This window comes from Acidovorax sp. BL-A-41-H1, from assembly GCF_051942715.1.
This window is the reverse complement of the sequence record NZ_JBPVJQ010000003.1, coordinates 1,140,725-1,253,595: the sequence shown is the minus strand read 5'-3', so window position 1 is coordinate 1,253,595 and position 112,871 is coordinate 1,140,725. Positions and strand designations below refer to the sequence as shown.

At 64.2% G+C, this 112,871-nt stretch carries 107 protein-coding genes and 2 tRNA genes (2 of these 109 running past the window's edge); 35 read left to right on the top strand and 74 right to left on the bottom strand.

What is annotated here, in order from left to right; translation table 11 throughout:
• The 7 genes from ACTPOI_RS06620 to ACTPOI_RS06590 form a co-directional block, all read right to left on the bottom strand.
• Positions 1-429: the beginning of a YdgA family protein gene (locus ACTPOI_RS06620; RefSeq protein ID WP_440107597.1), read on the bottom strand. The gene continues 1,044 nt to the left of window position 1, outside the view; 429 of the gene's 1,473 nt are visible here — the first part of the coding sequence; its start codon is at positions 427-429; the stop codon falls past the left edge of the window.
• A gap of 251 nt (positions 430-680) precedes the next feature.
• On the bottom strand, positions 681-1,532 hold the full coding sequence (locus ACTPOI_RS06615) for a DUF429 domain-containing protein (protein ID WP_440107595.1): 852 nt from the start codon (positions 1,530-1,532) through the stop codon (positions 681-683).
• 25 nt (positions 1,533-1,557) lie between these two features.
• Positions 1,558-2,439 carry an EamA family transporter gene (locus tag ACTPOI_RS06610; protein ID WP_440107593.1) on the bottom strand — a complete coding sequence of 294 codons (882 nt, stop codon included), beginning with the start codon at positions 2,437-2,439 and terminating at the stop codon, positions 1,558-1,560.
• Between the two features lie 206 nt (positions 2,440-2,645).
• A complete protein-coding gene (locus ACTPOI_RS06605) occupies positions 2,646-3,068 on the bottom strand; it encodes a BLUF domain-containing protein (protein WP_440107591.1) in 423 nt (140 codons plus the stop codon).
• Between the two features lies 1 nt (position 3,069).
• Complete coding sequence (gene folE / locus ACTPOI_RS06600) at positions 3,070-3,798, bottom strand: GTP cyclohydrolase I (RefSeq protein WP_440107589.1); 729 nt, start codon at positions 3,796-3,798, stop codon at positions 3,070-3,072.
• 184 nt (positions 3,799-3,982) lie between these two features.
• Complete coding sequence (gene clsB / locus ACTPOI_RS06595) at positions 3,983-5,227, bottom strand: cardiolipin synthase ClsB (RefSeq protein ID WP_440107587.1); 1,245 nt, start codon at positions 5,225-5,227, stop codon at positions 3,983-3,985.
• Between the two features lie 79 nt (positions 5,228-5,306).
• Positions 5,307-6,044: an endonuclease/exonuclease/phosphatase family protein gene (locus ACTPOI_RS06590; protein WP_440107585.1), complete on the bottom strand. Its 738-nt coding sequence runs from the start codon at positions 6,042-6,044 to the stop codon at positions 5,307-5,309.
• Between the two features lie 124 nt (positions 6,045-6,168).
• Between ACTPOI_RS06590 and ACTPOI_RS06585 the strand changes: the two genes are divergently transcribed.
• Positions 6,169-7,953: a tetratricopeptide repeat protein gene (locus ACTPOI_RS06585; protein WP_440107583.1), complete on the top strand. Its 1,785-nt coding sequence runs from the start codon at positions 6,169-6,171 to the stop codon at positions 7,951-7,953.
• A 156-nt stretch (positions 7,954-8,109) separates the two neighbouring features.
• Here ACTPOI_RS06585 and nudB read toward each other — a convergent pair whose 3' ends face one another.
• The 14 genes from nudB to serA all read right to left on the bottom strand — a co-directional run bounded on the left by nudB (position 8,110) and on the right by serA (position 25,145).
• Positions 8,110-8,631, bottom strand: a complete 522-nt coding sequence (gene nudB, locus ACTPOI_RS06580; protein ID WP_440107581.1) for a dihydroneopterin triphosphate diphosphatase — start codon at positions 8,629-8,631, stop codon at positions 8,110-8,112.
• Positions 8,632-8,694: 63 nt separating this feature from the next.
• Entirely contained in the window at positions 8,695-9,558 is an 864-nt protein-coding gene (locus ACTPOI_RS06575) for a CsgG/HfaB family protein (protein ID WP_440107579.1), read from the bottom strand.
• Between the two features lie 159 nt (positions 9,559-9,717).
• Positions 9,718-11,535 (bottom strand): aspartate--tRNA ligase, encoded by a 1,818-nt coding sequence (gene aspS, locus ACTPOI_RS06570; protein WP_440107577.1) that lies wholly within the window; start codon positions 11,533-11,535, stop codon positions 9,718-9,720.
• 48 nt (positions 11,536-11,583) lie between these two features.
• Entirely contained in the window at positions 11,584-12,204 is a 621-nt protein-coding gene (locus ACTPOI_RS06565; protein WP_440107575.1) for a DUF502 domain-containing protein, read from the bottom strand.
• 10 nt (positions 12,205-12,214) lie between these two features.
• On the bottom strand, positions 12,215-12,553 hold the full coding sequence (locus tag ACTPOI_RS06560) for an FmdB family zinc ribbon protein (RefSeq protein WP_440107573.1): 339 nt from the start codon (positions 12,551-12,553) through the stop codon (positions 12,215-12,217).
• Between the two features lie 84 nt (positions 12,554-12,637).
• A complete protein-coding gene (locus ACTPOI_RS06555; RefSeq protein WP_440107570.1) occupies positions 12,638-14,092 on the bottom strand; it encodes a sodium:solute symporter family protein in 1,455 nt (484 codons plus the stop codon).
• A 386-nt stretch (positions 14,093-14,478) separates the two neighbouring features.
• Positions 14,479-16,050 (bottom strand): ubiquinone biosynthesis regulatory protein kinase UbiB, encoded by a 1,572-nt coding sequence (gene ubiB, locus ACTPOI_RS06550; protein WP_440107568.1) that lies wholly within the window; start codon positions 16,048-16,050, stop codon positions 14,479-14,481.
• Complete coding sequence (locus tag ACTPOI_RS06545; RefSeq protein WP_440107566.1) at positions 16,047-16,712, bottom strand: hypothetical protein; 666 nt, start codon at positions 16,710-16,712, stop codon at positions 16,047-16,049. The genes ubiB and ACTPOI_RS06545 overlap by 4 nt, the downstream gene beginning before the upstream one ends.
• A gap of 53 nt (positions 16,713-16,765) precedes the next feature.
• Positions 16,766-17,779 carry a Tim44 domain-containing protein gene (locus ACTPOI_RS06540; RefSeq protein ID WP_440107564.1) on the bottom strand — a complete coding sequence of 338 codons (1,014 nt, stop codon included), beginning with the start codon at positions 17,777-17,779 and terminating at the stop codon, positions 16,766-16,768.
• 59 nt (positions 17,780-17,838) lie between these two features.
• Positions 17,839-18,570 (bottom strand): bifunctional demethylmenaquinone methyltransferase/2-methoxy-6-polyprenyl-1,4-benzoquinol methylase UbiE, encoded by a 732-nt coding sequence (ubiE, locus tag ACTPOI_RS06535; protein ID WP_440107562.1) that lies wholly within the window; start codon positions 18,568-18,570, stop codon positions 17,839-17,841.
• A gap of 192 nt (positions 18,571-18,762) precedes the next feature.
• A complete protein-coding gene (locus ACTPOI_RS06530; protein WP_440107560.1) occupies positions 18,763-19,182 on the bottom strand; it encodes a gamma-butyrobetaine hydroxylase-like domain-containing protein in 420 nt (139 codons plus the stop codon).
• Positions 19,183-19,361: 179 nt separating this feature from the next.
• Positions 19,362-19,805, bottom strand: a complete 444-nt coding sequence (locus ACTPOI_RS06525; RefSeq protein ID WP_440107557.1) for an HIT family protein — start codon at positions 19,803-19,805, stop codon at positions 19,362-19,364.
• Positions 19,806-19,807: 2 nt separating this feature from the next.
• Entirely contained in the window at positions 19,808-23,725 is a 3,918-nt protein-coding gene (locus ACTPOI_RS06520; RefSeq protein WP_440107555.1) for a DUF3683 domain-containing protein, read from the bottom strand.
• A gap of 190 nt (positions 23,726-23,915) precedes the next feature.
• The gene (gene serA, locus ACTPOI_RS06515) at positions 23,916-25,145 is read right to left on the bottom strand and encodes a phosphoglycerate dehydrogenase (RefSeq protein ID WP_440107553.1); all 1,230 of its coding nucleotides are present in this window, start codon (positions 25,143-25,145) and stop codon (positions 23,916-23,918) included.
• Between the two features lie 289 nt (positions 25,146-25,434).
• Between serA and ugpB the strand changes: the two genes are divergently transcribed.
• The 6 genes from ugpB to ACTPOI_RS06485 all read left to right on the top strand — a co-directional run bounded on the left by ugpB (position 25,435) and on the right by ACTPOI_RS06485 (position 33,635).
• Positions 25,435-26,745 carry a sn-glycerol-3-phosphate ABC transporter substrate-binding protein UgpB gene (gene ugpB, locus ACTPOI_RS06510; protein WP_440107551.1) on the top strand — a complete coding sequence of 437 codons (1,311 nt, stop codon included), beginning with the start codon at positions 25,435-25,437 and terminating at the stop codon, positions 26,743-26,745.
• A 206-nt stretch (positions 26,746-26,951) separates the two neighbouring features.
• Positions 26,952-27,833, top strand: a complete 882-nt coding sequence (gene ugpA / locus ACTPOI_RS06505; RefSeq protein ID WP_069103599.1) for a sn-glycerol-3-phosphate ABC transporter permease UgpA — start codon at positions 26,952-26,954, stop codon at positions 27,831-27,833.
• 141 nt (positions 27,834-27,974) lie between these two features.
• Positions 27,975-28,826 (top strand): sn-glycerol-3-phosphate ABC transporter permease UgpE, encoded by an 852-nt coding sequence (gene ugpE / locus ACTPOI_RS06500; RefSeq protein ID WP_069103600.1) that lies wholly within the window; start codon positions 27,975-27,977, stop codon positions 28,824-28,826.
• 154 nt (positions 28,827-28,980) lie between these two features.
• Positions 28,981-29,985: a sn-glycerol-3-phosphate import ATP-binding protein UgpC gene (locus ACTPOI_RS06495; protein ID WP_440107548.1), complete on the top strand. Its 1,005-nt coding sequence runs from the start codon at positions 28,981-28,983 to the stop codon at positions 29,983-29,985.
• 159 nt (positions 29,986-30,144) lie between these two features.
• Positions 30,145-30,915, top strand: a complete 771-nt coding sequence (gene ugpQ, locus ACTPOI_RS06490) for a glycerophosphodiester phosphodiesterase (RefSeq protein WP_440107546.1) — start codon at positions 30,145-30,147, stop codon at positions 30,913-30,915.
• Between the two features lie 245 nt (positions 30,916-31,160).
• Positions 31,161-33,635 (top strand): DUF3772 domain-containing protein, encoded by a 2,475-nt coding sequence (locus ACTPOI_RS06485; protein ID WP_440108280.1) that lies wholly within the window; start codon positions 31,161-31,163, stop codon positions 33,633-33,635.
• Between the two features lie 155 nt (positions 33,636-33,790).
• On the opposite strand, the gene ACTPOI_RS06480 is transcribed toward ACTPOI_RS06485, so the two are convergent.
• Both ACTPOI_RS06480 and ACTPOI_RS06475 read right to left on the bottom strand, forming a co-directional pair.
• Positions 33,791-34,759, bottom strand: coding sequence for a Bug family tripartite tricarboxylate transporter substrate binding protein (locus ACTPOI_RS06480; protein WP_440107544.1), 969 nt, complete (start codon positions 34,757-34,759; stop codon positions 33,791-33,793).
• A 178-nt stretch (positions 34,760-34,937) separates the two neighbouring features.
• The gene (locus ACTPOI_RS06475; RefSeq protein WP_440107542.1) at positions 34,938-35,216 is read right to left on the bottom strand and encodes a hypothetical protein; all 279 of its coding nucleotides are present in this window, start codon (positions 35,214-35,216) and stop codon (positions 34,938-34,940) included.
• Between the two features lie 73 nt (positions 35,217-35,289).
• On the opposite strand from ACTPOI_RS06475, the gene hemA reads away from it, so the two are divergent.
• The 6 genes from hemA (at position 35,290) to ACTPOI_RS06445 (ending at position 42,078) form a co-directional block, all read left to right on the top strand.
• Positions 35,290-36,621 (top strand): glutamyl-tRNA reductase, encoded by a 1,332-nt coding sequence (hemA, locus tag ACTPOI_RS06470; RefSeq protein WP_440107540.1) that lies wholly within the window; start codon positions 35,290-35,292, stop codon positions 36,619-36,621.
• A gap of 111 nt (positions 36,622-36,732) precedes the next feature.
• Entirely contained in the window at positions 36,733-37,857 is a 1,125-nt protein-coding gene (gene prfA, locus ACTPOI_RS06465) for a peptide chain release factor 1 (protein ID WP_440107538.1), read from the top strand.
• Positions 37,858-37,943: 86 nt separating this feature from the next.
• Positions 37,944-38,768, top strand: coding sequence for a peptide chain release factor N(5)-glutamine methyltransferase (prmC, locus tag ACTPOI_RS06460; RefSeq protein WP_440107536.1), 825 nt, complete (start codon positions 37,944-37,946; stop codon positions 38,766-38,768).
• Between the two features lie 318 nt (positions 38,769-39,086).
• On the top strand, positions 39,087-39,410 hold the full coding sequence (gene grxD, locus ACTPOI_RS06455) for a Grx4 family monothiol glutaredoxin (protein ID WP_069103606.1): 324 nt from the start codon (positions 39,087-39,089) through the stop codon (positions 39,408-39,410).
• Between the two features lie 194 nt (positions 39,411-39,604).
• Positions 39,605-40,612 carry an AAA family ATPase gene (locus ACTPOI_RS06450; protein WP_440107534.1) on the top strand — a complete coding sequence of 336 codons (1,008 nt, stop codon included), beginning with the start codon at positions 39,605-39,607 and terminating at the stop codon, positions 40,610-40,612.
• A 125-nt stretch (positions 40,613-40,737) separates the two neighbouring features.
• Positions 40,738-42,078, top strand: a complete 1,341-nt coding sequence (locus ACTPOI_RS06445) for a hemolysin family protein (protein ID WP_440107532.1) — start codon at positions 40,738-40,740, stop codon at positions 42,076-42,078.
• Between the two features lie 101 nt (positions 42,079-42,179).
• Here the strand turns inward: ACTPOI_RS06445 and ACTPOI_RS06440 are convergent, their stop codons facing one another.
• Together ACTPOI_RS06440 and ACTPOI_RS06435 are read right to left on the bottom strand one after the other, a co-directional pair.
• Positions 42,180-42,809 (bottom strand): lytic transglycosylase domain-containing protein, encoded by a 630-nt coding sequence (locus tag ACTPOI_RS06440; protein WP_440107530.1) that lies wholly within the window; start codon positions 42,807-42,809, stop codon positions 42,180-42,182.
• A 68-nt stretch (positions 42,810-42,877) separates the two neighbouring features.
• Entirely contained in the window at positions 42,878-44,620 is a 1,743-nt protein-coding gene (locus ACTPOI_RS06435; RefSeq protein WP_440107528.1) for a proline--tRNA ligase, read from the bottom strand.
• 92 nt (positions 44,621-44,712) lie between these two features.
• Here ACTPOI_RS06435 and ACTPOI_RS06430 point away from each other — a divergent pair, with 92 nt between their 5' ends.
• Complete coding sequence (locus ACTPOI_RS06430; RefSeq protein WP_069103610.1) at positions 44,713-45,381, top strand: RNA pyrophosphohydrolase; 669 nt, start codon at positions 44,713-44,715, stop codon at positions 45,379-45,381.
• A gap of 189 nt (positions 45,382-45,570) precedes the next feature.
• On the opposite strand, the gene proB is transcribed toward ACTPOI_RS06430, so the two are convergent.
• The 4 genes from proB to rplU all read right to left on the bottom strand — a co-directional run bounded on the left by proB (position 45,571) and on the right by rplU (position 48,654).
• A complete protein-coding gene (gene proB, locus ACTPOI_RS06425; protein WP_440107518.1) occupies positions 45,571-46,713 on the bottom strand; it encodes a glutamate 5-kinase in 1,143 nt (380 codons plus the stop codon).
• Positions 46,714-46,803: 90 nt separating this feature from the next.
• Positions 46,804-47,874, bottom strand: a complete 1,071-nt coding sequence (cgtA, locus tag ACTPOI_RS06420) for an Obg family GTPase CgtA (RefSeq protein ID WP_440107516.1) — start codon at positions 47,872-47,874, stop codon at positions 46,804-46,806.
• Positions 47,875-48,068: 194 nt separating this feature from the next.
• Entirely contained in the window at positions 48,069-48,326 is a 258-nt protein-coding gene (gene rpmA, locus ACTPOI_RS06415) for a 50S ribosomal protein L27 (RefSeq protein WP_008905145.1), read from the bottom strand.
• Positions 48,327-48,342: 16 nt separating this feature from the next.
• Positions 48,343-48,654, bottom strand: a complete 312-nt coding sequence (rplU, locus tag ACTPOI_RS06410) for a 50S ribosomal protein L21 (RefSeq protein ID WP_005794184.1) — start codon at positions 48,652-48,654, stop codon at positions 48,343-48,345.
• Positions 48,655-48,880: 226 nt separating this feature from the next.
• On the opposite strand from rplU, the gene ACTPOI_RS06405 reads away from it, so the two are divergent.
• The 8 genes from ACTPOI_RS06405 to ACTPOI_RS06370 all read left to right on the top strand — a co-directional run bounded on the left by ACTPOI_RS06405 (position 48,881) and on the right by ACTPOI_RS06370 (position 55,683).
• The gene (locus ACTPOI_RS06405) at positions 48,881-49,810 is read left to right on the top strand and encodes a polyprenyl synthetase family protein (RefSeq protein WP_440108279.1); all 930 of its coding nucleotides are present in this window, start codon (positions 48,881-48,883) and stop codon (positions 49,808-49,810) included.
• Between the two features lie 41 nt (positions 49,811-49,851).
• Positions 49,852-49,928: transfer RNA gene (locus ACTPOI_RS06400), tRNA-Pro, on the top strand.
• A gap of 128 nt (positions 49,929-50,056) precedes the next feature.
• Positions 50,057-51,796 carry a type IV-A pilus assembly ATPase PilB gene (pilB, locus tag ACTPOI_RS06395; RefSeq protein ID WP_440107512.1) on the top strand — a complete coding sequence of 580 codons (1,740 nt, stop codon included), beginning with the start codon at positions 50,057-50,059 and terminating at the stop codon, positions 51,794-51,796.
• A gap of 21 nt (positions 51,797-51,817) precedes the next feature.
• Positions 51,818-53,032 (top strand): type II secretion system F family protein, encoded by a 1,215-nt coding sequence (locus tag ACTPOI_RS06390; RefSeq protein WP_440107510.1) that lies wholly within the window; start codon positions 51,818-51,820, stop codon positions 53,030-53,032.
• Entirely contained in the window at positions 53,032-53,904 is an 873-nt protein-coding gene (locus ACTPOI_RS06385) for a prepilin peptidase (RefSeq protein WP_440107508.1), read from the top strand. Before ACTPOI_RS06390 ends, ACTPOI_RS06385 begins: the two co-directional genes overlap by 1 nt.
• 31 nt (positions 53,905-53,935) lie before the next feature.
• Positions 53,936-54,544, top strand: coding sequence for a dephospho-CoA kinase (coaE, locus tag ACTPOI_RS06380; RefSeq protein ID WP_440108278.1), 609 nt, complete (start codon positions 53,936-53,938; stop codon positions 54,542-54,544).
• 90 nt (positions 54,545-54,634) lie between these two features.
• Positions 54,635-55,390 carry a cell division protein ZapD gene (gene zapD, locus ACTPOI_RS06375; RefSeq protein ID WP_440107506.1) on the top strand — a complete coding sequence of 252 codons (756 nt, stop codon included), beginning with the start codon at positions 54,635-54,637 and terminating at the stop codon, positions 55,388-55,390.
• A gap of 71 nt (positions 55,391-55,461) precedes the next feature.
• Positions 55,462-55,683, top strand: coding sequence for a DNA gyrase inhibitor YacG (locus ACTPOI_RS06370; protein ID WP_440107504.1), 222 nt, complete (start codon positions 55,462-55,464; stop codon positions 55,681-55,683).
• A gap of 282 nt (positions 55,684-55,965) precedes the next feature.
• Here the strand turns inward: ACTPOI_RS06370 and ACTPOI_RS06365 are convergent, their stop codons facing one another.
• From ACTPOI_RS06365 to ACTPOI_RS06345, 5 genes are all read right to left on the bottom strand, one after another.
• On the bottom strand, positions 55,966-56,430 hold the full coding sequence (locus ACTPOI_RS06365; protein ID WP_440107502.1) for an NUDIX domain-containing protein: 465 nt from the start codon (positions 56,428-56,430) through the stop codon (positions 55,966-55,968).
• A 10-nt stretch (positions 56,431-56,440) separates the two neighbouring features.
• Positions 56,441-57,313 (bottom strand): ATP-binding protein, encoded by an 873-nt coding sequence (locus tag ACTPOI_RS06360; RefSeq protein ID WP_440107500.1) that lies wholly within the window; start codon positions 57,311-57,313, stop codon positions 56,441-56,443.
• 62 nt (positions 57,314-57,375) lie between these two features.
• Positions 57,376-58,605 carry a bifunctional glutamate N-acetyltransferase/amino-acid acetyltransferase ArgJ gene (gene argJ, locus ACTPOI_RS06355; protein ID WP_440107498.1) on the bottom strand — a complete coding sequence of 410 codons (1,230 nt, stop codon included), beginning with the start codon at positions 58,603-58,605 and terminating at the stop codon, positions 57,376-57,378.
• 154 nt (positions 58,606-58,759) lie between these two features.
• Positions 58,760-61,525, bottom strand: coding sequence for a preprotein translocase subunit SecA (gene secA / locus ACTPOI_RS06350; protein WP_440107495.1), 2,766 nt, complete (start codon positions 61,523-61,525; stop codon positions 58,760-58,762).
• 166 nt (positions 61,526-61,691) lie between these two features.
• Positions 61,692-62,639 carry a M23 family metallopeptidase gene (locus tag ACTPOI_RS06345; RefSeq protein WP_440107493.1) on the bottom strand — a complete coding sequence of 316 codons (948 nt, stop codon included), beginning with the start codon at positions 62,637-62,639 and terminating at the stop codon, positions 61,692-61,694.
• A 32-nt stretch (positions 62,640-62,671) separates the two neighbouring features.
• Between ACTPOI_RS06345 and ACTPOI_RS06340 the strand changes: the two genes are divergently transcribed.
• Positions 62,672-62,971 carry a hypothetical protein gene (locus ACTPOI_RS06340; RefSeq protein WP_440107491.1) on the top strand — a complete coding sequence of 100 codons (300 nt, stop codon included), beginning with the start codon at positions 62,672-62,674 and terminating at the stop codon, positions 62,969-62,971.
• 55 nt (positions 62,972-63,026) lie between these two features.
• On the opposite strand, the gene ACTPOI_RS06335 is transcribed toward ACTPOI_RS06340, so the two are convergent.
• The 6 genes from ACTPOI_RS06335 to petA all read right to left on the bottom strand — a co-directional run bounded on the left by ACTPOI_RS06335 (position 63,027) and on the right by petA (position 67,275).
• Positions 63,027-63,102 (bottom strand) — tRNA-Thr (locus ACTPOI_RS06335).
• A gap of 51 nt (positions 63,103-63,153) precedes the next feature.
• Positions 63,154-63,711, bottom strand: coding sequence for a ClpXP protease specificity-enhancing factor (locus ACTPOI_RS06330; RefSeq protein ID WP_440107489.1), 558 nt, complete (start codon positions 63,709-63,711; stop codon positions 63,154-63,156).
• Positions 63,712-63,765: 54 nt separating this feature from the next.
• Positions 63,766-64,377, bottom strand: a complete 612-nt coding sequence (locus ACTPOI_RS06325; RefSeq protein ID WP_069103624.1) for a glutathione S-transferase N-terminal domain-containing protein — start codon at positions 64,375-64,377, stop codon at positions 63,766-63,768.
• Between the two features lie 100 nt (positions 64,378-64,477).
• Entirely contained in the window at positions 64,478-65,236 is a 759-nt protein-coding gene (locus ACTPOI_RS06320) for a cytochrome c1 (RefSeq protein WP_440107487.1), read from the bottom strand.
• Between the two features lie 18 nt (positions 65,237-65,254).
• Entirely contained in the window at positions 65,255-66,667 is a 1,413-nt protein-coding gene (locus tag ACTPOI_RS06315; RefSeq protein ID WP_440107484.1) for a cytochrome b, read from the bottom strand.
• A gap of 11 nt (positions 66,668-66,678) precedes the next feature.
• On the bottom strand, positions 66,679-67,275 hold the full coding sequence (petA, locus tag ACTPOI_RS06310) for a ubiquinol-cytochrome c reductase iron-sulfur subunit (protein WP_440107482.1): 597 nt from the start codon (positions 67,273-67,275) through the stop codon (positions 66,679-66,681).
• A 147-nt stretch (positions 67,276-67,422) separates the two neighbouring features.
• On the opposite strand from petA, the gene mscL reads away from it, so the two are divergent.
• Positions 67,423-67,854, top strand: coding sequence for a large conductance mechanosensitive channel protein MscL (gene mscL / locus ACTPOI_RS06305; protein WP_440107480.1), 432 nt, complete (start codon positions 67,423-67,425; stop codon positions 67,852-67,854).
• 150 nt (positions 67,855-68,004) lie between these two features.
• Here mscL and pdxA read toward each other — a convergent pair whose 3' ends face one another.
• The 5 genes from pdxA to ACTPOI_RS06280 all read right to left on the bottom strand — a co-directional run bounded on the left by pdxA (position 68,005) and on the right by ACTPOI_RS06280 (position 73,856).
• Positions 68,005-69,033, bottom strand: a complete 1,029-nt coding sequence (gene pdxA / locus ACTPOI_RS06300) for a 4-hydroxythreonine-4-phosphate dehydrogenase PdxA (protein ID WP_440107478.1) — start codon at positions 69,031-69,033, stop codon at positions 68,005-68,007.
• Positions 69,034-69,118: 85 nt separating this feature from the next.
• The gene (locus ACTPOI_RS06295) at positions 69,119-69,904 is read right to left on the bottom strand and encodes a Nif3-like dinuclear metal center hexameric protein (RefSeq protein WP_440107476.1); all 786 of its coding nucleotides are present in this window, start codon (positions 69,902-69,904) and stop codon (positions 69,119-69,121) included.
• A 146-nt stretch (positions 69,905-70,050) separates the two neighbouring features.
• The gene (locus tag ACTPOI_RS06290; protein ID WP_440107474.1) at positions 70,051-72,042 is read right to left on the bottom strand and encodes a TRAP transporter large permease; all 1,992 of its coding nucleotides are present in this window, start codon (positions 72,040-72,042) and stop codon (positions 70,051-70,053) included.
• Positions 72,039-72,659, bottom strand: a complete 621-nt coding sequence (locus tag ACTPOI_RS06285) for a TRAP transporter small permease subunit (protein ID WP_440107472.1) — start codon at positions 72,657-72,659, stop codon at positions 72,039-72,041. The genes ACTPOI_RS06290 and ACTPOI_RS06285 overlap by 4 nt, the downstream gene beginning before the upstream one ends.
• Before the next feature lie 78 nt (positions 72,660-72,737).
• Positions 72,738-73,856, bottom strand: coding sequence for a TRAP transporter substrate-binding protein (locus ACTPOI_RS06280; RefSeq protein WP_440107470.1), 1,119 nt, complete (start codon positions 73,854-73,856; stop codon positions 72,738-72,740).
• A gap of 268 nt (positions 73,857-74,124) precedes the next feature.
• On the opposite strand from ACTPOI_RS06280, the gene ACTPOI_RS06275 reads away from it, so the two are divergent.
• Positions 74,125-75,270: a trypsin-like peptidase domain-containing protein gene (locus ACTPOI_RS06275; protein ID WP_440107468.1), complete on the top strand. Its 1,146-nt coding sequence runs from the start codon at positions 74,125-74,127 to the stop codon at positions 75,268-75,270.
• A 414-nt stretch (positions 75,271-75,684) separates the two neighbouring features.
• Here ACTPOI_RS06275 and tatC read toward each other — a convergent pair whose 3' ends face one another.
• The 10 genes from tatC to galE form a co-directional block, all read right to left on the bottom strand.
• Positions 75,685-76,479, bottom strand: a complete 795-nt coding sequence (gene tatC / locus ACTPOI_RS06270; RefSeq protein WP_440107466.1) for a twin-arginine translocase subunit TatC — start codon at positions 76,477-76,479, stop codon at positions 75,685-75,687.
• A gap of 89 nt (positions 76,480-76,568) precedes the next feature.
• Positions 76,569-77,030, bottom strand: coding sequence for a Sec-independent protein translocase protein TatB (gene tatB, locus ACTPOI_RS06265; RefSeq protein WP_440107464.1), 462 nt, complete (start codon positions 77,028-77,030; stop codon positions 76,569-76,571).
• A 68-nt stretch (positions 77,031-77,098) separates the two neighbouring features.
• Positions 77,099-77,341: a Sec-independent protein translocase subunit TatA gene (gene tatA, locus ACTPOI_RS06260; protein WP_440107462.1), complete on the bottom strand. Its 243-nt coding sequence runs from the start codon at positions 77,339-77,341 to the stop codon at positions 77,099-77,101.
• A gap of 105 nt (positions 77,342-77,446) precedes the next feature.
• Positions 77,447-77,803, bottom strand: a complete 357-nt coding sequence (locus ACTPOI_RS06255) for a histidine triad nucleotide-binding protein (protein WP_440107460.1) — start codon at positions 77,801-77,803, stop codon at positions 77,447-77,449.
• A gap of 80 nt (positions 77,804-77,883) precedes the next feature.
• Positions 77,884-78,951 carry a patatin-like phospholipase family protein gene (locus ACTPOI_RS06250; RefSeq protein WP_440107458.1) on the bottom strand — a complete coding sequence of 356 codons (1,068 nt, stop codon included), beginning with the start codon at positions 78,949-78,951 and terminating at the stop codon, positions 77,884-77,886.
• Positions 78,944-79,330 carry a DUF4870 family protein gene (locus tag ACTPOI_RS06245; RefSeq protein ID WP_440107456.1) on the bottom strand — a complete coding sequence of 129 codons (387 nt, stop codon included), beginning with the start codon at positions 79,328-79,330 and terminating at the stop codon, positions 78,944-78,946. Before ACTPOI_RS06245 ends, ACTPOI_RS06250 begins: the two co-directional genes overlap by 8 nt.
• Positions 79,327-79,704, bottom strand: coding sequence for a phosphoribosyl-ATP diphosphatase (locus tag ACTPOI_RS06240; RefSeq protein ID WP_440107454.1), 378 nt, complete (start codon positions 79,702-79,704; stop codon positions 79,327-79,329). Before ACTPOI_RS06240 ends, ACTPOI_RS06245 begins: the two co-directional genes overlap by 4 nt.
• A 56-nt stretch (positions 79,705-79,760) precedes the next feature.
• Positions 79,761-80,159, bottom strand: a complete 399-nt coding sequence (gene hisI, locus ACTPOI_RS06235; protein ID WP_291517642.1) for a phosphoribosyl-AMP cyclohydrolase — start codon at positions 80,157-80,159, stop codon at positions 79,761-79,763.
• A gap of 161 nt (positions 80,160-80,320) precedes the next feature.
• Positions 80,321-81,121 (bottom strand): imidazole glycerol phosphate synthase subunit HisF, encoded by an 801-nt coding sequence (gene hisF, locus ACTPOI_RS06230; protein ID WP_440107452.1) that lies wholly within the window; start codon positions 81,119-81,121, stop codon positions 80,321-80,323.
• A 132-nt stretch (positions 81,122-81,253) separates the two neighbouring features.
• On the bottom strand, positions 81,254-82,267 hold the full coding sequence (gene galE / locus ACTPOI_RS06225) for a UDP-glucose 4-epimerase GalE (RefSeq protein ID WP_440107450.1): 1,014 nt from the start codon (positions 82,265-82,267) through the stop codon (positions 81,254-81,256).
• A gap of 621 nt (positions 82,268-82,888) precedes the next feature.
• Between galE and ACTPOI_RS06220 the strand changes: the two genes are divergently transcribed.
• The 8 genes from ACTPOI_RS06220 (at position 82,889) to ACTPOI_RS06185 (ending at position 96,870) form a co-directional block, all read left to right on the top strand.
• Positions 82,889-85,726 carry a bifunctional glycoside hydrolase 114/ polysaccharide deacetylase family protein gene (locus tag ACTPOI_RS06220; RefSeq protein WP_440107448.1) on the top strand — a complete coding sequence of 946 codons (2,838 nt, stop codon included), beginning with the start codon at positions 82,889-82,891 and terminating at the stop codon, positions 85,724-85,726.
• A complete protein-coding gene (locus ACTPOI_RS06215) occupies positions 85,686-89,636 on the top strand; it encodes a tetratricopeptide repeat protein (RefSeq protein ID WP_440107446.1) in 3,951 nt (1,316 codons plus the stop codon). Before ACTPOI_RS06220 ends, ACTPOI_RS06215 begins: the two co-directional genes overlap by 41 nt.
• Positions 89,637-89,668: 32 nt before the next feature.
• On the top strand, positions 89,669-90,211 hold the full coding sequence (locus ACTPOI_RS06210) for a penicillin-binding protein activator LpoB (protein ID WP_440108277.1): 543 nt from the start codon (positions 89,669-89,671) through the stop codon (positions 90,209-90,211).
• A 26-nt stretch (positions 90,212-90,237) separates the two neighbouring features.
• On the top strand, positions 90,238-91,608 hold the full coding sequence (locus ACTPOI_RS06205) for a PelD GGDEF domain-containing protein (RefSeq protein WP_440107444.1): 1,371 nt from the start codon (positions 90,238-90,240) through the stop codon (positions 91,606-91,608).
• On the top strand, positions 91,601-92,617 hold the full coding sequence (locus ACTPOI_RS06200; RefSeq protein WP_440107442.1) for a hypothetical protein: 1,017 nt from the start codon (positions 91,601-91,603) through the stop codon (positions 92,615-92,617). Before ACTPOI_RS06205 ends, ACTPOI_RS06200 begins: the two co-directional genes overlap by 8 nt.
• Positions 92,614-94,173 carry a GT4 family glycosyltransferase PelF gene (gene pelF / locus ACTPOI_RS06195; protein ID WP_440107439.1) on the top strand — a complete coding sequence of 520 codons (1,560 nt, stop codon included), beginning with the start codon at positions 92,614-92,616 and terminating at the stop codon, positions 94,171-94,173. Before ACTPOI_RS06200 ends, pelF begins: the two co-directional genes overlap by 4 nt.
• Before the next feature lies 1 nt (position 94,174).
• Positions 94,175-95,548 carry an exopolysaccharide Pel transporter PelG gene (gene pelG, locus ACTPOI_RS06190; RefSeq protein WP_440107437.1) on the top strand — a complete coding sequence of 458 codons (1,374 nt, stop codon included), beginning with the start codon at positions 94,175-94,177 and terminating at the stop codon, positions 95,546-95,548.
• A gap of 149 nt (positions 95,549-95,697) precedes the next feature.
• Positions 95,698-96,870: a spherulation-specific family 4 protein gene (locus tag ACTPOI_RS06185; protein ID WP_440107435.1), complete on the top strand. Its 1,173-nt coding sequence runs from the start codon at positions 95,698-95,700 to the stop codon at positions 96,868-96,870.
• Between the two features lie 129 nt (positions 96,871-96,999).
• Here the strand turns inward: ACTPOI_RS06185 and hisA are convergent, their stop codons facing one another.
• The 7 genes from hisA to ACTPOI_RS06150 form a co-directional block, all read right to left on the bottom strand.
• A complete protein-coding gene (hisA, locus tag ACTPOI_RS06180) occupies positions 97,000-97,746 on the bottom strand; it encodes a 1-(5-phosphoribosyl)-5-[(5-phosphoribosylamino)methylideneamino]imidazole-4-carboxamide isomerase (RefSeq protein WP_440107433.1) in 747 nt (248 codons plus the stop codon).
• 65 nt (positions 97,747-97,811) lie between these two features.
• The gene (gene hisH / locus ACTPOI_RS06175) at positions 97,812-98,489 is read right to left on the bottom strand and encodes an imidazole glycerol phosphate synthase subunit HisH (protein ID WP_440107431.1); all 678 of its coding nucleotides are present in this window, start codon (positions 98,487-98,489) and stop codon (positions 97,812-97,814) included.
• A 53-nt stretch (positions 98,490-98,542) separates the two neighbouring features.
• Positions 98,543-99,181, bottom strand: a complete 639-nt coding sequence (gene hisB, locus ACTPOI_RS06170; RefSeq protein WP_300461090.1) for an imidazoleglycerol-phosphate dehydratase HisB — start codon at positions 99,179-99,181, stop codon at positions 98,543-98,545.
• Entirely contained in the window at positions 99,178-100,305 is a 1,128-nt protein-coding gene (locus ACTPOI_RS06165; RefSeq protein WP_440107429.1) for a pyridoxal phosphate-dependent aminotransferase, read from the bottom strand. Before ACTPOI_RS06165 ends, hisB begins: the two co-directional genes overlap by 4 nt.
• Positions 100,305-100,757, bottom strand: a complete 453-nt coding sequence (locus tag ACTPOI_RS06160) for a PIN domain-containing protein (protein WP_440107427.1) — start codon at positions 100,755-100,757, stop codon at positions 100,305-100,307. Before ACTPOI_RS06160 ends, ACTPOI_RS06165 begins: the two co-directional genes overlap by 1 nt.
• A gap of 14 nt (positions 100,758-100,771) precedes the next feature.
• Entirely contained in the window at positions 100,772-100,996 is a 225-nt protein-coding gene (locus tag ACTPOI_RS06155; protein WP_440107425.1) for a CopG family transcriptional regulator, read from the bottom strand.
• A 62-nt stretch (positions 100,997-101,058) separates the two neighbouring features.
• Positions 101,059-102,507, bottom strand: coding sequence for a PLP-dependent aminotransferase family protein (locus tag ACTPOI_RS06150; RefSeq protein ID WP_440107423.1), 1,449 nt, complete (start codon positions 102,505-102,507; stop codon positions 101,059-101,061).
• A gap of 152 nt (positions 102,508-102,659) precedes the next feature.
• Between ACTPOI_RS06150 and ACTPOI_RS06145 the strand changes: the two genes are divergently transcribed.
• Positions 102,660-103,034, top strand: coding sequence for a DUF2917 domain-containing protein (locus ACTPOI_RS06145; protein WP_440107421.1), 375 nt, complete (start codon positions 102,660-102,662; stop codon positions 103,032-103,034).
• A 130-nt stretch (positions 103,035-103,164) separates the two neighbouring features.
• Positions 103,165-104,031 (top strand): DUF2243 domain-containing protein, encoded by an 867-nt coding sequence (locus ACTPOI_RS06140; protein WP_440107419.1) that lies wholly within the window; start codon positions 103,165-103,167, stop codon positions 104,029-104,031.
• Positions 104,032-104,091: 60 nt separating this feature from the next.
• On the opposite strand, the gene hisD is transcribed toward ACTPOI_RS06140, so the two are convergent.
• From hisD to ACTPOI_RS06080, 12 genes are all read right to left on the bottom strand, one after another.
• Positions 104,092-105,465, bottom strand: coding sequence for a histidinol dehydrogenase (gene hisD / locus ACTPOI_RS06135; protein WP_440107417.1), 1,374 nt, complete (start codon positions 105,463-105,465; stop codon positions 104,092-104,094).
• A 21-nt stretch (positions 105,466-105,486) separates the two neighbouring features.
• Entirely contained in the window at positions 105,487-106,134 is a 648-nt protein-coding gene (hisG, locus tag ACTPOI_RS06130; protein WP_291517660.1) for an ATP phosphoribosyltransferase, read from the bottom strand.
• A 2-nt stretch (positions 106,135-106,136) separates the two neighbouring features.
• Positions 106,137-107,411, bottom strand: a complete 1,275-nt coding sequence (gene murA, locus ACTPOI_RS06125) for a UDP-N-acetylglucosamine 1-carboxyvinyltransferase (RefSeq protein ID WP_440107415.1) — start codon at positions 107,409-107,411, stop codon at positions 106,137-106,139.
• A gap of 92 nt (positions 107,412-107,503) precedes the next feature.
• Positions 107,504-107,746: a BolA family protein gene (locus ACTPOI_RS06120; protein WP_440107413.1), complete on the bottom strand. Its 243-nt coding sequence runs from the start codon at positions 107,744-107,746 to the stop codon at positions 107,504-107,506.
• 1 nt (position 107,747) lies between these two features.
• A complete protein-coding gene (locus ACTPOI_RS06115; RefSeq protein ID WP_440107411.1) occupies positions 107,748-108,503 on the bottom strand; it encodes an ABC transporter permease in 756 nt (251 codons plus the stop codon).
• The gene (locus ACTPOI_RS06110) at positions 108,500-109,438 is read right to left on the bottom strand and encodes an ABC transporter ATP-binding protein (RefSeq protein WP_440107409.1); all 939 of its coding nucleotides are present in this window, start codon (positions 109,436-109,438) and stop codon (positions 108,500-108,502) included. The genes ACTPOI_RS06115 and ACTPOI_RS06110 overlap by 4 nt, the downstream gene beginning before the upstream one ends.
• 74 nt (positions 109,439-109,512) lie before the next feature.
• On the bottom strand, positions 109,513-109,785 hold the full coding sequence (locus ACTPOI_RS06105; RefSeq protein WP_440107407.1) for an STAS domain-containing protein: 273 nt from the start codon (positions 109,783-109,785) through the stop codon (positions 109,513-109,515).
• A 13-nt stretch (positions 109,786-109,798) separates the two neighbouring features.
• Positions 109,799-110,446, bottom strand: coding sequence for an MlaC/ttg2D family ABC transporter substrate-binding protein (locus ACTPOI_RS06100; RefSeq protein ID WP_440107405.1), 648 nt, complete (start codon positions 110,444-110,446; stop codon positions 109,799-109,801).
• A gap of 177 nt (positions 110,447-110,623) precedes the next feature.
• Complete coding sequence (locus ACTPOI_RS06095; protein ID WP_440107403.1) at positions 110,624-111,448, bottom strand: MlaA family lipoprotein; 825 nt, start codon at positions 111,446-111,448, stop codon at positions 110,624-110,626.
• A complete protein-coding gene (gene mlaD, locus ACTPOI_RS06090) occupies positions 111,445-111,936 on the bottom strand; it encodes an outer membrane lipid asymmetry maintenance protein MlaD (protein ID WP_440107401.1) in 492 nt (163 codons plus the stop codon). The genes ACTPOI_RS06095 and mlaD overlap by 4 nt, the downstream gene beginning before the upstream one ends.
• A 34-nt stretch (positions 111,937-111,970) precedes the next feature.
• Positions 111,971-112,753, bottom strand: coding sequence for a lipid asymmetry maintenance ABC transporter permease subunit MlaE (mlaE, locus tag ACTPOI_RS06085; RefSeq protein WP_440107399.1), 783 nt, complete (start codon positions 112,751-112,753; stop codon positions 111,971-111,973).
• Positions 112,750-112,871, bottom strand: the end of a protein-coding gene (locus ACTPOI_RS06080) for an ABC transporter ATP-binding protein (protein ID WP_440107397.1). Its footprint extends 697 nt past the window's final position; the window shows 122 of its 819 coding nt (coding positions 698-819); the start codon falls outside the window, past its right edge; it ends in the stop codon at positions 112,750-112,752. The genes mlaE and ACTPOI_RS06080 overlap by 4 nt, the downstream gene beginning before the upstream one ends.

Sequence of the window (112,871 nt, the reverse complement as noted above, 5' to 3'; positions counted from 1 at the left end):
GGTCAGGGTGGGCGCAGTGACCTTGGCAAACGTTTTGCGCACAGGGTCGTCGGCGCCCTCTACGCCGACGAGGCGCGTTTCGACGACGGCGGCCGCAACGCGCCAGCCCGCCAGCGGGCCATGGCGTACGGTGTTCTCGACCGTGAAGCGGATGGCCGGCGGCGCAGCCGCGGTAGCCGCGCCACCGCCCGCATCCGGTTCATCTTCAGAGGCTGGCGGCGTCCACTGCAGCACCAGCTGGCCCTTCGATGACCAGAAGCCTTTGGTGTAACGCTGCGACACCAGAACCTCCGGGCCGAGCAGCTTGGCCATGTCGTTCATGGCCTCCTGGTAACTGCTGTGCGCGCGCTCGCCCATGTACCAGGTCGCCGCACCATACCCGCCGACCAGCACCACCGCTGCGGTGCCCCACACTGTCTTTTTATTCATTGCTGCCTGTCGTTATTGCGCTTCACCCTCCCTCCCACGGAAGAGCGCTGCGAGGATAGCCGCGGGCCCGTGTTTTGGCGTCCCGACGGGCACCCATGTTTCTCTCTGTTGCACTTTGATCAGATCAGACGGCCGGCACGCATGCCGCGGGATGTATCGGTAACGCCGTTGGTGCTTCAGCGCAAAAGGGATGCGCCCATGCGAGCACACGCAGCATTGCAGGGCAGACGCGGCCCTCCCCAGCGATAGCTTCAAGCGCTGACGATCCAGCCTTCCAGCGGGTCCAGCGTCGCAGGCAGGCCGTAAAGAACATGCGCGCGGTCCGCATGCTGCTGCTGGCCCCACGCGGCCTGCAGCAGGCACAACACGGCATCCAGCGTATCGCCGCTCGCGTCATCGACCAGCGCATCGCGCTGCGCGTGGCTGAGCTTGAGGCGCAAGCCCAGCCGCGTGCTGCCCAGCTCCAGCGCATTCACCAGGTCCTTGCGGGCGATGAGCCGGTCGGGCGTCTGCTTGGCGGCGGCGTCGCTCTTGTAGCTGCGCCGCGCCAGCACTTCGCGCGCCAGCAGACCAGGGTAGGCCTCCAGCGCTACGCGGCGCACGTCGCCCGCATGCAGGCCGGGGATGTGCACCCCGGCATCCAGCAGCAGGGGCAGGCCCGCGTGCAGCATGTAGGCCACGGGCGGGTTCACCCATTTCATCGAGGGGCTGGAGCCCGCAGGGCCATCGGTGGCCCGGTGGGCAAACTTACCTCCTGCAGGGCGCGCATCGCAAAAAGCTGCGAACTGGTCGCGGATCTGCGCGCGGCTCAGGCTGCGGTAGTGCTGCATGCAGGCCAGCCACTCGGTGGGCCAGCCCAGTGTCTGGACCAGCTCGCGCGGCAGGCCAAAGGGCAGGTCGAACCCGCCCACCCAGTCGCCCGGCTGCGCCAGCCATTGGCCGAAGGCTGCCAGCGTCTCCAGCCGCACCAGCGCCGTCAGCTGTACGCGCGCTCCGCGCCGCTCGCCCAGCGCCAGCACGATGGGCTTGCGGCGGGTGGGGCTGCTGGAAAAATCGCAGCCGATGAGGGCTGCGAGCGGCGATGAAGACGATGTGCTGACCATGGCCGCGATGTTGCCCGTGATTCGTTCAGCCCAGTGCCAGCGCGGTCACCCCGGCGGCAATGCACACAGCCCCCAGGATGCGCGCCACCCGGTCGCCCTCGCCCAGCAGGTGCCCGCCGATGAGCGCGGCAAACAGCATCGACACCTCGCGCGCCGGTGCCACATGCGACAGCGGCGCCTGCTGCATGGCGTACAGCACCAGCACATACGCTACGGGGCTGACCACCGCCACCAGCAGCGCAAAACGCCACTGGGCCAGCCACAGCGTGCGGGCGGTGGGCAGGTCGCGCAGCACTACGGGCGCGAGCAGCGCCACGCGCACGAAGTTGCCCATGTAGTCGACGAGGATGGGCGACATCAAGAGGAACTTGACCGCGTAGCCATCCACCACCGTGTAGCTGGCAATGAAGGCGCCGGTCAGCAGGCCATACGCAATCCCTTTGTGCACCCGCTGGCGCGCGGCCGGATCGTGCGCCACCCGCAGCAGGCCGGGACCACCCGCGATGAGGAACACGCCGCCCACCACGCCCACAATGCCCAAAGCCCCCAGCGCCGAGATCTGCTCGCCCAGCAGCGTGATGGCCACCAGCGACGACAGCAGCGGCCCCGAGCCCCGCGCCAGCGGGTACACCACCGTGAGGTCGGCCACACGGTAGCCCCTCAGCAGGATCACGAAGTACGCCACATGCAGCAGCCCGCTGGCCACCACAAAGCCCCACTCCACCGCACCCCACAGCGGCACGGCGTCGCGCCCCAGCCACCAGCCCAGCGGCGCCCAGAACAGCATCATCAGCACCGAGGTGAAGAACGCAAACCGCGCATCGCCACCCGCCTTCTTGGCGGCAATGTTCCAGCAGGCATGGATGAGCCCGGCCAGGATGATGAGGGCGAAGGCGGTGGAGGTCACTGGCTAAAAAGACGAGTGGCTGGAATGCAAAAAGCCGCAGCGCCTGAGCGCTGCGGCTGGGATGACGTCGCAAGGATAACGACGAAAAGTGGGTCGATTTGCGTAGCGAGCGGCCTCAGCCTGGGTTGAGGAACGCAGCCGCACTCCCGTGCGGCGAGTCCCGCAGGCCCGGGATCAGGCCGCGCAGTAGCAAAGCGCCCCGCTTTTCAGGCTCGGCCGATGATGGAGGCAGTGGCCATCAACTCTTCAAGCAGCGCAAACGACACCTTGCCAGACACCGAATACGGGTCCAGCTCGGGCCGCTCGGAATACTTGAGCAAGATCGAATGGTTGATCTTGGACAGGTTGACCTGGCCCATCGTCCAGCCGGCAAAGCGGCGCTCGGAAATTTCTTCGTAATTCAGCAGTTCCACGTCCTTGTGGCGCTTGTCCTGCTGGATGTGGCCATAGAGCTCGCTCACGGCCGAGCGACCGCCTTCAATGGCTTGCAGGAACACGCCGCCGCCGTAGCACAGCACGCCGGTGATGCCGCTGCTGGGGTTGTGCTGGCGCGACTGGGACAGGATGGCTTCGATCGCATCGGGCGATGTGTCCACCGCGCGGCTGGCGTAAAGCAGGCGTACGAGCATGTCAGTTCTTTCGGGGAATGAGGGACAAAAATTCACGGCGCAGGGCGCTGTCCTTGAGGAACACGCCGCGCATCACGGAGTTGATCATCTTGCTGTCCATGTCGCGCACACCGCGCCAGGACATGCAGAAGTGGCTGGCCTCCATCACGATGGCGAGGCCGTCGGGCTGGGTCTTTTCCATGATGAGGTCGGCCAGCTGCACCACGGCTTCTTCCTGGATCTGGGGGCGGCCCATGATCCAGTCGACCAGGCGCGCATATTTCGACAGGCCGATCACGTTGGTGTGCTCGTTGGGCATCACGCCGATCCAGATCTTGCCGATGACGGGGCAGAAATGGTGGCTGCACGCGCTGCGCACAGTGAGCGGGCCCACGATCATGAGCTCGTTGAGGTGCTCGGCGTTCGGGAATTCGGTAATCGGCGGCTGCTCGACGTACCGGCCCTTGAAGACCTCATTGAGGTACATCTTGGCCACACGGCGCGCGGTGTTGTTGGTGTTGTGGTCGCCCTGGGTGTTGATGACCAGGCTGTCGAGCACGCCCTGCATCTTCGATTCGACTTCATCGAGCAGTTTCTCGAGCTCGCCGGGCTGGATGAACTCGGAGATGTTGTCGTTGGCGTGGAATCGTTTGCGCGCCGCGGCAAGGCGCTCGCGGATCTTGACGGAGACGGGTGTGCCTTCGTCATCCATGGGGGTGGGCATCATGTTGGCGGCGTTAGAACTGGTCATGAGAACAATCGTAACAGTGAATCGTCAACCCTGAATTACAAAGGATTTTGGCCTCCAGCGCTTGATTCATATGCCCCTGCAGCTATGTTTTTTATAGCAATAGAAACTGTGTCACTCGCAAAAGCGCGAGGGCATGGGCCGATACAGCCAGATACGCCCCGCACCGGCGCAGCGTGGCTTCGGCTTAGTAGCGCCGCCCGGCGGCCCAGAGGGCCAGCCGCATCAGCCCGAAGGCCACCCAGTCGAGCGCGCGCTGGCGCAGCGGGCGGCCTGCGTAGCGGGCCGGGTCCATGCGGTGGCCCGCATGCTGCATGGCGTGCACCAGGCGCTGGCGCAGGTCTGCTGCAAACGCGGAGTCTTCCACCACGACGTTGGCCTCGCGGGCGAGCAGCATGCTCAGCGGATCGAGGTTGGACGAACCCACCGTGGCCCAGGGGCGGTCGCCCAGCGCGTCGATCACCGCCACCTTGGCATGCAGGAAGCTCGGGGCGTACTCATGGATCTCGACCCCGGCATCGAGCAGCGCGCCGTACACGGGCCGGGCCGCGTGGTACTGCATGAAATATTCATACCGGCCCTGCAGCAGCAGGCGCACCCGCACCCCGCGCCGCGCCGCCAGCACCAGCGCACGGCGTAGGCGACCGCCGGGTAAAAAGTACGCATTGGCGATGATGACCTCGTGCTGCGCCGTGCCGATGGCGCGCAGGTAGGCCTTTTCGATGCGGCTGCGGTTGTGCACGTTGTCGCGCAGCACCAGCGCCGCGCGCACGGGCGACGACGAGGCCTCGTCGGCCTGCCGGGCCGCATGCTTGGCAGCAGCGGCCGCGCGCAACGAGCCCAGCGCGGCGGGCAGGCGGCGCTGGCGAGCCTCGCGCACGGCCTGCATGCGCCACCACAGCTGCTCCATGGTGTCGCTGGCAGTCTGCACCAGGCTGCCCGTGGCCTGCACTGCAAAGTCAAACCGCGGGGCCTCCAGCGCGCCGTGGTTCGGGTCATGAAAGTCGTCCAGCACATTGATGCCGCCGCAAAACAGCAGGCAGTTGTCGACCACGCACAGCTTGCGGTGCAGGCGGCGCCAGCGGTAGGGCAGCAGCAGGCCCAGCCGGCCCGGTGGCGAGTACACCCGGTAGTGCACGCCCGCGGCCGCAAACGCATCGGCCCACAGCGGGGGCAGCGCCCCGGTGCCCACGCCATCGACGATGAGATGCACGCGCACGCCCCGCTGCGCTGCACGCATGAGGGCCCGAGCCACGGCGGCGCCGCTGCCGGTGAAATCAAAGATATAGGTCTCGAACTGGATGTCTGACAGGGCCGCATCCATGGCGGTGATCAGGGCCGGGAACAGCTCCTCGGTACCCTGCAACAGGCGCACCTGGTGGTCCGCCACCAGCCCCGCGCCGGGCTGCCCGTCACGCGACCGGCGTCTCACGCTGCTGCTCCGCTGCTGCCCAGGCGGCACAGGCCGTGGTCCACGGAAGCACCCATCACCCCAGGCGGTACCGACAGCATCACAGCCTGAACTCGGCAATCAGCGGCAGGTGGTCGGACATGCGCCACCAGATACGGCCGCGCGGCACATCCAGCGACAGCGGGGTGAGGCCCCGAACATAGACATGGTCCAGCTGCGCCAGCGGCAGTCGCGCCGGAAACGTGAACGCGCGCGGCGCATCAAACTCGTACAGCCCTAGGCCGCCCAGCATCTTGCGCAGCTGCTGCCCCCAGTCATTGAAGTCGCCCGCCACGATCAGCGGCGCTGCGGGCGGCACCTCGCGGTCGATGAAGCGCTGCAGACGCTCCACCTGCCGGACGCGGCTGCCGGGGATCAGCCCCAGATGCACCACGATGACGTGGATGCTCCGCCCGTGGACGTCCACCTCCACATGCAGCAAGCCCCGCTGTTCAAAACGATGGTCGGAAATATCCTCGTGCTGGTGCCCGATCACAGGCCAGCGCGACAGCAGGGCATTGCCGTGTTCGCCGTGCTTGGTGATGGCGTTGGTCCGGTATACCGCCTCGTAGCCCTCGGGGGCCAGGTACTCGGCCTGGGGCAGCTCGGGCCATCGCTGGAAGTACAGCTGCTCGCGCCGGTGCAGCTTTCGCACCTCCTGCAGGCACACGATGTCGGCATCGAGCTGCTCCACGGCCAGGCCCAGGTTATGGATCTCCAGCCGCCGCACGGGCCCCAGCCCCTGCACGCCTTTGTGGATGTTGTAGGTAGCCACCCGCAAGATGTCGTCGTTCTGCATGGGCGAATTGTGTCGCATGCGCCCCACGCAGCAGGGGCAAACCCCTCGCCGAAAGCCGTACCGCCGCCGCTACACTGACGGGCTTGAATCCTGGCACGCTCACCCAGCGCGCATGCCCACCCCCATGGCCACAGAGAAAGCCACCGCCGCTGCACAACCGATGCAGGCCCTGATCGTCGACAGCAATGCGACGTCACGCAGCATTCTGGTCGGCCAGTTGCGCGAGTACGGTGTCAGCCGCATCGTCCAGTGCAGCCGGGTGCAGGATGCGCGCAGCCGGCTGGAACACACGGTGTTCGACTATGTACTGTGCGAGCAGTACTTTGGCGAAGGCGGGTACTCCGGCCAGACGCTGCTGGATGACCTGCGACGCGCGCAGCTGCTGCCGTTTTCCACCGTGTTCTTCATGGTCACCGCCGAGGCCTCGTATGCCGCGGTGGCGGAAGCCGCCGAATCCGCGCTCGATGGCTATCTGCTCAAGCCGTTCACGCCCAGCGCACTGTTCGAGCGACTGAGCCTGGCGCGTTTGCGCAAGATTCACCTCAAGCCCATCTTCGACGCCATTGAAGCGGAAGAATTTGAACGGGCCTCGGCCCTGTGCGTGGAGCGCTTTGAAACCCGCCAGCCCTACTGGCTGTATGCCGCCCGCATCGGCTCGGAACTGCTGTTGCGGCTGGGCCGGCACGATGAGGCCCGCAAGCTGTTTGAAGCCGTGATTGCAGCGCGCGCCCTGCCCTGGGCCAAGCTAGGCGTGGCGCGCGCCCAGATCGAATCCGGTCAGGCCGCCCGAGCGGTGACCACTTTGCAGGGCCTGATTGGCGAGGATGCGTCGTTTGCCGACGCCTACGACGTGCTCGGGAGGGCGCAGGTGGAACTGGGTAACTTCGCGCAAGCCATCGAGACGTATCGCACCGCGAGCAGCCTCACGCCGGACTCGGTGGTCCGGCTGCAAAAGCTGGGGATGATGTCGTACTACATGGGCGACCGCGCGAACGCCACCAAGGTGCTGTCGCGCGCCGTGATCCTGGGCATTGACTCCAAGCTGTTCGACTTCCAGTCGCTGGTGCTGCTCACGTTTGCGTACTTTGCCGAGAACGATCGCAAGGGCATCGAGCGGTGCATGGCCGACTTTGCCCGCATCATGGAACGCCACCACTCCAGCGCGCGGGTGCAGCGCTTTGCCACGGTGGCCAACACACTGCAGCTGATACAGCAACGGCAGTTTTCACAGGCCGTGGAGGCCGTGCGCAACATGGCGCGCGAGATCGGCGCAGCGAGCTTTGACTTCGAGGCCGCGTGTAATCTCGCCAGCCTGCTGGCCGTGCTGGCGGTCACGTCGATCGACCTGTCGGAAGGCGATACCTGGATGCGAGCGCTCGGCATGCGCTATGCCAACACCCGCGGGCTGACCGAACTGCTTGCCAATGCCTGCAACGGGCACCCGCCCTACAGCGACATCGTGCGCGAGTCGCTGCTGCACATCAACAAGTCGGCCGAGCTGGCCATGGCCAAGAGCCTTGCGGGCGACCCTGCCGGCGCCGTGGAGCAGCTGCTGCGCGAGGCCGACACAACGCTGAACTCCAAGCTGGTGGACATGTCCCAGCAGGTGCTGCTGCGGCAGCGCGCCCGGATTCTCACAGCCGACACCCTGCAGGAAACGATTGACGCCCTGCGTCAACGCATGGGCACCGCGCCCACCCGCGCCATCCTCGGACAGGACAGCGATCGCACACCGGGCGGCGTGGCGCTGCGCGTGCGCACCGCCACCGACGACGCCCCCAGGCTCGCGTCGTCTGCCGCCGTCAACGCGGAAGACGGTAGCGACCTGGACGGCGTGATAGACGATGTGATCGACGCTACCGAAGAAAAAGATCCGGCAGCCTTCCTGAGATTGCGCCCACTTCCCTGACCGAAGGCCACCTGCCCTGCAGGCGCGCCGATACGACAACGCGCTGCGCGTTGCATGCATGCCAAAAGAAAGGAACGGCAGGGTGATTCTTGCGCTGCATGCGTGATGGACGCCGGGGCGCGTGGCGCTTTCCCGAAGACAGGCGCAGCAGGGGCGCTACCGAGCGTATCCCTGTGCTGCACTACGGTAGCGCGGCAACAGGAGGCAGGCCTCAGCGTTGGAAGCTGAAAAGCACCGGTCTGCGGCCTGCTGCCACGGCAGCCAGCAAAAGTCATCATGTTCGCGTGGGTTGAGTACCACGCGTATTCCGGGCGGCACACACAGGCCGAACACCCGTTCACGGTTGCGCACCACGCCGGGCGCATAGCGGTGCAGCCACTGGGGCCAGATGTCGTAGTGGTTCTCCAGGAACCAGTCGGTCAGCACGCAGCCCGACCCGTGTGCGTCGATGCCCGTTTCTTCGGCCACCTCGCGTGCAGCCGTCACCTCGAAGGGCTCGTCCGCGTGATCCTTGCTGCCGGTCACCGATTGCCAGTGCCCGTCACCGCCCGTTCGGCGGATCAGCAACACATCCAGGGCCGCAGTGTGGATGACGACCAGCGCAGATTCGGGCAGCTTGAACGGGCGGCCGTCCGGGCCACCGTCTGCCGCATGAGGTACCGGGGCGGGTGGTGTCATACGGCTATTCTGCGTGCAGAGCGAAGGGAGCGAACGGCGCAAACAGCAGCGTGAGCGCCTCGCTCAGGTGCCGCTGCCCACCCCGGGCTTGGGCGATGCCGACGCTGGCGTTGTACCGGTGGATGGCACGGGCGGCGGCAGCTCCTTGGCCTGCAGCGCACGGGCCTGCACCACCAGCTGGTTGTGCGCATCCAGGAATGCCGCGGCGATCACCTTGCCCTCGTTCGTATTGCTCCAGCCCGCGCCCGCAGCGCCACCCAGCTTTCCGAACACCAGCCCGCCCACACCCAGGTCGGTGGTGCGCGCCGAGCCCGTAGCCGCGGCCACCTGCTCGGTCGTCTCGTTGTCGGAAAGCAGCAGCGCGGTCTGCGCCTCCTTGAACTTCACCTGCTCCACCAGGCCTGCCAGCCCGGCGATATCGCGCAGCACGGGAATCATCGCGATCACGCCCGCCAGCCCGCGCCCGGCATCCTGCTCGCTGAAAGTCAGGCTTGGCGTCAGCGTGTACTGGGCCTCGTAGCCGCGGCCCTTTTGCACGGTGGACTTTTCCTTGCGCAGTACGCCCGCCTCCTTGAGCTCCTGCTCGCGCACCGTACCTTGCAGGCCTGCTGCGCGGTCCACCACCCGAAAGCAGCCACTTTGCTGCGCCAGCAGCTTGACCAGCGGGACCGGCGACGCAGGCAGGTTGTACCCGCTGCCCATCGCATAGCCGTGGGGGTTCTCGGCCAGCGCCAGCGTGGCTACCGGGGCCTCGCAGCGCACCAGCTCACGTGCGCCGTTTTGCGCGCCCTGCGGGCCAGCAGAGCCCGTGACAACCGAACCGCCCTGCCCCAGCTCGGTCTTCTTTTCGCCGCAGCCAGAGACCGCCAGCAGCGTCACCACCAGGACTGCAGCCCCGGCCACGCGAAAACTCGACAGGTTCTGCATCAACAGCACTCCCTTGCGTACCGCTCACGGCGCCATGCGCGGGAACGGCCATTGAAAAAGGCGGCGCGGACACCCAGAGCCTGTTCTGGAGACCGGGCCGCCTGGGGCGAACAGGGGCGTGGCGGGGGCAGGCAGGCGCCCGCCGCGGCCACAAGTGGATCAGCCCGCGGCCTTCACGCCATCGGGGTTGCGCAGGCGGATGTGCAGCTCGCGCAGCTGCTTTTCGTCCACGGGGCTCGGCGCCTGGGTCAACAAATCCTGCGCGCGCTGTGTCTTGGGGAAGGCAATCACGTCGCGGATCGACTCGGCACCGGTCATGAGCGTGATCAGGCGATCGAGACCAAACGCCAGACCACCGTGCGGGGGCGCGCCGTACTGCAGGGCATCCAGCAGGTAACCGAACTTGGCCTTGGCGTCCTCGGGGTTGATCTTGAGCGCGGTGAAAACCTTGCTTTGCACGTCTGCACGGTGGATACGCACGGAGCCACCGCCCAGCTCCCAGCCGTTGAGCACCATGTCGTAGGCCTTGGCAAGGCACTTGCCCGGATCGGTGTCCATCAGGTCCTCATGACCATCCTTGGGGCTGGTGAAGGGGTGGTGCACGGCGGTCCAGCGGTCTTCTTCCTCGTCGTGCTCGAACATGGGGAAGTCCACCACCCACAGCGGCGCCCAGCGGTTTTCAAACAGGCCGTTCTTCTTGCCGAATTCGCTATGGCCGATCTTGAGGCGCAGCGCGCCAATGGCGTCGTTGACGATCTTTTCCTTGTCGGCACCAAAGAACAGCAGGTCACCATCCTGCGCACCCGAGCGCTTGAGCACTTCGGCCAACGCAGCGTCGTGAATGTTCTTGACGATGGGCGACTGCAAGCCATCACGGCCCTTGGCCAGTTCGTTGACGCGGATGTAGGCCAGGCCCTTGGCACCGTATATCTTGACGAACTCGGTATAGGCATCGATCTCGCCGCGGCTGATGCCGCCGCCCTCGACCGAGCCACCTGGCACGCGCAGGGCCACCACGCGGCCGCCCTTCATGTTGGCAGCGCCCGAGAACACCTTGAAATCCACGTCCTTCATCACGTCGGTCAGCTCGGTGAATTCAAGCTTCACACGCAGATCGGGCTTGTCGGAGCCGAAGCGGTGCGCGGCTTCCTGGTACGTCATGATCGGGAATTCGCCCAGATCCACGCCCAGCTGGGTCTGGAACACCTCAGCGATCATGCGCTGGAAAATGGCCCGGATTTCCTCTTCGCCCAGGAACGAGGTTTCGCAATCGATCTGGGTGAACTCGGGCTGGCGGTCGGCACGCAGGTCTTCGTCGCGGAAGCACTTGGTGATCTGGTAGTAGCGGTCGTAGCCCGCCACCATCAGCATCTGCTTGTACAGCTGGGGCGACTGGGGCAGCGCGAAGAAATGGCCGTCGTGCACGCGGCTGGGCACGAGGTAATCACGTGCGCCTTCGGGCGTGCTCTTTCCCAGCATGGGGGTTTCGATATCGATGAAGCCTTCCTTGTCCAGGAAGTTGCGCACCTGGATCGACGTCTTGTAGCGCAGCATCATGTTGCGCTGCATGTGCGGGCGGCGCAGGTCCATCACGCGGTGCGTGAGGCGCGTGGTTTCCGACAGGTTCTCGTCGTCCATCTGGAACGGAGGCGTGACCGACGGGTTGAGCACGTTCAGCTCGTGGCACAGGACTTCGATCTTGCCGCTCTTGAGGTTGTCGTTGGTCGTGCCGTCGGGGCGTGCGCGCACCAGGCCCTTGACTTGCACGCAGAACTCGTTGCGCACGTCTTCGGCCACCTTGAACATCTCGGCACGGTCAGGGTCGCACACCACTTGCACGTAGCCTTCGCGGTCGCGCAGGTCGATGAAGATCACGCCGCCGTGGTCGCGGCGACGGTTCACCCAGCCCGACAGGGTTACGGTTTGGCCCAGAAGGGCTTCGGTCACAAGACCGCAGTAGTGGGAACGCATGGCCATGGAAAGTTTCCGGCGCCGCTGTGGCGCGTTAGGGGAAGCAGAAAAGTTTTACTTGGGAGACACGAGGGCGGGGTCGGCAGGAGCCACCACACCCATGGAGACGATGTACTTGAGCGCAGAGTCCACGGTCATGTCGAGCTCGACACAGTCGCTTTTGCGCACCATCACGAAATAGCCACCGGTGGGGTTGGGCGTGGTGGGCACGTACACGCTGACGAACTCGTCACGCAGGTAGGCAGCCACTTCGCCGCTTGGGGCGCCGGTCACAAAAGCAACCGTCCAGACCCCCTCGCGTGGCCACTGCACCAGCACGGCCTTGCGAAACGCGTTGCCGCTTTCCGAAAAGAGGGTGTCCGACACCTGCTTGACGCTGGAATAGATCGAGCGCACCACCGGGATGCGGTGCACGACCGCATCGCCCCACTGCACGAGTTTGCGGCCCGCAAAGTTGCTGGCGACCGCGCCCACCACCAGGAGGATCACGAGGGTGAGCACGACCCCGAAGCCCGGCACGTGAAAACCGATGAGGCGGTCAGGGTGCCAGGCCAGCGGAAGGATCTGCAGGGTCTGGTCGAGGGTGGTGACGATCCAGTTGAGCACCCAGGCCGTAATGACGCCGGGCACGATCACCAGAAGGCCGGTCAACAGCCATTTGCGCAAGGCGGACATGGAAACGGCTTCAGGTTGTCGTGGTGGTGGAAGAAGTGCCGCCAGCGCTTGCTGCGCTTGCGCTGGGCGCTTCTTTTTTAGGTGCATCTGCAGTGCTTGCAGCTGCACCGGAGTCGGGCTTGGCATCCGCTTTCGCGTCGGTAGCCGGGGCCGCTGTGCCACCGCTTCCGCCGCGGAAATCCGTCACATACCAGCCTGAGCCCTTGAGCTGGAAGCCGGCCGCAGTGACCTGCTTGGAGAAAGCCTCGGCACCGCAGGCAGGGCATACGGTGAGCTGGGGATCGGAGATTTTTTGCAGCACATCCTTGGCATGGCCGCAGGAGCCGCATTTGTAGGCGTAAATAGGCATGTCAGCGTATGGAGGGAAAGTGCAAAACCCTCAATTATAGGCGGCATGCCCATGCGCAAGCCCTGCCGGTGCAGGGCCCCGGTGTCAGGTGGGTGCACTGCCTTCGTAGTGCGTGACATGGCCCTTGTGGTCGTCGATGAACTGGGGGGCCAGCGAGCCGGCCAGCATGCCCACGAGCGCGGCCAGCAGCCCCGCCAGCTGCTGCGGGAAGGCTTCCGACAGCATGGGGCTGGCCACAAACAGCAGCCAGACGCCCAGGCCCATCACCACGGCCAGCAGAGCCCCTTGCGTAGTAGCGCGCTTCCAGTACAGCCCGAACACCAGCGGCACGAAGGCACCCACCAGCGGCACCTGGTACGCACCCGACACCAGGTCATAGATCGACGTGCCCTGCATGGTGATCGCGTACATCAACACGCAGGCGGTGAACACCAGCACCGAGATCCGCATCGCCTTAAGCGTCTGCGCGTCGGTCATGCCCGGGCGCAGGTTGTGCAGGATGTTTTCGACAAACGTGGTGGACGGTGCCAGCAAGGTGGCTGAAGCCGTGGACATGATGGCCGACAGCAGCGCGCCAAAGAAGGCCACCTGCAGCACCAGCGGCATGCGCTCCATCACCAGGGTCGGCAGCACTTTTTGCGGATCGTCCTTGAGCAGCGCCTGGGTTGCTTCGGGCATCACCAGCAGGGCGGCCGTCACGATGAACATGGGCACGAAGGCAAACAGCAGGTACAGCGAGCCGCCAATGATGGGGCCGGTACGCGCCGTTTCTGCACTGTTCGACGACATCACGCGCTGGAAGACGTCCTGCTGCGGGATGGAGCCCAGCATCATGGTGATGGCAGCGGCAAAGAAAAACGTCCATTCCTTCAGACCGCCCGTGGGGAAGAACTGGAACTTGCCCTCACGCGCTGCATAGTCGATGACCTTGCCCGCACCGCCGGCCAGGTCGGCTGCAAACCAGGCCACCGCGACCAACCCGATGGTGATGACGATCATCTGCACAAAATCCGTCATGGCCACCGACCACATACCGCCATAAAGCGTGTAGATCAGCACCACCGCCGTGCCGATCACCATGCCCAGCGTGATGGATACGGCGCCTTGCGTCAGCAGGTTGAATACCAGGCCCAGCGCGGTGATTTGCGCTGCCACCCATCCCAGGTAGCTGCACAGGATGACTGCGGAGCAAATCACCTCGATCACGCGGCCGTAGCGCTGGCGGTAGTAGTCACCCAGCGTGATGAGGTTCTTGCGGTACAGCTTGTACGCAAAAAAGACGCCCACCAGGATCAGGCACATGGAGGCGCCAAAGGGGTCCTCCACCACGGCGCCGAGACCGCCTTCCACGAATTTGGCCGACACACCCAGCACGGTTTCCGACCCGAACCACGTGGCAAAAGTGGTGGCAATCACCACGGCCAGCGGCAGGCTTCGGCCCGCCACTGCATAGTCAGCCGTGTTGTGAACGCGCCGCGCGGCATACAGCCCCACGGCGATCGAGATCAGCAGGTACACAACGATGAATGTCAACAGCATGGCGCCGCTCCGAAGATCCAAGGGTGTTGCAAGAAAGCGCGCGTACCGGACACAGCCTCAAGGTCCCGCCGCCAGCGCATGGCGGGGCTCGGCAAAGGCCAGTCTTTCAGATCCAGACATGACAACGATGAGGCTCGTGGCACAGCCCGCGCAGCACTCACGCAGCGCCCAGCGGCCCACCACCATCCCCCGGTATCTCCGAATCCGCAAGCTCAGGCCCCACACACTGCCCCTGCCGCAAAAACGTAACAATTAGCGCAGCGGATTATGAATGCAACTTCCGGACCACGGGCGCAAGCCCGTTCCCCGCCAAGCATAAATCCTGTGGTACGGCACCCACAAGTGCGGCGCGCAGCATACGCGCCGGCATTGATCCGCCTGCGATCTCAGAAGATGCGCAGCCGGACGAACAACTGCATCACCAACAGGCCCAGCACGAAGCCAACGCCACCGTAGATGATGGCTTGCAGAAGACGGTTCGTGCGGTGCTGGGCCTCCAGCAGCTCACGCACCACCTGGTGCTGGCCATCGAGCGGCTTGCGCTGGCGCAGCGCGTCGTACAGCAGGCGCGGCAACTCCGGAATCAGCTTGGCGTAGTGCGGCGCCTCGGCCCGCAGTTCGCGCCACATGCGCTGTGGGCCCATCTGTTCGAGCATCCACTTTTCCAGAAACGGCTTGGCCGTGCTCCACAGGTCCAGCTCGGGGTCAAGCTCGCGGCCCAGGCCTTCGATGTTGAGCAGGGTTTTCTGCAAAAGCACGAGCTGAGGCTGGATCTCGACATGAAAGCGGCGCGAGGTCTGGAACAGGCGCATGAGCACCAGCCCCAGCGAGATTTCCTTGAGCGGCCGGTCGAAATACGGCTCGCACACGGCTCGGATGGCCGACTCCAGGTCGTTGACGCGCGTGTTCGGCGGCACCCAGCCGCTTTCGATGTGCAGCTCGGCCACCCGCTTGTAGTCGCGCCGGAAGAACGCCACGAAGTTCTGGGCGAGATATTCCTTGTCCGACTCCGTGAGCGTGCCCACGATGCCGAAATCCAGCGAGATGTAGCGCCCGAAGGTCGCGGGCTCCAGGCTCACCTGGATGTTGCCCGGATGCATGTCGGCATGAAAGAAACCGTCGCGAAAAACCTGGGTGAAGAAGATCGTCACCCCGTCGCGCGCCAGCTTGGGGATGTCCACCCCTGCTGCGCGCAAGCGGTCGATCTGGCTGATGGGCACACCCGTCATGCGCTGCATCACCATGACTTCGGGATGACAGAAGTCCCAGAAGATTTCCGGGATGAGCACCAGGTCGAGGCCCTGCATGTTGCGGCGCAGTTGCGCGGCATTGGCCGCCTCGCGTATCAGATCCAGCTCGTCGTGCAGGTAGTTGTCAAACTCAGCCACCACCTCGCGCGGCTTCAGGCGCTTGCCGTCGGCCGACAGGCTTTCAACCCAGCCTGCCATCAGGCGCATCAGGCCCAGGTCTTTTTCGATCACCGGCAGCATCCCGGGGCGCAGCACCTTGACGGCCACCTCGCGCTCCACGCCATCACGGTCGCGCAGCGTGGCAAAGTGCACCTGGGCAATCGATGCGCTGGCCACCGGCTTGCGGTCAAAGGTCAAGAACACTTCATCGACCGGACGCCGGAAGGCGCGCTCGATGGTGGCAATGGCGACCTCTGCCGGAAACGGTGGCACCCGGTCCTGCAGCAGCGCCAGCTCGTCAGCCACGTCAGCCGGCAGCAGGTCGCGGCGGGTGGACAGCACCTGGCCGAACTTCACGAAGATGGGGCCCAGGCTCTCCAGCGCCTGGCGCAGCCGCTGGCCGCGCGGCGCGTCCAGGTTGCGCCCGACCGACAGCGCGCGCGAAATCAGCCGCAGCCAGGGTTTCTGGAAACTGTCCAGCAACAGGCCATCGAGGCCATACCGGAACACCACCCACAGGATGGTGAAACCCCGCAGCAGGCGCTTCATGCGCCGGCCCGGTCAGAACTGCCAGATGGGGCAGCGGGGGCACCCGGTGCCGCAGGGAAGCCGCTGCTGGCCACTGGCGATGCAGGCGCCACCGGTGCTGGCTGCGCCGATGGAGCTGGCGTGGCCGCAGCAGCAGATGCCATGCGCGAGCCGACGAACTGCCGCAGCGCCTGCGCGATCCGCCCGGCCACCTGCCCCACGGTATGCGCGGGCGCATCACCGATCACGCGGGCCAGGTCTTCCTCGACGTCCCATCGCACATGGTCTACCAGCCAGTTGATCTCGGCTGCAAGCTGCACGTCGCCCTCGATGCGGATGGCAGGCTTGTCGCCCCGCAGGGCGGTCTGCGCCAGCGACAGGGGTGAGGTTTCAGTGACTTCGAGGCGCAAGTCAGGCAAAGCGCCCTCGGGGGCCAGGTTCAAGAGACCGGCGGGCGTGATGACGAGCGCCATCGAGTAAGCGCGCCACTGGACGCGGGCAATGCGCCCCTTCTGGCGCACCAGCCGCTCCATGGCCTCGGATTCCTGCATCAGCACATGATTGAGGAACAGCACGATCCGTTGCTGCGCCTCGTGCACCAGCCACTGGGGTGGCTGCGGCCCTGCGGCCACGCGCTCGAAAAGGCCATCCAGAAAAGAAAAAGGGGACTGTGGTGTTGCCATAGTCCCCGATTATTCCCTGAACCCGGCTCTCGCCGGGCAGGATCATCCCCTGCTTACTGCAGGGCTTGCACGCCAGCCACCAGCCAGCCAGCGCCGCCCGACTTGGGCTTGGTCATGTTCCACACTTCGCGGAACGGGCTCGGGCCAGCCGAAGGCTCTTCGCGGATCATGCCGGAGAACTCCACGCTGGCCATGTAGCCGTCGGCCAGTTCCTCGATGCCCAGCAGCTGGGCTTCGATCATCACCACGTCGGTCAGGTTGGGCTGGGCACCGCGGTGGTCTTCACGCTCGCTCAGCTGGGTGCGGATCTCGTTGAGCATGCCGTCGGTCATCATCGAACGCAGCGTGGCGATGTCCGAGCGGTCCCAGGCACCTTGCAGGGTGACGAAGTTGCGCTTGGCCGCTGCCAGGAAGTTCTCGGTGTCAAAGCCGTCCGGAATACCCCAGTTCTGCGAGCCCGACAGGCCGGAGCCGATGGTCACACCCGTACCGGCACCCTGACCGCCCGACGCATTGCGTGTGGCGTCAAACGCCATGCTGCTGCGCTCCCAGGGGCGGGCCGAGGCGTCGTTGCCCACGTTGTTGGGGCTGTACTGCGGTGGTACCTGCGCCGCCGACGGCGTGGCGGCGCCAGCGCCCTGGAACGCCAGTGGCGAGTTCGACGAGGCGGCTGCACCACCCTGGCGGGCGCGCATCACCATCTTGAAGATGGCAAAGGCCGCCAACGCAAACAGGGCAAACATCAGGATCTGGCCAAAGCCTTCACCCATGCCCAGCGAGTGGGCCAGCCAGGCCAGGCCCAGTCCAGCAGCCAGGCCGCCCAGCATGGCGCCCCAAGGCTTCTTGGGGGCAGCAGCGGCTGCGCCAGGCGCTGCCGCAGGCTTGGCCGCAGCAGCGTTGGTTGCGCCTTGCGCCGGCGCACCCGGCGTTGACGGCGTGGCCGACTCGCGCTGGGTCACATTGTTCGACTGCTGTCCAGAGGACTTGCCGCCGCCAAGACGCTTGGCATCAGCGTCCACGTGGACCACCGCCATCAGCGCCACCAAAACCACAGACCACAGTTTCATCGTGTCATCTCCGTTATGTCATTCATCCACATCGACCGCAAATCAACCGCGAATAGCGATCAGCACTTGATTCCAACATGCAAGGCAACAACCCCACCCGTCATGTTGTGATAGTCCACATGGCCAAAGCCGTTTTGCCGCATCAGGACCTTGAGTTCTTCCTGCCCCGGATGCATGCGGATCGACTCGGCCAGGTAGCGGTAGCTGGCGTCATCGCCCGCCACCATCTTGCCCAGCCGCGGCAGCACCTTGAAGGAATACCAGTCGTAGGCCTTCTCCAGCGGCTTGGCCACCTTGGAGAATTCGAGCACCAGCAGCTTGCCGCCGGGCTTGAGGACGCGGCACATCTCGGCAATCGCCTGGTCCTTGTGCGTCATGTTGCGCAGGCCAAAGGCCACGCTCACCACGTCGAAGTGGGCATCCGGGAACGGCAGCTTCTCGGCATCGCACACCAGCGTGGGCAGCACCACGCCTGCATCGATCAGGCGGTCACGGCCCACACGCAGCATCGCTTCGTTGATATCGGTGTGCACCACGCGTCCGGACGTACCGACTTTCTTGGAAAAAGCCAGCGCCAGGTCGCCGGTGCCGCCTGCAATGTCCAGCACCTGGCTGCCTTCGCGCAGGTTGGCCACCATCACGGTGTAGGCCTTCCAGGCACGGTGCAGGCCGGCCGACATCAGGTCATTCATGATGTCGTAGCGCGACGCGACGGAGTCGAACACGCCCCGCACCTTGCGGGCTTTTTCCTGCTCGTCGACCGACTGGAATCCGAAATGAGTGGTGCTCATGATTTGATGCTAGGCGCGCAAGCGCCCGGGGTACAGCGACAACCCCGCACCCAAACGGGGCATATGTCGCATATTGGACAACGCTATTTCAAGCAATACAGGGCTCTGGCGCTTGTTCTGATTGGCCTGATAGCTACTAACTTTATAGCAAACTGATCCACGGCGCGCGGAACACGCGTACGCGAAGCCGCTTCAATGGCTGCCGCAGGCATGCCCGCCGCCACCCTTGCCCGCCATGGGCGCGTCGCGGTCTGCGCCTGCCGCGGCCAGGCGCTCGGTGTACTGCGTCCAGAGCGCATCCTGCTGCTGGCCCAGCTCGTACAGGTAATCCCAGCTGAAGATACCGCTGTCGTGGCCGTCGGAGAACGTGGGCTTGACCGCGTAGTTGCCCACGGGCTCCAGGTTCACCAGCGTCACCTCGCGCTTGCCGGTCTGCAGCACTTCCTGACCGGGGCCGTGGCCCTGCACCTCGGCCGATGGCGAATACACGCGCATCAGCTCGAACGGAATGCGAAACGCTGCGCCGTCAGAGAACGCGACCTCCAGCACGCGCGACTGGCCGTGTACCGTGATCGACTCGGGAGTGGGCGCACCGGTTTTCAAACCTGCCATGGGGATCACCTATCAAACAATTGCGAAATCAGTCCGCCATTGTCCCACCGCAGGGTTAGGGCAGCGGCCTGCGGGGGTTCCGCAATCGCTACCGGCCCCGTGCGACGCGGGCAGGCTCGGAGCCTGCACCTGCGGCACGCAGCCGCGAGGTCAGCCCAGGAGTGACGCCCGAAGCGCGCTCACCCCGGTTGCTGCGCCAGCGCCTCGCACAGTGCTGCTTCCAGCGCCGGCAGGCGGGCAGTCTGCCGCGCTTCGTGTGCCAGGTCGCGATCGCGCCGGGCAGTGGCCCAGACCGGCGCAGGAAAGTGGCTGTCGCCCTCGAACCGGGCAATCACATGCCAGTGCAGGTGCGGGACCATGTTGCCCAACGCCGCAAGGTTGATCTTCGCAGGAGCCAGGTGCGCACGCAGCACTTGCTCGACGCAAGCCACAGCCTCCATGCAATGCGCCCGCTCCGCTGGCGAGAGCTCGGAAAACTCCGCCACGTGAGCGTTCCAGATCACCCGGTAGAAGGCCGGAAACCCCGCCTCATCGGCGCGGATGACACGCAGATGCGTGCCGCGCCAGATCAGCGTGCCGCCTTCACCCTCGCACAGCGCGCAACCGGGTACCGCATGTCCCATGGCTATACGAGCACCCGCTCAATGCCGCCGTTATTGGCGCGCTGCACGTAATCGGGCATCCAGTTTTCACCCAGAATTTCGCGCGCCATCTCGACCACGATGTAGTCCGCTTCCAGCAGGCCGTTGTTCAGGTCATCCTGGTAACGGTTCAGGCCTTGCAGGCAGCTGGGGCAGCTGGTGAGGATCTTGACGTTCTCCTGCGTGCCCACGGCACCGCTGGCACGCAGCTGGGCTTCGCCCTTGCGGATTTCTTCTTCCTTGCGGAAACGCACCTGGGTGGAGATGTCCGGCCGGGTCACGCCCAGCGTGCCCGACTCGCCGCAGCAGCGCTCGCTCTTCAAGACCTGCTCGCCCACCAGCGCCTTCACGGTCTTCATCGAGTCCTGCAGCTTCATCGGGTTGTGGCAGGGCTCGTGGTACAGGTACGCGCCCTTACCTTGCAGGGCAATGCCCTTTTCCAGCAGGTATTCGTGGATGTCGATGATGCGGCTACCCGGGAAGATCTTGTCGAACTCGTAGCCCTGCAGCTGGTCGTAGCAGGTGCCGCAGCTCACCACCACGGTCTTGATGTCGAGGTAGTTGAGCGTATTGGCCACGCGGTGGAAGAGCACCCGGTTGTCCGTGATCATCTTCTCGGCCTTGTCGAACTGACCGCTGCCGCGCTGGGGGTAGCCGCAGCACAGGTAACCCGGCGGCAGCACGGTTTGCACACCGGCGTGCCACAGCATGGCCTGGGTGGCCAGGCCCACCTGCGAGAACAAACGCTCCGACCCGCAGCCGGGGAAGTAGAACACCGCCTCCGTCTCGGCCGTGGTGGCCTGCGGGTTGCGGATGATCGGGACGTAGTCCTTGTCCTCGATGTCCAGCAGCGCGCGCGCCGTTTTCTTTGGCAGGCCGCCGGGCAGCTTCTTGTTGATGAAGTGGACCACCTGCTCCTTGATGGGCGCGGTGCCCACCGTGGCCGGCGGCTTGGCCGTCTGCTTGCGGCCCACCTTGCGCAGGATGTCCACGGCCATACGCTGGGCCTTGAAACCCACGCCCACCATGGCCGAACGCAGCAGCTTGATGGTGTCGGGGTTGGTGGCGTTGAGCATGGTCATGGCCAGTGCGTTGCCCGGGCGGAAGCTTTTCTTGCCCATCTTGCGCAGCAGGTTGCGCATGTTCATGGTCACTTCGCCAAAGTCGATCTTGACCGGGCACGGCGTGTAGCACTTGTGGCACACCGTGCAGTGGTCCGCCACGTCTTCAAACTCTTGCCAGTGCTTGATGGACACACCGCGGCGCGTCTGCTCTTCGTACAAAAACGCCTCGACCAGCAGCGAGGTGGCCAAAATTTTGTTGCGCGGGCTGTACAGCAGGCTGGCGCGCGGCACATGGGTGGCGCACACCGGTTTGCACTTGCCGCAGCGCAGGCAGTCCTTGACCGAATCGGCAATCGCGCCGATGTCGCTTTGCTGCATGATCAGCGACTCGTGCCCCATCAGGCCGAAGCTCGGGGTGTAGGCGTTGGTCAGGTCGGCATGCATCACAGGCGAATTTGAGGCGTTTTTGACCTGCAGCGCTTGTATTGATTGCCCCGATTGCTCCTGATTTCGTAGCAACTTGCCTTTGTTGAAGCGGCCTTCCGGGTCCACCTTCTGCTTGTATTCGGCAAACGGGCGCAGTTCTTCGTCGGTCAAAAATTCGAGCTTGGTGATGCCGATGCCATGTTCGCCCGAGATCACGCCGTCCAGGCTGCGCGCCAGCACCATGATGCGGTCCACCGCCTCGTGCGCGGTCTGCAGCATTTCGTAGTCGTCGCTGTTGACGGGCAGGTTGGTGTGCACGTTGCCGTCACCGGCATGCATGTGCAGCGCCACCCACACGCGGCCCTTGAGCACGCGCTTGTGGATGGCCGTGGCCTCATCCAGGATCGGCTTGAACGGCGCGCCGGCAAAGATCGTTTGCAGCGGCGCGCGCAGCTGGGTCTTCCAGCTGGCACGCAGGGTGTGGTCCTGCAGTTGCGGGAACAGCGCGGCCACGTTGGCCAACCAGTCGGACCACAGAGCACGCACCTCGGCCACCAAGGCAATGGCCTGCCCCACGCGGTCTTCCAGCAGCTCGGCCGAAGGGATCTCGCTGGCGTCGTCCTGCTTGCCCAGCGGCAGGTTGCCGCGCTCGAAGAAGTCGGTGAGCGCATCGCACAGCTTGATCTTGTTGCGCAGGCTCAATTCAATGTTGATGCGCTCGATGCCGTCGGTGTACTCGGCCATGCGCGGCAGCGGGATCACCACGTCTTCGTTGATCTTGAAGGCGTTGGTGTGGCGGCTGATGGCCGCTGTGCGCTTGCGGTCCAGCCAGAACTTCTTGCGCGCCTCGGCGCTGATGGCGATGAAGCCTTCGCCGCTGCGCGAATTCGCGATGCGGACCACCTCACTGGTCACACGGGCCACATCGTCGGCGTTGTCGCCGGCAATGTCGCCAAACAGCACCATCTTGGGCAGGCCGCCGCCGTGCTTCTTGCTCTTGGTGGCGTAGCCCACCGCCTTGAGGTAGCGGTCGTCCAGATGCTCCAGGCCCGCCAGCAGCACGCCGCTGCGCTTTTGCTCGGCGAACATGAAGTCCTTGATCTCCACGATCGACGGTACAGCGTCACGCGCGTTGCCAAAGAACTCCAGGCACACAGTGCGCGTGTGCTCGGGCATGCGGTGCACCACCCAGCGCGCGCTGGTGATCAGGCCGTCGCAGCCTTCCTTCTGGATGCCTGGCAGGCCCGCCAGGAACTTGTCGGTCACATCCTTGCCCAGGCCTTCCTTGCGGAAGGTCTTGCCCGGAATGCTCAGGCGCTCGCTGCGCACAGGCGTCTTGCCGTCGGCCTCGAAATACTGCAGCTCGAAGGTGGCCATTTCCACGTCATGGATCTTGCCCATGTTGTGATCCAGGCGCGTCACTTCGAGCCACTGGGCGTCAGGCGTCACCATGCGCCAGCTGGCCAGGTTATCGAGCGCCGTGCCCCACAGCACGGCCTTCTTGCCACCCGCGTTCATGGCGATGTTGCCGCCAATGCACGACGCCTCGGCGCTGGTCGGGTCCACCGCAAACACGAAGCCCGCACGCTCGGCGGCATCGGCCACGCGCTGGGTGACCACGCCGGCTTCGGTCCACACCGTACCCACCTCGCGGTCCATGCCCGGCAGGCGGCGCATTTCCACCTCCGTCATGGCTTCGAGCTTTTCGGTGTTGATGACCACGCTCTTCCACGTCAGCGGAATCGCGCCCCCGGTGTAGCCTGTGCCGCCCCCACGCGGGATGATCGTGAGGCCCAATTCAATACAGCCCTTGACCAGGCGCGCCATTTCGGCCTCGGTGTCGGGGGTGAGCACCACAAACGGGTACTCCACGCGCCAGTCTGTGGCATCCGTCACGTGGCTCACACGCGAGAGGCCGTCGAACTTGATGTTGTCCTTGGCAGTGAGTCGGCCCAGTGTTTTTTGCACCTGGCGGCGCAGCTGCGAGGCCTGTTCGAAGGTGGCGTTGAACTCGGCCACCGCGCGCCCTGCTGCGGCCACCAGTTCGCCCACCAGGCGGTCACGCCCGGCATCGTCTGCGGGGGTGCGGCGTTTTTCGATCTCGCCCAGGCGGTGCTGCAGCGCATCCACCAGCATCTTGCGGCGGTCGGGGTTGTCCAGCAGATCGTCCTGCAGGTAAGGGTTGCGCTGCACCACCCAGATGTCGCCCAGCACTTCGTACAGCATGCGGGCCGAGCGGCCGGTGCGGCGCTCCTTGCGCAGCTGGTCCAGCAGGTCCCAGGCGGGCATTCCCAGCAGCCGGATCACGATCTCCCGGTCGGAGAATGACGTGTAGTTGTAGGGAATCTCGCGCAGACGCACGGGCTCGGCAGCCCGCGTCTGCAGGGCAGCCAACGCTATCGGAACATTCATGGGATCAACCTGGGTCGGCGCGAAGCGCCCTCGTGCCTTGGGGCCGAAATTTTATGCCACGGCCTGCGGGACTGCTGCCCGGGTCGGGGTGACAGCCCTGCCCGCAGGGCCTTGAACGCAGGGTTTCAACGCAAAGCGCGCTCAGGCGCTTGTCACATAAGCCTTTGCAGCTACTATTTTAGGAGCAAAATCAAAACAGCACCCGACTGCGCAGCGTGCCGGGAACTTGCGCCAGCTTGTCCAGCGCCAGGTCGGACGACGCGGCGTCAATGTCGATCACCACGTAGCCGATCTTCTCGTTGGTCTGCAGGTACTGGGCAGAAATGTTGATGGCGTTGTCCGAGAAGATGCGGTTGATTTCGGACAACACGCCCGGGACATTGCGGTGGATGTGCAGCAGGCGGTGCTTGCCGGGGTGCGCAGGCAAAGCCACCTCCGGGAAGTTCACCGACGACGTGCTGGTACCGTTGTCGCTGTACTTCACCAGCTTTTCCGCCACTTCAAGGCCAATGTTGGCCTGCGCCTCCATGGTGGAGCCGCCGACATGGGGGGTGAGGATGACGTTGTCCAGCCCGCGCAGCGGCGAGATGAACTCGTCCTTGTTGGTGCGCGGCTCCACCGGAAAGACATCGATGGCAGCACCCAGCAGCCTGCCCGCGCGCAGGGCTTCAGCCAGCGGGTCGATCTCGACCACCGTACCGCGCGCTGCGTTGATGAGGATGCCGCCCGGCTTCATGGCGGCAATTTCGGCCGCGCCGATCATCCACTGGGTGGACGGCAGCTCGGGCACATGCAGGCTGACCACATCGCTCTGGCCCAGCAGGTCGTGCAGGCTGTGAACCTGCCGTGCATTGCCCAGCGGCAGCTTGTTGACCACATCAAAAAACGCCACATGCATGCCCATGGCTTCAGCCAGCACCGACAACTGGGTGCCGATGGAGCCGTAGCCGACGATGCCCAGCGTCTTGCCGCGGATTTCGTACGCGTTGTCGGCCGACTTGAGCCAGCCGCCACGGTGCGCCACGGCGTTCTTTTCGGGTATGCCGCGCATCAGCAGGATGGCTTCGGCCAGCACGAGTTCGGCCACAGAGCGGGTGTTGGAGTACGGCGCGTTGAAGACGGCGATGCCGCGCTCGCGCGCCGCGTTCAGGTCCACCTGGTTGGTGCCGATGCAAAAGCAGCCCACGGCCACCAGCTTGCCGGCATGCGCAAACACGTCTTCGGTGAGCTGGGTGCGCGAGCGGATGCCCACGAAGTGCACGTCGGCAATCTTGCGCTTGAGTTCGTCGTCTGGCAGGGCACCAGCCACCGTCTCGATCTGCGTGTAACCCGCAGCGCGGATCACATCAACGGCAGACGGATGGATGCCCTCCAGCAGCAGAAACTTGATCTTGTTCTTGTCCAGCGAATTGGTGGCCATGCTTGCTCGCGTTGGTAAGGAATGAACACGGCCGTCGCACACGCGACAGCCGTCGGGGGTCATCCTTCACTATGCACCAAGATTGGTGCAATGCACCAAAACCTTGCACGTTGGGGTGAATGGTTTAAATCAGTCACAAAAGCGTCACAATCGCACCCCTTGCAGGTAACCCAAGGGGTTTTCCCCGGTTGTGAGCCGGCGGGTGCCATGCGACAACGACACACCACTGTCACACGGTCTGCCCAACATGCGGCCCTTGTGCTTTTCGTCATCCTCGAAGGAAACATTCATGCAACTCAAGCATCTGGCAGTCTCGGCTGCCGTCGCCCTCTCCCTGAGCGCTCCCGTTCAAGCCCAGCAGGTAGAAATCCAGTGGTGGCACTCGATGAGCGCCGCCCTGGGCGACTGGATCAATGACCTGGCCAAGCAGTACAACGCCAGCCAGACCCAGTACAAGGTCGTTCCGACCTACAAGGGCACGTATGACGAGTCCATGACGGGTGCCATTGCTGCGTTCCGTGCCGGCAATGCGCCGCACATCCTGCAGGTCTACGAAGTCGGTACCGCAACGATGATGGCCAGCAAGGGCGCCATCGTGCCCGTGGCCAAGATCCTGAACGACGGCGGCTACAAGTTTGACCCCACCGAGTACGTCTCGGCGGTGGCCGGCTACTACACAGCCCCCAACGGCCAGATGCTGAGCTATCCGCTCAACAGCTCCACCACGATCTTCTACTACAACAAGGACGCCTTCAAGAAGGCTGGTCTGGACGCCGAGAAGCCCCCGACCACCTGGCCCGAAGTGTTCGCGGCCGCCTCCAAGCTCAAGGCCAGCGGCCACAGCTGCCCGTTCACGACCAGCTGGATCAGCTGGACGCAGCTGGAAAGCTTCTCGCTGTGGCACAACACGCTGTTCGCGTCCAAGAACAACGGCTTTGACGGTGCCGATGCACAGCTGCAGATCAATACCCCCCTGCACGTGCGCCACTTCGAGAACCTGGCCAGGGCTTCCAAGGAAGGCAGCTTTGTGTACAAGGGCCGCGGCAACGCAGCCGACGCATCGTTCCCCTCAGGCGAATGCGCCATGATCACTGGCTCGTCGGGCCTGTATGCCCGCGTGGCCAAGGAAGCCAAGTTTGCGTACGGCATCTCGGCGCTGCCCTACTACTCGGACGTGAAGGGCGCGCCCCAGAACACCGCCATCGGTGGTGCCAGCCTGTGGGTGATGGCCGGCAAGAAGCCTGAGGAATACAAAGGCGTTGCCAGCTTCCTGAACTTCCTGAACGACACCAAGGTGCAGGCCGCCAGCCACCAGCGCACCGGTTACCTGCCCGTGACCACCGGCGCCTTCAAGCTGACCGATGCGTCGGGCTTCTACCAGAAGAACCCCGGCACCGACGTGGCCGTGACGCAGATGATCCGCAAGGCCACCGACAAGTCGCGCGGCATCCGCCTGGGCAACTTCGTGCAGATCCGCTCGATCATCGACGAGGAAACCGAACAGATTTGGGCTGGCAAGAAGTCGCCCAAGGAAGCGCTGGACACGGCCGTGACCCGCGGTAACGAGCAACTGGCCCGTTTCGCCCGCGCCAACAAGTAAGCAGACCACCGCAGTGCCTGCCGGTGCTGACAGGCCTTGAAGCCGGTCAGCACCAAAAGCCCGCCGCCCCGTCAGCCACCATGGTTCACGGGCGGCGGGTTGTCTTTTTTGCCACAGGGCCGCCGGGGTAACCCACCCCGTCCCGCCGTTGGCAACGGCCCCGGTGAGGACCGGCATGCGCAGGGGCTTTTTTTGAGAGTGTGGACATGGAAAAACGCGTTCTATTTCGCTCGGCATGGCTGCCGTGGGTGCTTCTGGCACCCCAGCTGGTCATCATCAGCGTCTTCTTTTTCTGGCCGGCCGGCCAGGCCCTGGTGCAGTCGTTCCAGATGCAGGACTCCTTTGGGTTCTCGCGGGAATGGGTGGGGTTTGCCAACTTCCGCGACCTGTTCCAGGACCCGGGCTACCTTGCATCCTTCAAGACCACGGCGTTCTTCTCGATCCTGGTGGCGGTGAGCGGAATTTCGCTGTCGCTGTTTCTGGCCATCTTTGCCGACCGCATCATCAAGGGCGCGCTGGTCTACAAGACCGCACTGCTGCTGCCCTATGCGGTGGCCCCTGCCGTGGCCGGCGTGCTGTGGATGTTCATGTTTTCGCCATCACTCGGTGTGGTGGCCTACATGCTGCGCCAGACGGGATTTGACTGGAACCACATGCTCAACTCCGACCACGCCATGGCGCTGATCGTGATTGCCGCCGTGTGGAAGCAGATCTCGTACAACTTCCTGTTCTTCCTGGCGGGCCTGCAGTCCATCCCCAAGTCGCTCATCGAAGCGGCCGCGATTGATGGAGCGGGCCCGTGGCGCCGGTTCTGGAGCATCCAGTTCCCGCTGCTGTCGCCCACCACGTTCTTCCTGCTGGTGATCAATGTGGTGTATGCGTTCTTTGACACGTTTGCCATCGTGGACGCCACCACGCAGGGCGGCCCGGGGCGCGACACCGCCATCCTGGTCTACAAGGTCTATCACGACGGTTTCAAGGCCATGGACATGGGTGGTTCGGCCGCGCAGTCGGTGGTGCTGATGGCCATCGTGGTCGTGCTCACGGTGATCCAGTTCCGCTACGTTGAGAAGAAAGTCCAATACTGATGCACCCCCTGAGTCGCTTCGCGCCTTCCCCCTCGAGGGGGACGCCGCCCTCACTGCGGGGCGGCCCTTGCTTGGCGGCCTCCGCACATGGCGCGCCCGTTCCAGCCGCCCGGGGCCATGCAACGTATCTGAAAGATTCAAATGGTTGAACGTAGTCCCTATCTCACGGCGTTCTCGCACCTCATCATGGTGCTGGGCGTGATCATCGTAGGCTTTCCGCTGTACCTGGCGTTTGTGGCGTCCACCCACACCGCGCAGGACATCGTGCAGGCCCCCATGCCGCTGCTGCCGGGCAGCAACTTCTGGCAGACCTACCGCGACACGCTGTTTGGCGGCGGCGCGGGTGCAGGCTCCACCGCGCCGGTGGCGCACATGATGTGGGTGAGCTTTGTCACCGCCATGGTCATCACCATCGGCAAGATCGCGATCTCGCTGCTGTCGGCGTTTGCCATCGTGTACTTCCGGTTCCCGTTCAAGGGCATCTGCTTCTGGCTCATCTTCATCACGCTGATGCTGCCGGTCGAAGTGCGCATCGGGCCCACCTACCAGGTGGTGTCCGACCTGGGCATGCTCAACAGCTATGCGGGCCTTACGGTCCCGCTGATCGCCTCGGCCACTGCAACCTTCCTGTTCCGCCAGTTCTTCCTGACGGTGCCGGACGAGCTGGTGGAAGCCGCCCGCGTGGACGGCGCAGGCCCCATGCGCTTCTTCAAGGACATCCTGGTGCCGCTGTCGCGCACGTCGATCGCCGCGCTGTTCGTGATCCAGTTCATCTACGGCTGGAACCAGTACCTGTGGCCCCTGCTGGTGACCACGTCCGAAGACATGTACCCCGTGGTGATCGGCATCAAGCGGATGATCGCTGGCGGTGATTCAGGCAACGAATGGAACATCGTCATGGCCACCGCCCTGCTGGCCATGCTGCCGCCCGCCCTGGTGGTGGTGCTGATGCAGCGCTGGTTCGTCAAGGGCCTGGTCGATACCGAAAAATAAGTACCAAAACAGCCCAAGGTGCTTGATTTACAAGTACCTAATGCTATCAAAATCATATCAACCGTGCGCACCAGCCCCCTGAACAACGCCCTGCCCTGCGCCTCCCGGCGCGGAACCGCAGGGCTGGCTGACACGGTCCACACCCTCTGAAATCATGGCATCCATCTCCCTACGCAACATCGTCAAGCGCTATGGCACGGGCCCCAAGGCCAACCAGGTGATCCACGGCGTCAACGCCGAAGTGCAGGACGGCGAATTCATCGTCATCGTCGGCCCGTCGGGCTGCGGCAAATCCACCCTGCTGCGCATGGTCGCGGGCCTGGAAGAAATCTCCGGCGGCGAACTGCGCATTGGCGACCGCGTGGTCAACGACCTGGAACCCGCCCAGCGCGACATCGCGATGGTGTTCCAGAACTACGCGCTGTACCCGCACATGACGAACTTCGAGAACATGGCCTACGGCCTGAAGATCGCCAAGGTACCCAAGGACGAGATCAAGGCCCGCGTCGACAAGGCCGCCAAGATCCTCGAACTGGGCCACCTGCTGGAACGCAAGCCGCGCGAACTCTCGGGCGGCCAGCGCCAGCGCGTGGCCATGGGCCGCGCCATCGTGCGCCAGCCGCAAGTCTTCTTGTTTGACGAGCCGCTGTCCAACCTGGACGCCAAGCTGCGCGCGCAGACCCGCCTGGAAATCCAGAAACTGCACCGCGAACTGGGCATCACCAGCCTGTTCGTCACGCACGACCAGGTCGAAGCCATGACGCTGGCCCAGCGCATGATCGTGATGAACGCCGGCAACATGGAACAGTTCGGCACGCCCGAAGAGGTCTACCACACGCCTGCAACCACTTTTGTGGCCAGCTTCATCGGCTCGCCACCCATGAACCTGCTCAAGAACGGGCCCGGCGCCAAGCCCGGCACCATCCTGGGCATCCGGCCGGAGCATCTGGATGTGCGCAGTGAAGGCTGGGAGATCAAGGTCGAGACGGTGGAACTGCTGGGCGCCGAACGCCTGATCTATGGCCGCATCAACGGCGAGCAGATCATCGTGCGCGTGGAAGAAGGCACCCTGGCCCCCGCACCCGACTCCATCATCCACGTGGTGCCGCGGCCCGACCGCCTGCACGCGTTTGATGCAACCACTGGCAAGCGCAAGTGACAACCCCCTGAGCGGCTGCGCCGCTTCCCCCTTCTCTCGGCTGCGCCGGGAAGGGGGACGACGCCCTCGATGCGGGGCGGCCCTTTCTCGGCGTCCCGCGCCTGGGTCCGCGCCAGTGTCCACAGCAGCGCGCCGCGCACACTACAAGGCAATTTGACGATGACTGCCCCCTGGCCCTACCCCCGCTGGATCGCCCACCGTGGCGCTGGCAAGCTGGCCCCTGAAAACACCCTGGCCGCCTTTCGCCTCGGCGCGCAGCACGGCTACCGCATGTTCGAGTGCGATGCCAAGCTCAGCAGCGATGGGGTGGTCTTTCTGATGCACGACGCCACGCTGGACCGCACCACCAACGGCCGTACCGCGCTAGGCCAGGTGGCCAGCCCGACGGGCGGCGACCACCCCTGGTCTGCCCTGGCGCAGCTCGATGCAGGTACCTGGCACTCACGCAGCTACGCCGGCGAGCCCCTGCCCACGCTGGAAAATCTGGCGCGCTATTGCATGGCCAACGGTTATTTCCTCAACATCGAGATCAAGCCCACCCCGGGCCTGGACGAGGCCACGGGCCGGGCCGTGGGGGATCTGTCGGCGCGGCTGTGGCAAGGCCAGGCCGTGCCGCCGCTGTTTTCGTCGTTCAAACCCGACGCACTGGCGGGTGCACGCGCCGCTGCGCCGCACATCCCGCGCGCCCTGCTGCTGGACACGCTGTGGGACGGCTGGGCCGGCGTGGCGCAGCAGCTGGGCTGTGTGGCCATTGTCTGCAACCACGCACTGTGGGACGCAACGCTGGTCGCCCAGGTCAAGGCCCTGGGCATGCGCACCCTGAGCTACACCGTCAACGATGACTGGGCTGCCCAGCGCCTGATGGAGCTGGGCACCGACGGCATCATCACCGACCGCGTGGACCTGTTCAGCCCGGCTGCGGGCGGCTGAGGCCTGGGCGCATCGCCAGGCCCCATCCGGTCCTGCGCTGCGCGCTCTCTGCACGCAGCTCTACAGTTTGTTAACCCGACAGGCCCAGCCGGCTCGACAATCGCCGGATGCGTTTGAACTGCTTCCCCGCCGTGGCCACCTGCGCGTCACGGCCCGCACCCGCTTTCACATTGGCACTGCCCCACCCACTGCACAACGCACCGCGCTGGTGGCGGACACTCCCCTTCGGCTGGCTGCTGGCCCTGATGCTGCTGGCCAGCGCCGCACCCACGGCGTTTGCCCAAGGCAATGGCATCGCAGCACCCGCACCGGCTGCCGCCGCCAGCAAGCCATCGGCCGCAGATGAACCCAAGCTGCCCGGCGTGGAAGAACTGCGGCGCCAGCTGGATGCCGTTCCCAAAAAATTGGGTGATGAGGACGACGGCCGCAAGCTGCTGGGGGATGTCAACGCCATCGGCGCCTCGGCCGAACAGCTGGCCGCGCGGCGTACCGAAGAGCTGGCCGACATAGATTCGCGCCTGGCCCGCCTGGGGCCCGCCCCGCAAAAGGGTGCAGCACCCGACGCGCCCGATGTGGCCGGCCAGCGCACCGCGCTGGCCAAGCAACGCGCTGCCGTGGACGCTGAAGTCAAGCTCGCCCGTCTGATCAGCGTGGATGCCGAGCAGTTGGGCACCGAACTGATCCGCCAGCGGCGCGAGCTGTTCCAGGCTGCACTGACGGCACGGGTGGGCTCGCCCCTGGGCCGCACCTTCTGGAACAACCTGCGCAGCGCACTGCCCAGCGACACGGCGCGGCTGCAGTCGCTGGCGGGCAGCCTGCGGCAGGCGGTCGCCGTGGCCCTGCAACCAGAGCACCGCACCACCTTTGTGGGCAGCCTGGTGGCCGCCTTGCTGCTGGCGGTGGGCGGCACCTGGCTGGCCGAGCGGCTGCTGGTGCGGCTCGTGCCTTCCCAGCTACCCGCGGGTCGGCTGCGCCGCTCCCTGCTGGCGACTGCGGCGGTGCTGGTGCACATGCTGCTGATCGGCCTGGCCGTGCAGCTGGCCTGGAGCGGGCTGGAGGCCGCCGGCAATCTCGACGGCCCGCTCAAGACCCTGGCGCGCGCCACGGTGCGGCTGGCGGTGTTTGCGGCCTTTGTGGTCGGCCTGGGCCATGCGCTGCTGTCACGCAAGCGCAGCTCGTGGCGCCTGCCGGGGCTGTCGGACGAGCTCGCACGGCGGCTGAGCCCCTACCCGTGGTGGCTGGCCATCTTTGCGTCCCTGAGCGCGCTGGTCACCGAGGTCAACAGCCTGATTGGTGCGAGTCTGGCGGCCGAGGTGGCGGTCCATGTGGTTACGGCGCTGGGAATCTCTGTCGTCGCAGCCCTCGCGCTGCGCCATCTGCGCGCCGTGCCAGCGCCTGCCGCCGAGCCCGCCGTGGTGGCGCAGCCTGCAGACGCTACCGATACCGGTCAGGCTGCAACCGCGCCACAGCGGCCTTTGTGGGTGGGCCTGCTGGTGGCCGGTGCAGGCATAGGCATTGCGGCCACGGTGCTGCTCGTGGCCCTGGGCTATGTGGCACTGGCCGCCACGCTGGCGCGGCAGATGCTGTGGACCGGGCTGGTCTTTGCCACCACGTACCTCTTGTTCCAGCTGGTGGACGATGTATGCGAGGCCGTGCTGTCGTCGCCCGGCGCTTTCGGCCAGCGGCTGCACAAGGGCCTGGGCATTGATGCAAAGCTGCTCGACCAGGCATCGGTGCTGGTGTCGGGCGTGCTGCGGGTGGTGCTGTTCTTCTACATGATCGTCGCGCTCATGGCGCCGTTTGGCACCGGGCCGGACGAGGTGTTCCGGCGCGGCAGCGCGGTGGACCAGACGCTCAAGGTGGGCGACTTCACGCTGGCGCCGCAGGCCCTGCTGACCGCGCTGGCCGTGGTGGTGGCCGGGCTGCTGCTGATCCGGCTGCTCAAGCGCTGGCTGAGCGACCGGTACTTTCCCAACACGTCGCTGGAGCCGGGCATGCGCAGCTCCATCGTCACGCTGCTGGGCTATGTGGGCGGCGTGGTGGTGATTGCGGTGGCGCTGGCCAGCATGGGCATCAGCGTGGAGCGCATTGCCTGGGTGGCCAGTGCGCTGTCGGTGGGCATCGGCTTTGGCCTGCAGGCCATCGTGCAGAACTTCATCTCGGGCCTGATCCTGCTGGCCGAGCGGCCCGTGAAGGTGGGCGACTGGGTGGTGCTGGGCGATACCGAAGGCGACGTGCGCCGCGTGAACGTGCGCGCCACCGAGATCCAGCTGGGCGACCGCTCCACCATGATCGTGCCCAACTCGGAGTTCATCACCAAGACCGTGCGCAACATGACGCTGGCGGGTGCCCCCGGGCGCGTGCTGCTGCGCCTGCCCGCGCCGCTGGACACCGACGCCCAGCGCATGCGCGAGGTCATCCTGGCGGCCTTCCATGCGCACGAGGGCGTGCTGGACGACCCGGAGCCCATCGTGCAGCTGGAAGGCATCCTGAACGGCACCCTCACATTTCTGGCCATCGGCTACGTGAGCAACCCGCGCAACACCGGCGGGGTGCGCAGCGACCTGCTGTTCACCATCCTGGCGGCGCTGCGCGAAGCGGGCCTCTCGCTGTCGCCACCGGCTACCACGGCAGTGGCACCGTATACGCCCGGCGGGCCGGGAGGCGCAGCGGCGGCCCCTGCCACCGCGGGTTTGGCATCCGGCAACCCCGCGGTGTAGCGCTACTTTTTTTGTAGCTATCAGGGCAAGTAAAACAAGGGCCTGACGGGTTTTTGGCCCAAACTGGGCCAAAAACACCGGCCCCGGGGCCCGGGCCAGGGAAGTCCACCGGCTGCGCCGCGCCGGCCGGTCGCGGCAAGCCAGCGCAGGGGGGGTTAGTCCACCTTGGCGCCCGACTTCTTCACGGCGTCGGCCCAGCGAGGCATCTCGGCGGCCAGGAATTTCGCAAAGTCATCCGAACCCAGGAAGGCCGGGTCCGCGCCCTGGCTCACCATGCGGTTGCGCACATCGGGCATCTGCATCACCTGGCCAAAGGCATCGCTGAGCTTGGCGACCACGTCTTTGGGCGTGCCCGCAGGCGCCAGGAAGCCGTAGAACCCCACCACCTCGAATCCCTTGATGCCGCTTTCGATCACGGTGGGCACATCGGGCAGCGCCGGGTTGCGCTCGCGACTGGTCACGGCCAGGGCGCGCACCTTGCCCTGCTTGTGGTACGCCGCGGCCTGCGGAATGCTCTCGGCCATGAACTGCACCTGCCCGCCCATCAGGTCGGTGAACGCCGGTGCGCTACCGCGGTACGGGATGTGCACCATGAACAGGCCCGTGGCGGTCTTGAACATCTCGGGCACCAGGTGGCTGATGCCGCCATTGCCGGCCGAGCCGAAGTTGACCTGCCCGGGCCGGGCCTTGGCGTAGGCCATGAATTCCGGCAGGGTCTTGGCCGGCACGTTGGGGTTGACCAGCAGCGCCAGCGGCTGCATGGCGGTGCGCGCAATCGGCACGAAATCCTTGAGCGTGGCGTACGGCAGGCGGCTGTACAGGCCGGGGTTGATCACCATCACCCCGGTGTTGGCCAGCATCAGCGTGTGGCCATCAGGGGTGGCCTTCATCACGTCCTGCGCGCCCACGGTGCCGCCAGCGCCCGCCTTGTAGTCCAGCACCACCGGCTGGCCCAGCACCCCCTGCAGCTTGTCGGTGAGCAGGCGGGCATGCTGGTCCAGCGGGCCACCCGCCGGAAAGCCGATGACGATGCGCACCGGCTTGGACGGAAACGCCTGCGCATGGGCAGTGAGCGACAGGACAACGCCCGCAGCAAGTGCAAGGCAGGTACGGATGAGCTTCATCGGTGTCTCCAGACGGTGGCCGTCAGTATTGTTGGGAAAGGGCAGCGTCGAAGAGACGCGGGGACTCGCCGGCGCGGACGTTGTGCAGCGCCGTCGTGAAAGGCTACCAGAGCAACGGAGCATTCCGAGAGAGATGTGCGTTGCGGGGCCGGGTGCCCCACCGCTCCAGTGGCGCCGCTCAGCCCTTCCAGCCGCGCACCAGCACCCACTGGCAGGTCGCGGTAGCCACCAACAGTGCCGCATAGGTCAGCATCTTGCCGTCGCGACCCCACAGCACCAGCCCACCGGCCAGCACCGCCAGCCCCACAACAAAGACGATGGTGAACTGGCGCCAGCGCGGCCCGGCTGCTGCGCCTTTGGCACCCAGGAAGCGCCCGCACAGCACCAGTGCCAGCGCCAGCGCAGCGGCAGGCGCGATGAAATTGAGCAGGTGGTTGAGGATGTCGAGTGGACCCATGGACTTGACCCACATCAAGGCTTGCAGCAAGTGGCAAGCCGGATGGGGCCAACAATTTTATAATCGGGCCACCATGGCAGTCTGGGCCCTCGGCATCAACCACAACACCGCGCCGCTCGACCTGCGCGGAAAGTTCGCGTTCGCGCTCGACCAGATCGCCCCCACGCTGCACGGCCTGCGCCAGTCGCTGGGCACCTCTGGCGGCGGTGCGGGCCGCCACCCGGGGGTGGAAACGGCCATCATCTCCACCTGCAACCGCACCGAAATCTACTGCGCCGGCGAGCAGCCCGCCATGGAGCACACGCTGGGCTGGCTGGCGCACAGCGGCGGCGTCAGCACTTCTCTTCTGGCATCGCACTCTTACACGCTGGAAGACAGCCTGGTCGCCCGCCACGCCTTCCGCGTGGCCAGTGGGCTCGATTCGATGGTGCTGGGCGAAGCGCAGATCCTGGGCCAGATGAAAGACGCCGTGCGCGCCGCCGAAACAGCCGGCGCCCTGGGCACCACGCTCAACCAGCTGTTCCAGCGCAGCTTTGCGGTGGCCAAAGAGGTACGCACTAGCACCGAGATCGGCGCGCACAGCATCAGCATGGCGGCGGCCGCCGTGCGCCTGGCCAGCCAGCTGTTTGAGGACCTGACCGAAACCAAGGTGCTGTTCGTGGGCGCGGGCGAGATGGTCGAACTGTGCGCCACGCACTTCGCGGCCAAGAACCCCAAGGCCATCGCCATTGCCAACCGCACCCTGGAGCGGGGCGAGAAGCTCGCCACCCGTTTCGGCGGTGAAGTGATGCGCCTGGCCGACCTGCCCGAGCGCCTGCACGAGTTTGACGCCGTCATCAGCTGCACGGCCAGCAGCCTGCCCATCATTGGTCTGGGTGCCGTGGAGCGCGCCCTCAAGAAGCGCCGCCACCGCCCCATGTTCATGGTCGACCTGGCCGTGCCGCGCGACATTGAACCCGAAGTGAAGGCCCTGGGTGACGTGTACCTGTACACCGTGGACGACCTGGCCACCGTGGTGCAAACCGCGCAGGCCAACCGCCAGGCCGCTGTAGCCCAGGCCGAAGCCATCATCGACGCTGGCGTGCAAAGCTTCATGCACTGGATGGAGCTGCGCAGCCCTGCCGTGGGCGAAGGCGGCGTGGTGCCGCTGATCCAGCAGCTCAACGCCCAGACAGACGAATGGCGTGCGCTCGAAATCGCCCGCGCCAAGAAGCTGCTGGCCAAGGGCGAAGACATGGACGCCGTGCTCGAAGCGCTCTCGCGCGGCCTCACGCAGAAAATGCTGCACGGCACCCTGGCCGAACTGCGCGCGGGCGACGCCGAGATGCGCGCCCAGACGGCGCAGACCGTCTCGCGCCTGTTCCTGCGCTCGCAGACCAAGACCGGCAACCACAACGGCCTGTAGCGGCGCTCGCCCGCTCTGCCGCACCGATTTGAAGTCAAATCGGCCCAAGGTCCTTGAATCACAAGCACCTTCAGCTACAAAATTCGTAGCAAATCTCTTTTCCAAAACTCCATGAAACCCTTCCTCCGAACCCAGCTGGAGCGCTACGCACAGCGTCTGGGCGAACTCGACTTCCTGCTCTCGCGCGAAGACATCATGAGCGACATGGCGCAGTACCGCCGCATCTCCGTCGAGCATGCCGAGGTGACGCAGGTGGCAGGCCGCTACGCCCGCTACCAGCAGCGCGAAGCCGACCTAGCGGGTGCGCGCGAGATGCTGGTGTCTTCTGCTGATTCGCCCGACATGGCCGAGATGGCGCAGGAAGAAATCACGAGTGCAGAGGCCGAATTGCTGCAGCTGGAAGACGAGCTGCAACGCCTGCTGTTGCCCAAGGACCCTGACGACGCGCGCAACGCGTTTGTGGAAATCCGCGCAGGCACAGGCGGCGATGAATCCGCCCTGTTTGCCGGCGACATAACCCGCATGTACACCCGCTACGCCGCCAATGTAGGCTGGAAGGTGGAGGTGGTGAGCGAGAACGCGGCTGAACTGGGCGGCTACAAGGAAATCGTGCTGCGCATCGAGGGTGCGCCCGGTAGCGGCCCCTCCGGTAGCGGTGTCTACGGCGCGCTCAAGTTCGAATCCGGCGGCCACCGCGTGCAGCGCGTGCCCGCCACCGAAACGCAAGGCCGCATCCACACCAGCGCCTGCACCGTGGCCGTGATGCCTGAGCCCGACGAACATGAGGCCATCAAGCTCAACCCGGCCGACCTGCGCATCGACACCTTCCGTGCCAGCGGCGCGGGCGGGCAGCACATCAACAAGACCGACTCGGCCGTGCGCGTGGTGCACTTGCCCACCGGCATCGTGGCCGAATGCCAGGACGGCCGCAGCCAGCACGCCAACAAGGCCAAAGCGCTGCAGGTGCTGCAGGCCCGCATTCAGGAAAAAGAGCGCAGCGAACGCGCCGCCAAGGAGGCCGCGCTGCGCAAGGGCCTGATCGGCAGCGGCGACCGCAGCGACCGCATCCGCACCTACAACTTCCCGCAAGGGCGGCTGACCGACCACCGCATCAACCTCACGCTGTACAAGCTGCTGGCCGTGATGGAAGGCGACCTGGGCGACGTGCTGACCGCTCTGGCCCACGCGCGCGAGGCCGAGCAGCTGGAAGAGCTGGAGATGGGCACCAACGGCTGACGCAAGCCATTTCTTAGCCAGATTGGCCTGTAGCCCCCGTTTCATAATCCCCTGCAGCTATCAAAAGCATAGTGACCATATCCACCATGACCCTCGCGCAGGCGCTGGCCCAGGCACAGGCGCAAGGCCTGGCGCGCATCGACGCCCAGCTCTTGCTGCTGCAGGTGCTGGCCCGCCGCGACGCCGGCCGCGCGTGGCTGCTGGCGCACGATACCGACCCGCTGGAGCCCGACGCCCAGGCCCGCTTTGCCGCGCTGTGCGAGCGCCGTCTGGCGGGCGAACCCGTGGCCTACCTGACTGGCCACAAGGAGTTCTACGGCCTGCCCTTGCAGGTAGACGCCCGCGTGCTCGACCCCCGGCCCGATACCGAGACGCTGGTCGACTGGGCTTTGATGCTGGCCCTGCCGCAGCCCGCGCCGCGCATCGTGGACCTGGGCACCGGCAGCGGCGCCATTGCGCTGGCGCTGCAGCACCAGTGCCCGCAGGCGCAGGTGCTGGCGGTGGACGCGAGCGAAGGCGCACTGGCCGTGGCGCGTGCCAATGCCGAACGGCTGGGACTGCCGGTGCAGTTTGCACAGGGCAACTGGCTGGCCGGCCTGACGCATGGCCCGTTTGACCTGATCGTCTCGAACCCGCCCTACATCGCGGCAGACGACCCGCACCTGGCCGCCCTGACGCACGAGCCGCTGCAGGCCCTGGCCAGCGGCGCCGATGGGTTGCAGGACATCCGCACCATCATCCGGCAGGCGCCAGACCACCTGGTGCCGGGCGGCTGGCTGCTGCTGGAGCACGGGCACGACCAGGCAGCCGCGGTACAACAGATCCTGGCCGAGCGCGGGTTTACCGACGTGCAGAGCCGCGACGACCTGTCTGGCATTGCCCGCTGCACCGGCGGCCGCTGGCCTGGATGAGTGCACGCCAGGGAACCTCTGCACAAATCAGCGCGCCGTGTGCATCTGCGGCCTCGGGCGGTCTGCTGCGTTGCAAATACGCGCAATAGCTGCGGCTATTGCTGCGTTTTGCGCCTGGCAGCCCATCCCGATCCGCAGCGCCCACTTACCGCTTGATTCGTGCAGAGGCTCCTAGGCGCGCGATGGCAAGGAGGCAGTGGGGGTGAAACCGGCGGGGTAGCCCCCACCTCTGAGACAGTGAAATAATCCACTCATCTGACCCGATTCCGGCTGCGACCACCTGACGGTTGCCAGCAACCCCTTTCAAGGAGCATTCCCATGAGCGACACCCAGCAACGCATCGACTCCCTCGTCAAATCCAGCGAGGTCCTGCTGTTCATGAAGGGCAGCGCCAGCTTCCCCATGTGCGGCTTCTCGGGCCGCGCCATCCAGATCCTGAAGGCCTGCGGCGTGGACCCCAAGAGCGTGGTCACCGTCAACGTGCTGGAAGACGACGAGATTCGCCAGGGCATCAAGGAATACAGCAACTGGCCCACCATCCCGCAGCTGTACGTCAAGGGCGAATTCATTGGTGGCTCGGACATCATGATGGAGATGTACGAATCGGGCGAGCTCAAGCAGGTGCTGGGCACCGAAGGCTGATCGCCCACGCGCGGGGCTCCGCCCCCACCGCACGACAAGCCGCCTCCGGGCGGCTTTTTGCTGGGTGCCCCTCAGCGTTCGCTGGCGTTTGGCTTGGCCGCAACAGACGCACCAAATCGGGTCTTTTCCGGTACTGCTGCGGGCATGTTGTGTGCTTGAATGAATGCGTGACCCACATCACGAAGGAGCATGCAATGACCAGCCATAGCCTTGTTCCCCAGTCGCCGGCCCTGCGCATTCCGGTGGCCCAGATGCGCAATGTGTTCCACCCCGGCGACGTCGAGCGCAAGCTCTCGCGGCTGCAGGAGTCGGGCAACCAGCGCGAGTACGAAACCCTGCGCACCGTGTACGAACGCATGCTCGAACGCGGCCCAGAGCGCTTTCAGGTCAAGCCTGCGGGCATCCCCGACATGGCCAGCCTGTACGAGCAGCTGCCCAACTTCACCGATGTGCTGGACGACGTGCGCCGCCATGTGGCGCTGGCGCAGGACAGCAGCGATGGCCTGGAGGTCACGCCCATGCTGCTGCTCGGCCCGCCCGGCATCGGCAAGACGCACTTTGCGCGGCAGCTGGCCGAGCTGCTGGGCACCGGCATGAACCTGCTGCCCATGAGTTCCATGACGGCTGGCTGGCTGCTGTCGGGCTCGTCCGCACAATGGAAAGGCGCGCGCCCTGGCAAGGTGTTCGAGGCGCTGGTAGAGGGCGAATACGCCAACCCGGTGATCGTGGTGGACGAGATCGACAAGGCCAGCAGCGACGCGCAATACGACCCGCTGGGCGCGCTGTACAGCCTGCTGGAGCACGACACCGCCCAGAGCTTTACTGACGAGTTTGCCGAGGTGGCGATTGACGCCAGCCAGGTCATCTGGATCACCACGGCCAACGACAGCCGGGGCATCCCGGACCCCATCCTCAACCGCATGAACGTGTTCGAGGTGGAGGCCCCCACACTGGACCAGGCCCGCACCATTGCGCGCAACCTGTACGCAGGCATACGGGCCGGGCACGACTGGGGCCGGCTGATCGACCCGGAGCCCTCGGGCGACGTGCTGGACCAGCTGGCCCAGATGCCGCCGCGCGAAATGCGACGCGCGCTGATGACGGGCTTTGGCAACGCGCGGCTGGATCGCAGATCCACCGTGGAAGTGGCGGATCTGCCCCGGGCCGCTGCCGGGCGCGGCCGCATCGGTTTCGTGCAGTAGCCGCCCAACGATTCGACCGGGCCGCCGCTCCAGCTGTTCGCCGGGCGACGGCCCAGGCGCCGCATGGTCACAGGGGCCGCAGATACACTTGGTAGCCCTGTGCCCTGCACGCCCTGCCCTTGCCCATGACCCTTTCGCAAAGCCTTTTCGTCATTCTGATCCTCATCGCGGCCAGCGCGTTTTTCTCGATGGCCGAGATCTCGCTGGCGGCCGCGCGCCGCCTGCGGCTGAGACAGATGGCCGATGAAGGGGTGCCTCAGGCCGACCGGGTGCTTCGCATGCAGGAGCAGCCCAGCGACTACTTCACGGTGGTGCAGGTGGGGCAAAACGCGGTGGCGATCCTGGGCGGTATCGTTGGCGAAGGGGCGCTGAGCCCGCACTTTGCAGCACTGTTCGGACTGTGGTTTTCCGATGCCACGGCACAGACCGCCGGGTTTCTGGTGTCGTTCCTCGTCATCACCTCGCTGTTCATCCTGTTTGCCGACCTGTTCCCCAAGCGCCTGGGCATGGCCAACCCCGAGCGCCTGGCCGTGCGGCTGGCCCAGCCCATGTCGTGGTGCATGACGCTGCTGCGCCCGCTGGTGTGGTTCTACAGCCGCGGTGCCGACATGCTGTTCCGCGCGCTCGGCCTGTCGTCGTTACGAGACGACCGTATTACCTCGGACGACATCCTGGCCATGATGGAAGCTGGCGCGCGCGCGGGCGTGCTGGCCGCGCGCGAGCAGCAGGTCATCACCAACGTGTTCGAGCTGGATACGCGCATGGTCTCCAGTGCCATGTCGCCGCGCGACCGGGTGGCCTTCTTCCTGCGGGATGAGCCCGATGCAGTGATCCGCCTGCGCATCGCGGCGGAGCCGTTTTCGACCTATCCCGTGTGCGAAGGCGACATCGACCACGTGGTGGGCTACGTGGATGCCAAGGATCTGTTCCAGCGCGTGCTGAACAACCAGCCCATCTCGCTGGCGGACGACAGCCTGGTGCGCAAGGTGCTCATCGTGCCCGACCGGCTCACGCTGTCGGAAGTGCTGGAGCAGTTCCGCCATGTGCACGAAGACTTTGCCGTGATCGTGAACGAGTACAGCCTGGTCGTGGGCGTGGTCACGCTCAACGACGTGATGAGCACGGTGATGGGCGACCTGGTGGGGCCGGCCGATGAGGAGCAGATCGTGCGGCGCGATGAGAACTCATGGCTGATCGACGGCGTGACGCCAGTGCAGGATGTGCTCCATGCGCTGTCGCTCGACGAGCTGCCCCATGCAGACGAGTACGAAACGCTGGCCGGTTTCCTGATGGTGATGCTGCGCCGTGTGCCGCGCCGCACGGACAGCGTGACCTGGGGCGGCTACAAGTTCGAGGTGCTGGACGTGGACAGCTACCGCGTGGACCAGGTCATGGTGTCGCGGGTGGGCACCAGCACCAGCCCTGCAGCAGAGCCTGCCAGCCCGCTCCTGCCGCCTGCCAGCTGAAGGGCTGGTACGAGCGACGCTGATGTCTCGGCGTCACCTCACTCACCCTGCCAGCCCATCAAGTCGCGGAAGACACCGGGCTTGCAGGCCAGGCCGGGAAGCTACGCTGCAGGCAGTTGTTTGACGGGCTCTCCAAACAACCACTGGCGCTGCGCACCGAACACGGCATCTGGGTACGGCGAACGCCCCCGGCTGCCGTTGTAGCGGCCCAAGGCCATGAACAGATCACCCCGCTCGCGGTCAATATAGTGCCGCAGGATCACGCAGCCAAACCGCAGGTTGGTCTGCATGTGGAACAGCTTGCCCGGGTCCCCATCGCCGATGACGCGCGTCCAGAACGGCATCACCTGCATGTAGCCGCGCGCACCCACGCTGGACACTGCAAACTTGCGGAAGGCGCTTTCCACCTGGATGAGGCCGAGCACCAGCGATACGTCAAGCCCCGCACGCTTGGATTCGTACCACACCGTCTGCAAGAAATCACGGCGCACTTCCCATTCGGGCTTGCGCCGGCGCAGGCGGTCGCTCATCGTGCCCAGCCAGCGCAGGTAGTGCAGGCGGGATTCGGTGGTGAAAAATTCGGGCTCGGGCGGAGCCTGGTTGGCGATGGCCGAGCTGAGCGCCGTGCGCACCGAGTCCATCAGCGGCTCTTCGAGCTGACCGCCGGCATGGGCGGCTGCCGGCGCGGCCAGCCATCCGGCGGGCGCAGCAACAGACGAGACCGCAAACATCAGCCCGCGCCGCGTGACCCCTTGCACCAAGGAGGCACCAGGGCTTCGCGCCGGATCCCACCGCGCCGTCATACAGCCATGCGGCCCTTCACGTGGGCCAGTATGTCTGCCGTGGCCACCTTGGTGGCGGCGGCGTCGCGACGGTTCTGGTACTCGACCATGCCTTCCTTCAGGCTCTTGTCGCCAATCGTCACCCGGTGGGGCACGCCAATGAGTTCCCAGTCGGCAAACATCGCGCCGGGGCGCTCGCCGCGGTCGTCCAGGATGACGTCTACACCGGCTGCCAACAAGTCGGCGTACAGGGACTCGGCAGTCGCCTTGACGGCTTCGCTGCGGTCCATGCCCACCGGGCAGATGACCACGGTGAAGGGTGCAATCGCGTCGGGCCAGATGATGCCGCGCTCATCGTGGTTCTGCTCGATGGCAGCGGCTGGCAGGCGTGTCACGCCGATGCCGTAGCAGCCCATTTCCAGGGGCTGCGGCTTGCCGTTTTCATCGAGGAAGGTGGCGTTCATGGCGCGGCTGTACTTGGTACCCAGGTAGAACACATGGCCCACTTCGATACCGCGCTCGATGGCAAGTTCACCCTTGCCGTCCGGAGATTGGTCGCCTGCCACCACATTGCGCAGGTCTGCAACCGCGTCCGGCTCGGGCAAGTCGCGGCCCCAGTTCACGCCGGTGATGTGGAAGTCGGGCTCATTGGCACCGCAGATCCAGTCGGCCATCAAGGCGACTTCGCGGTCGGCCACGATCTTCAGCGGCTTTTTCAGACCGATGGGGCCCAGATAGCCCGGCTTGCAGCCAAAGTGCTCATCGATTTCGCCCAGCGTGGCAAAGCGGAACCCGGCGAGGCCCGGCACCTTCGACACCTTGATCTCGTTCATGTCGTGATCGCCGCGCAGCAGCAGGAGCCACACCTGGCTCTTGACGATCTCACCCGCTTCGTTGGTTTCGTCCGTGGCCAGCACCAGCGACTTGACGGTGGTGTTGAGCGGTACGCCCAGCAGCTCGGCCACATCTGCACAGGTGCTCCTGCCTGGCGTGGCAGTCTTGGTCATGGCCTGGCTGGCAGTGCCGCGCGGGCCGGCGGGTGCCAGCGCCTCGGCCTTTTCCATGTTGGCCGCGTAATCGCTCTGCGGGCAGTAGACGATGGCATCTTCGCCCGTGGCGGCGATCACCTGGAATTCCTCGCTCAGGTCGCCCCCGATGGCGCCACTGTCTGCCGCTACGGCGCGGTACGTGAGGCCGAAGCGGTCGAAGATCTGCCGGTAGGCCTTGGCCATGACCTGGTAGCTGGCCTTGGCAGACGCCTGGTCGCGGTCAAAGCTGTAGGCGTCCTTCATGATGAATTCGCGGCCGCGCATCAGGCCAAAGCGTGGGCGGCGCTCATCCCGGAACTTGGTCTGGATCTGGTAGAAGTTCTTGGGCAGCTGCTTGTAGCTGCGCAGCTCCTGCCGCGCGATGTCAGTGATCACTTCTTCACTGGTGGGCTGCACGACGAAATCGCGGCCGTGGCGGTCCTGGATACGCAGCAGTTCGGGGCCCATCTTGTCGAAGCGACCGGTTTCTTGCCACAGCTCGGCCGGCTGCACCACGGGCATGGTCAGTTCCACGGCGCCTGCGCGGTTCATTTCCTCGCGCACAATGGCTTCCACCTTGCGGATTACACGCAGGCCCATGGGCATGTAGTTGTAGATGCCAGCGCCCAGCTTCTTGATCAGCCCCGCCCGCATCATGAGCTTGTGGCTGACCACTTCGGCGTCGGCCGGAGCTTCCTTCAGGGTGGAAATAAAGAATTGGGAGGCTTTCATCGGCGGCGGGTTCGGGCAGAACGAAGCGGTCCACTTGCCGCGCGCTAGGCGCCGTGCATAATGGACGCAGTTTAAAAATTTGGGGTTTGATTATGCTTGACCGGGACGGCTTTCGGCCGAACGTCGGCATCATCCTGCTCAACCAGAAGAACCAGGTGTTCTGGGGCAAGCGCATACGCACCCACAGCTGGCAGTTCCCGCAGGGTGGCATTGACCGGGGCGAAACCCCCGAACAGGCCATGTTCCGCGAGTTGCACGAAGAGGTGGGATTATTGCCCAACCACGTTCGCGTGGTGGCCCGAACCCGAGACTGGTTGCGCTATGAGGTGCCAGACCGGTACATCCGCCGCGATGCACGCGGCCACTACAAGGGCCAGAAACAGATCTGGTATCTGCTGCAGCTGGTCGGCCACGACTGGGATCTGAACCTGCGCGCCACCAACCACCCGGAGTTTGACGCCTGGCGCTGGAACGACTACTGGGTGCCGCTGGACGTGGTGGTGGAGTTCAAGCGCGGTGTCTACGAGATGGCACTGACTGAACTCGCCCGCTACCTGCCACGTCATGAACAGCGCAACCGTTATCTGCGCAGCGGCATGCGCACGCGTGAGGGTGAGCACGCGGGCGCAATGTTCCGTTCGGGCTCAATGCTGGTGAATCCTGGGATGGAGCTGCCCCCTGGGGCGAGCTTTGACCCGGACCCGCAGACCAGCATCCCCGGGGAGCTGGACGCGATCCCCAGCACGACCGATCCGCGCTGACAGGTCAAGGGCCGATCTCGGGCCGACTTCTTTCCCGGTCCGCTCGACTGGGCGAAAGGGCAGCTTGAGACTGTTTCCCTGATCATCCCACTCCGCCGGCTTTCCGGGAAAATCGATCGCTGGGCTCGACGCAAACCCAGCAGTTTCTGCCCGAGTCGACCAAGAGAGGTCCGGCAGTCAGGCCCTCGCTCAGCCAGCAGCCAGCACCATGTTGTCGCGGTGCACCATCTCTGGCTCGGCTGCATACCCCAGCAGGCGTTCGAATTCAGCAGAGGGTTTGCGGCACAGCAGCCGCGCCTCGGCCGCAGCATAGTTGGCCAACCCCCGGGCGATCTCCACACCGGATGCATCGCGCACTGCAATGACATCCCCGCGAGAGAAGTCCCCTTCGACGGCAGTCATGCCGATAGGCAGCAGGCTCTTGCCCTCGTCGCGCACCTTGGCAGCGGCTCCGCCATCGACCACCACGGCGCCTCGCATCTGGAGATGGTCGGCCATCCACTGCTTGCGCGCCTGCTTCTTCTGCGTCTGCGCCACCAGCAGCGTGCCCAGCGATTCCCCGCCAGAAAGACGCAACAGAACGTCTGGCTCACGGCCCCAGGCAATCACGGTCGATGCGCCGGACCCGGCCGCCCGCTTGGCCGCGAGGATCTTGGTGATCATCCCGCCCTTGCCGATGCTGGACCCCGCGCCACCCGCCATGGCTTCAAGCGCCAGGTCGCCTGCCTTGGCTTCATGCACAAACTGCGCCGCCGGATCGCGCCGGGGGTCGGCGGTGTAGAGGCCCTTCTGGTCGGTGAGGATGATCAAAGCATCGGCCTCGACCAGATTGGCCACCAGCGCGCCCAGAGTGTCGTTGTCTCCGAACTTGATCTCGTCGTTGACGACCGTGTCGTTTTCGTTGATGACGGGCACCACGCCCAGCCGCAGCAGCGTCAGCAGCGTCGAGCGGGCATTCAGATAACGCTCGCGGTCGGCCAGGTCGGCGTGCGTCAGCAGCACCTGCGCGCTGCCCATGCCCTGCTCACGCAGCTTGGTCTCGTACATCTGAGCCAGGCCCATCTGGCCTACGGCAGCAGCGGCCTGCAGCTCGTGCACCTCGTGTGGCCGGGTGGTCCAGCCCAGGCGCTTCATGCCCTCGGCAATCGCGCCGCTGGACACCATGACCACTTCGCGCGGGGCGCCGCCACCGTCGCCCCTCACCAGCGCGGCCAGTTGCCGGCTCCACTCGCCAATGGCGGTCTCGTCGAGGCCGCGCCCCTCATTGGTCACAAGACTGGAGCCCACCTTCACCACAATGCGGCGGGCATCTCGCAAAACGCTGGAAGCCATTTTTTCAGTGCTTTAGGCTGCTAGCGCTTGATTTATAAGCACCAGCAGCTATTAAATACATAGCAAGACCGTATCGGAAGCTTGCCCTTATCAGGCGGGCGTGTCACCGGCAAAGCGCGGATCCACCTCGACCGGCTCGTTCTCGATGCGCTGTTCGGATTGCACATGCTTGAAGATGGCATGGATCAGAGGCTCGCACCCTTCACGCGTCAGCGCCGAAATCTCGAAGACCGGCCCCTTCCACTTGAAACGCTTGACGAAATCGCTGACGCGCGCCTTCCGCTCGTCCGTCGGCACCATATCGAGCTTGTTGAGCACCAGCCACCGAGGCTTGTTGTAGAGCTTCTGGTCGTACTTCTTCAGTTCGTTCACGATGGCCTTGGCTTGCGCGACAGGGTCTACCGCGTCATCGAACGGTGCGAGATCAACCACATGCAGCAACAGGCGCGTACGTTGCAGGTGGCGCAAGAACTGGTGCCCCAGGCCCGCACCTTCGGAGGCGCCTTCGATCAGCCCCGGAATGTCGGCTACCACAAAGCTCTGCTCAGGCCCCACGCGCACCACGCCCAAGTTGGGGTGGAGCGTCGTGAACGGATAGTCCGCAATCTTGGGCCGGGCATTCGACACCGCAGTGATGAAGGTGGACTTGCCTGCGTTGGGCATGCCCAGAAGGCCGACATCCGCCAACACCTTCAGCTCCAGCTTGAGGTTCTTTTTCTCTCCCGGCCAGCCCGGGGTCTTCTGGCGGGGAGCGCGGTTGATGGCGCTCTTGAACCGCATGTTTCCAAAGCCGCCGTCGCCGCCCTTGGCGATGGTGATCACCTCGCCCGGCGTCAGCAGCTCGTAAAGCACTTCGCCGGTTTCCGCGTCGGTGATGATGGTGCCCACCGGCATCTTCAACGTGATGTCACTGCCCGCCGCACCAAACATGTCCGAGCCCATGCCGTGCTCGCCTCGCTTGGCCTCGTGCCGGCGCGAGTAGCGGTAATCCACCAGTGTGTTCAGATTGGGGTCGGCCACCGCGAACACGTGGCCGCCACGCCCGCCGTCCCCGCCATTGGGTCCGCCGAACTCCTTGTACTTTTCGTGCCGGAACGACACGCAGCCATTGCCGCCATCACCTGCGGCAATATCAATAAAGGCTTCGTCGACGAACTTCATGGGAATATCCAGTTTACAAAACCCGGTCCGCACAAATGCGGGCCGGTGTACCGCACCGCTGACACGGCGCTGGGGTACCGCTTGGGCTGATGATGGCTGACCCTACTGCAAAAGCAGTCAAACGCCGCGCATCGTACAGACCAAACAACAAAGCCCCGGCAGAGCGGGGCTTCGATGATGACCCGAGGTGAACCTCAGGCGGGTGTCACGTTGACCGTGGACTTGGACAACGCACCCTTGGTGCCAAAAGACACGTGGCCGTCAACCAGGGCGAACAACGTGTGGTCCTTGCCCACGCCGACGTTGTTGCCGGGGTGGAAACGCGTACCCCGTTGACGCACGATGATCGAGCCAGCGCTGATCAGTTCACCACCGAACGCCTTGACACCCAGCATCTTTGGCTTGGAGTCGCGCCCGTTTCGCGTAGAGCCGCCGCCTTTTTTCTGTGCCATGACTCAGCTCCTTCGATTAAGCAGCAATCGCACCGATTTGCAGCTCAGTGAACTGCTGGCGATGGCCTTGGCGTTTTTGATAGTGCTTGCGACGGCGCATCTTGAAGATGTGCACCTTGTCGTGCTTGCCGTGGGCCACGACAGTGGCTTTCACGGTTGCGCCGGACACCAGGGGCGTACCAACCTTCAGTTCAGCGCCGTTGCCGACAGCCAGAACCTGGTCGATCACAATTTCCTGGCCTACGTCCGCAGCAATCTGTTCTACTTTAATTTTTTCGCCGGAAGCAACGCGATACTGCTTGCCGCCGGTTTTTATGACCGCGTACATGTTGACCTCTTGATATGAGTTCCGCAGACGGATTTCTGCAGAGCCCAAGAGTATAACCCACTGTGTCTCGCCTGCCTAGCCGGGCTGCCGACCTCCGCGGAGCGCTCGGCGGCGAAAGCCAGGCGCAAGGTGCTGCGTTCCTATAATTACGCATCTTTTCGCGACCACGACCTTGACCGCACATACCGCCCCAGCCGCCTCGCCCCTTCTGCTCGTCGCCAGCGACATGCTGGAGGTCGACAAGGTCATCAGTCAACGCCTCACATCGAGTGTGCCCCTGGTGGCACAAATATCCCAGTACATCATCGCGGCGGGCGGCAAGCGCCTTCGCCCAGCCTTGCTGCTCATGGTCTGCGGGGCACTGGGATACGGAGGCCCCCATCGCTTCAGCTTGGCAGCAGTGGTTGAACTGATTCACACCGCGACGCTGTTGCACGACGATGTGGTGGATGCGTCCACCCTCCGCCGGGGCCGCGCGACTGCCAATGAGACTTTCGGGAATCCGGCGAGCGTGCTGGTCGGCGACTTCTTGCATACGCGCTCATTCCAGATGATGGTCGAAGCGGGAAGCATGCGGATCATGGAGATCCTTTCTGAGGCGACCAATGTCATTGCGGAGGGCGAAGTGCTCCAGCTGATGAACATGCACGACCCTTCACTGGATGAAGAAGGCTATCTGCGGGTCATACGCTCCAAAACTGCAAAGCTGTTTGAAGCCAGCGCCCGCCTTGGAGCAGTCCTGGCAGAAAGCGATCCCGCCACCGAAGAGGCCTGCGCCACCTACGGGCAGGCACTGGGCACTGCTTTCCAGATCATTGACGACGTTCTGGACTACGACGGCGAAGCGGCCGAGATGGGCAAAAATCTCGGTGATGACCTGCGCGAAGGCAAATCAACATTGCCACTCATTGCTGCCATCAGAAGAGGAACAGCACAGCAAGCTGCTACGGTGCGGCACGCGATTGAAGAAGGTTCCACGGAACAGCTCGCAGAAGTCATCGCGATCGTCAAGGCCACAGGGTCACTGGAAGTGGCACGGGACGCCGCCATCGCCGAGGCGCGACGCGCAATGTCCGCCGCGCAACTTTTACCCGCAAATCCATACTCGTCGGGCTTGCTAGAATTGGCATCACAACTGCTGGCCCGCCGCACGTAAGTTGGAAAGCCAACCTCGGTTTGTGGCAAACAGCACATAAACGGGGTGTAGCTTAGCCTGGTAGAGCGCTACGTTCGGGACGTAGAGGCCGGAGGTTCGAATCCTCTCACCCCGACCAAGCCATTCAGAGGGTTGCCCGGCCCGGGTGTTCAAATGGCTGTTGCGAATTTCCATCGCTGTACAGGCTATGGGTGATCGGCGATGATAGGATGGTTTCTTTTCCCAACCTAACACATCCCCGGTTACATGGCCGCTGTCGATACTGCCCCTAAAGAAGCCTCCGCGGTCGCGCTTCCCGGTTTGGGGAGGGCTCTCATATCCGCGGGCAAGCTGACCCAGAAGACAGCCGAGGATATTTACAAAAAATCACAGATTGCCCGTACCAGCTTTATCGGCGAGTTGACGGGCTCTGGAGCCGTTTCTGCTGCGGATCTGGCGCACACGGTATCGGCGGTTTTTGGCGCTCCCTTGCTTGACCTGGAGGCCATCGACCCGCTGCGACTACCCAAGGAACTGCTGGATCCGAAGATTTGTCAGGCCTACAGGGTAATCGTCCTCAGCAAGCGAAATAATCGCCTTATCGTCGCTACAGCAGATCCAACCGATCAGGAGGCTGCTGAAAAAATAAAGTTCACGACTCAGATGGGTGTGGACTGGATTATTGCCGAGTACGACAAGTTGAGTCGTCTGGTGGATGCATCCACAAAGTCTGTCGCTGAGTCGATGGATGGACTCACCTCCACCAGCGGCGATTTTGAGTTTGACGATGTACCGGTGGAAGATGCCCCGGAAAACAACGATACGGGCGCAGCAGACGTCGAAGACGCACCCGTCGTCAAATTTCTCCACAAAATGCTGCTGGATGCGTTCAACATGAGGGCATCGGACCTGCATTTTGAACCCTACGAGCACCAATATCGGGTACGGTTTCGTATTGACGGAGAATTACGTGAAATCGCCTCGCCGCCGGTAGCGATCAAAGACAAGCTGGCATCGCGGATCAAGGTTATCTCACGGCTCGATATCTCGGAGAAGCGGGTGCCGCAAGACGGCCGGATGAAACTCAAGGTCGGACCTGACCGGGTTATCGATTTTCGCGTGAGTACATTACCCACGTTGTTCGGGGAAAAAATTGTTATCCGGATTCTTGATCCCAGCAGTGCAAAGCTCGGGATCGACGCGCTAGGGTATGAGCCGGTGGAAAAAGAGCGCCTGCTGCAGGCAATCGGCCGTCCTTACGGCATGATTCTTGTGACCGGCCCTACCGGCTCCGGTAAAACCGTGTCACTTTACACCTGCTTGAATCTGCTGAACAAGCCCGGAGTCAACATTGCCACCGCTGAAGACCCATCGGAAATCAATTTGCCAGGCGTCAACCAGGTAAACGTCAACGAAAAGGCAGGGCTCACTTTTGCGGTGGCCCTGAAGTCGTTTCTGCGTCAGGATCCGGACATCATTATGGTCGGCGAAATACGTGATCTTGAAACTGCAGATATCTCGATCAAGGCAGCGCAAACAGGCCATCTTGTGCTGTCGACCCTCCACACGAATGACGCCCCGACAACGCTGACGCGGATGCGCAACATGGGCATTGCGCCCTTCAACATCGCCTCAAGCGTTATCCTGATCACCGCCCAGCGCCTTGCGCGGAGACTGTGTCCGGCGTGCAAGACGCCGGCGGACATCCCGCATGAAACGTTGCTGGAAGCTGGTTACCCTGAGCACGACCTCGACGGCACCTGGGTAACTTACAGACCCGTTGGATGTTCAGCGTGCAACAACGGCTATAAAGGCCGCTTGGGCATCTATCAGGTGATGCCTATTTCGGAAGAAATTCAGCGCATTATTTTGCGGGACGGTAGCGCATTGGAAATTGCCGAGCAGGCGAAATCCGAGGGTGTCCGATCGTTGCGTGATGCCGGACTACACAAGGCAAAGCTGGGTTTGACTTCTCTGGAAGAAGTGCTCGCGGTTACCAACGAATAGCGCTTACAAGGGATTATCAGTATGGCGACCGCTGCATCAACCATCAAGGAATTCGTCTTTGAGTGGGAAGGCAAAGACAGACACGGAAAAGTAGTCCGTGGCGAAACGCGTGCCTCCGGTGAAAACCAGGTACAGGCGACATTGCGCAGGCAAGGTGTCTTCCCGACAAAGATCAAGAAGCGCCGGATGCGCTCCGGCAAAAAGATCAAGCCAAAAGACATTGCCCTTTTCACCCGGCAACTCGCGACCATGATGAAGGCCGGGGTACCGCTGCTTCAGTCGTTCGATATTGTCGGGAGAGGCAACACAAACGCCAGTGTGACGAAGCTTCTGAACGACATTCGGCAAGACGTGGAAACTGGCACGTCCCTGAACGCTGCGTTTCGCAAGCATCCGATGTATTTCGATACGCTCTACTGCAACCTGGTTGAGGCGGGCGAAGCTGCAGGTATTCTGGAAGCGCTGCTGGATCGCCTGGCCACCTACATGGAGAAAACGGAAGCGATAAAATCCAAGATTCGCTCCGCCTTGATGTATCCGATATCCGTGGTGATCGTGGCCTTCGTCGTCGTGGCAGTCATCATGATTTTCGTGATCCCGGCGTTCAAGGAAGTCTTCACATCCTTTGGCGCTGATCTGCCCGCTCCGACTTTGTTCGTAATGGCGATCAGCGAAACGTTCGTAAAGTGGTGGTGGTTGATCTTCGGGGGAATCGGAGGCGGGTTCTATTTTTTCATGCAGGCGTGGCGCCGCAGCGAAAAAATGCAGAAGTTCATGGATCGGCTCCTGCTGAAGATTCCAGTTTTCGGCCCGCTGATTGACAAGTCCTGCGTGGCCCGGTGGACACGTACGCTGGCAACGATGTTTGCAGCCGGGGTTCCTTTGGTCGAGGCTCTCGATTCAGTGGGTGGTGCATCGGGCAATTCGGTGTACTCCATTGCGACCGAAAAAATCCAGCAGGAGGTTTCTACCGGTACCAGCCTCACCGCAGCGATGGGCAACGCGAACGTGTTTCCTTCGATGGTGCTCCAGATGTGTGCCATTGGCGAAGAGTCCGGGTCCATCGATCACATGCTGGGCAAGGCTGCAGACTTTTACGAAGCGGAAGTGGATGAGATGGTTGCAGGCCTTTCCAGCCTTATGGAACCCATCATCATCGTGTTTCTCGGCACGCTGATCGGTGGAATCGTGGTGTCGATGTATCTCCCCATCTTCAAACTCGGCCAAGTTGTCTGATGGGATTCGAACCGTTATGGGACGGCGGCATTGCCTGCGTCTTCGGATTGTTAATCGGCAGTTTTCTGAACGTGGTCATCTACCGGCTCCCCCAGATGATGGAGCGCCAGTGGGCCACTGAGGCTGCCAGTTACAACGCGAGTGTGAGTGGCGAAGAGATATCTGCAACTCCTAAGGCGACTTTCAATCTGCTCACTCCTCGGTCGCGCTGCCAAGCCTGCGGCCATGTTGTGCGGTGGTATGAGAACGTTCCTGTTCTGAGCTACATTTTTCTTCGTGGCCGGTGCTCTGCTTGCAACGTGCATCTCAGCTTGCGTTATCCAGTGGTGGAGCTGTTCACTGGTGCCCTCTTTTTCTACTGCGGTTACCGCTGGGGCCTGAGCCCCGCGGGGCTTGCGTGGTGCGGGTTTTCCGCCGCTTTGGTGGCGTTGGCTTTCATTGACTGGGACACCACATTCCTTCCAGATGACATCACGTTGCCGCTGCTTTGGGCCGGGCTGCTTGCGGCGGCGATGCAGTGGATAAATGTTCCTTTGCTCGATTCCGTATTCGGGGCTGCGGCCGGCTATCTTTCACTCTGGCTGGTGTATTGGGGTTTCAAACTGGTCACGGGGAAAGAAGGCATGGGTTATGGTGACTTCAAGCTGTTTGCCGCACTGGGTGCATGGTTCGGATGGCAAGCCTTGGTCCCCATCATCCTGATGTCGTCTGTGATCGGCGCCATCGTCGGTATCGCGATGAAAGTCTTCAGCGGTCTGCGCGAGGGTGGCTACATACCGTTTGGACCGTTTCTGGTGGGCGCGGGACTCACTGCCATGGTGTTCGGTCCGCAGGCAATCGTCGCAACGGTGTTCAGGCCCTTCGGCCTTTGAAACCGGGTTGACGGTGACCGGCACGCCCGGAATGCGCGCAGCAAGAATCGGCCTGACCGGCGGCATTGGTAGCGGTAAAAGTACCGTCGGCGAGTTGCTTGGCGCCGCTGGCGCCGCGCTGGTCGATGCGGACCGCATCGCGCGTGGTGTGACGGGCCCGGGTGGAGCGGCAATCGCCGCCATACAGGCCTCCTTCGGAGCCGATTTCATTGATACGCTCGGCGCACTTGACCGGGAAAAAATGCGTGCGCTCGCGTTCACTCGTCCTGAAGCGCGATCCCGTCTGGAGTCCATCATTCACCCGCTCGTGGGATGGCAGAGCGAAATGCAGGCGCAGGAGGCAGCGAACCGTGGATGCCCGCTGATCGTTTTCGACGTGCCCTTGCTGGTGGAATCGGGACGATGGGCGAGACGACTAGATGCTGTGATCGTGGTGGACTGCGATGCCGATACCCAAGTGATGCGGGTGATGCAGCGAAACAGCCTTGCGGCGGAGGTGGTACAGAACATCATCGCTTCACAGGCCACACGGAATAAGAGACGCGCCGCAGCAGACATCCTGATTGCCAACGGACGCAATCGCTCCCTGAGCCAGCTGAAGGCTGACGTTTCTCAAGTGGCTGCGTTGTTCGGGCTATGATGCAGCGGACATCGACGTGCGAGCTTTTCAAATGACCGGCAGCGCATCATTTGCGTCCGTCAGCCGCCTGAGCCCGAGGAACCCGCCAGCGTGATTCTTTACGAATACCCTTTCAACGAGCGCCTCAGAACCTATCTGCGGCTTGAGCAGCTGTTCCGCCGGCTGGGTGAACTGATACCGCGACACCATGCACTGGACCACCATTTTGCGTTGGTCACGATCTTCGAGATCATGGATGTAGCCGCGCGGGCCGATCTCAAATCGGATGTGCTCAAGGACATCGAAAAACACAAGCACCAGCTCGACAGTTACCGTGGCAACCCATCCATCTCGGAGACGGCGCTTGACGCGGTGATCGAGCAGCTGGATCGTTGCTTCCAGGCGCTCAACAGCCAGACGGGCAAGTCGGGGCATTCGCTCACTGAAAATGACTGGCTGATGAGCATTCGCAGCCGGGTGGGCATACCAGGCGGCACTTGCGGCTTCGATCTGCCGGCATATTACGCATGGCAGCACCACCCGCACACGGTCCGCCAACAGGCCCTTGAAGGATGGGCTTCGACGCTCTCGCCTCTGGCGGAGTCGATTTATGTGCTGCTCAAGTTGCTGCGTGATTCAGGAGTACCGCAGAAGGTTGCGGCAGAACGTGGGCAGTTTCAGCAGACGCTGCCGCAAGGGCGCACGTTCCAGTTGCTGCGGCTTCGCATCGATCCGGCGCTCGACCTCATTCCGGAGATCAGCGGAAACCGGCTGATTGTGTCGGTGCGCCTGATGCGCATGCAAGACGATATGCGGCTGCATGCCTGCGCAGAAGACGCCGCTTTTGAACTCACGCTTTGCGCCTGAAGCCAAAGCATGCCGCGTCCAGCTGCGGCCCTCCCATCGCATAAATCCACCTTCATTGACGACGTGCCACCATGGGCAAAACCTCCCCACTCGCGGCTTCCGCCGCCCGTATCGTCGTATGCCCATCCTGCGGCGGTGACAGCGTGTACGCACCCACCAACGCCTACCGGCCGTTTTGCAGCGAGCGCTGCAAACAGGTCGATTTGGGCGCATGGGCTAGTGAAGACTTTCGCCTGCCAACTGAAGCTCCACCCATGGATGCGTCATACGGCGATCCGAAGACGGAGCACTGAGGAGCTGTCAGCCCATCGGAATGCGGCTCGGGTGACAGCCGCATGGAGCCGCATCCTACATGCTCGAGACATTGGGCACAACAGACATGCGCAGGGGGTTCAACGCCCGAGCGCCTTGCAGTGCCGTCGGACAGCGTTCCGCCTTGCAAGTTCGCCCTCCCTGAATCGCCAGGGCGCCACATCCACGCACTGCGCCGAGTTTTGCGCAGTCATCGCTCCCGCAGGCTACCTGCATATGGTCCCGACGGCGGTGCTGAATTTCGCCATCGACAGCCCCATCCTTTAGACGCCGGGCTCCAATGGGGACGCGCAAGCCGCGCCCTCCAAGCCCCGCTCCTGCGCAAGCCAGTCCAGGACCGGATACGCCCCCGGCAGCACAGGTGCCACGGTAAGAGGAAGCTGTTGCCATTGCATCTGTTGGCCTTCGCGCATTTCAAACACACCTGTCCACTCATGGACCTTGCACCAGTGCAAACGGACCAAAGCATGGGGGTAGTCGTGTTCAGTAACCTTCCAGATCGCGGCAGGGCCGATGGTGACGCCCAGTTCCTCGATGAGCTCCCGACGAAGTGCCTGCTCGACGGTTTCGTCCTCCTCCAGTTTGCCGCCCGGAAACTCCCAATAACCGGCGTAGGGCTTGCCAGGCGGGCGGGTAGAGAGCAGCAAAGCACCGTCACTGCGCAGCAGGATACCTACCGCTACCTCAGTGTGCTTGCGCGGTGCAACGGTGGAAACGGGGGCCGGCATCCTTGATCCCTCAACCACCGCGCCGACCTGCATAGTCGCGTGCAAACTGGTATGCCACGCGCCCACTGCGAGAGCCACGTTCGAGCGCCCATACCAGTGCCTCGGCGCGCGCTGCCGCAATATCGGCGGCAGGTACGCCCAGGGACGCCAGCCACTGGCCCACGATGGCCAGATATTCGTCCTGACTGAAGGGATAAAAGCTCACCCACAGGCCAAAGCGCTCGGACAGTGAAATCTTCTCTTCGACCGCCTCTCCAGGGTGTACTTCACCGTCGGCCGTGTGGGTGTACGTGCGGTTCTCGGCCATGTACTCGGGCAGCAGATGGCGGCGGTTGCTGGTCGCGTAGATGAGCACGTTCGGGCTCGATGCAGCCACCGAGCCGTCCAGGATCGACTTGAGCGCTTTGTAGCCTGGTTCACCGTCTTCAAAGCTGAGGTCATCGCAAAACACGATGAATTTTTCAGGTCTCCCGGCTACTACATCCACGATGTCTGGCAGATCCACGAGATCAGCCTTGTCCACCTCGATCAGTCGCAGACCGCGAGCGGAAAATGCGTTGAGGCAGGCCTTGATCAATGAAGATTTGCCGGTGCCGCGGGCGCCAGTGAGCAGAACGTTGTTGGCTGGTTTGCCCAATACGAACTGCTCGGTGTTGCGCTCAATCCTGGCTTTTTGGGGATCGATTTCCTGAAGGTCATCCATCCGCATCTGGGCAACATGGCGCACAGGCTCGAGCGATCCATGGCCACTGCTGCGCTTGCGATACCGCCATGCGATGGCAGCCGACCAGTCGGGCGCTCCCAGGGGCTGCGGCAACACGGATTCGATGCGCGCAATCAGCTGCTCGGCACGTTCGATGAGATTTTCGAATTTTTGGTTCATTTTGGCTCGTAGCCCTTACCAATCAATGCCTGATAGCTATTTAATTGATAGCAAATGCACGGTCAGGACCGGTAGTCCGCATTGATGGTCACGTATTCGTGGCTGAAATCACAGGTCCACACCGTGTCTGCCGCCGCACCGCGACCCAGCACTACACGCACCGTGATCTCACTTTGCTTCATCACGCGCTGGCCGTCCTCCTCGCGGTACGCCGGATTACGGCCGCCTTGAACAGCCACATGCACATCGTCCAGGTACAGATCAATGCCGGTCTGGTCGAGGTCTTCGATGCCTGCGTAACCCACGGCCGCCAGAATACGGCCGAGGTTGGGGTCGCTGGCGAAAAAAGCGGTCTTGACGAGTGGCGAGTGGGCAATGGCGTACGCAACCTGGCGGCATTCTTCGCCCGTCTTGCCCCCCTCTACCCGCACCGTGATGAACTTGGTGGCGCCCTCGCCGTCGCGCACGATCGCCTGGGCGAGTTGCTGCGACACCCTCATCATGGAGTTCTTGAGCGCCTGGCCTTCGGCGCTGCCCAGATCCATGATGGGCGCGTGGGCCGCCTTGTTGGTGGCCACCACCACGAACGAGTCGTTGGTGGAAGTATCACCGTCGATCGTGACGCGGTTGAATGACCCGTCGGCCAGTTCCCGCGCCAGTTGCTGCATGACAGACGGGTGCACACAGGCGTCTGTAGCCATGAAGCCGAGCATGGTCGCCATGTTGGGGCGGATCATGCCTGCGCCCTTGCTGATGCCAGTGATGGAGACCGTCGCCCCGCCCACCTGGGCCTGCGCAGAGAACGCCTTGGGGATGGTGTCGGTGGTCATGATCCCCTCGGCTGCGCGCGCCCAGTGGTCAGCCCGCGCGTCGGCAATCGCCGCAGGGAGTCCGGCCTCGATACGGTCGTGCGGCAGTGGCTCCATGATCACGCCTGTCGAAAACGGCAGGATCTGCTCCGGCGCCAGATTGAGCTGCCGCGCAAGGGCGATGCACGTAGCGCGCGCGCGCACCAGGCCGTCAGCACCCGTCCCGGCATTGGCATTGCCTGTGTTGATGACCATGGCCCGGATGCCCTGGCCCGCTGCCAGATGCTCACGGCTGAGCTGCACCGGAGCAGCACAGAACCGGTTTTTGGTGAACACGCCCGCCACACTGGCACCTTCGTCCAGCAGGAACACGGTGAGGTCCTTGCGGTTGGCCTTGCGGATACCGGCTTCGGCAACACCAATACGAACGCCCGCGACAGGGTGCAGGTCGGCGGCAACGGGGGCAGAGAGATTGACGGGCATGGTGACCTTCTGTGGATGACTTTTGCAATTATCGGAAAAACCAGCGATCCAAATGACGACACGGGCCGCAGCCCGTGTCGTCAATGGTTGGCAGGCACTCTCGGGTCATGTGGCAGGGCCAAAGCGCCGCTCGCCACCAACCACTATCGGCACATCAGGCCAGCTTGCCGTGGCACTGCTTGAACTTCTTGCCGCTACCGCATGGGCAGGGGTCGTTGCGTCCCACACGCATTCCCTCGGGCAGGGCTGCTGACGCATCGCCTCCAGCCGTCTGTCCGGCAGCAATCACCTCGGCCTCGCCCGTCGCCGTGGGCGCGGTGTACGTCACATTGGCAATGCTCTCGCCACGCGCTTCCAAGTCCTGGGCTGCCTGGTCAAGCTGTTCGGGCGACTGCACCTGTACCGTCATCAGGATCTTGGTGACTTCGTTTTTGACGTGGTCGATCAGCTGGCGGAACAGTTCAAACGCTTCACGCTTGTACTCCTGCTTGGGCTGCTTTTGTGCATAGCCCCGCAAGTGAATGCCCTGGCGCAGATAGTCCAGTGCGCTCAGGTGGTCTCGCCAGTTGGAGTCAAAACCCTGCAACAGGACCATGCGTTCGAACTGTGTGAAGTTTTCACGCCCGACCTGTTCCACCTTGGCTTCAAACGAAGCATGTGCCGCAGCCACAACCTTCTCCAGGATCTCGTCGTCGGTGATGGCGGTGGCGGCCTGCACTTGCTGCTGCAGGTCCATCTTCACGTGCCAGTCGTCAGCCAGCGCCTTCTCGAGCGAAGGGATATCCCACTGCTCTTCCAGCGATTCCACCGGGACGTACTGGCGCACCAGGTCGGTCATGCAGTCTTCGCGCATGGCAGCAATCACGTCGGACAGATCGCTCGCGTCTAGGATGTCGTTGCGCTGCTGGTAGATCACCTTGCGCTGGTCGTTGGAAACGTCGTCATATTCCAGCAGCTGTTTGCGCACGTCGAAATTGCGGGCTTCCACCTTGCGCTGGGCCGACTCGATGCTGCGCGTGACGATGCCGGCTTCGATGGCCTCGCCATCGGGCATCTTCAGGCGGTCCATGATCGCCCGCACGCGGTCGCCGGCGAAGATCCGCATCAGCGAGTCGTCCAGGCTCAGATAAAAGCGCGACGATCCGGGATCGCCCTGGCGTCCAGAACGACCACGCAGCTGGTTGTCGATACGACGCGATTCGTGGCGCTCTGTCGCAATGATGCGCAGGCCGCCGAGGCCCGTGACCTTCTCGTGGTCTATCTTCCACTGCTCGCGCAAGGCAGCCACCTTCGCGGATCGGTCTGCTTCGCTGAGGGATTCGTCCGCTTCAATGGCGGCTACATCGTTCTCGATATTGCCCCCCAGCACAATGTCAGTACCCCGCCCTGCCATGTTCGTGGCAATGGTGATCATGCCTGGACGTCCGGCCTGGGCGACGATGTCCGCCTCACGCGCATGCTGCTTGGCGTTGAGTACCTGATGCGGCAGGCCTTCCTTTTTCAGCAGCTCATCGATGATCTCGGAGTTTTCGATCGACGTGGTGCCCACCAGGACAGGCTGGCCGCGCTCGTGGCATTCACGGATGTCCTTGATGGCCGCCTCATACTTCTCGCGCGTCGTTTTGTAGACGCGGTCTAGCTGGTCATCGCGCTTGCTGGGGCGGTTGGGCGGGATGACGACCGTTTCGAGGCCATAGATTTCCTGGAACTCGTAGGCTTCGGTATCGGCCGTACCCGTCATGCCCGCCAGCTTTCCGTACAGACGGAAATAGTTCTGGAAGGTGATCGAGGCCATCGTCTGGTTCTCGGCCTGGATCTTCACGCCTTCCTTGGCTTCCACAGCCTGGTGCAGGCCTTCACTCCAGCGGCGGCCGGACATCAGCCGTCCGGTGAACTCGTCAACGATGACGATCTCGCCGTTCTGTACTACGTAATGCTGATCGCGGTGGTACAGGTTGTTGGCACGCAGCGCTGCGTACAGGTGATGCATCAGCGTGATGTTGGCAGGATCGTACAGCGACGCGCCCTCGGCGATCAGGCCCTGGCTCGCGAGCACGCGCTCTGCGGTTTCATGGCCTTGCTCCGTCAGGAATACCTGGTGTGTTTTTTCGTCGAGCGTGAAGTCGCCCGGCTTGGTCACGCCTTCACCGGTGCGGGGGTCTGCCTCGCCCTCCTGTCGCACAAGCAAGGGCATCACCTTGTTCATCGCGATGTACATCGCGGTGTGGTCTTCGGCCTGGCCGCTGATGATCAGCGGTGTGCGCGCCTCGTCAATCAGGATCGAGTCCACCTCGTCGACGATAGCGAAATTCAGTCCGTGCTGAACGCGATCGCCCGCCTCATAGACCATGTTGTCGCGCAGGTAGTCAAAGCCATACTCGTTGTTGGTACCGTAGGTGATGTCAGCACGGTAAGCTGCCTGCTTTTCCTCGCGCGGCATGTTGGGCAGGTTGATACCCACCGACAAGCCCAGAAAGTTGTACAAGCGGCCCATCCACTGCGCGTCACGGTTTGCAAGGTAGTCATTGACGGTCACGACGTGCACACCCTTGCCCGACAGGGCATTGAGGTACACCGGCAGCGTGGCGGTCAGCGTCTTGCCCTCGCCTGTGCGCATTTCCGAGATCTTGCCGAAGTGAAGCGCCATGCCCCCGAGCATCTGCACATCGAAGTGGCGCATTTTCATTACGCGCTTGGAGCCTTCGCGGACCACGGCGAACGCTTCGGGCAACAAATCGTCCAGCGAAGTCCCGTTGGCAACGCGATCCTTGAACTCCTGCGTCTTGGCGCGCAGCTGCTCATCCGACAGCTTCTCGTAGTCGGGCTCCATCGCATTGATGCGGGTCACCGTCTTGCGGTACTGCTTGAGGAGCCGGTCGTTGCGGCTGCCGAAAAGTTTGGTGAGGAAGTTGGTGGCCATGCGAACAGGACCGCCTGATGCGCCAGAGGCAGCACGCCAGACGACCGAAATCCCTAAGATGAATTGAGATCAAGTGGGTCCGGCGCTGCCGATTGCAAGCATTGCAATGCGGTGCGCCAGATGCCGGACCGGTGATTTTACCCGCCAGCCATGCGCCCTCGAGGGGCTAGCGAGATGATGACGCAGGCGCAGCTGCCAGCTGGGGGGCAACCCCACCCGCACTGAGGAATTTTTGAGGGTCCTGGAATACACCCTGCACCAGCACCTCGAAATGAAGATGTGCGCCTGTGGAGCGACCCGTGGTCCCGACTTCGGCGATCTTTTGGCCGCGGCGCACGATGTCTCCCCGCTTGACCATTGTCTTGGACGCATGTGCGTAGCGGGTGACCAACTGGTTGCCATGGTCGATCTCAACCATGTTTCCGTAGGCGGGATGAAACTCCTGCGTCACGACCATGCCGCCTGCCGCAGCCAGTATGGGCGTTCCGGTATCAGCCTGAAAGTCCAGACCTGTGTGCAGTGCCGACTGCCCTGTGATCGGGTCGACTCGCCAGCCAAAACCGGACCCCGCCGTCCGCCCGGTCACGGGCGCGTGAGTGGGGATCATTTTCTTGCGAATGTGCTGATCGAACAGCCTGGACTCCAGCACGGTCATCAGGTCCACACGCTGGTGGGTCAGCTGCTCAAGCTCATCGAGGGTCGCCTGCAACTCCTCCATCGAGAGACTTCGCGCACTCACCAGAGCGCCCCCTCGAGCATCAGGTTTGATCGGCTCAGGGGTGGGCATGCCAGCCAGCCCCATCACGCGGTCGCCGAGAGATTCGAGTTGCACCATTCTGGCCTGCATTTCCCCCACCCTCCGCGCCATGGCATCGAGGTTGGCCCGCATGTAACGGTCCCGCTCGGCGAAGTCGTCCTTCACCACGAGGCGCACCAGCGAGCCGACAATGGGCCAGCCCTCGCGCGCACCCTTGAGGAACACCCAGTGGTATAGAGCCGCCGCGACAACCATGAGGCACAGTGAAAGCCCGAGCCCGAAGAGGAGCAGCTTGGCGCCAGACAGATGGATCGCGCGGCTGCGTGCAAGCCGGGCGTCCGTGATAATCACATGCACTTTGTCCCCTCCAAACTGAAGACTTCGCCCCCATGAGCCGCCGCCACTACGCAGTCAGCCTTCAGCAGGCCAGCCAGGACTCTCCGACGCTGGCGCGACTGACGGCATTGACGCGCGAATCCAGCGAAAGACTCAAGGCGATCGAAACATTGATACCGGCCGGGCTTCGGGCAGGCATTCAGGCAGGCCCCATTGATGGAGATTCTTGGTGCTTGCTTGTCAAAAGCAACTCCGCTGCCGCCAAATTGCGTCAACTGGCGCCTGCTCTGCAAGCGCATCTGCGTAGCCGGGGGTGGGAGGTTAACGCGATTCGCCTCAAAGTTCAAACCTGACGGTTTGTGCGGCGAGTGGTCTGGGGCGTACCCAAAGAGGCGAAATCGGGGGATATGGTGCCGGTTGTCGGAATCGAACTGACGACCTACCGCTTACAAGGCGGGTGCTCTACCAACTGAGCTAAACCGGCGAGACTTGAATTCTAGCGCGCAAAAAGGGGCTTGAAACCAAATTGGACGAGCTATTTGATGCGCTTGAGAGAGGGCCGGGAGCTTCCCCCAGCCGGCGATGGACGCGGTGCATCCCCATCGTCGCCCGGCTTTCGGCTATCGTCACTGGTGACCAGTTGGACAACACGCTCGTCGTGTGCTGCGCCAGAGACACCGACGATGGGAGGATCCTGCGGTGCATGTGCAGCCGGCTCCACTGCAGGGGCGTGGTGCATCGTCCGCTCAGTGATGCCACTTTCCAGTACGTCGACGGGGGCCGGGAAAGCCATTCCCTGCCCGTTTTCACGCGCATAGATCGCAATGACCCGGCCGATCGGCACCAGAATGTCCCGCGGCTTGCCACCAAACCGCGCCTTGAACTCGATGAAGTCATTGCCGAGCTGCAAGGAACTGGTCGCGTCGAAACTGACATTCAGCACGATCTCTCCATCCTTTACGTATTCACGCGGCACTTGCACGGAATCATCGACGCGCACGGCAACATAGGGCGTCAACCCGTTGTCGGTGCACCACTCGTATAGGGCACGAATCAGGTAAGGGCGCGTCGAGGTGGATTCCGGTGGAGTCATGGATTCGGAGGAAAAGCGACGTGACGGGAAAGCGATGAAAAACTACCGGCGCAGTTACTTGCGCATCACCTTTTCGGAAGGCGTCAGTGCTTCGATGTAGGCCGGGCGCGAGAAGATGCGCTCTGCATACTTGAGCAGCGGGGCCGCGTTCTTGCTCAGGTCGATGCCGTAGTAATCAAGGCGCCACAGAAGCGGCGCAATGGCCACATCCAGCATCGAGAAATTGTCGCCCAGCATGTACTTGTTCTTGAGGAACACTGGGGCCAACTGGGTGAGGCGGTCACGGATGTGCGCGCGCGCCTTTTCCAGTGCCTTTTCATTGCCTTTGGTGGCCCGCGATTCCAGCGCGTTCACGTGCACGAACAGTTCCTTTTCGAAGTTCAGCAGGAACAGGCGAACGCGTGCACGATCGACCGGGTCGCCGGGCATCAGCTGCGGATGGGGAAAGCGCTCGTCAATGTACTCGTTGATGATGTTCGATTCGTACAGGATCAGATCGCGCTCGACCAGGATAGGCACCTGCCCGTAGGGGTTCATCACGCTGATGTCTTCGGGCTTGTTGTACAGGTCCACATCGCGGATCTCGAAGTCCATGCCCTTCTCGAACAGGACAAAACGGCAGCGGTGAGAGAAGGGACAGGTCGTACCCGAGTAAAGCACCATCATGGTGTGAGGCTCCTAAAAATCAAAAGAGTGGGACGCCAAAGCGCCCACTCTGCAAAAAACCAATTGGCACCCGCAGGGGTGCCAGTGATCGATGTGGCGTTTACTTCACGTCTTTCCAGAAGGCTGCGTTCAACCTCCAGGCGATGATTGTGAACACACCCAGGAAAATCAGAACCCAAACACCCACACGCTTGCGCGTGTTTTGGGCGGGCTCCGCCATCCACTGCATGTAATTCACCAGGTCGCCGATGGTTTGATCATATTGAAGCGGCGTCATCAGACCGGGCTTGACCTGCTCCCAACCCTTGAAGACCTGGGTCTTGTGTCCGTGGCTTTCGTGCTCTTCAAAAATCGGGCGGCGTTCGCCTTGCAATTCCCACAGCACATGGGGCATGCCGACATTGGGGAAGACGAGGTTGTTCCAGCCTGTGGGCTTGTTTTCGTCTCGGTAGTAGGTGCGCATGTAGGTGTAGAGGTAATCAACACCGGGACCACCTGCACCGGAACGCGAGCGCGCGATCACGGTCAGGTCAGGCGGATTGGCACCGAACCAGGCCTTGGCCTGCTTGGGGTCGATCGCCGATTTCATGGTCTCGCCCACCTTGTCCGTGGTGAACAGGAGATTGTCCTTGACCTGCTGGTCGGTCAGGCCAATGTCCTTCAGGCGGTTGAAACGCATGAAAGCTGCCGAATGGCAGTTAAGGCAGTAGTTGACAAAAATCTTGGCGCCGTTTTGGAGCGAAGCCAGATCGTTCGTCTTGACCGGCGCCTTGTCGAGCGGAATGCCACCGCCTGCCGCAAACGCGGAGCCAGCTGCGAGCCCAACGGCCGCCACCAACGTGAGGATGATTTTCTTCATTGTTGTTATCTCCTGGGCTCAGTGCGCCACAAAGGTCACGCGGTCAGGCACTGGCTTGGCCTCGCCGATACGGCTCCACCAAGGCATCAGCAGGAAGAACCCGAAGTAGAACAACGTACCCACCTGCGACACACGCTCACCAATCGGCGACGGAGGCTGGACACCCAGGTAGCCGAGGATCAGGAAGTTGATCACGAACACGGCGTACAGGTACTTGTGCCAGTCAGGGCGATAGCGGATCGAGCGCACGGGGCTGTGATCCAGCCAAGGCAGGAAGAACAGGATGATCACGGCGCCGCCCATCACAACCACGCCCCAGAACTTGGCATCGATGGACAGCAGCAAGGCCACACCCACCAGAGCACCCACTGCGATACCTGCCTTGATGAAGCCAGGCAGCTTTGCCTTAAGGACGCCGAAGGCAGCCGCCGCCAGCACGCACAGGACCAGCACGTACATCATTTCGGTCGTGATCGCGCGCAGCATCGAGTAGAACGGCGTGAAGTACCACACCGGGGCAATGTGCAACGGAGTCACCAGCGGATCAGCCGGGATGAAGTTGTTGTACTCAAGGAAGTAGCCGCCAAACTCCGGCGCGAAGAACACCACGGCGGTAAACGCCATCAGGAACATGCTCAGCGCAAAGATGTCATGCACCGTGTAGTACGGGTGGAACGGCACGCCATCCAGCGGCTTGCCGTTGGCATCCTTGGGAGCCTTCGGACCCTTGATTTCCACGCCGTCGGGGTTATTGGAACCCACATCGTGCAGGGCCAGCAGGTGGGCCACCACCAGACCGAGCAGAACCAGAGGCACAGCAATCACGTGGAAACTGAAGAAGCGGTTCAGCGTGGCGTCACCCACCACGAAGTCACCACGGATCAGCAGAGCCAGGTCAGGACCGATGAAAGGGATGGCTGCAAACAGGTTCACGATCACCTGCGCACCCCAGTAGGACATCTGGCCCCATGGCAGCAGGTAGCCCATGAAGGCTTCGGCCATCAGGCACAGAAAAATGGCGCAGCCGAAGATCCAGACCAGCTCACGTGGCTTGCGGTAGCTGCCGTAGATGAGACCACGGAACATGTGCAGGTACACCACCACGAAGAAGGCCGACGCACCGGTGGAGTGCATGTAGCGGATCAGCCAGCCCCACGGCACATCACGCATGATGTATTCGACCGAGGCGAACGCCAGATTGGCGTCGGGCTTGTAGTGCATGACCAGGAAAATACCGGTCACGATCTGGATCACGAGCACCACCAGCGCCAGCGAGCCGAAGATGTACCAGAAGTTGAAGTTCTTCGGAGCGTAGTACTCCGACATGTGCACCTTATAGGCGTCAAATGCGGTAGGAAACCGGTTCTCAAACCAGTTCGTCACCTTGGCGCCGGCCGATGCATTGGGGGAGATTTCCTTGAATTCAGCCATGTCGATTTACCTCAGGCCTTCTTGTCTTCGCCGATGAGCAGCAGCGTATCGGACAGGTACATGTGCGGCGGCACTTCCAGGTTGTCGGGCGCGGGCTTGTTCTTGAAGACGCGGCCGGCCACATCGAAAGTGGAACCATGGCAGGCGCACAGAAAACCGCCGTGCCAGTCGTCAGGAAGGGACGGCTGGGGACCGGCCTGCAGCCGGTCGCCGGGCGAGCAGCCAAGGTGAGTGCAGATGCCGACACCGACAAACACTTCGGGCTTGATCGAGCGGTGCTGATTCTTGGCGTACTCAGGCGTTGGGTACGTGTTGCGGTCCGACTTGGGGTCGGCCAGCTGGGGCTCCGTCTGGGCCAGGGACTCCAGCTGCTGGGGAGTGCGCTTGAAGATCCACACAGGTTTGCCGCGCCATTCGACGGTCACCTTTTCGCCGGGCTGCAAGGTGGAGATATCCACCTCAACCGCTGCGCCGGCAGCTCTGGCTTTCTCCGAAGGCTGAAAACTACTGACGAAGGGCACGGCAACGGCCACTCCGCCAGCGGCACCGGCACATCCGGACGCAATCAGCCACGTCCTTTTACTGGTGTCGACTGGTGTGTCACTCATGGGGATCCTCGGTAAACATCGCTATTGTTTGGGTCAACCTCGAATTGTAGCGGAGTGAAAATGGGTATTCGATTGTGAACTGGTGTTGACGCGGTGCTGCACTCGGAGATACTTGCGCATCTCAAAAACAGTAACTGGAGGGGACCCATGGGAATGATGCAGGAGTTCAGGGAATTTGCCGTCAAGGGCAACGTGATTGACCTTGCCGTCGGCGTGATCATTGGCGGGGCCTTCGGCAAGATCGTCGACTCTGTGGTGTCCGATCTGATCATGCCCATCGTGGGCCTCGCGTTCGGCAAGCTGGACTTTTCCAGCCATTTCATCGCACTGGGCAACGTGCCGCCCGGCACAGCCATGACGCTGGACGCCCTCAAGAAGGCCGGCGTACCGGTACTGGCCTATGGCAGCTTTCTCACGGTGGCCGTCAACTTCGTCATCCTGGCGTTCATCATTTTCCTGATGGTCAAGCAGATCAACCGGATGAAGCGCGAAGCGCCCGCCGCACCTGCACCGGCGCCTGCTGCTCCGCCCGAAGACATCGTGCTGTTGCGCGAAATCCGCGACAGCCTCAAGCGCTGACGGTGGTCGCGCGAGGCCGCTGAGCAATCGTCGCCGTCTTCATGGCGGCGCTCGGTGCGGACACGGCCTTTTCGCCGCCCGGGCGCAGCCGGCAAGGTAGGCGCAACTGCGCCGGAGTGGCCGCGGCGCACCGAGTACTGGCCAGGTCCGTCATCCCGCAAGCAGGCGCGCCATGCGCACTGCCTCAACAAGGCTTGCGGGGTCAGCCTTCCCCTGACCTGCGATATCGAAGGCCGTGCCGTGATCGGGACTGGTACGCACCAGCGGCAAGCCCAGCGTCACGTTCACGCCCTTGTCCACGCCCAGGTACTTGACCGGAATCAAGCCCTGGTCGTGGTACATCGCGATCACCACGTCGAACTCGCCCGCGCGCTGCGAGGTGCTGCGGGCCCGCATGAACACGGTGTCCGGCGCCAACGGCCCGGTCACATCCAGACCCTCGGCCCGCGCTGCCGCCACGGCCGGCGCAATCACCTCGATTTCCTCGCGGCCAAAAAGCCCACCCTCGCCAGCATGCGGGTTGAGCCCCGCCACCGCCATCCGCGGCCCGCGGCCCAGGCTGCGCCGCAGGGCCGCGTCGGTGATGCGCAGGGTTTGCAAGACGTTGTCGTGCGTGACTGCGGCGATGGCGTCGCGCAGTGACATGTGGATGCTGACCAGCACCGTGCGCAGTTCATCACTGGCCAGCATCATGCGGACCGGCATTGCATGAAGGCCCACCCCTGCATGCGCGGCCGCCTGGGCCTGTAGCAGTTCGGTATGACCCGGAAAATCCACGCCCGCGGCTGCCAGCGCCTCCTTGTGCAGCGGAGCCGTCACGATGGCGTCGATCCGCCCGGCCAGCGCCGCCTGCGCAGCCCAGCTCACGCACGCAGCAGCTGCCTGCCCGGCCGCGGCGCTGACGCGCCCCCACGGTTGCGGGCCGGGAATGTCAGCCAGCTGCAGCACGGGCACGCAGCGCGGCGGCATGTGCAATGCCTGCGCGGGCTCGTCCAGCAAGGCTACCGGCAGATCAGGCAACCCGGGGCCAGCCAAAAGCTGCGCAGCCCTGCGCAGCGTGGGCACATCACCCACCACGAAGCAGCCGCGCATCACGTCGGGCATATCCCGGAACGCCTTGGCGATGATCTCGGGACCGATACCTGCCGAGTCACCTTGCGTGATAGCAATGGTTTTCATGGAAATTGGGGGAAAAACGAGGGGTGGCGCTTGATTTACTTGCCTCAAACGCTATTATTTTAATAGCAAAAAGGTTTCGGCAGCATCATGCCGGGTTGTCGATGTCGATGAACGCATGGGCCAGTCCCAGCTGGGCCGCCACCTGCCCCGCCACCGCGGGCGCGCCGTAGCGTTCAGTGGCATGGTGTCCGGCAGCAATGAAAGACACCCCCATCTCCCGTGCCAGGTGCGCCTGCGGCTCCGAGATCTCGCCAGTGATGAAAGCATCGGCACCCGCGGCGATGGCCGGCTCGAAATAGCCCTGCGCTCCCCCCGTGCACCACGCAACGCGCCGGATCGGCCGGAGGGCGTCGCCCTCGGGGTGCACCAGCGTCACCGTGCGGCCCAACGCCTTTGCCACGTGATCCGCCAGTGCTTGGCCGCTGTCGAAAGACGCCGGGCCACAGCAGCCCAGGTTCTGCTCGCCAAACCGCGCATCCGCGACAAGCCCCAGCACGCGACCCAGTTGTGCGTTGTTGCCCAGCTCGGCGTGGGCATCCAGTGGCAGGTGATACGCAAACAGGTTGATGTCGTGCGCCAGCAGCCGGGCCAGCCGCTCCTTCATCCAGCCTGTAACGCATCCATCCTGCCCGCGCCAGAACAGGCCATGGTGCACAAAGATCGCGTCGGCACCCGCAGCGATGGCTGCGTCGATCAGCGCCCTGCTGGCTGTCACGCCGCTCACAATGCGGGTGATGTGCGGCTTTCCCTCCACCTGCAGGCCGTTGGGCCCGTAGTCCTTGAAAAGCTGGGGTTGCAGCAGGCTGTCAAAAGCCTGCAGCAAAGCCTGTCGGCTGACGGTGCTGGTGCTGTGTGTGAGAACGGTGCGCATCCCCGTATTGTGAACACACGCGCAGGCGCGCCGTGCGAGGAGCCGCCTGTGACCTCGCCGCGATAGGCAGCGCACAAAGCAACAAGGCGCCCGAAGGCGCCTTGCAGTGCATCCATGCACCGGCAGTAGCCGGTGCCGCCGCAGCTTTACTTGTACAGCACCTCGGGCAGCCACAGGCCGATGGCGGGGAACATGTACAGCAGGACGATCGCCACGATCTGGATCCCCATGAATGGCAGCATGCCCGCGAATATCTGGTTGAGCGTGACATGCTTGGGCGCCACGCCCTTCAGATAGAACGCGCTCATCGCGACCGGTGGGCTCAGGAAGGCGGTCTGCAGGTTCAGGGCCACCAGCAGACCGAAGAACAGCGGGTCGACCCCGAAGTTGTCCAGCAGTGGGATGAAGATGGGCATGAAGATCACGATGATCTCGGTCCACTCCAGCGGCCAGCCCAGGATGAAGATGATCACCTGCGACAGCACCAGGAACTGCGTCTTGGTGAGGTTCATGCTCAGCACCCACTGCTCGACCAGCTCCTGCCCGCCCAGTAGCGCAAATGCGGCCGAGAAGATGGCAGAGCCCACGAACAGCCAGCACACCATGGCGCTGGTCTTGGCGGTCAGGAACACCGACTCCTTGACCACACCAAAGGTCAGCTGCCGGTAGGCCGCCGCCAGCACGAACCCGCCAAACGCACCCACCGCGGCCGCTTCCGTCGGCGTGGCCAGGCCAAATACGATGGATCCCAGCACCGAGAGAATCAGCACCAGCAGCGGGAAGAAGCTGGACAGCAGCATCTTGAACACTTCAAGCCGCGCGTAGCTCAGGATGCCGTAAAACGTCACCAGTGCCAGGGCGCCCACGCCCAGGCCGATCCAGAAGCCGACAGGAGCGGGTTTGGTGGTAGCAGCACCTTCAGCCCCGGAAGCCGCAGCGGATGCAGCGGCCGGCTCTGCCACCGCGCCCGACGACTGGGCTGCTGCGGAAGCTGGCTCGGCACCCGGCGGCTCGGCCACCGCCTGTGCGCCTGGTGGCTCGGCCAGCGCGTCCGAGCCTGGAGGCTCGGAAAGACCAGAGCCCTCGGGCTCCGCCAGACTGCTACCAGAAGACGAAGAGCTTTCATTCGACCCGGAACCCATGGCCTGCAGTTCGGTGTAAGCCTCCTCCACAACCACGCGGGTCGCGCTCTGATAGCTGGCCACGGCCACCACCGCAAAGAGAATGGCCGGAAGCAGCGCAATGCCCAGCTGGCCCAGCAGATACCGGGTGGAAACAGCCTGGTTGCGCTTGCCCTTGAGTGCGCTGACGATGCTCCCTAACGCCCAGCCATCTGACGTGGCGCCAATGGCCTTGAGCCCTGCTGGCAGCGGTACCATGCGCTGCTCGGCCGTCAGGGGCGGCGCCCAGTCAGGCCTGAGCTTGGCCATGACGACCACGTACACGATATACAGGCCGGCCAGCATGATGCCTGGGAAGAACGCACCCGCGTACAGCTGAACCACCGATACGCCCGCCGTGGCGCCGTACACGATGAGCAGCACGGACGGCGGAATCAGGATACCGAGACAACCGCCCGCGGTGATGGTGCCGGCCGACAGGCGCACGTCATAGCCGGCACGCAGCATCTGCGGCAGGGCGAGCAGGCCCATCAGCGTGACCACGGCACCTACGATGCCTGTGGCAGTGGCAAACACCGCGCATGTGACGAGGGTGGCAACCCCCAGTGAGCCAGGCAAGCGTGCCAGAGCCAGGTGCAGGCTGTGAAACAGCTTTTCGATCAGGTTGGCGCGTTCAACCAGATAGCCCATGAATACGAAGAGCGGGATCGAGATCAGGACATCATTGCCCATCACCGAGAAGGCGCGCTGCACCATCAGATCCAGCGTCTGCTTGAGTGCCCCGGCCGCCGTCTGGTCCCCGGAGTGATACGCAAAAAACGCGAACATCATCCCCATTCCCATCAGCGTGAACGCCGTGGGAAAGCCCAGCATGATGGCTACGACCACCAGCGAGAGCATCAGGAGGCCGTAGTGGCCGTTGGTCATCTTGTCGACGCTGAACACCATCGCGAGGGCCGCGAGAATGATCACGCCCATCAGCGTGAAGCCGAAATAAAGCTCTTTGCGGATCTTCATGGGCGGCCACCCTTCTGCACAGCCAGGTGGTCAAGGGCCTCGATGTCCGAGTCCTTCACGTGCACCATCTGCTTGAGCTTGTCGACATCGACTTCCTCGACGTCACCCTCGCGCTTGGGCCACTCGCCCGTGCGGATACAGATCACACAACGGATGATTTCGACAATGCCCTGCAGCAAAAGGAAAGCCCCGGCCAGCGGCACCACGAACTTGAACGGGTACACGGGCAGCGGATCGGCATTGAAGGTCTGCTCGCGCATGGCGAGCGAATCCTGGAAGAAAAACCAGCCGGCGTAGGTGAGCGCGATGATGCCGGGCAGGAAGAACAGGATGTAGAGCACCAGGTCCACGGTGGCCTGCGTGCGGGGCTGGAAGAACCCGTACAGCACATCCCCGCGTACATGGCCGCTCTTGGCCAGCGTGTAGGCCCCGGCGGTCATGAAGAGCACGCCGTACAACATGATCTGGGCGTCAAGCACCCAGGCGTTCGGCTTGTTGAGGACATACCGGGAAAACACCTCCCACGTAATCAGCAGCGTGAGGCCCACGACGCTCCAGGCGCAGGCCTTTCCAAACCAGGTCGAGAGCCGGTCCACTGTAAGTAATAGTTTTTGCATGGCTTACCCATCTCAGGACAAAAAAATGGGCGCCCAAGAGGCCAATGCCTGCGGGCGCCCTTGCATCAATGCATCAGGTCAGGCTTTCTTGGCCCCCTTGCCGAAGTAGTGGTTGTAGGCCAACTTGAAGTCGACCAGGTAGTCGTTTTGCCACTGGCCCGCCCGCTGTGCAAACGCGCGTTGCGAGTCCAGGATCTTCTTGAACATCGGGTTCTCGCCACCCTTCTTTTCCATGATCTTGTCCCACGCAGCCAGCTGGCCACGGAGGACGGCGTCCGGAGTCTTGTAGAACTTGACGCCCTGCTTCTTGAGCTCGTCATAGTCCTTGGAGTTGCGCTCGATCGCCTTCCAGCTCATGTCGGCACTCGAAGCCTGCACGGCGTAGTCCACGATGGCCTTAAGTTCGGCAGGAAGTGCGTTGAGCTTTGCCTTGTTGAACAGGATTTCGAACTGCTCCGTGCTCTGGTGGAAGCTCTGCAGCATGCAGTTCTTGACCACGTCCGGGAAGCCCAGCAGGCGGTCCGAAGATGCGTTGTTGAACTCCGCGCCGTCAATCAATCCACGATCCAGCGCTGGCACGATTTCGCCGCCGGGCAGAGGATTTACCGCTGCACCCATCTCGGTGTACATGTCGACGGCCAGGCCCACCGTACGGAACTTCACACCCTTGAGGTCGTCCGCCTTGGCGATAGGCTTCTTGAACCAGCCAAACGGCTGCGTGGGCATGGGACCGTAGAGGTATGACACCACATCCAGATTCAGGCTCTGGTAGATCTCGTCCAGCAGCGCCTTGCCGCCACCATAGTTGTGCCAGGCCAGCAGCATGTTCGGGTCCATCCCGAAACCGGGGCCCGAACCCCACAAGGCCAGCGCAGAGTTCTTGCCGTAGTGGTAGGCCACCACGCCATGGCCGCCGTCCAGCGTGCCTTTGCCCACGGCTTCGAGCAGCTGAAACGCTGGAACCACTGCGCCCGCAGGGAGCACCTCGATCTTGAGGCGGCCGCTGGCCATGTCGTTCACCTTCTTGGCGAAGTCCTGGGCGTACTCGTGAAAGATGTCCTTGGAAGGCCATGTGCTTTGAAAGCGCAGGCTGGTGGTCGTCTGCGCGGTGGCGATCATCGGCGCGCTCATCGCGCCCGCAGCGACTGCAGCGCCCTTGAGCAGGCCGCGGCGGCGAGGTTTGTTGCTTTGCGTCATGGTCTTTGTCTCCAAAAAATTGATTGCAATCTATGTTGCAAATTCATTGTCGGCATCGACCGCGCAAGCCCAACAGGGTTTACACCATGCACACGCTGACGAAAGCGGCGATATCGGTCAAAAAAATTTCACGCTGGTGGCAAGATGGCCTGGGTGCCATGCGCGGCGCGGCCCCGGCCCGCAGGCGGCGTGTGCGTTCAGCGACAATCTTTCTTGCATCTCCCGTGGGCACTCGGCCTTTCCTGCATCTCCAAGCGATCCCAAAACCATGAAGCGCATGTGGCTCCTTTTCTCGCAGACCGTGACCGTGCTGGTGGCGGCCTATTTCGTCGTGGCAACCCTGCAGCCCAGCTGGCTGGGCAAGGGCACCACCCGCTCGGGCGCGGGCATCTCCCTGCTGGAGGCTCCCGCCACCCCAGCGGCCCAACCGGTGGCCGGCAGCTTCAGCGTGGCAGCGCGCAAGGCGGCGCCTGCGGTGGTGAGCATCAACACCAGCAAGGCCGTGCGCCATCCGCGCAGCAACGACCCGTGGTTCCAGTTCTTCTTTGGTGACCAGGGCAGCCAGGCGCAGGCAGGCCTGGGCAGCGGGGTCATCGTCAGCCCCGACGGCTACATCCTGACCAACAACCATGTGGTCGAAGGCGCCGATGAGATCGAGGTCACGCTCAACGACAGCCGTCGCGCCCGCGCCAAGGTGATCGGCACCGACCCCGACACCGACCTGGCGATCCTGCGCATCGAGCTCGACAAGCTGCCGGTGATCGTGCTGGGCAACTCCGACGCGCTCGCGGTGGGCGATCAGGTGCTGGCCATCGGCAACCCGTTTGGCGTGGGCCAGACGGTGACCAGCGGCATCGTCAGCGCGTTGGGCCGTACGCAACTGGGGATCAACACGTTCGAGAACTTCATCCAGACCGACGCGGCCATCAACCCCGGCAATTCGGGCGGCGCGCTGGTGGACGTGAACGGCAACCTGATGGGCATCAACACGGCCATCTATTCGCGCTCGGGCGGCAGCATGGGCATCGGCTTTGCCATTCCGGTCTCTACCGCGCGCCTGGTGCTCGACGGCATCGTGAAAGACGGCCAGGTCACGCGCGGCTGGATTGGCGTGGAGCCCAACGAACTCTCGCCCGAGCTTGCCGAGACATTCGGCGTGAAGGCCACCGAAGGCGTGATCATCACCGGCGTGCTGCAGGACGGCCCCGCCGCGCAGGCCGGCATGCGGCCCGGCGATGTGATCGTGCGCGTGGATGGCAAGAACGTGGCCAACGTGTCGGAGCTGCTCACCGCCGTGGCAGCCCTCAAACCCGGCGAGACTTCGCCCTTTGTGGTGCAGCGCGGCGACAAGATGGTGGAGCTGAACATCAGCCCCGGCGTGCGCCCCCGGCCGCAGCGCAACGTACGGCGCTAGGAACCCGCTGAAAGAGGGTGTCCCTGGCAAGCCACGTGGGGGTGGTTCGCCAGTCGCGCCCATCGCTGGAAGGTATCGAACAGCGTTTCGATAAGCCTGAGCGGCCGCCCTCGGTGCTGCCGCATCGGGACAACACGCCAATACCTTTTGCTATTAAATCACTAGCAACAGAGGCAATCAAAATGTGCACCCGAGGCCGACAAGACCCAAAAATGGTCGAAAACGCCTTTGTTGGGGCCTTGAGCGGCGCCAAGGCCAGACCACCGCAGGGTTGCAGCGAGCATGCGGGGTTTCGGATTCCGGGGCCAGCGTGCAGGTGCACGGCTGACTTGCTGACCGACAGGCATCCTCGATACGCCATTCCGCACGGCCCCCGGGCCCAGAGCGGTGCGAGCCCGGGCTGCACCACAGGGATCACGAATGGGTAGCGGTTTCCTGTACGTCTTCGGGTGCCTTGGTGTGCTTGATGAAAATCTGGGCGGCCCAGATCCCCACCTGGTACAGGATGCACATCGGGATAGCCAGTGACAACTGCGAGACCACATCCGGCGGCGTGACGATGGCAGCAATCACGAAAGCGATAACGATGAAGTACCCGCGGAAATCCCGGAGCTTCTCGATCGACACCACGCCCATGCGGGCCAGCACGACCACCGCTATCGGCACCTCGAATGCCAGGCCAAAGGCCAGGAACATCGACAGCACGAAGCTCAGGTACGCCTCGATATCAGGCGCGGCGGTGATGCTCTTGGGCGCAAAGCTCTGGATGAAGGCAAACACCTGGCCAAACACCAGGTAGTAGCAAAAGGCCACGCCAATGAAGAACAGCAAGGTGCTGGAGATCACCAGGGGCAGCACCAGCTTCTTTTCGTGCGAATAAAGGCCAGGCGCCACAAACGCCCACAACTGCCACAGCACAAAGGGCAGCGCCAGCAGGAATGCCGACATCAGCAGGATCTTGAGCGGCACCATGAACGGCGAGATCACCGACGTGGCGATCAGCGTGGCGCCTTTGGGCAGGTGCGCCACCAGCGGCGCCGCCAGAAAGTCGTAAAGCGCGCCCGGCCCGGGGAAGAAGAACAGGATGGCCGCAGCCACCCCGATGGCGATGAACGCCTTGACCATGCGGTCGCGCAGCTCTACCAGGTGCTGCACAAAAGGCTGCTCGGTACCGGCCAGCTCGTCTTCTTTGGATGGGGTGTCGGACATGGAAAGGGTTGGTAGGCGTCAGGACCACCGCCCGCGCGGCGCGCAGCAAATGCACGCTGCGGTGCCGGCGCTGCCCGGTGGAAGGGTGATCACTGGAATTTCTGCGGGCGGTAGCGTGCCACACGGGCGGCGCCAGACTGGGCCTTGGTGCGCACACCGCTGCGGGCCTTGTACCACTGCGGCGTGCTCCCGCGCTTGAGGCGCCAGTTCTTGCCGGGGTGCCGATATGCAGGTACCACCGAAGGCGGCTCCTGCAGCGGCGCGTACGCTGTATCGGTGGCTTCGGCCCAGTCGCGCTCGAATTCGCTAGCGCTCGTCTGCACCGATTGCTGCACATCGCGCGCGGCATTCTCGACCGTGTCCTTCATCTTCTTGAGCTCGTCGAGCTCCATGGACCGGTTGACCTCGGCCTTCACGTCGGACACGTAGCGCTGCGCCTTGCCCAGCAACGTACCCACCGTGCGGGCAACGCGCGGCAGCTTCTCGGGGCCGATGACGATCAGCGCCACGGCGCCGATCAGGGCCATCTTGGAAAGGCCAATATCAATCATGGATCAACCTGGCGCCGGGTGCGGGTGTGCGAAGGCCGGGTGTGCAGGCGGCGCGCAGCGGCAACCGGTCAGCTCTTGTGCTTGGCTTCGACATCGATGGTGGTCTTGTCGGCGGCCGTGCTGTTGGCAACTTGCGAAGGGGCTGGGGTGGTGGCGGACGCCGCGTCGGCCGAGCCGTCCTTCATGCCGTCCTTGAAGCCCTTGACGGCGCCGCCGAGATCGGAGCCCATGTTCTTGAGCTTCTTGGTGCCGAAGACCATCACAACGATGAGCAGCACGATCAGCCAGTGCCAGATGGAAAAAGAGCCCATGGAATATCTCCTGATGAATTGCAACCATTTTAGACGGCGACCGGGGAAGCAACCTGCGGCCTGCCCCGCGCGATGCGGGCAGCGCCTGCGGTGCGTCAGCCTCGGTCAGCCTTTGAGCCAGGGCCGGGGTCCGCCCATCACATGAATATGCAGATGGTGGATTTCCTGCCCGCCTTCAAGCCCCGTGTTTACCACGACGCGAAAGCCACCCTCGGGGTATGGGTTGCAGCCCTGCTCCATGGCCAGCCGCGGCGCCAGCGCCATCATGCGCCCGAGCACGCCCGCATGCGCATCGGTGACCTGCGCCATCGAAGGGATATGCAGCTTGGGCACCATGAGGAAATGCACCGGCGCCCAGGGGTGGATGTCGTGGAAGGCGAAGATTTCTTCGTCTTCGTAGACCTTCTTTGAAGGAGTCTGGCCCGCGATGATCTTGCAGAAAAGGCAGTTCGGATCGTGCATGAAAGGATCAGGACAAGGAATGGAATCAGGGGCTGGGGATGCAGTGGGCACCCCGCGCACAGTGCAGCGCACTCGCCACGTCAGGCATTGTCCGCGATCCGGATGCTCGGGCGCACGCCTACATCCTGGCCGTGCGCGGCCAGCCAGGCCTGGCCGGTCTCGCGGCCCAGGTCAAACAGCTTGCGTACAAAGGCGAGGTCTGCGCGCAGCTTGCTGTCGGCACCAAACGCGGCCAGCGCAGAACCGCCATCGATGCGGTGCATGCGCACGCTTTTGTAGCGGCGCGCGTCAAGCTTGCCTTCGGCCAGCAGGCGGCGCACGAACTCGATGGCCCGCAGTTCGGCCAGCAGGCTGGCATTGAAGGTCACCTCGTTCATGCGTTCCATGATCTCGGGGCCGGAGTCCGGCAGCGCGCGGTGTTCGATGGGGTTGATCTGCACAAGCAGGATGTCGGACGTTTCCGTCTGGTAGATGAGCGGGTGCAGGGCCGGGTTGCCGGAGTAACCGCCATCCCAGTAATGCTCGCCATCAATCTCCACCGCCTTGAACAGCAGCGGCAGGCAGGCCGAGGCCATGACCGCGTCGGCACTCAGGCGCGGGCCCGAGAAGATTTCGCCCCGCCCGGTGCGCACGTTGGTGGCGCACACAAACACGCGCGAGCAGCGGCCCGCGGCGGGCAGGCGCCGCGTGGCCGAGCACAGCAGATCAAAGTCGACCTCTCGCTCGAGCAGGCGGCGCAGGGGGTTGATGTCAAGCGGATTGGTCTGGTAGGGCGACAGCCACTGGCGCATCATGCCCAGCATGGGGTTGGCGGCCGCCAGGGGTGCGCCCCACATCAGGCTGCCCAGGGTGCCCACGCCTTCCCACAGGCGCGAAAGTGTTTCGCGGGCCAGCGCGCAGCCGGCCACATGCGCTTCGCGCGGATCGGTGTAGTGTTCGGCCGCCTTGGCAAACCCGTGCGCCAGGGCCACGGCATTCATGGCGCCCGCGCTGGTGCCGCTCACGCCGTCAAACTGCCAGCGGCCGTCTTCCAGCAGCGCGTCCAGCACGCCCCAGGTCAAAGCCCCGTGGGAGCCACCGCCCTGCAGCGCAAGGTTCAGGCGCTGCAGCGGTACGGTGCCCGTTGCGGGGCCCGGCGCATCAGGCATCCACGGCCCGGTTGCTGTTCATGGCCACCATGCCCCGCACGATGCGGTACAGGAACCACAGCGAGATCAGGCCCCAGGCGATCCAGCCGGGCACGAAGAACAGCAGCCACAGTGGCGCAGTGACCACGTACAGCACGCCCGCCCAGATCACGGTGCGGATACGCCACGAAAAGTGGTTGGCCTGCCAGGTGCCTTCGGCGTCGCTTTTCTTGACCAGGTCGATCACCAGGGCCACCACCAGCAGCACCGCGCCCGGCTGCGCACCGGGGATGACAGCGCCCAGCGCCACGATCAGGTGCAGCAGGTAGCTGATCCAGCCGACGGTCTTGAGACCCTCGGCCTTGCGGTTGCTGGTGTCCACGTCAATGATGTCGGTCATGGGGCCAGGTCCTCCTTGGCGGCGCGCGCAACGGCCTTGCGCAGGGCTTTCTCCTCGATGCCGCTGGTGCCTTCGCGGCGCTCCAGCTCGGCCACCACATCGGCGGGCGACAGGCCGTAGTGGGCCAGCGCCACCATGGAGTGAAACCACAGGTCGGCCACTTCGTAGACCAGCTTGGAGGCATCGGCCCCGTGGTCCACATCCTTGGCCGCCATCACGACCTCGGTGGCTTCCTCACCGATCTTCTTGAGGAAAGCATCCGGCCCCTTGTGCAGCAGCCGCGAGACATAGCTCGCCTCCGGATCACCCCCGTTGGCGGGCTTGCGGCTTTCGATGACGGCAGCGAGGCGGGCGAGGGAATCGTTGGAACTCATGGGGTGCCTGGGTCGGTGGGAACGTGTGCGGGTCCGTGCGGGGTGGGCTACAGGCCTTACTTGTAGATCGATTCAGGGTCTTTCAAGACCGGATCGACGCTGTGCCAGGCGCCATCCCTGAGCACGCTGAAGAAGCAGCTGTGGCGGCCCGTGTGGCAGGCGATGCCGGGCTCGTGGCCGAGTTGCGTCACCTTGAGCAGTACCACGTCGTTGTCGCAGTCCAGGCGGATCTCGTGCACCGTCTGCACATGGCCCGATTCCTCGCCCTTGAACCACAGCTTCTTGCGCGAGCGGCTGAAGTAGACGGCCCGGCCCAGCTCGGCGGTTTTCTCCAGGGCCTCGCGGTTCATCCAGGCAAACATCAGCACGTCGCCCGTGCCCTGCTCCTGCGCAATCACGGGCACCAGGCCCTGCGCGTCCCATTTCACTTCGTTAAGCCAGTTCATGGGCGGCATTGTCGGTGATTTGCTGCGGCGCACACGCGGCGCGGGGTGCGCTGGCAGGACCTGGAGGTGCCCTGCACCCAAAAAACGAGCCAAATCGGCCTATAGCCCTTGCTTTAACTGCCTATCTAGCTATTACTTTAATAGCAAGCAGCGACCTGCAGCCCAAACCCTCAAAGGCGAACCGGGATGCCGCGTGCAGCCATGTGCTGCTTGGTCTGGGCCACGGTGAACTCGCCGTAGTGGAAGATGCTGGCCGCCAGCACCGCATCGGCACCGCCGAGCTGGATGCCGTCGGCCAGGTGGTCCAGCGTGCCTACGCCACCCGATGCGATCACGGGCACGTTCACGGCGTCGGTCACTGCCCGGGTCAACGCCAGGTCAAAGCCCGACTTGGTGCCGTCGCGGTCCATGCTGGTCAGCAGGATCTCGCCCGCGCCGCGGCGAGCCATTTCGGTGGCCCAGGCCACAGCATCCAGGCCCGTGTTCTTGCGCCCGCCGTGGCTGTAGACATCCCAGCCTTCGCCGACGGGCTGGCCGTCGGCCCCCGCGCGCAGGGCGTCTTCGGCATTGCGGCGCTTGGCATCAATGGCCACCACGATGCACTGGGCACCGTAACGGTCGGACGCGGCGTTGATGACGTCGGGGTTGGCGATGGCAGCCGAGTTGAAGCTGGTCTTGTCGGCACCGGCGTTCAGCAGGCGGCGCACGTCCTCGACGGTACGCACGCCACCGCCCACCGTGAGGGGGATGAATACCTGGCTGGCCACGGCCTCGATGATGTGCAGGATCAGATCACGGCCGTCGCTGGTGGCCGTGATGTCCAGAAAGGTGAGCTCGTCGGCGCCCTGTGCGTTGTAGCGCGCTGCGATCTCTACGGGATCGCCGGCATCGCGCAGCTCGACGAAATTGACGCCCTTGACCACGCGGCCTCCGGTGACGTCAAGGCAGGGGATGATACGTTTGGCAAGCATGGACGTGAAGGTATCAATGAAGGTGCTGACGGAAATTGCCTGGGCCACACAGGCGGCACGCAAGGATTCGGGGCAGGCCGCAAAGCCGCACAGGCCCCGATTGTCCCACCGCCGACGGGGCGTGCCGGCCGGTCAGTCCTGCAATGCCGCGGCGGTCCCGCTCTGCCAGCGCCAGGCGTCGTCGCACATGCGGTCGATGCCGTGGCGGGCACGCCAGCCCAGCAGCTTTTCGGCGAGGGCCGGGTCGGCCCAGCACTGGGCCACGTCGCCAGGGCGGCGCGGCACGATGTCGTACGGCACCGCACGCCCGCTCGCACGCTCGAAGGCACGCACCATTTCCAGCACCGACGCCGGCCTGCCGGTTCCCAGGTTGACGGTCAGCAGACCCGCGTGGTTGCGCAGATACCGCAGCGCAGCCACGTGGCCGTCGGCGAGATCACACACGTGGATGTAGTCGCGCACACCGGTGCCGTCGGGCGTGGGGTAGTCGCCGCCAAACACGCTCAGGCGCTCGCGCAGGCCCGCAGCCACCTGCGCCACATAGGGCAGCAGGTTGTTGGGGATGTCACGGGGGTCTTCGCCGATCAGGCCGCTTTCATGCGCGCCCACCGGGTTGAAGTAGCGCAGGCGGGCAATGCGCCAGGCGCCGGGCTCGGCCGCATCGATGTCGGCCAGCACCTGCTCCATCATCAGCTTGCTGGCCCCGTACGGGTTTTGGGTAGAAAGGGGGAAGTCCTCGCTGATGGGAACCGAAGCCGGCTCGCCATACACGGTGGCCGACGACGAAAACACCACCGTGCGCACCGTGGACCGCTGCAGGGCGCGCAGCAGGCTGACTGTGCCCGCCACGTTGTTTTCGTAGTAGCGCAAGGGGTCGCGCACCGATTCGCCCACCGACTTCAGCGCTGCGAAATGGATCACGGCATCCACAGAGTACTGCTGCAGCACATGGGCTAGCAGATCGCCATCGCGAACGTCGCCTTCGACGAACGGGACCGACTCGCCCGTGAGCTGCGCAACGCGGTCGAGCACCGACCGCCGGCTGTTGGAAAAATTGTCGAGCACTACAAAGGGCATCTGCGCACCAGCAAGCGCCACGCAGGTATGGGACCCAATGAACCCGGCGCCACCGGTTACCAAAATCATTTTGAACCCTCCGAAAGAAGCAACAAAACAAGCCGGCCGAGCCAAGGGCAATGCCCCGCGACTGAGTCCGCCCTGTTGGATATGCGCAGTATGTGGCTGCAACCGCACACCGCGCGGGGCAGCTCTGCAAACGAATGTCAGCAGATGGCTGAACGGCAGCCAGTACGCACATACTCGCGGTTTGACGGGCCCGAGTATCGCCGCATCACCGACGGACTGGGCAACGACCTCCTCGGGTTGGCAAACGCTTCGGTCGCGATCCCCGCACAGGCGCCGAAACCATCGCTCTCAAAGAAACCATGCACCAAACCGATGCAATTGATAGAAATCCTCAATTGCTACAATTCGCCTGCTGGCTCGTCGGTAAGCTCCGTACTGCTGAAGCGCCTGTCCGCGCCGCATGCGCGTTCCGGCGCCGCTCCGCGTCGTCAGCGATGTGCGCCGGATGATCTGGCTACCCCCTCAAGCAAGAGTGCGCACGAGGCCGCACACAGCCAAAAGTTCCAGGTTTTCAGATGGCCGATAGCATGACACACTGCGCCGGATGGGGTCGCAGATAGGGGCGCCCGGCGTCCCGTTCAGATCCCTTTGGAGCCCCTCCTTCGCATTCCGTAGCGTTTCATGTTTTTCTCATTTTTTCGATCGCTTGGCCCTGCCCTGCTGTGCCTGATCACTTCCATGGCCGCAGCGGCGGGCGCATCCGCGCCATCGGTTGCACTCCACTACAGCAACAAGGCCCCGCTGGAAGACCTCAAGCTGTTTGATGTGGTGGTCGTCGAGCCCGATCACGGCTACGACCCTGCTGCCTTCCGCGTCCACGGGGGGGATCTGTATGCCTACGCATCCGTTGCCGAAGTGCAGCCCTCACGCGCGTACTTCAAGGATGTACCGGCAGCTTGGCAACTGGCGCGCAATGGCCAGTGGAACTCCATCGTCATTGACCAGACCCCGCCGGAGTGGCCCGCTTTTTTTGCGGATCGTGTGATCGGCCCGCTCTGGAAGCAGGGGTACCGAGGGTTTTTTCTGGACACGCTGGATTCGTACCGTCTGGCGAGCCAGTTCGACGAGGCAGCCCAGCAAGATGGACTGGTGCGCCTGGTCCAGACGCTGCACCAGCGCTATCCCGGGATCAAGCTCATTCTGAACCGCGGCTTCGAAGTCATTCCGCGCCTGAAGGGCCAGGTGACCATGGTGGCGGCAGAGTCGCTCTACCGCGGATGGAACGCATCCACTCGCCGCTACGAACCTGTGGCGGAGGCCAGCCGCACCTGGCTGCTTGGCCAGCTCACCACGATCCGCGAGCGCGACGGCATCCCGGTTCTTGCCATCGACTATGTCGCGCCGCACGAGCGCGCCCTGGCCCGTGAAACGGCACAGCGTATCCGCGGCCATGGATTTGCAGCCTGGGTCACCGACAGCGACCTCTCCACGGTGGGGATCGGCAATGTCGAGCTGGTGCCGCGCCGGGTGTTGATCATCTACAACAGTGCAGACTCGCCGGCGCTCAACTACAGCGAAGCACACCGCTTTTTTCAGATGCCGCTCAACCACATGGGCTATGTGGTGGACTATGCAGACATCCAGAAACCGCTACCCCAGGACGTCTACCGCGACCGTTACGCAGGTGTTGTGACATCTTTCCCAGGGTTTGTGCCCAGCGCGCACCAAAGAGAACTCAGCCGCTGGCTCCACCGCCAGATGGCGGTCGGGATGCCTGTGGCGATCCTGGGAGACTTTGGACTGCTTCCGGACCGCTCATGGGTGGAAAACGCAGGAATCCGCGCCCAGGGAGTCGAGCCGCAAGGAGCCCTCCGCGTGACCCGGTCCGACCCCATGCTGGCTTTTGAGACGCCCCTGCCGGTAGTTGGCAAGGACTTTGTGCCCGTGCAGATCGCGGGCAAGCTGGCCGCACAAGCGACGGCACTGATCGAATTCAGGGACCAGAAGAACCAGACGTTTGTGGGCGGCGCGCTGATGCCTTGGGGCGGGTTCCTCAACGATCCCTTTGTGATGACGGACATCCCGGGCAGTGACCAGAGCCGCTGGGTGGTAGACCCGTTCGCATTCTTCACCCGCGCGCTTCAGCTGCAGCCCCTGCCCATTCCGGACATCACCACCGAGAACGGCCGCCGGCTTCTGCTGGCCCATGTCGACGGTGACGGATTTCCCTCGCTGGCCGAGTTCCCGGGCAGTCCGACCGCGGCCGAGGTCATGCTCAAAGAGGTGCTGGAGAAATACCGCATTCCGCAGACTGTGGCCGTGATCGAAGGCGAAACGGCTCCCCATGGCCTGCACCCGCAGCTCAGCGAAAAGCTGGAAGACATTGCGCGCCGCATGTACCGGCTCCCCCATGTCGAAATGGCCAGCCACAGCTTCTCGCACCCGTTCCTCTGGAATCTCAAGGTCAAGCACGGGGCGTTCGCGGAGAATTCGGAAGCCGCATACAACATGAGTATTCCTGGCTACAAGCTGGACCTCACGCGCGAGATCGCTGGCTCGGTTGAGTACATCCGGAAGCGGCTGGCACCGCCAGGCAAGCCGGTGCAGGTTTTCCAGTGGAGCGGCGACACCGCACCCGACGCGGAGGCACTGCGCATTGCGCAGCAGGCTGGCCTCCTCAACATCAATGGCGGGGACACATCCATTTCCCGACTCAACCCGAGCATCACTGCGATCGGCGCCCACGGCATTACCAAGGATGGTTACCTGCAGGTCTACGCGCCCATCACCAACGAGAACATCTACACCAACCTGTGGCGCGGCCCGTTCTACGGCTTCGAGCGGGTGCTGGAAACATTTGAGATGACCGACAAGCCGCGGCGCATCAAACCTGTGGGGATCTACTACCACACCTATTCGGCCAGCAAGCAGGCAAGCCTGCGGGCGCTTCGCAAGGTTTACGACTGGGCACTGTCCCAGCCGCTCCACCCGGTGTTCACATCGGAATACATCCGCAAGGTACAGGACTTTCACACCCTTGCCCTGGGTTACGACGGAACGGCCTGGCACGTGCGCAGCCACGGACAGCTGCGCACGCTGCGGCTCCCGCCGACTCTCGGAAAGGCCGTTTTTGAAGGCAGCCATGGCGTGGCCGGAACTAGCGAGGGCATCGAAGGCGGCTACCTGCACCTGACCGGAAATCGCGCCGCTTTTGGCATACAGGCCGCAGGCCCCGCAGGTGCTGTGGCTGGCGCAAAGCAACCGATACTCCTGCTTGATGCCAACGCCCGTATTGCCCGCTGGACGGCGGGCAGGGCTGACCGGAGCATCGAGTTCGAGTTGCAGGGCCACGTACCGCTGCAGTGGAGCCTGGCCGGCATGGAAGACGCCTGCCAGGTGCGGGCCGGCAGCCGCCTGGTCCCTGCCCAGAAATCCCCTGCGCCAGCACGCGCAGACGTTCGCAGCTACAGGTTGACTGATGCTTCCGCGCACATCCAGGTTACCTGCCCAGCCCGCTGAACGCCCGGTCCTGGCCAGCCACTGGCTGACGGCCATGCTCGCCACCATGGTCGGAGGCGCCCTGTGGCTGATGTTCCCCAAGCAGGACCTTGAACGGCGACTGACTTCGTCGACCAGCGACTCGGGCCTGTCGTACGTGTACATCAGCAACCTTCTGCGCAGCGACCCGGACAACCCGCGCCTGCGCGCGCTGATGGCCCAGCACGAAGCCAAGGAAGAGGCCGCACGCCTGGTGCGCGAGGCGCTGGAAGCACGCGCCGCAGAGGCGCAGAACAACACTCCACTGACACTGTGGAATGCGGCCATGGACGAATACCATGGCATCGACCCCGCCGATACAGGCCGGCGCGCCGCAGCCCGCACAGCACTGGTGGCCCAACTGCAGGTACTGCTGAAGGAGGACCTGCCCTCGGGATCCTTGCCCCGGCTTGCCGCACAGGCATTCCAGCTCGAGGAGCCTGCGCTCGGCATCCGTTTGTACCGCCAGATGGCTCGCAGCTCGACGGTGCCCACTGAGGCATCTGCCCTCTACCGACGTGCTGCGCGAGAGGCGCTGGCCATGTCGGCCCACGCCGAGGCTGCGGACCTGTACCTTGCTGCCCGTCGCACCACGCGCGACCCGGCCGAGGCCAAGGCGCTGTTTCTGGACGCTATTGCGGTCATGCAGGCATCCGGCAAGCCCGCGGCTGCACTGGTTCTGGCACAACGGGAAGTGCAGGGGCTGGAGAACGACCCCGAGGTACTGCGCGCGCTCGTCGACCTGGCGCGAGCTGCCGGAAAGCCCGCCGTCGCCGAGCAGTACATGAAGCGCCTTCTGCGGCTGGCACTGCTCGAGCAATGGCAGCAGCTCGCGCTGGCACAGGCTCGGGCACGCGAAGAGGCCCGGGCAGACGATCCATCGGGCTGGGGGCGCTCCCACATGTCGGGCGGTACAACTTCGCTGCCGCAAGCGCATCAAGCACCGCGCTATGAAGACCGCGCGTATCTGCTGGATCCGGCCATGCTCCACCACCCTGACGCCACGGGCCACCACAGCGTGCGCACCGCGCTGGGTGAAGCCGACAGCGCCAGGAAAGGGCCTGGTATCCCCTTCGACGACAAGATCTACAGCCTCGGGTACCAGGTGTTTCTGGAAAACAGCAACCTGGAAGACGCCTGGCTGGTAGCCCGTTCTGCCGTACAGCAATCCCCGGGAGACCTCGCCTGGCGGGAGAGGCTGGCCAGGGTGTCCGAATGGACGCAACGCGGCGTGATGGCGCTCGACAACTGGCTGGTGATCGCGCGGCGCACGCAAAAAGATGAAGCCTGGCAGGCAGTATTGAGGCTCGCGCCCGGGTTGTTTCAGGACGAAGCCCTGGTGGAAGGGCTGATGTACGAGCTACGCCGGCAACCGGGCAACGCAAAACTGGTGCGTGAACTTGTCGAGGCCTACGAGCGCATAGGCACGCCTCAGCCTGCAATGGACTTCCTGGCGCGCCAGCCGGCGACGGAAGCCAACCTGGAGCTGCTGGCAGAGCTCGCCACCCGGGCTGGCAACATGGATGTGGCGCTGAGAAGCTGGGAACAGCTTTTTGCCAACACTGCATGGATCACCCCGGAGCGTGCCATGCGCGCCAGCGTGCTGGCGCTGTTGCGCGGCCGCGCGGATCTGGGCATGGCATGGCTGGAAGCCGCGCGCGAACGGGTCACGCAGGCCACGCCCGATGCGGCCGACTTCTGGCGCATGACCGGGCAACTGGCGGAAAGGCAGCAACGCGATGCCACGGCCCTGGAGGCCTACCGGGCACTGCTGGCCACAAACGACGCCGACCTTGCAGACTATGACACCCTGATCCGTCTGCTGCAGAACACGCATCCGGCCGAAGCCGCCGACGTCAGTCTGCTGGCCTGGGACCGGTTCGACCAGGCGCGGCACCTGGTGGCTGCGCTCACATACCTGGTAGGCCGCAGTCAGTGGCCCGCTGTAGGCAAGCTGCTGCAGCGGATAGACCCGGCGCCTACGGCAAGCCGCCGCGCCCTGCAGCCCTTGCTCCGGGCGCCAGAGTTCCTGCGACTGGCTGGGCTGTACCACCAGAACACGGGCAACCTGTCCAAAGCAGTCCAGATGTTCGAGGCGGCGCTGCAGCTGGAGCCCGGGGATGCAGCCACCCAGCAGGCGCTGATCTGGCTGTTTATCGATGCCAACGACAACGTGTCCCTGCGAAAGCTGCTGTCCGTGCGCGAACCCCAGTGGAGCAAGAATATCGAGATGCATGACGCGCTCGGATCGGCCTACCAGGCGCTCTCGCTGCCGGCGGTGGCGCTGGAGCGTTACTTCCGGCCCCGCATCGCCGCCCACCAGACGGATTTTCTGTGGCTGATGAACTACGCCGACGCGCTGGACCAGAACCAGGAAACCGACAAATCGTGGCGCCTGCGCAGACACCTGTTGTCCGAGGAGTGGACCAAGGCCCAGAGTGGCCAGCCCATGACCCGCTCCGAGGCACGCCAGCGGTGGCTGTCGGACAGCGGTCTGGAGGAAACAAGGCGCAATGCCCGCGCCCGGCTGCTGCTGCAGCAAAAGCCGGGCGATCCGGGGCTGGACGCGTTGCGTGAGCTGCTGCGCCTGGACCGCGACGCCAAAGGCAACTATTCCAACGCGGCGGCCGAGACGGCCATCGGCTGGTTCCAGGACGCTGGCGAATACTCGGCCGAACGCGCATTCCTGTGGCACCAGTACGCGCGAAGCCAGAGCTTGCGCGCCAACCGGCCGCTGTGGGCTGACATCACCCTGGCGCTGGCAGAAAAAGACCTCGCGGCCACGGGCCAGCTGCTCGATACATTCGGAGAACGGTTGCCCCGGTATGACCGAGTTAACGCCGCAGCAGCAGTGCAGGACGTGCGCATGGCGCAGACAGTGGCGTTCGAGACGCAGCAGGACCAGCCTGACGATGCCCCACTGCACCTGCAGCTCACCGAGAATCTCCTCGCGTTCAGTGACCATGCAGGCGCCAAGATCGAAACGCGCGACCTGCGCGACCTGCAGGAAACCGAGACCTCTGCCACCCTGCGCCTAGCGCTCACGCCGCGCCTTTCGCTGCAACTGGCTGCCGAGCGAATCGAGCGCACTGCCGGGATGACGCAGCAGCTGAGCAACCCCTCCCAGGAGCGCGGCGTGCGCATGGAACTGCGGTGGCAGGACAACGAGAGCACCACCACCCTGCAGCTGGGCCGCCGCGAAAGCCTGGCCGCCTACACCCCCGTGCACCTGGAAAACGAGTGGCGCATCGACAACCGCCTGAGCCTGCGCATGGACGCCGGGCTGCAGCTGCCGACGCAGGAAAGTGCAGCCCTGCGGATGGGTGGAATGAAAGACCGGGTAGGTGTCAGCGTGCGGTACCAGGCTTCGCGCCTGGACCAGTTCACCGCCGAGCACTGGCAGGAGCGTTACCGGCTGCAGACCGGCGCAGAGGTGGGCCGGGGCCGCCACTACGCCGTCGCCTACACGCATTCGTACCGCATCGAGGTCCCCACGCTGGACTTCGGGGTGTTCTGGTCCAACCATTCCTACGACCGGCGGGATCCCTCGCTTCTTTCGGGAAACGACCTGGCTTTCAGCCGGTATTTGCCGCCCGGCGTCACGGAGGTCGGCGAATCGTATTTCCTGCCCGAGAATTTCAGCTTTTACGGTCTTCAGGTGTCCACCAACATGCGGTTTGAACGCGACTACACCCGTGCGTGGCAACCCTATGCCAGCGTGGCGCGCACCTGGCACAGCCGACAGGGCGCGGGCTACAGCCTGCGGCTGGGGGTGGCTGGCAGCGTGTGGGGGGCCGACCACCTCAACCTGAACTGGAGCCTGACGCGGGGCAGGACGCTGACCCCGGGGCTTAACCGCACTCTCCAGCTGAACTACCGGAAGCACTATTGATGACCTGCATGAAAGACGGCCTGATGAACACCATGTCCCCACTCGCGCGGCTGCTCAAAGCCTCTGCGCTCGCCCTGCTGCTGGCAGCTGTGGCTGCCTGCTCTACCGTAGACCGCGGCAAGGCGCCAGCCCTGAGTACCAACGCCACCTGGACGGTGCTCCCGTTCGCCAACCACACCGAAACCCCGATGGCGGGCAACCGGGCCGAAAGCATTGCCGAGGCGCTGCTGACGGCCCGCGGCGTCGGCAAGGTCCGGCGCTACAGCGCTACCGCGCAGCAGGAGGCATTGTTTGATGCGGGAGACACCAAGCGGCAGGACGACGCGCTGGCGTGGGCGCGCGAGCAAGGCATCCGCTATGCCCTGGCAGGATCGGTGGACGAGTGGCGCTACAAGGTCGGTGTAGACGGAGAACCGGCTGCGGGCGTTACCCTGCGCATCATTGACGTGGCCTCGGGCGACGTGGTGTGGAGCGGCGTGGGCGGCAAGAGCGGCTGGAGCCGCGAAGCGCTGTCCGCCGTGGCGCAAAAGCTCATTCGCGAGCTCCTCAACACCGGCCTTTCCGGTGCACGCTGAGGCATTGCCCGCCCCACATGACCCGCATGTCGTCTGAAACGCCCGCTAAACCGCCTGTCGATCCCGGCGTGGCCGAAGATCCTGGCGCGAACGGGTTCACCGGCTCGCCGCTGGGCAAGCTCACTGCGGTGGGCGACCGCCCCGTCACCGTACTGCTGGAGACAGCGCTGGTGCCCGTGGTCACGGTCGGGCTCGGGTATCTCTTCAGCCCGCAGGACCCGCTGGGAGTGGCTGCCGACTACCACTGGTCATGGCTTGCGCCCATCATCGTGGCGCTCCGCTACGGCCCGCTGGCGGGCCTGGGTGCCGCGGGGGTTTTGCTGGCCGCGTGGTTTGCGCTCAACCTGGGCCACCTCGACCAGTTCCCGCAGGTCTTCTTTCTGGGCGGGCTCATCACGGTGATGCTGGTGGGCGAGTTTTCCAGCCTCTGGCGCGCCCGCACGCGCCGCGCCGAAGTCGTACAGCACTACCTGGACCAGCGGCTGGAGCATCTGATCCGCCAGTACTACCTGCTGCGGCTTTCACACGACCGGCTCGAACAGGAGCTCATCGGCAGACCGATGTCGATGCGCGACGCGCTCAAGACCCTGCATGGCCTGGGCGCCGAGCCGCAGGATGCGCAGGTCCTGCTGCGCCTGCTCGCACAGTACTGCCAGATCAGCTGCGCAGCGCTGCACCCGGTGCGCGATGACGAAGTCGACCCGCAGCCCCTGGCCATGCTGGGCACCCCTGCCGGTTTCCAGCGCGCCGACCCGCTCGCCGTGCAGGCCCTTGAAACACGCATGCTCTGCCATGTGGTGCAGACCACGGTACGCCAGGAGAGAAGCCAGTACCTGGTGGCGGCGCCCCTGCTGGACATTGGCGGTGAGACCTACGCGGTGCTGCTGGTGGAAGACATGCCCTTCTTTTCGCTGCAGGAAGAAGGCCTGCAGACGATGAACCTGCTGCTGGGCTACTACACCGACGGGCTGTCCACCCACGCACTGGCCGCCCCCTTGGTGGCGGAGTTCGCGCAATGCCCGCCCGAGTTCGCCTTTGAACTGGAGCGGCTGACCCGCATGGAGAAATCCACCGGGGTGCCAAGCATCGTCGTTGCGCTGGAATTCAACCAGGCTGCCATCGCACGCGACCTGCCGCAACAAATGCTCCGCCTGAAACGCCTGATGGACGAGATCTGGCTGATCAATGGGACCAACCGCAGCGTGTTGGCGGTGCTGATGCCGCTGGGCGAGGCATCGACGGCGGAAGGTTTCATTGCGCGCCTTGAAGGCTGGATGACCGCCAAGGAAGGGATGTCGCTCACCCAGGCGGGTGTGTACCCGTACCAGTTTCCGTTGATCCAGTTCGACCAGCCCCGCGTGCTGCTGAACCGGTTGCACCAGCTGGCCCATGCTTAACTCCAAACTGGGCCTGTGGGCCATCGTGATGGAACTGAGTGCCTGGGCAGGTCCCACGCTGCTCGATGGCAATTCGGAAGGTGCGCTGGCAAGCTACCTGGTGGCCCACGCCGTGGCCAGCGTGCTGCTGGCGCTGTTCACGCTGCCCGTGCTTGCCGCCGAGCAGACGCGGCCCCGACTGCCCATGATTGGTCTGATGGCGGTGTGCAGCTTTGTCGTGCCTGTGGTCGGCTTCATGGGCGTGCTGATCGGAACGCTGGTGCTGCGGTTCTATCGCGCCTCCCACCACGAGGACGATTTCAAGTCGCTGCAGCTGCCAGAGTTCGACCTCCACCAGCGAATGCAGAGTGGATTCAGGCAAACGGGGCTTCGCGCCGTGCTGGGCAACAGCGAGGTGCCCACCCGCTCGCGCATGCGGGCCATGGTGGCACTTCAGCACATTTCGGGACGCATTTCGTCGCCCCTGCTGCGCAACGTGCTCAACGACGCCAGCGAGGATTTGCGGCTGCTGGCCTACGGCATGCTGGACAGCCTGGAGCGCAACATCAGCCGCGCGATCGACAAAGAACTCGACACCCTGCAAAAGGCGCGGGAAGTCGAGGGGCAGGACACGCTGGGCCCGGTAGGCATACAGGCGGCCGAAAAGCTGTCGGCCCTTTACTGGGAGCTCGTCTACCAGAACCTCGCCCAGGGGGATATGCGCGACCACGCCATCCGCGAGTCGCTGCGCTATTGCGAGATGGTGCTGGCCCAGCACCCCCGCATGGCCCAGCACACGATGCGCCGTGGCGTGCTCCTGCATGCCTGTGGCCGCCTCCCCGAGGCCGCCGAGGCCTACGCACTGGCGCAGCAGCAGGGGCTGCCTGCCACCCGGGTGTTGCCCTACCTGGCCGAGCTGAGCTTCGAGCAGCGCGATTTCGACAAGACGCGGCAGCTGATGCAGCAGCTTGACGAATGGAGCGCGCTGCCCAAGCTGCGGCCCGTCATCGACTACTGGAACGCGCGATGAGCCAGCATCCCAAAGCCGAGCAGGCTGACATTGCACTGCTGCTGGAGGGCACGTTCCCCTACGTCAGTGGCGGCGTCTCCAGCTGGATCAACCAGATCATCCGGGCGTTTCCCGAATACACGTACGCCATCATCTTCCTGGGCAGCCAGAGGAGCGACTATCCCAAGTTCAAATATGAACTGCCGGCCAACGTCGTCCATTTCGAGCAGCATTTCCTCTACGACCATCTGTCGGCCAACGACCTGCCGCGCGCACGCGAAGGCGATCCGGCCACGTTCCGCATACTGCGCGACATCATCGAGACCATGCGCCAGGGCAGTGCCGATACGGCTTCCGCACTGGAGATGCTGCGCGCAGTGACGCACGAAATGCGCCCGGGCGGCAAATTCCCGCTCGATGATTTCCTGTACAGCGAGCAGTCCTGGGAGCTCATCTGCGACACTTACCGCAGCTACTGCACCGACCCCTCGTTCGTGGACTATTTCTGGACCGTGCGCATCATGTTCCAGCCCCTGTGGACGCTGGCGCGCGTGGCGCACAGCATGCCTGCCGTGCGCGTGCTGCACAGTGCCTCCACGGGTTATGCGGGCTATCTGGGTGCGCTGCTGCATGACGCGCGCGGCGTGCCACTGGTGCTGTCGGAACACGGCATCTACACCAAGGAACGCCAGATCGACCTGCTCAAGAGCGAATGGATTCGCGACAACCGCAACATCTTCCAGCGGGACCCCACCGAGCTGTCGTACTTCCGGCAGATGTGGATTCGGCTGTTTGAATGGCTGGGCCGGTATTGCTACGCCGCGGCCGACCCCATCATTGCCCTGTACGAAACCAACCGCCTTCGCCAGGTGCACGATGGCGCGGATCCGGTGCGCACCTTCAACATTCCCAACGGCATCCAGCTGTCGCGCTTTTCGCCCATGCGCGCCAAGCGGCCTGCGCAAGTGCCGCCCGTGCTGTGCCTGATCGGCCGCGTGGTGCCCATCAAGGACGTCAAGACCTTCATCCGGGCGATGCGCCGCGTGGTCAACCAGGTGCCCGACGCTGAGGGCTGGATTGCCGGTCCCACCGACGAAGACCAGGCCTACGCGCAGGAATGCCAGAACCTGGTGCGCAGCCTGGGCCTGGAAGAGCACGTCAAGTTCCTGGGATTCCAGAAGGTGGAAGACCTCATGCCGCGCATCGGCCTGGTAGTGCTCTCGTCCATCAGCGAGGCACTGCCGCTGGTGATCCTGGAGGGCTATGCGGCGGGCGTGCCCACCATATCGACAGATGTCGGCTCGTGCCGGCAACTCATCGAAGGACTCAGCGAGGAAGACCGCGCCCTGGGGCCCAGCGGCAGCGTTGTCGGCATCGCCGACCCGCAGGCGCTGGCAGACGCTGCCATTGCGCTGCTGGCAGACGCCGAGGCCTGGCAGCGGGCCAGCACTGCCGCCATCGCCCGCGTGGAGCGTTACTACACGGATGCCATGATGTTTGAAAGCTACCGGCAGGTGTATCGCAAGGCGCTCAAGGGCAGCGCGAGCGAGACGGTGACGGACGTGGAGACCCACTGACATGGCAGGCATTGGCTTCGAGCTGCGGCGCATGTTGCGCAAGAACACGCTGTCAGGCTTGCTTCAGGCCTATGCGTACGCGGGCGTCATCGGCTCGGGGCCCTGGGTGTTCTCGATCATCGGCATCCTGCTTGTCGGCATCTTCAGTGCCAGCGTGGTGGTGCCCAATTTTCTGGTCACGCAGTTCCAGACATCGGTCACCTACCTCGTGGCGGGCAGCCTGATCCTGACCGGGCTCGTGCAACTGGCGTTCACACGCTTTGTATCCGACCGGCTGTTCGAGAAGCAGCGGCAACTCATCCTGCCCAATCTGCACGGGCTGTTGCTCATCGTGATGGTGACTTCTTCCGTGCTGGGAACGATTGCGCTTTTTACCGTGTTCCCGGGCGAGCGGTTGCTCTACCGCATGCTCATGCTGGCAGGTTTCGGCATCATGTGCGCGGTGTGGATCCTCGCGATATTGCTGTCTGGCATGAAGCGCTACCGCGCCATCACCATCCTGTTCGGCGGGGCCTACGCGCTGATTGTTGTGGCTGCGCTGCTGATGCGGCCGTGGGGCCTGGAGGGCCTGCTGGGCGGCTTTGTGCTGGGCAACTTCGTGCTGATGACCGGCATGTGGATCCTGGTGGTGCGCGAGTTCAGCCCGCAGGGGCCGCTCATCGCGTTCGACTTTGCGCGCCAGGACTGGCTGTACCCGTCTCTCATGCTCATCGGTTTTTTGTACAACCTGGGCATCTGGGCAGACAAGTTCATGTTCTGGTATTTCCCGCCCACATCAGATGCCATCATTGGCGGTCTGCGTGCGTCGCTCATCTACGACTTGCCGGTGTTCCTGTCGTACCTGTCGATCATTCCCGGCATGGCGGTTTTTCTGGTCCGCATCGAGACGGACTTCGTCGAGTATTACGACAAGTTCTACGACGCCGTGCGCAGCGGCGGGTCGCTGGAATACATCGAAGCCATGCGCGACGAAATGGTGTATTCGATCCAGCAGGGCCTGAGCGAGATTGCAAAGATCCAGACACTGGCGGTACTGGTTACCTTCGTGGCCGGGCCAGCGGTGCTGGAGGCACTCGGCATCTCCGAGCTGTACCTGCCGCTACTGCATGTGCAGGTCATCGGAGCCGGCCTGCAGGTGGGCCTGATGGCGATCCTCAACGTCTTTTTCTACCTGGACCACCGGCGCATCGTGCTGGTGCTGTGCGCTGAGATGGTGCTGCTCAACATCGCCCTTACGGCGCTCACGCAGTACCTGGGCGCTGCGTTTTACGGCTATGGCTTTGCGGTGTCGATGCTGATCACGCTGTGTACAGGCCTGGTGCTGCTCACCCGCCAGCTCAACCGGCTGGAGTACGAGACCTTCATGCTGCAGTGAACGGGATGCTCGGCACCAGCCACTGCCGCAGACCCGCACAATGGCGCCGCAGCCAGGTGCACAAAAGTACGCCCTTCCAATGCATGAGGGGGCCCGGTTCTGGCAAACTGGCCTTGCACTTCCCTACTTGCCACACAGGCCCGCAGACCATGTTTTCCAACTGCCCCCCGCGCCTTCGCTTTCTTGCAACCGCTTGCGCAGCCGCCGCGCTGGCTGCCTGTGGGGGTGGTGGCGGGTCGGACAGCCCCGCCACCACCGTCCAGGTGTCTGTAGCGGCACAGGCCAGCAGCAGCGGCGTGTATGACACGCGCACGCCGATTACCGTCCAGGCCCAGGTGCAGGTCAACGGCAGTACAGCGCCCGACGGTACCGTGGTCAGCCTGGCCTTGCAGGGCGGCAGCTTCACGCCCGTGGCGCCCGCCACGCGCGCGGGTGCCGTCGTCAGCACGCTCACGGCGGCCAGCCCGGGCGTGCAGACGCTGCAGGCCAGCGCCACGGTCAACGGCGTGACGGCCAGCAGCAGCCAGACGCTGATCCTGCGGCCCGCGCCTGCCGCGCTGGAAATCCTCGTTCCTGCGTATTTTCTGCCCTCCACGAACAACGGATGGAGCCAGATGGCAGCCACAGCTGCCAGCAACCCGGGCGTGCGCATCACTGCCATCCTGAACCCTTCGAATGGCGTGTTCACCACCGCCAATGCGTCGCTGCTGCAGGCGGCGCGCGAGCTGGTCACCGCGGGCGGTTCCGTGGTGGGTTATGTGTACACCCGGTACGGCACAGGCGCCCGGCCGATGAGCGAGATCAAGACCAACATTGACCGATACCTTGATCTGTACGGACGCGGGGTGATCAGCGGCATCTTCCTGGACGAAATGGCTGCGGACGCGCGCCAGATCGAGTTCTACCGGGAGATCTACAGCTACATCAAGGCCAAGGACGCATCCCTGCGGGTGTTGGGAAACCCGGGCCTGATACCGGCACAGGCCTACAGTGCCGTGGCCGACCAGCTGGTGACCTTTGAGGGCACCGCCAGCCAATACCAGAACTACGACCCGCGCACCAACGCAACCTGGCTCTACAGCCGGGCCAATACGCAGCTGGCCTCGCTAGTGCACAACGCGGACACCTGCACGGCAATGCAGGCGATGGTTCGGTCGGCTGCATCCGGCCGGTACAACGCTGGTGCCGTCTACAGCACCCACCTGCCCTACGATGCTGTCACCGGTGTCGGCAACCCGTGGGCCAGCCTGCCCACCTACTGGACGTCGCTGGTGAGCACCGTGCGCGCCGTCAATGCTGGCACTGCCTTGCCCGCCTGTTGATCAGACGCGCCGTCGCTGGGATGCCCGGCGCACGGCCATGATAGTTCACCGCATGATGGAAAGGGGCGGCACCCGACGGATGCCCCTTGAGGAGCCAGCGCGTGCTGAACGCGCTGCTCCCAGCATCGCTCAGGCCTCGCCGGCCAGTTCGTCGGCCCGGGCCTGCGCTGCGGCAAAGTCCAGATCACCGCTGTAGATGGCGCGGCCGCAGATCACACCTTCAACACCTTCGCCTTCGACCGCGCACAGTTGCTCGATGTCGGCCATGTTCGACAGGCCGCCCGAGGCGATCACGGGGATGCTGAGCGCCTGCGCCAGCTTCACGGTGGCATCGATGTTGATACCCGAGAGCATGCCGTCGCGGCCGATGTCGGTGTAGATGATGGATTCGACGCCCCAGTCCTCGAACTTCTTGGCGAGGTCCACCACCTCGTGGCCGGTGAGCTTGCTCCAGCCGTCGGTAGCAACCTTGCCGTCCTTGGCGTCGAGCCCCACGATGATGTGACCGCCGAAGGCGCTGCAGGCGTCTTTCAGGAACCCGGGGTTCTTGACCGCCGCAGTGCCGATGATCACGTAGCGCAGGCCACCGTCGATGTACTTCTCGATGGTGTCCAGGTCGCGAATGCCGCCACCGAGCTGCACCGGGATCTCTTCGCCCACTTCTTTCAGGATGGATTTGATGGCGCTGTAGTTCTTGGGCACGCCCGCAAAGGCGCCGTTCAGGTCCACCAGGTGCAGGCGGCGCGCACCCGCATCCACCCACTTGCGCGCCATGGCCGCCGGGTCTTCACCGAAGGTGGTGGATTGGTCCATATCGCCTTGTTTGAGGCGAACGCAGTGGCCGTCCTTGAGGTCGATGGCGGGAATGAGCAGCATGGTGGTGAAGTTCGGGAGGAAAGGGCGAGGCAGGGCTCGGCCCGAACGGGGTTGGGAAAACGGTCTCAGGGATTCCAGTGCAGAAAGTTGCGGTACAGGGCCAGGCCATGCTCCGCGCTTTTCTCCGGGTGAAACTGGGTGGCGAAAATATTATCGCGTGCAACCGCCGCGGCGAACAGGCCGCCGTAGTCGGTTTCGCCCGCGCAGTGTGCCGGGTTCTGCGGCAGCGCATAAAAGCTGTGAACGAAATAGTAGTAGCTGTTGTCTGGCACACCGTCCCACACCGGGTGCACCTGGCCGCCGTGGGGCACCTGGCGCACCTGGTTCCAGCCCATCTGGGGCACCTTGAAGCGGCTGCCATCGGGCTGCGTGCGGCCTGCCAGGTCAAACTTGCGCACCTCGCCGTGGATGAGCCCCAGCCCCGGCGTGCCGCCATTGGCACCTTCGGCGCTGTGGTCCAGCAGCATCTGCATGCCCACGCACACGCCAAACAGCGGCTTGCTGGCAGCGGCTTCCAGCACCGATACCTTCAGGCCCGACTCGTGCAGTTCGCGCATGCAGTCAGGCATGGCGCCCTGCCCTGGCAGCACGATGCGTTCGGCAGCGCGCACGTCTTCGGGGCGCGAGGTGACGACGACCGACCAGCCCGTGCCAGCTGCGGCGGCCTGCACGGCCTGCGACACCGAGCGCAGATTGCCCATGCCGTAGTCCACGACCGCAACGGTTTTTGCTTCCAATTTCATAGCTACCAGTGCTTATAAATCAAGCACTATCGCCTGATTTGACTCAAAAACACTCACAAGGAGCCCTTGGTGGAGGGGATGACGCCCGCCGAGCGCGGGTCGCGCTCCAGCGCGGCGCGCAGGGTGCGGCCAAACGCCTTGAAGATCGTCTCGCACTGGTGGTGGGCGTTCACGCCCTTGAGGTTGTCGATGTGCAGCGTGACGCCTGCATGGTTCACGAAACCCTGGAAGAACTCGTACACCAGTTGCGTATCGAGCTGGCCGATGCTGCCGGACGTGAACTTCACATCCATGTGCAGACCGGGCCGGCCCGAGAAATCGACCACCACGCGCGAGAGCGCTTCATCGAGCGGCACATAGGCGTGGCCGTAGCGGCGGATGCCCTTCTTGTCGCCCACGGCGCGCGCAAAAGCCTGGCCCAGGGTGATGCCCACGTCTTCCACGGTGTGGTGGCCGTCGATGTGCAGGTCGCCCTCGCAATCAATGTCGAGGTCGATCAGGCCGTGGCGGGCGATCTGGTCGAGCATGTGGTCAAAAAAGCCGATGCCGGTGGAGAGCTTGGCCTGGCCGGTGCCGTCGAGGTTGATGCGCGCGGTGATGCGCGTCTCGGCGGTGTTGCGGCTGACCTCGGCAATGCGGTCGGCCATCGGGTCAGCCGATGGAGCGGAAGGTACGAGAGCGGAGGAAGTCATAGGGAGGCCTCAAGGGCGGCCAGCATCTGGGCGTTGTCGTCGGCACTGCCGACCGTCAGGCGCAGGCAGTTGGCCAGCAGTGGGTGCATTGTAGAAACGTTCTTGACCAGCACCTTGCGGTTTTTCATGCCCTCATAGGCACGAGCGGAATCGGCCACACGCACCAGCACCATGTTGGCTTCGCTGTCCCAGCATTTTTCGATGCCGGGCATGCGACGCAGCGCGGCAATCAGGTCGGCACGCGCCGTGCGCAACTCGGCCGCCTGCGCGGCGAACACGTCGGCATGCTCCAGCGCAAACAGCGCGGCTTCGCAGTTGAGCACGCTCACGTTGTAGGGCGGGCGCACCTTGTCGAGCTCGGCCGTGAAGGCCGTGGGGCCGATGAGGTAGCCCAGCCGCACGCCCGCCAGGCCGAACTTGCTGAGCGTGCGCATGAGCAGCACATGCGCGTTGCGGGCGGGTTCGGCGCGCATGCGGTCGATCCAGGTGCGGCTGGCAAAGGGCTGGTAGGCCTCGTCCATCACAACGATGCCGCCTTGCGCGCCCGCGGCATCGATCACGCGCTGCACGGCGCCCTCGTCCCAGAGCGTGGCCGTGGGGTTGTTGGGGTAGGCGATGTAGGTGATGGCCGGGCGGTGCTGTGCGATGGCGGCCAGCATGGCCGGCTCGTCCAGTTCGAAGTCGGGCGTGAGCGGCACACCCACAAAGTCCAGCCCCTGCAGCTGGGCCGACAGCGGGTACATCACAAAGCCCGGCATGGGCGAGAGCATGGTGGCACGCTGGCCCGTGCCGGGCTGTGCGCAGGCCAGCGCAAGCAGGGTGATGAGCTCGTCCGAGCCATTACCCAGCACGATGCCATAGCCCTCCGGCATGCCGGCATAGCGGGCCAGCGCCGCCTTCAGGTCGGCCACGCGGGCGCCGGGGTAGCGGTTGAGCTCCAGCGTGCCCAGGCGCTGTCCCAGGGCCGCCTGCAGATGCGCAGGCAGGCGAAACGGGTTCTCCATTGCATCCATCTTGAGCATGCCGGCAGAGGGCTGCACCACATACGAGTGCATCGCACGCACATCGGCACGGATGCGTTCGAGGGCGTTCAGGGGCGACGATGCGGGCGTGGCGGAGTTCATCATTCGGCGGTATCCAGTTCGGTGGGGGCAACGAGAAACGGGTTGATGGGACGCACGGCGTCCAGGGGCACGTCGTGCGGCAGGGCTTCGGTCAGCAGGTAGCGGCAGCCCTGCTGGTGGGCGGACGAGAGGATGAGCGCATCCCAGTAGCCCAGGCGGTAGCGATCCTGCAGGTCCCAGGCGCCGTCCACGGTGTAGGAATCGAGGTGCGGCGGCAGCCACACGCGCAGGCGCCGCACCTGTGCGCGCACCTGCTGCAGCACGTGCGGGCCATCAAAGCGCTGGATGGCCTGGTTGTACAGCTCGTTGAGCACCTGCGAGCTGATGCGGCCGCTGCGCGTCTGCCAGCAAAAGCTGATCCATTCGCGCGCCTGCGCCTGGCGCCCGGCGTCGCGGTCGTCCACGCTGGCCAGCAGGATTTCGGTGTCGACAAAGATCGGGACGGTGCTCATGCGTGTGGTTCCGATCAACGCAGGACAAGGGTTTCGCGCGGCACGTAGGGCCCGCTGGAGGCACCCCAGCTTTCAAAACCCAGCGCCTCGCGCATGGCCTGTGCGTAAGCGTCCTCCTGGCGCATCTTTTCGGCCAGCCATTCACCCAGCAGGCGCGACACGCTGCTGCCGCGCCGCGCGGCCTCGACCCGTACCCATTCGGCAACGGTGTCGTCCATGGTCACGGTGACGTTCTTCATGGGCTGAATAGTACACGAACTTCGTGGACCACGAACTTCGTGGAAAATCAACCACTGTACTTTCAGGCCGCCTGTTGCGTCAGGCGCAACATCTGGCTGGCCAGCCGCCCCACCGTTTTCAGGGCGTCCAGGTGCGCAGGCGTCCAGTCGCCGCCCACGCCAATGCGCAGGCAGTTGCGAAACCGCCCGCTGGCGCTGAACACGGGGCCCGGAGCCACCAGGATCCGCTCGGCCAGGCAGGCGTCATGCAGTTGTACCGAGTCCAGCGCGCGGGGCAGTTCGACCCACAGCAGCAGGCCACCGGGCGGGTCGCTCACGCGCGTGCCTGGCGGGAAGTGCGTGGCTATCACCTGCCGCACCTCGTCGATGCGCGCCGCTACCGCGCCGCGCAGCTGGCGCATGGCTGCCGCGTGCCCGGCCTGGGTGATCAGGTCGGCCAGCGCCAGCTCCAGCACGGCCGACTGGCCGCCGGCCTGCAGGTCCTTGATGGCGCGCAGCCGGTCGGCCCAGCGCCCGGCCTCCAGCCACCCCAGGCGCAGGCCCGGCGCCAGCGTCTTCGAAAACGAATCGCACAGCATGACGTGGCCCGTGGTGTCGTAGGACTTCACGGTGCGGCGCATTTCCTCGACCTCCACCAGGTCGTTGTAGATCGCATCCTCGATGACTGCCATGCCATGGCGCGCCGCCATCTGTGCCAGGCGCTTGCGTTCGGCCTGCGGCATGCAGCTGCCCAGCGGATTGCTGAGCGTGGGCACCAGCATCACTGCCTTGACGGGCTGGGTTTCCAGCGCCAGCTGCAGGGCGTCGAGCGAGAGCCCCGTGCGCGGATGGGTGAGGATTTCCAGCGCCTTGAGGTGCAGGCCCTGCAGCACCTCCAGAAACGAAAAATGCGTGGGCGACTCCAGCGCCACCACATCGCCAGGCTGCGTCACAGCCCGCAGGCACAGCGAAATGCTGTCCATGCAGCCGCCGGTGATGACGATGTTGGCCGGGTCGAGCGTGCAGCCCAGCCCCAGCGCATACCGGGCCAGGGCCCGCCGCGCATCTTCATGCCCGGAGGACGACGGGTAGGTGCACAGCAGGTTGCGATGCCGTTGTGCCGCTCGCACTACGGCGCGCCGTACGCGGTCGGGGTTGAACAGCTCGGGGCCGGGCGTGCCGCTGCTGAACGAGACGATGTCGGCCGGCTGGTCGCGCCCCAGGATGCGCTGGCCCAGCCAGTCCACCGACACCTCGCGCGGGCGGCGCAGCGGGCGCGGCGTGGTCGGCTCGGGCAGGTGCACCAGCCGGGCCGCCACAAAGAAGCCCGAGCGCGGGCGAGCCGCCACCAGCCGGGCATCTTCCAGCCAGTGGTAGGCCTGCACCACGGTGGTTTGCGCCACGCCATGCTGGCGCGCCATCTCGCGCACCGAGGGCAGCCTTTCGCCACGCGCCAGCGTGCCGTTGCGGATCAGTTGCGCCAGCTGTTGCGCAATCTGCAGGTACAGGGGAGAGGCATCGTCGAGGGCCATGGCTGCATTCTGTGCGCGCTGAGGCACACCGGGGCAGTACAGAGTAGCGCGCACACGGCCAGTACAGATGCAGCTGGTGCGACATCTGTACTGGCCCACAAGGCGCGCCGCTGTCCGTGGCGCAGGGCGCCCATGCCGCGCACAGTGAAGGCATGAACACCACCGCCCTGCCCACCCCCTTCGCCGCCAGCCCGCTGGCGCTCCGCAACACCGCACCCCTGCCCCCACCGGGCGCCGCACTGCCCGGCTGTAGCCCCGAACCTCTGGCCGCGCAGTGGAAGCGCCAGCCCCTGCCCCCGCTGCAGGCCGTGCAGTCGCTGGAGTTCGGCGCGGGCGAGATCGCCCTGCTGGAGTTAGAGCAAGGCCGCGTGTGGGTGACCTGCGATGGCTTGCTGGAAGACTACTTTCTGGAGGCTGGACAACGCCTGTCGTTCACGGGGCCGGTGCGCCTGCGCGTGAGTGCCGAGGGGCAGCGCCCTGCCACGCTGGCCTGGGCGCGGCAGGCGGCGCAGCGCCGGGGGGGCTGACGCATACGGCGGTGCGCGGGAGGAGGCCGCACAGGCGCCTTTTCTTACACGCGGCCCCGGTGCTGTCGGGCGCCGGGCACCTGATGTGATGCCGAGCATGCGCGCAAGTCTTCAACCCAGGAGCCCGTCCATGGCACCCGCAGGCCTGTATCCGTCCTCCACCCGGCCGCTGCGCAGCACCGGCTTCCTGCTCGGCTTTGCGCTGGGCGGGTTCTTCGACGGCATCCTGCTGCACCAGATCCTGCAGTGGCACCACCTGCTGTCCAACGTGGATGCCGTGCGCGACATGCGCTGGCAGGTGATGGCCGACGGGCTTTTTCATGCGCTGATGTATGCGATTGCGGCCGTGGCGCTGGTGCGGCTGTGGCGGCAGCGCGCGGCCTTTGCGCAGCCCAGCGCGGACCGCGTGCTGTGGGCGCTCGCGCTGGTTGGTTTTGGCAGCTGGCACATGGTGGACGGCATCTTGTCGCACTGGGTGCTGGGAATTCACCGCATCCGGGTCGACTCGCCCCAGCCCCTGCTGTGGGACCTGATCTGGTTCGTGGGCTTTGGCGTGGTGCCTGCGCTGGCCGGGTGGCGCGCGCTACGCAAGGGCGGCGGGGGCACGCCTGGTGGGCTGCACGCTGTGGACGGGCCGGGCGCCCCAGCAGCGGCCGGCAGCACGCGCGGCCGCACCGCTGCGGGAACGCTGGCGGTGCTGGCTGTACTGGCAGGCCCCATCGCAGCCCTTCCGGCGGGGCCCGGCGATCAGGTGACGGTACTGTTTGCCCCCGGTGTCGCCCCGGGCCAGGCCTTCAATGCGCTGGCGCGGCTGGATGCGCGGGTGCTGTGGGTGGACGAGGCCGGCGGCCTGTGGGCGGTGGCCATGGACAACCCGCAGGACGCCTGGGCGCTTTACCGCAGCGGCGCCATGCTGGTGAGCCGCTCGTCGGTGGCGCTGGGCTGCTTTTCGTGGTTCAAGGCCGCGGAGACACCGGCGGCGGCGCCTCGCACCTGAGGGGGTGCCGTGCCTCGCGGGCGAACGTCAGTCGCCCCAGCCAGACCGGCGCCTGAGCGATCAACCCTGCTTGCGCAGGCGCATCTCCGCCGCCTGTGCATGGGCCTGCAAGCCCTCGCCATAGGCCAGCTCGGCGGCAATCTTGCCCAGCACCTGGGCGCCGGCTTCGCTCACCTCGATGATGCTGCTGCGCTTTTGAAAGTCGTACACACCCAACGGCGACGAGAACCGCGCGGTGCCGCTGGTGGGCAGTACGTGGTTGGGGCCCGCGCAGTAGTCGCCCAGGCTCTCCGACGTGAAGGCGCCGAGGAAGATAGCACCGGCATGGCGCAGCAGGGGCTCCCAGCGGTGCGGGTCGGTGCTGCTCACCTCCAGGTGCTCGGGAGCAATGCGGTTGCTGATGGCGCAGGCTTCTTCCATGTCCCGGGTCAGGATCAGCGCGCCGCGGCCGGTGAGGCTCTTGGCAATGATCTCGGCGCGGGGCATGGTCGGCAGCAGGCGGTCAATCTCGCGCTGTACGGCGTCGATGTAGGCGGCATCCGGGCACAACAAAATGCTCTGGGCCAGCTCGTCATGTTCGGCCTGGCTGAAGAGGTCCATGGCCACCCAGTCGGGCGGCGTGGTGCCGTCGGCCAGCACCAGGATTTCGCTGGGGCCGGCAATCATGTCGATGCCCACCGTGCCGAACACGCGCTTCTTGGCGCTGGCCACGTAGGCATTGCCGGGGCCGGTGATCTTGTCGACCTTGGGCACCGTCGCTGTGCCGTAGGCCAGCGCCGCCACGGCCTGCGCACCGCCGATGGTGAAGGCGCGGGTCACACCGGCCACGTAGGCCGCGGCGAGCACCAGTTCGTTGCGCTCACCCTTGGTGGAAGTGCCCTCGCCCGTGCCGCCAGTAGCCACGCTGCCACGCACTGGCGTGGGCACGACCATGATGATTTCCTGCACACCCGCCACATGGGCCGGGATGGCGTTCATCAGCAGGCTGGACGGGTAGGCCGCCTTGCCGCCGGGCACGTAAATGCCCACACGGTCCAGCGGCGTGACCTTCTGGCCCAACAGGGTGCCGTCTTCATCGCGGTAGCTCCAGCTTTCGCCGGAGGCCTTTTTTTGTGCCTCGTGGTAGCTGCGCACGCGCTGGGCAGCGGCCTGCAGCGCATCGCGCTGTGCCTCTGGAATGGCGTCGAACGCGGCCTTGAAGTCGGCCTGGGTCAGCTCCAGCGCGGCCATGTCGGGGGCGGTCAGCCCGTCAAAGCGGGCGGTGTACTCCAACACGGCTGCATCGCCGCGCTTTTGCACGTCGGCCAGGATGTCAGCCACGCGGTGTTCGATGGCGGCGTCCGTATCGGCAGACCAGTGCAGGCGGGCTGCAAAGTCAGCCTCAAAAGTGGCCGCAGCGGTGGACAGACGGGCGGGAGCAGCTACCAGAGTCATGGTGTGGCGGGCAGGAAGGGTTCAGGTCTTGTCGGCCGGGATGGCCGACGCAAAGGCGTCGATGATGCGGCGCAGTGGCTCGCGCTTGAGCTTGAGCGCAGCCTGGTTGACCACCAGCACCGAGCTGATGTCCATGATGCGCTCCACTTCGACGAGGTGATTGGCCTTGAGGGTGTTGCCGGTAGACACCAGGTCGACGATGGCATCGGCCAAGCCGGTCAGCGGGGCCAGTTCCATGCTGCCGTAAAGCTTGACCATGTCCACGTGCACGCCCTTGGTGGCGAAGAAGTCGCGGGCAATGGCGGTGTACTTGGTGGCGACTTTCAGGCGCGAGCCCTGCTTGACGGCACGCTCGTAGTCAAAGTCGCTGCGCACGGCCACGCTCACGCGGCACTTGGCAATGCGCAGGTCCAGCGGCTGGTACAGGCCCTGGCCGCCATGCTCGATGAGCGTGTCCTTGCCGGTCACGCCGATGTCGGCGCCGCCGTATTCCACGTAGGTGGGCACATCGGTGGCGCGCACCAGCACCACCCGCACGTTGGGCTGGTTGGTGGGCAAGATAAGCTTGCGCGATTTTTCGGGGTCTTCCAGCACCTCGATGCCGGCGGCGGCCAAGAGCGGCAGGGTTTCGTCGAAGATGCGGCCCTTGGAAAGCGCCAGGGTGATCATGCTCATGCTTTTACTCGCTCGATGTCCGCGCCAATGCCGCGCAGCTTGGCTTCCATGCAGTCGTAGCCGCGGTCCAGGTGGTAGATGCGGTCTACCACGGTTTCGCCATCGGCCACCAGCCCTGCGATGACCAGGCTGGCCGAGGCGCGCAGGTCGGTGGCCATCACGGTGGCGCCCGACAGGCGCTGCACCCCTTCAATCACGGCCACCTTGCCATCGGTCTGGATGCGGGCGCCCAGGCGCACCAGTTCGTTGACGTGCATGAAGCGGTTTTCAAAGATGGTCTCGGTCACCGTGGCAGTGCCCTGCGCAATGCAGTTGAGGGCCATGAACTGCGCCTGCATATCGGTCGGAAAGCCCGGGTATTCGGTGGTGCGAAAGCCCTGCGCCTTCAGCGTGCCGCCGCCCTGGCTCTGCACGCGGATTCCGCCGTCGACCGCCTGCACCGTCACGCCGGCTTCGCGCAGCTTGTCGATCACGGCATCCAGGTGGTCGGCACGGCCGTGGCGCAGCACCACATCGCCGCCTGCTGCCGCCACCGCGCACAAGAAGGTGCCCGCCTCGATACGATCTGCGACCACCCGGTGCGTGCAGCCGTGCAGTTTTTCGACGCCCTGGATGCGGATGCGGCTGGTGCCATGGCCTTCGATCTTGGCACCCATGGCGATCAGCATCTCGGCCAGGTCGGAAATCTCGGGTTCTTGCGCCGCGTTTTCCAGCACCGTCTCGCCCTCGGCCAGCGCAGCGGCCATCAAAAAGTTCTCGGTGCCCGTCACGGTCACCATGTCGGTGGTGATGCGCGCGCCCTTCAGGCGCGAGCGGCCTGCGGGCAGCTTGGCGATCATGTAGCCGTGCTCGACCACGATCTCGGCGCCCATGGCGGCCATGCCCTTGATGTGCTGGTCCACGGGGCGCGAGCCGATGGCGCAGCCGCCTGGCAGCGACACCGTGGCCTCGCCGAAGCGGGCCAGCAGCGGGCCCAGTGCCAGCACCGAGGCGCGCATGGTCTTGACCAGCTCGTACGGGGCCTCGGGCGTGCTGAGCGCGCTGGCGTCGATGCGGACGGTGCCGTCCTGCGCGCGCTCGGCCGTCACGCCCATGTTGCGGATCAGCTTGAGCATGGTGCTCACGTCCTGCAGCTGTGGCACGTTCAGCAGGGTCACGGGCTCGGCCGTCAGCAGTGCGGCGCACAACTCCGGCAACGCGGCGTTCTTGGCGCCCGATACCAGCACCTCGCCTTGCAGGCTGCGCCCGCCACGAATCAGGAGTTTGTCCATCTCAAAAAGCCAGAATATGAATGAAAATGCCGCCTGGCGCTTGATCTACATGCACTGACAGCTATTAAAACAATAGCAATAACCACTACAGGCTACCGCGCCTGCGCGGCCCACTCGGCCGGGGTGAAGGTCTTCATCGACAAGGCGTGCACCTCGTCGGTATGCATCTTGGCACCCAGCGTGGCGTACACGCGCTGGTGGCGCTGGATGGCGCGCTTGCCCTCGAACTCGGCAGAGACGATGGTGGCATACCAGTGGCGGCCGTCGCCTTCCAGCGTGATGTGTTCGCAGGCCAGGCCGGCGGCAATGATGTCTTTGAGTTCGTGTGCGGTCATGTCAATTCCGAATCTTGTAGCCGGTGCGCAAAAGGTGGATGGCGAGCGCGCTCACGCCCAGCCAGGCCGTGCCCACGATGGCCAGGCTGAGCCACGGCGAGGTGTCGCTCTGGCCAAAAAAGCCGTAGCGAAAGCCGTCGATCATGTAGAAAAACGGGTTGAGGTGGCTCACCGTCTGCCAGAAAGGCGGCAGCGACTGGATGGAATAGAACACGCCCGACAGGAACGTCATCGGCACGACCACGAAGTTCTGAAACGCAGCCAGCTGGTCGAACTTGTCGGCCCACAGCCCGGCGATCAGGCCCAGCGTGGCCAGCAGCCCCGCGCCTAGCACGGCAAACACCACGATCCACAGCGGCGCGGCAAACTCGGGCCGCGCAAAAGCCATGGTGACGACAAACACCCCTAGCCCTACCACCAGCCCGCGCACGACCGAGGAGCCCACGTACGCCACAAACCACGCCCAGTGCGACAGCGGCGTGAGCAGCACAAACACCAGGCTGCCCATGATCTTGCTCTGGATGAGGCTCGACGAACTGTTGGCAAACGCGTTTTGCAGCACGCTCATCATCACCAGGCCCGGCACCAGAAACGCGGTGTAGCTGATGCGGTCGTAGACCTTGACGTGGTCTTCCAGCACGTGGCCGAAGATCAGCAGGTACAGCACCGCTGTGAGCACGGGCGCCGCTACGGTCTGGAAGCTCACCTTCCAGAAACGCAGGACTTCCTTGTAGAACAGGGTCTGCCAGCCAGTCATGCCTGCGCTCCTGCCATCGGAAGGTTCGACGCCGAGGTGCCAGACATCACCTGCAAAAACACATCTTCCAGGTCGGGCCGGCGGATTTCCATGTCGTGCACATCCACGCCGGCCACACGCAGGGCAGCCAGGTGGCTTTCGATTTCGGCCGCATCCCGGGCAGGCAGCTGCACGATGCGGCCGGTGACGCGCGCCACATCGGCCAGCACCGGGGGCAGCGCGGCATCGGTCTTGAACTGCAGGATGCTGCCCGAGGCGGCCTGCAGCAGTTCACTCGTGCGGTTGAGCGCCACGATGCGTCCGGCCTTGAGCATGGCGATGCGCCCGCACAGGGCCTCGGCTTCTTCGAGGTAATGCGTGGTGAGCAGCACGGTGTGGCCTTCCTTGTTCAGGCGCGCCACAAAGTGCCATAGGGTCTGGCGCAGTTCCACATCGACGCCCGCCGTAGGTTCATCCAGCACGATGATGGGCGGCTTGTGCACCAGCGCCTGCGCCACCAGCACGCGGCGCTTCATGCCGCCCGACAACTGGCGCATGTTGGCGTTGGCCTTGTCGGCCAGACCCAGGTTTTCCAGGAGCTCGTCGATCCAGGCGTCGTTGTTCTTCACACCGAAGTAGCCCGACTGGATGCGCAAGGCTTCGCGCACGTTGAAAAAAGGGTCGAACACGAGTTCTTGCGGCACCACGCCGAGCTTGCGGCGGGCATCGGCAAAGTGGGCCTGCACGTCGCTGCCCTGCACCAGCACCTTGCCGCTGGTGGCGCGTGCCAGCCCGGCCAGGATGCTGATCATGGTGGTCTTGCCCGCCCCGTTCGGCCCCAGGAGGCCGAAGAACTCGCCCTCCTGTATGTCCAGGTCCACCTGGTTGAGGGCCTGAAAGGGGCCCTTGGGCGTTGCAAAGGTTTTGGATACGGCTTGGAAGGAGACTGCGGGCATGAAGGATGGGATTTTACGGCCTTGCCCATCGCGGGGTGCGGGCAGGGTCGGGCAGCTGTCCCGCGCAGGCGGGCCTAAGCCGCAGGCGTGATCAGGATGCCCACACCGTAAAGTCCGGCCATACCGCGCAACGCGGTGGGCAGGCCCTGCACCGAAAACGACTTGCCGCTGGCCAGCGCCTCGCGCCGGCATTCCAGCAGCACAGCGAGCGCCGAGCTGTCAAAAGCTTTGAGCCCCGTCGCGTCCACCACCACCCTGGGATCGCGGTGGGCCCGCAGGCCCTGCAGCAGCATCGACAGGCAGGCCTTAGCCTGCCGGTGGGTGAGTTCAGACGGGAGCACCAGCATCGCGCGGTCCGCTTCAGCCCTTGGCAGCCGCGTTGGCCTTGTTGCGCGCGGCCAGCGTCTCGATCAGGCCGTCGACGCCCTTGGCGTTGATCTCCTGCGCAAACTGGCCCCGATAGGTCTCCACCAGCCACACGCCCAGCACATTCAGGTTGTAGATCTTCCAGCCCGCGCCTTCGCCGGGCGTCTTTTCCAGCCGGTAGTCGAGCTGGATGGGGTCGCCCCGCCCCAGAATCTCGGTGCGGACCAAGACGTCCTTGTCCTCCGGCGATGCACGCAGGGGCTTGACCTGGATGGTCTGGTCGCTGACCTGGTTGAGCGCGCCCGCGTAGGTGCGCACCAGCAGGATCTTGAATTCGTCCTGCAGTCGTTTTTGCTGCTCGGGCGTGGCCTGGCGCCAGCCCGGGCCCACGGCCGCTGCCGTCATGCGGCGAAAGTTCACGTTGGGCATGACCTTCTGGTCCACCAGCGCAATCACCTTGGGCAGATCGCCGGTCTTGATGGAGGGGTCGGACTTGATCGCCGTCAGGATCTCACCCGAGAGCCGCCGGATGAGGGCATCGGGCGCTTCGTCGTTTGCCAGCGCAGCAAAGGGCGTGGCCAAGGCAGCAGCGGCAAACAAACCCATGGCCATGTGGCCCAGTTTGCGTCGGTTCATCATCATTCGTCCTTTGGGTCCGGGGCACAGCCCCGTCGTCTTCAATTCATTGTGGGGGAAGGCCCCCGGTGGCATGCATCTGCCGCGTTGCGGTGTGCAAGCATGTGCAACAACGCGGCGCGGACACGCGGGGTAGCGCAATGGCGCCAGCGCACAGTGGCGCCATCACACACCGGGCGCGCATCAACGGACTGGCGGCGGCTCCTCGGGCAACACGCCGTCATTAGCACCACCGCGGTCTTCGCGGTCGGCGTTGCCGCCCTGGGGTTCGCCGGCCTGGCTGCGCACTTGCAGGAACACATCGCGCGTGAAGCTGTACTTGTCGAGCGCCGCACTGTCGAGCACCGAGCCCGCACGCAGCAAATTGGCCCGGACGTCCACCGCACGCAGCGCGTACAGCGAGTTGCGCGCCGATACCGGGTCCACGTAACTGGCGAAGTTGCCCTTTGCATCCAGTGGCAGTGCCAGGGTGTCACGCACGGTCGATGGCCCCAGCACCGGCAGCACCAGGTACGGCCCGGTGGCCACACCCCAGCGTCCCAGTGTCAGCCCAAAGTCCTGCCGGTAGCGCTCAATGCCCATCTCGCTGGCGATATCGAGCACGCCGCCCAGGCCAAGGAAGGTGTTGACATTGAAACGCATGAAGGACGACGCCGCGGCCTCGCCCCGCAGCTGCAGCGCGTTGTTCACGAACGACCACGCGTCGCCCAGGTTTGCAAAAAAGTTGCTCACGCCGGTGCGCACCGGGCTCGGCACCACGCCCTCGTAGGCAATGGCCACGGGTTTGAGCACCATCGCATCGACCTGTTCGTTGAAGCTGGTCATGCTGCGGTTGTACGACTCCAGCGGGTCGCGGGGATCGGGGTTGGCCACCGTCGCACATCCGCCAAGCAGGGCCAGCGACAGGACCGCCCCGGTCCAGGCACCCGCACGCGCGGCGGCCCATGCGTGCGCTGGCGCCAAAGCCCTGGACGGGGCCACGTTGTTATCGATGCTGCTGTTCTTCATTTCTTGTCGTTACCTGCCCCGGAGGGCTTCCCGCCGTCTTCGGCCTTGCTGTACAGAAATTGTCCGATCAGGTTTTCAAGCACCACGGCGGACTGTGTGGCGGTCACCATGTCGCCTTCGGCGAGGCTCTTCTCGTCGGCGCCGGCCTCAATGCCGATGTACTGCTCGCCCAGCAGTCCGCTGGTCAGGATCTTGAGCGAACTGTCCTTGGGGAACGCGTAGCGTTTTTCCAGCAACAGCGTCACCCGGGCCTGATAGGTCTTGTCATCAAAAGTGATCGACTCCACCCGCCCCACCACCACGCCCGAGCCGCGCACGGCCGCCTGCGGCTTGAGGCCACCAATGTTGTCAAACCGCGCCGTGACGCGGTACCCCGACTGGAAGTTCAGACTCAGCAGGTTGGCTGCCTGCAAAGCCAGAAACACCAGCGCGGCCGCTCCCAGCATCACGAACAGCCCCACCCACAGGTCGTTCTTCGAACGTTGCATTGTCATATTCCTTGCCGCTGGCCACTTGCCAGCATCAGATACTGAACATCAGGGCGGTCAGGACGAAGTCCAGCGCCAGTACGGCGAGCGAGGCCATCACCACGGTACGCGTGGTGGCGCGCGACACGCCTTCCGGCGTCGGCTTGGCCACGTAGCCCTGCAGCAGCGCCACAAACGTCACGGTAAAGCCGAACACCACGCTCTTGATCACGCCGTTGCCCAGATCTCGCCACACATCGACGCCACCCTGCATCTGACTCCAGAAGGCGCCCGGGTCGATCCCGATCATCAGCACGCCCACCACCCAGCCACCGATCACACCCACGGCGCTGAACACGGCGGCCAGAAGCGGCATGGTGATGACGCCGGCCCAGAAGCGCGGCGCAAGGATGCGGCGAACAGGGTCCACGGCCATCATCTCCATGGCGCTCAATTGCTCGCCCGCACGCATCAGCCCGATCTCGGCCGTGAGCGAGGTACCCGCACGGCCGGCAAACAGCAGTGCTGCCACCACGGGCCCCAGTTCGCGCACCAGTGACAGCGCCACCAGCAGACCCAGCGCCTCCGACGAACCATAGCGCTGCAGAGTGTAGTAGCCCTGCAGGCCCAGGACAAAGCCCACGAACAGGCCCGACACCGCGATGATGGCCAGGGAGTAGTTGCCCAGAAAATGGATTTGGTCGCGCAGCAGGCCCGGGCGCATGAACACGACGCCGCCCAGCCGCACCAGCTGCACGAAAAGGCGCGCGGCCATCCCGACGTTAGCCAGTTTCTGGCGTACAGCGAACCCTACATCGGCGGGGTGGTACCAGCTCATCGCGGCCCCATCCCGACGGGGCCGAAGTCCACCGCCACATCGTCGCCGGGGTAATGGAACGGCACCGGCCCCGTGGGCAGCGCGTTCACGAACTGGTGCACCAGCGGGTCGGTATTCG

Bases quoted from the DNA above. Each gene is read 5' to 3' on its own strand.
- ACTPOI_RS06155 (WP_440107425.1), bottom strand. From the start codon at position 100,996: ATGAAGAACGTCACCGTGACCATGGACGACACCGTTGCCGAATGGGTA.
- ACTPOI_RS06360 (WP_440107500.1), bottom strand. From the start codon at position 57,313: ATGAACCAAAAATTCGAAAATCTCATCGAACGTGCCGAGCAGCTGATT.
- ACTPOI_RS06485 (WP_440108280.1), top strand. From the start codon at position 31,161: ATGCTGCTGGCCAGCGCCGCACCCACGGCGTTTGCCCAAGGCAATGGC.
- prmC (WP_440107536.1), top strand. From the start codon at position 37,944: ATGACCCTCGCGCAGGCGCTGGCCCAGGCACAGGCGCAAGGCCTGGCG.
- ACTPOI_RS06245 (WP_440107456.1), bottom strand. From the start codon at position 79,330: ATGACCGACATCATTGACGTGGACACCAGCAACCGCAAGGCCGAGGGT.
- ACTPOI_RS06585 (WP_440107583.1), top strand. From the start codon at position 6,169: ATGGCCACAGAGAAAGCCACCGCCGCTGCACAACCGATGCAGGCCCTG.
- ACTPOI_RS06370 (WP_440107504.1), top strand. From the start codon at position 55,462: ATGGGCAAAACCTCCCCACTCGCGGCTTCCGCCGCCCGTATCGTCGTA.
- ACTPOI_RS06565 (WP_440107575.1), bottom strand. From the start codon at position 12,204: ATGTCCGCCTTGCGCAAATGGCTGTTGACCGGCCTTCTGGTGATCGTG.
- ugpE (WP_069103600.1), top strand. From the start codon at position 27,975: ATGGTTGAACGTAGTCCCTATCTCACGGCGTTCTCGCACCTCATCATG.
- mlaE (WP_440107399.1), bottom strand. From the start codon at position 112,753: ATGAGCTGGTACCACCCCGCCGATGTAGGGTTCGCTGTACGCCAGAAA.
- ACTPOI_RS06445 (WP_440107532.1), top strand. From the start codon at position 40,738: ATGACCCTTTCGCAAAGCCTTTTCGTCATTCTGATCCTCATCGCGGCC.
- pelG (WP_440107437.1), top strand. From the start codon at position 94,175: ATGGCAGGCATTGGCTTCGAGCTGCGGCGCATGTTGCGCAAGAACACG.
- ACTPOI_RS06200 (WP_440107442.1), top strand. From the start codon at position 91,601: ATGCTTAACTCCAAACTGGGCCTGTGGGCCATCGTGATGGAACTGAGT.
- hisD (WP_440107417.1), bottom strand. From the start codon at position 105,465: ATGACTCTGGTAGCTGCTCCCGCCCGTCTGTCCACCGCTGCGGCCACT.
- mlaD (WP_440107401.1), bottom strand. From the start codon at position 111,936: ATGCAACGTTCGAAGAACGACCTGTGGGTGGGGCTGTTCGTGATGCTG.
- ACTPOI_RS06150 (WP_440107423.1), bottom strand. From the start codon at position 102,507: ATGGCCCTCGACGATGCCTCTCCCCTGTACCTGCAGATTGCGCAACAG.
- ACTPOI_RS06255 (WP_440107460.1), bottom strand. From the start codon at position 77,803: ATGCACGATCCGAACTGCCTTTTCTGCAAGATCATCGCGGGCCAGACT.
- ACTPOI_RS06615 (WP_440107595.1), bottom strand. From the start codon at position 1,532: ATGGTCAGCACATCGTCTTCATCGCCGCTCGCAGCCCTCATCGGCTGC.
- ACTPOI_RS06605 (WP_440107591.1), bottom strand. From the start codon at position 3,068: ATGCTCGTACGCCTGCTTTACGCCAGCCGCGCGGTGGACACATCGCCC.
- ACTPOI_RS06525 (WP_440107557.1), bottom strand. From the start codon at position 19,805: ATGGGACATGCGGTACCCGGTTGCGCGCTGTGCGAGGGTGAAGGCGGC.
- tatA (WP_440107462.1), bottom strand. From the start codon at position 77,341: ATGGGCTCTTTTTCCATCTGGCACTGGCTGATCGTGCTGCTCATCGTT.
- hisB (WP_300461090.1), bottom strand. From the start codon at position 99,181: ATGACTTCCTCCGCTCTCGTACCTTCCGCTCCATCGGCTGACCCGATG.
- pilB (WP_440107512.1), top strand. From the start codon at position 50,057: ATGGCCGCTGTCGATACTGCCCCTAAAGAAGCCTCCGCGGTCGCGCTT.
- ACTPOI_RS06295 (WP_440107476.1), bottom strand. From the start codon at position 69,904: ATGCGCACCGTTCTCACACACAGCACCAGCACCGTCAGCCGACAGGCT.
- ACTPOI_RS06520 (WP_440107555.1), bottom strand. From the start codon at position 23,725: ATGAATGTTCCGATAGCGTTGGCTGCCCTGCAGACGCGGGCTGCCGAG.
- ACTPOI_RS06145 (WP_440107421.1), top strand. From the start codon at position 102,660: ATGAACACCACCGCCCTGCCCACCCCCTTCGCCGCCAGCCCGCTGGCG.
- ACTPOI_RS06405 (WP_440108279.1), top strand. From the start codon at position 48,881: ATGCTGGAGGTCGACAAGGTCATCAGTCAACGCCTCACATCGAGTGTG.
- argJ (WP_440107498.1), bottom strand. From the start codon at position 58,605: ATGCCCGTCAATCTCTCTGCCCCCGTTGCCGCCGACCTGCACCCTGTC.
- nudB (WP_440107581.1), bottom strand. From the start codon at position 8,631: ATGACACCACCCGCCCCGGTACCTCATGCGGCAGACGGTGGCCCGGAC.
- ACTPOI_RS06285 (WP_440107472.1), bottom strand. From the start codon at position 72,659: ATGCAAAAACTATTACTTACAGTGGACCGGCTCTCGACCTGGTTTGGA.
- ACTPOI_RS06110 (WP_440107409.1), bottom strand. From the start codon at position 109,438: ATGCCCGCAGTCTCCTTCCAAGCCGTATCCAAAACCTTTGCAACGCCC.
- ACTPOI_RS06340 (WP_440107491.1), top strand. From the start codon at position 62,672: ATGAGCCGCCGCCACTACGCAGTCAGCCTTCAGCAGGCCAGCCAGGAC.
- hisI (WP_291517642.1), bottom strand. From the start codon at position 80,159: ATGCCGCCCATGAACTGGCTTAACGAAGTGAAATGGGACGCGCAGGGC.
- cgtA (WP_440107516.1), bottom strand. From the start codon at position 47,874: ATGAAGTTCGTCGACGAAGCCTTTATTGATATTGCCGCAGGTGATGGC.
- secA (WP_440107495.1), bottom strand. From the start codon at position 61,525: ATGGCCACCAACTTCCTCACCAAACTTTTCGGCAGCCGCAACGACCGG.
- ACTPOI_RS06290 (WP_440107474.1), bottom strand. From the start codon at position 72,042: ATGAAGATCCGCAAAGAGCTTTATTTCGGCTTCACGCTGATGGGCGTG.
- serA (WP_440107553.1), bottom strand. From the start codon at position 25,145: ATGGCCACCAATTCGCTGGACAAGAACAAGATCAAGTTTCTGCTGCTG.
- galE (WP_440107450.1), bottom strand. From the start codon at position 82,267: ATGATTTTGGTAACCGGTGGCGCCGGGTTCATTGGGTCCCATACCTGC.
- ACTPOI_RS06250 (WP_440107458.1), bottom strand. From the start codon at position 78,951: ATGCCTGATGCGCCGGGCCCCGCAACGGGCACCGTACCGCTGCAGCGC.
- ACTPOI_RS06390 (WP_440107510.1), top strand. From the start codon at position 51,818: ATGGCGACCGCTGCATCAACCATCAAGGAATTCGTCTTTGAGTGGGAA.
- ACTPOI_RS06430 (WP_069103610.1), top strand. From the start codon at position 44,713: ATGCTTGACCGGGACGGCTTTCGGCCGAACGTCGGCATCATCCTGCTC.
- hemA (WP_440107540.1), top strand. From the start codon at position 35,290: ATGGCAGTCTGGGCCCTCGGCATCAACCACAACACCGCGCCGCTCGAC.
- ACTPOI_RS06495 (WP_440107548.1), top strand. From the start codon at position 28,981: ATGGCATCCATCTCCCTACGCAACATCGTCAAGCGCTATGGCACGGGC.
- ACTPOI_RS06280 (WP_440107470.1), bottom strand. From the start codon at position 73,856: ATGACGCAAAGCAACAAACCTCGCCGCCGCGGCCTGCTCAAGGGCGCT.
- ACTPOI_RS06325 (WP_069103624.1), bottom strand. From the start codon at position 64,377: ATGATGGTGCTTTACTCGGGTACGACCTGTCCCTTCTCTCACCGCTGC.
- mscL (WP_440107480.1), top strand. From the start codon at position 67,423: ATGGGAATGATGCAGGAGTTCAGGGAATTTGCCGTCAAGGGCAACGTG.
- ACTPOI_RS06275 (WP_440107468.1), top strand. From the start codon at position 74,125: ATGAAGCGCATGTGGCTCCTTTTCTCGCAGACCGTGACCGTGCTGGTG.
- ACTPOI_RS06220 (WP_440107448.1), top strand. From the start codon at position 82,889: ATGTTTTTCTCATTTTTTCGATCGCTTGGCCCTGCCCTGCTGTGCCTG.
- ugpB (WP_440107551.1), top strand. From the start codon at position 25,435: ATGCAACTCAAGCATCTGGCAGTCTCGGCTGCCGTCGCCCTCTCCCTG.
- prfA (WP_440107538.1), top strand. From the start codon at position 36,733: ATGAAACCCTTCCTCCGAACCCAGCTGGAGCGCTACGCACAGCGTCTG.
- ACTPOI_RS06105 (WP_440107407.1), bottom strand. From the start codon at position 109,785: ATGCTGGTGCTCCCGTCTGAACTCACCCACCGGCAGGCTAAGGCCTGC.
- ACTPOI_RS06160 (WP_440107427.1), bottom strand. From the start codon at position 100,757: ATGAGCACCGTCCCGATCTTTGTCGACACCGAAATCCTGCTGGCCAGC.
- ACTPOI_RS06480 (WP_440107544.1), bottom strand. From the start codon at position 34,759: ATGAAGCTCATCCGTACCTGCCTTGCACTTGCTGCGGGCGTTGTCCTG.
- ACTPOI_RS06590 (WP_440107585.1), bottom strand. From the start codon at position 6,044: ATGCAGAACGACGACATCTTGCGGGTGGCTACCTACAACATCCACAAA.
- ACTPOI_RS06530 (WP_440107560.1), bottom strand. From the start codon at position 19,182: ATGGCAGGTTTGAAAACCGGTGCGCCCACTCCCGAGTCGATCACGGTA.
- ACTPOI_RS06140 (WP_440107419.1), top strand. From the start codon at position 103,165: ATGGCACCCGCAGGCCTGTATCCGTCCTCCACCCGGCCGCTGCGCAGC.
- aspS (WP_440107577.1), bottom strand. From the start codon at position 11,535: ATGGCCATGCGTTCCCACTACTGCGGTCTTGTGACCGAAGCCCTTCTG.
- rplU (WP_005794184.1), bottom strand. From the start codon at position 48,654: ATGTACGCGGTCATAAAAACCGGCGGCAAGCAGTATCGCGTTGCTTCC.
- ACTPOI_RS06540 (WP_440107564.1), bottom strand. From the start codon at position 17,779: ATGAAACTGTGGTCTGTGGTTTTGGTGGCGCTGATGGCGGTGGTCCAC.
- ugpA (WP_069103599.1), top strand. From the start codon at position 26,952: ATGGAAAAACGCGTTCTATTTCGCTCGGCATGGCTGCCGTGGGTGCTT.
- tatB (WP_440107464.1), bottom strand. From the start codon at position 77,030: ATGATTGATATTGGCCTTTCCAAGATGGCCCTGATCGGCGCCGTGGCG.
- ACTPOI_RS06120 (WP_440107413.1), bottom strand. From the start codon at position 107,746: ATGACCGCACACGAACTCAAAGACATCATTGCCGCCGGCCTGGCCTGC.
- grxD (WP_069103606.1), top strand. From the start codon at position 39,087: ATGAGCGACACCCAGCAACGCATCGACTCCCTCGTCAAATCCAGCGAG.
- hisH (WP_440107431.1), bottom strand. From the start codon at position 98,489: ATGAAATTGGAAGCAAAAACCGTTGCGGTCGTGGACTACGGCATGGGC.
- ACTPOI_RS06095 (WP_440107403.1), bottom strand. From the start codon at position 111,448: ATGAAGAACAGCAGCATCGATAACAACGTGGCCCCGTCCAGGGCTTTG.
- ACTPOI_RS06115 (WP_440107411.1), bottom strand. From the start codon at position 108,503: ATGACTGGCTGGCAGACCCTGTTCTACAAGGAAGTCCTGCGTTTCTGG.
- ugpQ (WP_440107546.1), top strand. From the start codon at position 30,145: ATGACTGCCCCCTGGCCCTACCCCCGCTGGATCGCCCACCGTGGCGCT.
- ACTPOI_RS06210 (WP_440108277.1), top strand. From the start codon at position 89,669: ATGTCCCCACTCGCGCGGCTGCTCAAAGCCTCTGCGCTCGCCCTGCTG.
- folE (WP_440107589.1), bottom strand. From the start codon at position 3,798: ATGACCAGTTCTAACGCCGCCAACATGATGCCCACCCCCATGGATGAC.
- ACTPOI_RS06205 (WP_440107444.1), top strand. From the start codon at position 90,238: ATGTCGTCTGAAACGCCCGCTAAACCGCCTGTCGATCCCGGCGTGGCC.
- ACTPOI_RS06475 (WP_440107542.1), bottom strand. From the start codon at position 35,216: ATGGGTCCACTCGACATCCTCAACCACCTGCTCAATTTCATCGCGCCT.
- ACTPOI_RS06545 (WP_440107566.1), bottom strand. From the start codon at position 16,712: ATGGCAACACCACAGTCCCCTTTTTCTTTTCTGGATGGCCTTTTCGAG.
- tatC (WP_440107466.1), bottom strand. From the start codon at position 76,479: ATGTCCGACACCCCATCCAAAGAAGACGAGCTGGCCGGTACCGAGCAG.
- coaE (WP_440108278.1), top strand. From the start codon at position 53,936: ATGCGCGCAGCAAGAATCGGCCTGACCGGCGGCATTGGTAGCGGTAAA.
- ACTPOI_RS06575 (WP_440107579.1), bottom strand. From the start codon at position 9,558: ATGCAGAACCTGTCGAGTTTTCGCGTGGCCGGGGCTGCAGTCCTGGTG.
- ACTPOI_RS06315 (WP_440107484.1), bottom strand. From the start codon at position 66,667: ATGGCTGAATTCAAGGAAATCTCCCCCAATGCATCGGCCGGCGCCAAG.
- pdxA (WP_440107478.1), bottom strand. From the start codon at position 69,033: ATGAAAACCATTGCTATCACGCAAGGTGACTCGGCAGGTATCGGTCCC.
- petA (WP_440107482.1), bottom strand. From the start codon at position 67,275: ATGAGTGACACACCAGTCGACACCAGTAAAAGGACGTGGCTGATTGCG.
- ACTPOI_RS06185 (WP_440107435.1), top strand. From the start codon at position 95,698: ATGTTTTCCAACTGCCCCCCGCGCCTTCGCTTTCTTGCAACCGCTTGC.
- pelF (WP_440107439.1), top strand. From the start codon at position 92,614: ATGAGCCAGCATCCCAAAGCCGAGCAGGCTGACATTGCACTGCTGCTG.
- ACTPOI_RS06320 (WP_440107487.1), bottom strand. From the start codon at position 65,236: ATGAAGAAAATCATCCTCACGTTGGTGGCGGCCGTTGGGCTCGCAGCT.
- ACTPOI_RS06330 (WP_440107489.1), bottom strand. From the start codon at position 63,711: ATGACTCCACCGGAATCCACCTCGACGCGCCCTTACCTGATTCGTGCC.
- proB (WP_440107518.1), bottom strand. From the start codon at position 46,713: ATGGCTTCCAGCGTTTTGCGAGATGCCCGCCGCATTGTGGTGAAGGTG.
- ACTPOI_RS06435 (WP_440107528.1), bottom strand. From the start codon at position 44,620: ATGAAAGCCTCCCAATTCTTTATTTCCACCCTGAAGGAAGCTCCGGCC.
- ACTPOI_RS06165 (WP_440107429.1), bottom strand. From the start codon at position 100,305: ATGAACTCCGCCACGCCCGCATCGTCGCCCCTGAACGCCCTCGAACGC.
- ACTPOI_RS06385 (WP_440107508.1), top strand. From the start codon at position 53,032: ATGGGATTCGAACCGTTATGGGACGGCGGCATTGCCTGCGTCTTCGGA.
- hisG (WP_291517660.1), bottom strand. From the start codon at position 106,134: ATGATCACCCTGGCGCTTTCCAAGGGCCGCATCTTCGACGAAACCCTG.
- hisF (WP_440107452.1), bottom strand. From the start codon at position 81,121: ATGCTTGCCAAACGTATCATCCCCTGCCTTGACGTCACCGGAGGCCGC.
- ACTPOI_RS06365 (WP_440107502.1), bottom strand. From the start codon at position 56,430: ATGCCGGCCCCCGTTTCCACCGTTGCACCGCGCAAGCACACTGAGGTA.
- ubiE (WP_440107562.1), bottom strand. From the start codon at position 18,570: ATGAGCACCACTCATTTCGGATTCCAGTCGGTCGACGAGCAGGAAAAA.
- rpmA (WP_008905145.1), bottom strand. From the start codon at position 48,326: ATGGCACAGAAAAAAGGCGGCGGCTCTACGCGAAACGGGCGCGACTCC.
- ACTPOI_RS06555 (WP_440107570.1), bottom strand. From the start codon at position 14,092: ATGCTGTTGACATTCATCGTTGTGTACCTGCTGATCTCGATCGCCGTG.
- ubiB (WP_440107568.1), bottom strand. From the start codon at position 16,050: ATGAAGCGCCTGCTGCGGGGTTTCACCATCCTGTGGGTGGTGTTCCGG.
- ACTPOI_RS06560 (WP_440107573.1), bottom strand. From the start codon at position 12,553: ATGCCTATTTACGCCTACAAATGCGGCTCCTGCGGCCATGCCAAGGAT.
- ACTPOI_RS06215 (WP_440107446.1), top strand. From the start codon at position 85,686: ATGCTTCCGCGCACATCCAGGTTACCTGCCCAGCCCGCTGAACGCCCG.
- ACTPOI_RS06240 (WP_440107454.1), bottom strand. From the start codon at position 79,704: ATGAGTTCCAACGATTCCCTCGCCCGCCTCGCTGCCGTCATCGAAAGC.
- murA (WP_440107415.1), bottom strand. From the start codon at position 107,411: ATGGACAAACTCCTGATTCGTGGCGGGCGCAGCCTGCAAGGCGAGGTG.
- ACTPOI_RS06450 (WP_440107534.1), top strand. From the start codon at position 39,605: ATGACCAGCCATAGCCTTGTTCCCCAGTCGCCGGCCCTGCGCATTCCG.
- ACTPOI_RS06100 (WP_440107405.1), bottom strand. From the start codon at position 110,446: ATGATGATGAACCGACGCAAACTGGGCCACATGGCCATGGGTTTGTTT.
- hisA (WP_440107433.1), bottom strand. From the start codon at position 97,746: ATGCTGCTCATTCCCGCCATCGACCTCAAGGACGGCCACTGCGTTCGC.
- ACTPOI_RS06440 (WP_440107530.1), bottom strand. From the start codon at position 42,809: ATGTTTGCGGTCTCGTCTGTTGCTGCGCCCGCCGGATGGCTGGCCGCG.